The sequence below is a fragment of the Promicromonospora sp. Populi genome (genome assembly GCF_041081105.1).
In the GTDB taxonomy this organism is placed as follows: Bacteria; Actinomycetota; Actinomycetes; order Actinomycetales; family Cellulomonadaceae; genus Promicromonospora.
Map to the genome: position 1 here is coordinate 55,865 of NZ_CP163528.1, position 115,343 is coordinate 171,207.

At 69.7% G+C, this 115,343-nt stretch carries 98 protein-coding genes and 4 pseudogenes (1 of these 102 cut by a window edge); 61 read left to right on the top strand and 41 right to left on the bottom strand.

Annotated elements, in window-relative coordinates; translation table 11 throughout:
- A protein-coding gene (clpX, locus tag AB1046_RS00285; protein ID WP_369371786.1) for an ATP-dependent Clp protease ATP-binding subunit ClpX crosses the window boundary here: on the top strand, positions 1-755 show its 3' portion. The gene continues 535 nt to the left of window position 1, outside the view; 755 of the gene's 1,290 nt are visible here — the last part of the coding sequence; the start codon falls outside the window, past its left edge; its stop codon occupies positions 753-755.
- 108 nt (positions 756-863) lie between these two features.
- On the opposite strand, the gene AB1046_RS00290 is transcribed toward clpX, so the two are convergent.
- Positions 864-2,693 (bottom strand): long-chain fatty acid--CoA ligase, encoded by a 1,830-nt coding sequence (locus tag AB1046_RS00290; RefSeq protein ID WP_369371787.1) that lies wholly within the window; start codon positions 2,691-2,693, stop codon positions 864-866.
- A 160-nt stretch (positions 2,694-2,853) separates the two neighbouring features.
- Between AB1046_RS00290 and AB1046_RS00295 the strand changes: the two genes are divergently transcribed.
- The 3 genes from AB1046_RS00295 to AB1046_RS00305 all read left to right on the top strand — a co-directional run bounded on the left by AB1046_RS00295 (position 2,854) and on the right by AB1046_RS00305 (position 5,277).
- Entirely contained in the window at positions 2,854-3,201 is a 348-nt protein-coding gene (locus AB1046_RS00295) for a chorismate mutase (protein ID WP_369371788.1), read from the top strand.
- 205 nt (positions 3,202-3,406) lie between these two features.
- On the top strand, positions 3,407-4,585 hold the full coding sequence (locus AB1046_RS00300) for a Vms1/Ankzf1 family peptidyl-tRNA hydrolase (protein ID WP_369371789.1): 1,179 nt from the start codon (positions 3,407-3,409) through the stop codon (positions 4,583-4,585).
- Between the two features lie 185 nt (positions 4,586-4,770).
- Complete coding sequence (locus AB1046_RS00305; protein ID WP_369371790.1) at positions 4,771-5,277, top strand: DUF1877 family protein; 507 nt, start codon at positions 4,771-4,773, stop codon at positions 5,275-5,277.
- Between the two features lie 160 nt (positions 5,278-5,437).
- On the opposite strand, the gene valS is transcribed toward AB1046_RS00305, so the two are convergent.
- On the bottom strand, positions 5,438-8,191 hold the full coding sequence (gene valS, locus AB1046_RS00310; protein WP_369371791.1) for a valine--tRNA ligase: 2,754 nt from the start codon (positions 8,189-8,191) through the stop codon (positions 5,438-5,440).
- A 112-nt stretch (positions 8,192-8,303) separates the two neighbouring features.
- Here valS and AB1046_RS00315 point away from each other — a divergent pair, with 112 nt between their 5' ends.
- The 4 genes from AB1046_RS00315 (at position 8,304) to cofE (ending at position 11,844) form a co-directional block, all read left to right on the top strand.
- Complete coding sequence (locus AB1046_RS00315) at positions 8,304-9,029, top strand: DUF6597 domain-containing transcriptional factor (RefSeq protein ID WP_369371792.1); 726 nt, start codon at positions 8,304-8,306, stop codon at positions 9,027-9,029.
- A gap of 10 nt (positions 9,030-9,039) precedes the next feature.
- A complete protein-coding gene (locus AB1046_RS00320; RefSeq protein WP_369371793.1) occupies positions 9,040-9,930 on the top strand; it encodes a hypothetical protein in 891 nt (296 codons plus the stop codon).
- 92 nt (positions 9,931-10,022) lie between these two features.
- Positions 10,023-11,015, top strand: a complete 993-nt coding sequence (locus tag AB1046_RS00325) for a TIGR03557 family F420-dependent LLM class oxidoreductase (protein ID WP_369371794.1) — start codon at positions 10,023-10,025, stop codon at positions 11,013-11,015.
- A gap of 46 nt (positions 11,016-11,061) precedes the next feature.
- Positions 11,062-11,844: a coenzyme F420-0:L-glutamate ligase gene (cofE, locus tag AB1046_RS00330; protein WP_369371795.1), complete on the top strand. Its 783-nt coding sequence runs from the start codon at positions 11,062-11,064 to the stop codon at positions 11,842-11,844.
- A gap of 60 nt (positions 11,845-11,904) precedes the next feature.
- On the opposite strand, the gene AB1046_RS00335 is transcribed toward cofE, so the two are convergent.
- The 4 genes from AB1046_RS00335 to AB1046_RS00350 all read right to left on the bottom strand — a co-directional run bounded on the left by AB1046_RS00335 (position 11,905) and on the right by AB1046_RS00350 (position 18,015).
- Positions 11,905-13,980 (bottom strand): SbcC/MukB-like Walker B domain-containing protein, encoded by a 2,076-nt coding sequence (locus AB1046_RS00335; protein WP_369375523.1) that lies wholly within the window; start codon positions 13,978-13,980, stop codon positions 11,905-11,907.
- 407 nt (positions 13,981-14,387) lie between these two features.
- Positions 14,388-15,797 carry an ATP-binding protein gene (locus tag AB1046_RS00340; RefSeq protein ID WP_369371796.1) on the bottom strand — a complete coding sequence of 470 codons (1,410 nt, stop codon included), beginning with the start codon at positions 15,795-15,797 and terminating at the stop codon, positions 14,388-14,390.
- Positions 15,794-16,501 (bottom strand): DUF4194 domain-containing protein, encoded by a 708-nt coding sequence (locus AB1046_RS00345; RefSeq protein ID WP_369371797.1) that lies wholly within the window; start codon positions 16,499-16,501, stop codon positions 15,794-15,796. Before AB1046_RS00345 ends, AB1046_RS00340 begins: the two co-directional genes overlap by 4 nt.
- A complete protein-coding gene (locus tag AB1046_RS00350; protein ID WP_369371798.1) occupies positions 16,498-18,015 on the bottom strand; it encodes a DUF3375 domain-containing protein in 1,518 nt (505 codons plus the stop codon). Before AB1046_RS00350 ends, AB1046_RS00345 begins: the two co-directional genes overlap by 4 nt.
- Positions 18,016-18,196: 181 nt before the next feature.
- On the opposite strand from AB1046_RS00350, the gene AB1046_RS00355 reads away from it, so the two are divergent.
- From AB1046_RS00355 to AB1046_RS00380, 6 genes are all read left to right on the top strand, one after another.
- The gene (locus tag AB1046_RS00355; protein ID WP_369371799.1) at positions 18,197-18,508 is read left to right on the top strand and encodes a helix-turn-helix domain-containing protein; all 312 of its coding nucleotides are present in this window, start codon (positions 18,197-18,199) and stop codon (positions 18,506-18,508) included.
- Positions 18,509-18,699: 191 nt separating this feature from the next.
- Entirely contained in the window at positions 18,700-19,383 is a 684-nt protein-coding gene (locus AB1046_RS00360; RefSeq protein WP_369371800.1) for a YdcF family protein, read from the top strand.
- Positions 19,384-19,488: 105 nt separating this feature from the next.
- Complete coding sequence (locus AB1046_RS00365) at positions 19,489-23,235, top strand: S8 family serine peptidase (RefSeq protein ID WP_369371801.1); 3,747 nt, start codon at positions 19,489-19,491, stop codon at positions 23,233-23,235.
- A 70-nt stretch (positions 23,236-23,305) separates the two neighbouring features.
- Complete coding sequence (locus AB1046_RS00370; RefSeq protein WP_369371802.1) at positions 23,306-23,698, top strand: DUF1232 domain-containing protein; 393 nt, start codon at positions 23,306-23,308, stop codon at positions 23,696-23,698.
- Between the two features lie 51 nt (positions 23,699-23,749).
- Positions 23,750-25,021, top strand: a complete 1,272-nt coding sequence (locus AB1046_RS00375; protein ID WP_369371803.1) for an NAD(P)/FAD-dependent oxidoreductase — start codon at positions 23,750-23,752, stop codon at positions 25,019-25,021.
- A 57-nt stretch (positions 25,022-25,078) separates the two neighbouring features.
- Positions 25,079-25,699 carry a 1-acyl-sn-glycerol-3-phosphate acyltransferase gene (locus tag AB1046_RS00380; protein WP_369371804.1) on the top strand — a complete coding sequence of 207 codons (621 nt, stop codon included), beginning with the start codon at positions 25,079-25,081 and terminating at the stop codon, positions 25,697-25,699.
- Positions 25,700-25,783: 84 nt separating this feature from the next.
- Here the strand turns inward: AB1046_RS00380 and AB1046_RS00385 are convergent, their stop codons facing one another.
- The 4 genes from AB1046_RS00385 to AB1046_RS00400 form a co-directional block, all read right to left on the bottom strand.
- Positions 25,784-26,260, bottom strand: a complete 477-nt coding sequence (locus AB1046_RS00385) for a TIGR03668 family PPOX class F420-dependent oxidoreductase (RefSeq protein ID WP_369371805.1) — start codon at positions 26,258-26,260, stop codon at positions 25,784-25,786.
- Between the two features lie 184 nt (positions 26,261-26,444).
- Positions 26,445-27,125, bottom strand: coding sequence for an SIMPL domain-containing protein (locus tag AB1046_RS00390; RefSeq protein WP_369371806.1), 681 nt, complete (start codon positions 27,123-27,125; stop codon positions 26,445-26,447).
- 56 nt (positions 27,126-27,181) lie between these two features.
- Positions 27,182-28,285, bottom strand: a complete 1,104-nt coding sequence (locus AB1046_RS00395) for a winged helix DNA-binding domain-containing protein (RefSeq protein WP_369371807.1) — start codon at positions 28,283-28,285, stop codon at positions 27,182-27,184.
- On the bottom strand, positions 28,269-28,895 hold the full coding sequence (locus AB1046_RS00400) for a DUF4126 domain-containing protein (protein WP_369371808.1): 627 nt from the start codon (positions 28,893-28,895) through the stop codon (positions 28,269-28,271). Before AB1046_RS00400 ends, AB1046_RS00395 begins: the two co-directional genes overlap by 17 nt.
- Positions 28,896-28,993: 98 nt before the next feature.
- On the opposite strand from AB1046_RS00400, the gene AB1046_RS00405 reads away from it, so the two are divergent.
- The 4 genes from AB1046_RS00405 to AB1046_RS00420 all read left to right on the top strand — a co-directional run bounded on the left by AB1046_RS00405 (position 28,994) and on the right by AB1046_RS00420 (position 32,082).
- A complete protein-coding gene (locus AB1046_RS00405) occupies positions 28,994-29,446 on the top strand; it encodes a nitroreductase/quinone reductase family protein (protein ID WP_369371809.1) in 453 nt (150 codons plus the stop codon).
- 125 nt (positions 29,447-29,571) lie between these two features.
- Entirely contained in the window at positions 29,572-30,027 is a 456-nt protein-coding gene (locus AB1046_RS00410; protein WP_369371810.1) for a DUF1772 domain-containing protein, read from the top strand.
- A 41-nt stretch (positions 30,028-30,068) separates the two neighbouring features.
- A complete protein-coding gene (locus tag AB1046_RS00415; protein WP_369371811.1) occupies positions 30,069-31,136 on the top strand; it encodes a diaminopropionate ammonia-lyase in 1,068 nt (355 codons plus the stop codon).
- A gap of 37 nt (positions 31,137-31,173) precedes the next feature.
- Positions 31,174-32,082 (top strand): putative RNA methyltransferase, encoded by a 909-nt coding sequence (locus tag AB1046_RS00420; RefSeq protein WP_369371812.1) that lies wholly within the window; start codon positions 31,174-31,176, stop codon positions 32,080-32,082.
- A 12-nt stretch (positions 32,083-32,094) separates the two neighbouring features.
- On the opposite strand, the gene AB1046_RS00425 is transcribed toward AB1046_RS00420, so the two are convergent.
- The 3 genes from AB1046_RS00425 to AB1046_RS00435 all read right to left on the bottom strand — a co-directional run bounded on the left by AB1046_RS00425 (position 32,095) and on the right by AB1046_RS00435 (position 33,370).
- Positions 32,095-32,700, bottom strand: a complete 606-nt coding sequence (locus tag AB1046_RS00425) for a PIN domain-containing protein (protein WP_369371813.1) — start codon at positions 32,698-32,700, stop codon at positions 32,095-32,097.
- Positions 32,697-33,077 carry a helix-turn-helix domain-containing protein gene (locus tag AB1046_RS00430; protein ID WP_369371814.1) on the bottom strand — a complete coding sequence of 127 codons (381 nt, stop codon included), beginning with the start codon at positions 33,075-33,077 and terminating at the stop codon, positions 32,697-32,699. The genes AB1046_RS00425 and AB1046_RS00430 overlap by 4 nt, the downstream gene beginning before the upstream one ends.
- A gap of 77 nt (positions 33,078-33,154) precedes the next feature.
- The gene (locus AB1046_RS00435) at positions 33,155-33,370 is read right to left on the bottom strand and encodes a hypothetical protein (protein ID WP_369371815.1); all 216 of its coding nucleotides are present in this window, start codon (positions 33,368-33,370) and stop codon (positions 33,155-33,157) included.
- Positions 33,371-33,385: 15 nt separating this feature from the next.
- On the opposite strand from AB1046_RS00435, the gene AB1046_RS00440 reads away from it, so the two are divergent.
- Positions 33,386-33,691 (top strand): hypothetical protein, encoded by a 306-nt coding sequence (locus AB1046_RS00440; RefSeq protein ID WP_369371816.1) that lies wholly within the window; start codon positions 33,386-33,388, stop codon positions 33,689-33,691.
- On the opposite strand, the gene AB1046_RS00445 is transcribed toward AB1046_RS00440, so the two are convergent.
- Positions 33,665-34,204: a hypothetical protein gene (locus AB1046_RS00445; RefSeq protein ID WP_369371817.1), complete on the bottom strand. Its 540-nt coding sequence runs from the start codon at positions 34,202-34,204 to the stop codon at positions 33,665-33,667. The genes AB1046_RS00440 and AB1046_RS00445 overlap by 27 nt on opposite strands.
- Positions 34,204-34,866 carry an RNA polymerase sigma factor gene (locus tag AB1046_RS00450; protein ID WP_369371818.1) on the bottom strand — a complete coding sequence of 221 codons (663 nt, stop codon included), beginning with the start codon at positions 34,864-34,866 and terminating at the stop codon, positions 34,204-34,206. The genes AB1046_RS00445 and AB1046_RS00450 overlap by 1 nt, the downstream gene beginning before the upstream one ends.
- A 52-nt stretch (positions 34,867-34,918) precedes the next feature.
- On the opposite strand from AB1046_RS00450, the gene AB1046_RS00455 reads away from it, so the two are divergent.
- Together AB1046_RS00455 and AB1046_RS00460 are read left to right on the top strand one after the other, a co-directional pair.
- Positions 34,919-35,374 (top strand): hypothetical protein, encoded by a 456-nt coding sequence (locus AB1046_RS00455; RefSeq protein WP_369371819.1) that lies wholly within the window; start codon positions 34,919-34,921, stop codon positions 35,372-35,374.
- 213 nt (positions 35,375-35,587) lie between these two features.
- Entirely contained in the window at positions 35,588-36,934 is a 1,347-nt protein-coding gene (locus AB1046_RS00460) for a sugar ABC transporter substrate-binding protein (RefSeq protein WP_369371820.1), read from the top strand.
- A 26-nt stretch (positions 36,935-36,960) separates the two neighbouring features.
- On the opposite strand, the gene AB1046_RS00465 is transcribed toward AB1046_RS00460, so the two are convergent.
- Positions 36,961-37,554 carry an HhH-GPD-type base excision DNA repair protein gene (locus AB1046_RS00465; protein WP_369371821.1) on the bottom strand — a complete coding sequence of 198 codons (594 nt, stop codon included), beginning with the start codon at positions 37,552-37,554 and terminating at the stop codon, positions 36,961-36,963.
- A 391-nt stretch (positions 37,555-37,945) separates the two neighbouring features.
- Between AB1046_RS00465 and AB1046_RS00470 the strand changes: the two genes are divergently transcribed.
- From AB1046_RS00470 to AB1046_RS00495, 6 genes are all read left to right on the top strand, one after another.
- Entirely contained in the window at positions 37,946-40,771 is a 2,826-nt protein-coding gene (locus AB1046_RS00470) for a LamG-like jellyroll fold domain-containing protein (RefSeq protein WP_369371822.1), read from the top strand.
- A 62-nt stretch (positions 40,772-40,833) separates the two neighbouring features.
- Entirely contained in the window at positions 40,834-43,839 is a 3,006-nt protein-coding gene (locus AB1046_RS00475) for a hypothetical protein (RefSeq protein ID WP_369371823.1), read from the top strand.
- A gap of 5 nt (positions 43,840-43,844) precedes the next feature.
- A complete protein-coding gene (locus AB1046_RS00480) occupies positions 43,845-47,453 on the top strand; it encodes an RHS repeat-associated core domain-containing protein (RefSeq protein WP_369371824.1) in 3,609 nt (1,202 codons plus the stop codon).
- Positions 47,454-47,461: 8 nt separating this feature from the next.
- Entirely contained in the window at positions 47,462-47,731 is a 270-nt protein-coding gene (locus AB1046_RS00485; RefSeq protein WP_369371825.1) for a hypothetical protein, read from the top strand.
- Positions 47,732-48,399: 668 nt separating this feature from the next.
- Positions 48,400-48,699, top strand: coding sequence for a hypothetical protein (locus tag AB1046_RS00490; protein ID WP_369371826.1), 300 nt, complete (start codon positions 48,400-48,402; stop codon positions 48,697-48,699).
- A 162-nt stretch (positions 48,700-48,861) separates the two neighbouring features.
- Positions 48,862-49,251 (top strand): hypothetical protein, encoded by a 390-nt coding sequence (locus tag AB1046_RS00495; RefSeq protein WP_369371827.1) that lies wholly within the window; start codon positions 48,862-48,864, stop codon positions 49,249-49,251.
- Positions 49,252-49,850: 599 nt separating this feature from the next.
- Here the strand turns inward: AB1046_RS00495 and AB1046_RS00500 are convergent.
- Together AB1046_RS00500 and AB1046_RS00505 are read right to left on the bottom strand one after the other, a co-directional pair.
- Positions 49,851-49,934: pseudogene (locus tag AB1046_RS00500) on the bottom strand (Fe-S cluster assembly protein HesB); the annotation flags it as partial.
- A gap of 42 nt (positions 49,935-49,976) precedes the next feature.
- The gene (locus AB1046_RS00505) at positions 49,977-50,627 is read right to left on the bottom strand and encodes a TetR/AcrR family transcriptional regulator (RefSeq protein WP_369371828.1); all 651 of its coding nucleotides are present in this window, start codon (positions 50,625-50,627) and stop codon (positions 49,977-49,979) included.
- A 75-nt stretch (positions 50,628-50,702) separates the two neighbouring features.
- On the opposite strand from AB1046_RS00505, the gene AB1046_RS00510 reads away from it, so the two are divergent.
- Together AB1046_RS00510 and AB1046_RS00515 are read left to right on the top strand one after the other, a co-directional pair.
- Entirely contained in the window at positions 50,703-51,089 is a 387-nt protein-coding gene (locus AB1046_RS00510) for a DUF1761 family protein (RefSeq protein WP_369371829.1), read from the top strand.
- Between the two features lie 19 nt (positions 51,090-51,108).
- Positions 51,109-51,402, top strand: a complete 294-nt coding sequence (locus tag AB1046_RS00515) for a DUF1905 domain-containing protein (RefSeq protein ID WP_369371830.1) — start codon at positions 51,109-51,111, stop codon at positions 51,400-51,402.
- A gap of 20 nt (positions 51,403-51,422) precedes the next feature.
- On the opposite strand, the gene AB1046_RS00520 is transcribed toward AB1046_RS00515, so the two are convergent.
- Positions 51,423-51,980: a MarR family winged helix-turn-helix transcriptional regulator gene (locus tag AB1046_RS00520; RefSeq protein WP_369371831.1), complete on the bottom strand. Its 558-nt coding sequence runs from the start codon at positions 51,978-51,980 to the stop codon at positions 51,423-51,425.
- Between the two features lie 78 nt (positions 51,981-52,058).
- Between AB1046_RS00520 and AB1046_RS00525 the strand changes: the two genes are divergently transcribed.
- From AB1046_RS00525 to AB1046_RS00570, 10 genes are all read left to right on the top strand, one after another.
- The gene (locus AB1046_RS00525) at positions 52,059-52,940 is read left to right on the top strand and encodes a phytoene/squalene synthase family protein (protein ID WP_369371832.1); all 882 of its coding nucleotides are present in this window, start codon (positions 52,059-52,061) and stop codon (positions 52,938-52,940) included.
- Positions 52,937-54,520 (top strand): phytoene desaturase family protein, encoded by a 1,584-nt coding sequence (gene crtI / locus AB1046_RS00530; RefSeq protein ID WP_369371833.1) that lies wholly within the window; start codon positions 52,937-52,939, stop codon positions 54,518-54,520. Before AB1046_RS00525 ends, crtI begins: the two co-directional genes overlap by 4 nt.
- Positions 54,517-54,873, top strand: coding sequence for a lycopene cyclase domain-containing protein (locus AB1046_RS00535; RefSeq protein ID WP_369371834.1), 357 nt, complete (start codon positions 54,517-54,519; stop codon positions 54,871-54,873). Before crtI ends, AB1046_RS00535 begins: the two co-directional genes overlap by 4 nt.
- Positions 54,870-55,208: a lycopene cyclase domain-containing protein gene (locus AB1046_RS00540; RefSeq protein ID WP_369371835.1), complete on the top strand. Its 339-nt coding sequence runs from the start codon at positions 54,870-54,872 to the stop codon at positions 55,206-55,208. The genes AB1046_RS00535 and AB1046_RS00540 overlap by 4 nt, the downstream gene beginning before the upstream one ends.
- Positions 55,192-56,058, top strand: coding sequence for a prenyltransferase (locus AB1046_RS00545; protein WP_369371836.1), 867 nt, complete (start codon positions 55,192-55,194; stop codon positions 56,056-56,058). The genes AB1046_RS00540 and AB1046_RS00545 overlap by 17 nt, the downstream gene beginning before the upstream one ends.
- A 9-nt stretch (positions 56,059-56,067) precedes the next feature.
- Entirely contained in the window at positions 56,068-57,411 is a 1,344-nt protein-coding gene (locus AB1046_RS00550; RefSeq protein WP_369371837.1) for a TIGR01777 family oxidoreductase, read from the top strand.
- 10 nt (positions 57,412-57,421) lie between these two features.
- The gene (locus AB1046_RS00555; RefSeq protein WP_369371838.1) at positions 57,422-58,231 is read left to right on the top strand and encodes a tryptophan-rich sensory protein; all 810 of its coding nucleotides are present in this window, start codon (positions 57,422-57,424) and stop codon (positions 58,229-58,231) included.
- 37 nt (positions 58,232-58,268) lie between these two features.
- Positions 58,269-59,669, top strand: coding sequence for a deoxyribodipyrimidine photo-lyase (locus AB1046_RS00560; protein WP_369371839.1), 1,401 nt, complete (start codon positions 58,269-58,271; stop codon positions 59,667-59,669).
- A gap of 178 nt (positions 59,670-59,847) precedes the next feature.
- Positions 59,848-60,852 carry a LacI family DNA-binding transcriptional regulator gene (locus tag AB1046_RS00565; protein WP_369371840.1) on the top strand — a complete coding sequence of 335 codons (1,005 nt, stop codon included), beginning with the start codon at positions 59,848-59,850 and terminating at the stop codon, positions 60,850-60,852.
- 97 nt (positions 60,853-60,949) lie between these two features.
- Entirely contained in the window at positions 60,950-62,737 is a 1,788-nt protein-coding gene (locus AB1046_RS00570) for a hypothetical protein (RefSeq protein WP_369371841.1), read from the top strand.
- 99 nt (positions 62,738-62,836) lie between these two features.
- On the opposite strand, the gene AB1046_RS00575 is transcribed toward AB1046_RS00570, so the two are convergent.
- The 9 genes from AB1046_RS00575 to AB1046_RS00615 form a co-directional block, all read right to left on the bottom strand.
- Complete coding sequence (locus AB1046_RS00575) at positions 62,837-63,622, bottom strand: aspartate/glutamate racemase family protein (protein WP_369371842.1); 786 nt, start codon at positions 63,620-63,622, stop codon at positions 62,837-62,839.
- Positions 63,615-64,874, bottom strand: a complete 1,260-nt coding sequence (locus AB1046_RS00580) for a carboxylate--amine ligase (RefSeq protein ID WP_369371843.1) — start codon at positions 64,872-64,874, stop codon at positions 63,615-63,617. Before AB1046_RS00580 ends, AB1046_RS00575 begins: the two co-directional genes overlap by 8 nt.
- A gap of 80 nt (positions 64,875-64,954) precedes the next feature.
- Positions 64,955-65,476 (bottom strand): RBBP9/YdeN family alpha/beta hydrolase, encoded by a 522-nt coding sequence (locus AB1046_RS00585; protein ID WP_369371844.1) that lies wholly within the window; start codon positions 65,474-65,476, stop codon positions 64,955-64,957.
- 48 nt (positions 65,477-65,524) lie between these two features.
- Entirely contained in the window at positions 65,525-66,013 is a 489-nt protein-coding gene (locus AB1046_RS00590; RefSeq protein ID WP_369371845.1) for an N-acetyltransferase family protein, read from the bottom strand.
- Between the two features lie 19 nt (positions 66,014-66,032).
- Positions 66,033-66,515 (bottom strand): N-acetyltransferase family protein, encoded by a 483-nt coding sequence (locus AB1046_RS00595; RefSeq protein ID WP_369371846.1) that lies wholly within the window; start codon positions 66,513-66,515, stop codon positions 66,033-66,035.
- A 69-nt stretch (positions 66,516-66,584) separates the two neighbouring features.
- Positions 66,585-66,980 (bottom strand): hypothetical protein, encoded by a 396-nt coding sequence (locus AB1046_RS00600; RefSeq protein ID WP_369371847.1) that lies wholly within the window; start codon positions 66,978-66,980, stop codon positions 66,585-66,587.
- Positions 66,981-67,076: 96 nt separating this feature from the next.
- On the bottom strand, positions 67,077-67,949 hold the full coding sequence (locus AB1046_RS00605) for an ATP-binding cassette domain-containing protein (protein WP_369371848.1): 873 nt from the start codon (positions 67,947-67,949) through the stop codon (positions 67,077-67,079).
- Positions 67,946-68,959 carry a putative F420-0 ABC transporter permease subunit gene (locus tag AB1046_RS00610; protein WP_369371849.1) on the bottom strand — a complete coding sequence of 338 codons (1,014 nt, stop codon included), beginning with the start codon at positions 68,957-68,959 and terminating at the stop codon, positions 67,946-67,948. The genes AB1046_RS00605 and AB1046_RS00610 overlap by 4 nt, the downstream gene beginning before the upstream one ends.
- The gene (locus AB1046_RS00615; protein WP_369371850.1) at positions 68,956-69,975 is read right to left on the bottom strand and encodes a putative F420-0 ABC transporter substrate-binding protein; all 1,020 of its coding nucleotides are present in this window, start codon (positions 69,973-69,975) and stop codon (positions 68,956-68,958) included. The genes AB1046_RS00610 and AB1046_RS00615 overlap by 4 nt, the downstream gene beginning before the upstream one ends.
- 335 nt (positions 69,976-70,310) lie before the next feature.
- Here AB1046_RS00615 and AB1046_RS00620 point away from each other — a divergent pair, with 335 nt between their 5' ends.
- From AB1046_RS00620 to AB1046_RS00670, 11 genes are all read left to right on the top strand, one after another.
- Entirely contained in the window at positions 70,311-71,159 is an 849-nt protein-coding gene (locus AB1046_RS00620) for a nitrilase-related carbon-nitrogen hydrolase (protein WP_369371851.1), read from the top strand.
- Between the two features lie 53 nt (positions 71,160-71,212).
- A complete protein-coding gene (hydA, locus tag AB1046_RS00625) occupies positions 71,213-72,643 on the top strand; it encodes a dihydropyrimidinase (protein ID WP_369371852.1) in 1,431 nt (476 codons plus the stop codon).
- A gap of 28 nt (positions 72,644-72,671) precedes the next feature.
- A complete protein-coding gene (locus AB1046_RS00630) occupies positions 72,672-73,706 on the top strand; it encodes a TIGR03842 family LLM class F420-dependent oxidoreductase (RefSeq protein WP_369371853.1) in 1,035 nt (344 codons plus the stop codon).
- Complete coding sequence (locus AB1046_RS00635; protein WP_369371854.1) at positions 73,703-74,605, top strand: ABC transporter permease; 903 nt, start codon at positions 73,703-73,705, stop codon at positions 74,603-74,605. The genes AB1046_RS00630 and AB1046_RS00635 overlap by 4 nt, the downstream gene beginning before the upstream one ends.
- Positions 74,602-75,420 (top strand): ABC transporter ATP-binding protein, encoded by an 819-nt coding sequence (locus AB1046_RS00640; RefSeq protein ID WP_369371855.1) that lies wholly within the window; start codon positions 74,602-74,604, stop codon positions 75,418-75,420. Before AB1046_RS00635 ends, AB1046_RS00640 begins: the two co-directional genes overlap by 4 nt.
- Entirely contained in the window at positions 75,417-76,169 is a 753-nt protein-coding gene (locus tag AB1046_RS00645; RefSeq protein ID WP_369371856.1) for an ABC transporter permease, read from the top strand. Before AB1046_RS00640 ends, AB1046_RS00645 begins: the two co-directional genes overlap by 4 nt.
- On the top strand, positions 76,159-77,289 hold the full coding sequence (locus AB1046_RS00650; protein WP_369371857.1) for an ABC transporter substrate-binding protein: 1,131 nt from the start codon (positions 76,159-76,161) through the stop codon (positions 77,287-77,289). Before AB1046_RS00645 ends, AB1046_RS00650 begins: the two co-directional genes overlap by 11 nt.
- 66 nt (positions 77,290-77,355) lie before the next feature.
- Complete coding sequence (locus AB1046_RS00655) at positions 77,356-78,195, top strand: SDR family oxidoreductase (protein ID WP_369371858.1); 840 nt, start codon at positions 77,356-77,358, stop codon at positions 78,193-78,195.
- A gap of 124 nt (positions 78,196-78,319) precedes the next feature.
- On the top strand, positions 78,320-79,324 hold the full coding sequence (locus tag AB1046_RS00660) for a hypothetical protein (protein WP_369371859.1): 1,005 nt from the start codon (positions 78,320-78,322) through the stop codon (positions 79,322-79,324).
- Between the two features lie 89 nt (positions 79,325-79,413).
- A complete protein-coding gene (locus AB1046_RS00665) occupies positions 79,414-79,776 on the top strand; it encodes a hypothetical protein (protein WP_369371860.1) in 363 nt (120 codons plus the stop codon).
- A 179-nt stretch (positions 79,777-79,955) separates the two neighbouring features.
- Positions 79,956-81,524, top strand: a complete 1,569-nt coding sequence (locus tag AB1046_RS00670; protein ID WP_369371861.1) for a molybdopterin-dependent oxidoreductase — start codon at positions 79,956-79,958, stop codon at positions 81,522-81,524.
- A gap of 16 nt (positions 81,525-81,540) precedes the next feature.
- On the opposite strand, the gene AB1046_RS00675 is transcribed toward AB1046_RS00670, so the two are convergent.
- Together AB1046_RS00675 and AB1046_RS00680 are read right to left on the bottom strand one after the other, a co-directional pair.
- Entirely contained in the window at positions 81,541-81,996 is a 456-nt protein-coding gene (locus tag AB1046_RS00675; protein WP_369371862.1) for a MarR family winged helix-turn-helix transcriptional regulator, read from the bottom strand.
- A gap of 89 nt (positions 81,997-82,085) precedes the next feature.
- Positions 82,086-82,733 (bottom strand): FMN-dependent NADH-azoreductase, encoded by a 648-nt coding sequence (locus AB1046_RS00680; RefSeq protein WP_369371863.1) that lies wholly within the window; start codon positions 82,731-82,733, stop codon positions 82,086-82,088.
- Positions 82,734-82,969: 236 nt separating this feature from the next.
- Here AB1046_RS00680 and AB1046_RS00685 point away from each other — a divergent pair, with 236 nt between their 5' ends.
- Positions 82,970-84,475, top strand: a complete 1,506-nt coding sequence (locus AB1046_RS00685) for an MFS transporter (RefSeq protein ID WP_369371864.1) — start codon at positions 82,970-82,972, stop codon at positions 84,473-84,475.
- 257 nt (positions 84,476-84,732) lie between these two features.
- Positions 84,733-88,047, top strand: coding sequence for an isoleucine--tRNA ligase (gene ileS, locus AB1046_RS00690; protein WP_369371865.1), 3,315 nt, complete (start codon positions 84,733-84,735; stop codon positions 88,045-88,047).
- Positions 88,048-88,170: 123 nt separating this feature from the next.
- Here the strand turns inward: ileS and AB1046_RS00695 are convergent, their stop codons facing one another.
- From AB1046_RS00695 to AB1046_RS00705, 3 genes are all read right to left on the bottom strand, one after another.
- On the bottom strand, positions 88,171-89,604 hold the full coding sequence (locus tag AB1046_RS00695; protein WP_369371866.1) for a hypothetical protein: 1,434 nt from the start codon (positions 89,602-89,604) through the stop codon (positions 88,171-88,173).
- 119 nt (positions 89,605-89,723) lie between these two features.
- On the bottom strand, positions 89,724-92,570 hold the full coding sequence (locus AB1046_RS00700) for an AAA domain-containing protein (protein ID WP_369371867.1): 2,847 nt from the start codon (positions 92,568-92,570) through the stop codon (positions 89,724-89,726).
- A gap of 102 nt (positions 92,571-92,672) precedes the next feature.
- Entirely contained in the window at positions 92,673-93,497 is an 825-nt protein-coding gene (locus AB1046_RS00705) for a DUF3883 domain-containing protein (RefSeq protein WP_369371868.1), read from the bottom strand.
- Positions 93,498-93,612: 115 nt separating this feature from the next.
- Here AB1046_RS00705 and AB1046_RS00710 point away from each other — a divergent pair, with 115 nt between their 5' ends.
- Positions 93,613-94,521, top strand: coding sequence for a hypothetical protein (locus AB1046_RS00710; RefSeq protein ID WP_369371869.1), 909 nt, complete (start codon positions 93,613-93,615; stop codon positions 94,519-94,521).
- Here the strand turns inward: AB1046_RS00710 and AB1046_RS00715 are convergent.
- The 8 genes and pseudogenes from AB1046_RS00715 to AB1046_RS00750 all read right to left on the bottom strand — a co-directional run.
- Positions 94,405-95,886 (bottom strand): annotated as a pseudogene (locus tag AB1046_RS00715) (SNF2-related protein); the annotation flags it as partial. The gene AB1046_RS00710 and the pseudogene AB1046_RS00715 sit on opposite strands and share 117 nt — an antisense overlap.
- 311 nt (positions 95,887-96,197) lie before the next feature.
- Entirely contained in the window at positions 96,198-99,188 is a 2,991-nt protein-coding gene (locus tag AB1046_RS00720) for an ATP-binding protein (protein WP_369375525.1), read from the bottom strand.
- Between the two features lie 162 nt (positions 99,189-99,350).
- Positions 99,351-99,662: pseudogene (locus AB1046_RS00725) on the bottom strand (Swt1 family HEPN domain-containing protein); the annotation flags it as partial.
- 2,617 nt (positions 99,663-102,279) lie between these two features.
- Positions 102,280-102,516 (bottom strand): annotated as a pseudogene (locus AB1046_RS00730) (DUF1156 domain-containing protein); the annotation flags it as partial.
- 286 nt (positions 102,517-102,802) lie between these two features.
- A complete protein-coding gene (locus AB1046_RS00735) occupies positions 102,803-103,006 on the bottom strand; it encodes a hypothetical protein (RefSeq protein WP_369371870.1) in 204 nt (67 codons plus the stop codon).
- 27 nt (positions 103,007-103,033) lie between these two features.
- Positions 103,034-104,236, bottom strand: coding sequence for an ATP-binding protein (locus AB1046_RS00740; RefSeq protein WP_369371871.1), 1,203 nt, complete (start codon positions 104,234-104,236; stop codon positions 103,034-103,036).
- Between the two features lie 390 nt (positions 104,237-104,626).
- Positions 104,627-105,739: a hypothetical protein gene (locus AB1046_RS00745; protein WP_369371872.1), complete on the bottom strand. Its 1,113-nt coding sequence runs from the start codon at positions 105,737-105,739 to the stop codon at positions 104,627-104,629.
- A 143-nt stretch (positions 105,740-105,882) separates the two neighbouring features.
- Complete coding sequence (locus tag AB1046_RS00750; protein WP_369371873.1) at positions 105,883-107,799, bottom strand: N-formylglutamate amidohydrolase; 1,917 nt, start codon at positions 107,797-107,799, stop codon at positions 105,883-105,885.
- A 57-nt stretch (positions 107,800-107,856) separates the two neighbouring features.
- On the opposite strand from AB1046_RS00750, the gene AB1046_RS00755 reads away from it, so the two are divergent.
- The 8 genes from AB1046_RS00755 (at position 107,857) to ndk (ending at position 115,226) form a co-directional block, all read left to right on the top strand.
- Complete coding sequence (locus tag AB1046_RS00755) at positions 107,857-109,200, top strand: folylpolyglutamate synthase/dihydrofolate synthase family protein (RefSeq protein ID WP_369371874.1); 1,344 nt, start codon at positions 107,857-107,859, stop codon at positions 109,198-109,200.
- A 116-nt stretch (positions 109,201-109,316) separates the two neighbouring features.
- The gene (gene dhaK / locus AB1046_RS00760) at positions 109,317-110,312 is read left to right on the top strand and encodes a dihydroxyacetone kinase subunit DhaK (RefSeq protein ID WP_369371875.1); all 996 of its coding nucleotides are present in this window, start codon (positions 109,317-109,319) and stop codon (positions 110,310-110,312) included.
- 21 nt (positions 110,313-110,333) lie between these two features.
- A complete protein-coding gene (gene dhaL, locus AB1046_RS00765) occupies positions 110,334-111,017 on the top strand; it encodes a dihydroxyacetone kinase subunit DhaL (protein WP_369371876.1) in 684 nt (227 codons plus the stop codon).
- A complete protein-coding gene (locus AB1046_RS00770; protein WP_369371877.1) occupies positions 111,014-111,781 on the top strand; it encodes an HPr family phosphocarrier protein in 768 nt (255 codons plus the stop codon). Before dhaL ends, AB1046_RS00770 begins: the two co-directional genes overlap by 4 nt.
- 58 nt (positions 111,782-111,839) lie before the next feature.
- Positions 111,840-112,538 (top strand): TetR/AcrR family transcriptional regulator, encoded by a 699-nt coding sequence (locus AB1046_RS00775; protein ID WP_369371878.1) that lies wholly within the window; start codon positions 111,840-111,842, stop codon positions 112,536-112,538.
- Between the two features lie 50 nt (positions 112,539-112,588).
- A complete protein-coding gene (locus AB1046_RS00780) occupies positions 112,589-114,271 on the top strand; it encodes an MDR family MFS transporter (protein WP_369371879.1) in 1,683 nt (560 codons plus the stop codon).
- Positions 114,268-114,708 carry a DUF4233 domain-containing protein gene (locus AB1046_RS00785; protein WP_369371880.1) on the top strand — a complete coding sequence of 147 codons (441 nt, stop codon included), beginning with the start codon at positions 114,268-114,270 and terminating at the stop codon, positions 114,706-114,708. The genes AB1046_RS00780 and AB1046_RS00785 overlap by 4 nt, the downstream gene beginning before the upstream one ends.
- A gap of 44 nt (positions 114,709-114,752) precedes the next feature.
- Entirely contained in the window at positions 114,753-115,226 is a 474-nt protein-coding gene (gene ndk / locus AB1046_RS00790) for a nucleoside-diphosphate kinase (protein WP_369371881.1), read from the top strand.
- Positions 115,227-115,343: the final 117 nt, after the last annotated feature.

Consider the following 115,343-nt stretch of genomic DNA (forward strand, 5'->3'; position numbering starts at 1 on the left):
AGAAGGCCGAGACGGGCATCATCTACATCGACGAGGTCGACAAGGTGGCCCGCAAGGCGGAGAACCCGTCGATCACGCGCGACGTGTCCGGCGAGGGGGTGCAGCAGGCGCTCCTGAAGATCATCGAGGGCACCACCGCCTCGGTCCCGCCGCAGGGCGGGCGCAAGCACCCGCACCAGGAGTTCATCCAGATCGACACGACGAACGTGCTGTTCATCGTGGCCGGCGCGTTCGCCGGGCTGGACGACATAGTGGCCGCCCGGTCCCGCAAGCGCGGCATCGGCTTCAGCGCCCCCATGGAGTCGATAGCGCTCGACGAGGACCTGTTCGCCGAGGTCCGGCCCGAGGACCTGCAGAAGTACGGGCTGATCCCCGAGTTCATCGGCCGGCTGCCCGTCATCGCCTCCGTCTCGCCGCTCGACCGCGACGCGCTGGTGCGGATCCTCACCGAGCCGAAGAACGCGCTCGTGAAGCAGTACCAGCGCATGTTCCAGATCGACGGTGTGGAGCTCGAGTTCGACGAGCCCGCCGTCGGCGCCATCGCGGAGCAGGCCCTCCTGCGGGGCACCGGGGCGCGTGGCCTGCGGGCCATCATGGAAGAGGTGCTCCAGCAGGTCATGTTCGACGTGCCGAGCCGTGACGATGTCGAGCGTGTGCTCATTACACGCGACGTGGTGCTCGACAACGTGAACCCGACGGTGGTGCCGCGCAAGAGCCCGGTCCGAGGACGTCAGCCGCGCGAGAAGAGCGCCTAGTCCCGGCACGCCGAATTAGAGCGCCTGTCCGGTTCTCCCGTGATCACCACGGGAGAACCGGACAGGCGCTCTAATTCGGCGTACCTATCGGGGCGGCGTTGGCCCGGGTCAGTGGGTTGCGGCCGGGTGGGTGTGCGGCGCCGGGGCGTACAGCGCGTCGATCGTTTCCGCGAAGTCCGCGATCACCTTGGCGCGCTTCACCTTGCTCGACGGCGTGAGGTAGCCGTTCTCCTCGGTGAAGTCGATGTCCAGGACCAGGATCTTGCGGATCGACTCGGCCTTGGAGACCGCCTCGTTCGCCTGGGCGACCACCTTGTCGAGCTCGGCCAGCACCCGCGCGTTCACGCGCGCCTCGTCCACCGACAGCTTCGGCAGGCCGTTCGCGGCGCACCAGCCGGGCAGCATCTCGGCGTCGAGCGTGACGAGCGCGCCGATGAAGGGGCGCTGGTCGCCGACGACCACTACCTGGCTCACTATCGAGTGGGCGCGCATACGGTCCTCGAGCACGGCCGGGGCGACGTTCTTGCCGCCGGCGGTCACGATGATCTCCTTCTTGCGCCCCGTGATGTGCAGGTGGCCGTGCTCGTCGACGTGCCCGAGGTCGCCGGTCCGGAACCAGCCGTCGACGAAGGCCGCCGCGGTCAGCTTCGGCTCGTTGCGGTACCCCCGGAAGATGTGCGGCCCGCGGAGCAGCACCTCGCCGTCGTCCGCTATGTCGACGTCGGTGCCGAAGAACGGCGGGCCGACGGACCCGACCACCGTCTGGTTCGGCAGGTTGACCGACGTCGGCGCCGTGGTCTCCGTGAGGCCGTAGCCCTCCAGGATGGTGACGCACGAGCCGCGGAAGAAGTGGCCGAGCCGGTCGCCGAGCGGCGCCCCGCCGGACACGGCCCACTTGAGCTGGCCGCCCATGGTGGCCTTGAGCTTGCTGAAGACGAGCCTGTCGGCGACGGCGTGCTTGGCCTTGAGCGCACCGCCCGGGCCTGACGGCGTGTCCAGGGCCCGCGAGTACTCCTCCGCGACCCGCGCGGACCAGGCGAAGATCTTGGCCTTGAGACCCGAGGACGCCTTCGCCTCGGCGCTGTTGTAGACCTTCTCGAACACGCGCGGCACGGCCAGGAGGTAGGTCGGGTGGAACGAGCCCAGGTCGGCGACGAGGTTCTTGACGTCCGGCGCGTGGCCCAGCACCGCCTGTCCGGCGATGGTCGCGACCTCGACGAAGCGGGCGAACACGTGCGCCAGCGGCAGGAACAGGAGCGTGCGGGCGTTCTCGGCGTGCAGCAGCTCGGGGATACCGGCGGAGGCGTTGATCGTCAGGTGCGTGAAGTTGCCGTGCGTGAGCTCGACACCCTTGGGGCGGCCCGTGGAGCCGGAGGTGTAGATGATCGTCGCCAGGTCGGGGCCGCGGACGGCGTCGCGACGCTGCGCCACGATGCCGGCGGAGAGGTTGGTGCCCGCCGTGCGCAGGTCGAGCACGGCGCCGTCGTCGATCACGAGGATGTCCTCGAGGCCGGGCAGGTTCGGGCGCACCCGGCCGATCGTGTCGGCGTGCGCACGGGACTCGACGACGACGAGCCGGGCATCGGCGTCGGACAGGATCCACTGGACCTGCTCGGCCGACGACGTCTCGTAGACCGGCACCGCCACCGCGCCGGCGGCCCAGATCGCGAAGTCGATCAGCGTCCACTCGTACCGGGTGCGGGACATGATCGCCACGCGGTCGCCGACCTGGATGCCACGGGCCGCGAGGCCGCGGGCGACAGCAAGGACCTCGTCCTCGAACTGGCTCGCCGACACCTTGATCCACGGGCCGTCGGGGGTGTCACGCCGCTCGATCAGAGCCTCGTTCCCGGACCGGGCCACCCGGTCCGCGAGGATCGTGTTGATGCTGGTGCCCTCTGGCACCTTCACCAAGGCCGGCGACGTGACGAGTGTCATCTGCTGCTCTCCATTGAAGTCTCGTGAAGTCTTGAAGGGGCTAAGCGATAGTTCCGGGCCTTCACCAAGTTGCGTGCCTGCTCGGCAGACTGTAGCCGATCCGTGTCGCCGGTCGGAACAGCCTTCGTCGGTAGTGTCCCCGGACGGTTAGCCTTTTCCTGTGTCCGACAACGAACCGACCAGCGCCCCCGTGCCGTCCGAGATCATCCAGATCCGCGGGAGCATCGACAACATCGACGCCGCGCTGGTCCATCTGCTCGCCGAACGGTTCAAGATGACGCGGCGGGTCGGGGAGCTCAAGGCCGTGGGGGGACTGCCCCCGGCGGACCCGGCGCGCGAGCAGCAGCAGATCCTGCGCCTCACGAGCATCGCGGAGGAGTCGGGGCTCGACCCCGCGTTCGCCGAGCAGTTCCGGCAGTTCATCGTGAGCGAAGTGATCCGGCACCACGAGCTCATCGCCGCGCTGCACAACGGCGACGACCTGCCTGAGGTCGACACCTACGCTTGAAGAGAATGACTCCTTCTTGACGCGCCTTTGCTCTTCTAGGGGGATTGCCCGACGTCGACTGGGGATATTTGGTGCGCAGGTCACAACTAATTCCGGCATGGGGGTGGCGCGCGCCCGCGATCCGTCGTTTCCTGGGAGGGAACGCCGGGGCGTGGTAATGCGGTAGGGCATCATCTCGACCTCGGCGGGAGATGCGGAGGTTCGTATGAAGATCGACTGGCTCAAGCCCCTCCTCGGCCACACCGGCCCCTTTGTGACACTGCACCTGGACGCGACGCCGTCCGAGCAGGCAGCCGAACGTGATGTTGAGGGTCGCTGGAACTCGGCACGCAAGGCCCTGGGGCAGCAGGGCGCCCCGGCCGCCGTCCTGGATGCGATCGAAGAGGTGGTCCTGCGGCCCACGAGGGTCCCGGGCCCGCACGGCCGGGTGGTCATCGCCGACCAGTCGGGTGTGCTGGTGGACCGCGTGGTGAGCAGCCCGCCGAGCGCCACGACGAGCTCGTGGGCGGCCGTACCCGCGCTGCTGCAGGCCGCGCTCGCCGCGGACGAGTCCGTGGAGCTGCTCAAGGTGGCCGTCGACCGGCAGGGGGCGGACTTCGTCCGTGCTGGCGCGGCCGGCAAGGTGCACAGCACGTTCCAGGGGCCGCACGACGAGATCGAGAAGTCCGGGTCCAACGGCGTCAAGCGCGCGCGTATCGAGTCTCGCGCCGAGGACTCGTGGGACCGCAACGCGGACGCCGTCGCGGCCGAGATCGAGCGCCTCGTGGGGGAGACCAGGGCAGAGCTGGTGCTGCTCACGGGGGACAAGCGGGCGTTGGCGCTGGTGCGCGGCGCGCTGGACTCGGCCACCGCGGAGAAGACGATCGAGGTGTCGGGCGGCGGTCGCGGCTCCGGCGTGCACGAGGGTGCGTTCGCCGAGCGGGTCGGTGAGGCGCTCGACTCCTACCGGGAGCGGCGGCGAGAGCGGGTCCTGGCGGAGCTGCGGCGTGAGCTGGGCCGGGAGGGGAACGCCGTGACGTCGGTCGACGACGTCGTAGCGGTGCTCGCCCGCGGCCAGGTCAAGGAGCTTGTGCTGGCCGAGGAGTACGGCACCGGCAACGCGCCCATGAACGGTCGCAAGCTCTGGATCGGCCCGGACCCGATCCACATCGCGGCGTACCGGTCCGACCTCGAGGCCCTGGGCGTCACGGAGCGGCTGGAGGAGCTGCCGGCCAGCGTCGCGTTGGTACGTGCGGCGGTGGGGCAGGACGCCGGCTTGACGTTCGCGCCCGAGGGTTCGGCCGACCTGATGGACGGCGTCGCCGCGACGCTGCGCTGGCGTGACGACGGCACACCCACCGAAGCGCTGGCGAGCATGTCGGGTGACGACCGGCGGCTGCACTGACCACCGTCCCGTTCCAGACATAAAGGGCGGGTGAACTTCGGGCTGTGGGAGCCCCATAAAGGCCCCCAGAACGGGCGCCAATCGGGCTGGAATTTCCGATTTTCCGCGTTTGAGAAAATGTTGCACGAGAATGTGTCCGTTTTGCCCATACACAGGGAAACGCATTATCGGTACGGTCCTGGGCCATGGGGATGATTCATTGTGAGTACGCGCGGCTCGCCGCGGACGACTTCGACAAGGCACGAACAGATCTGACCTGGGCGCTGGAGCACATCGACGAGCTCGCCGGGGAGTGGGTCCAGATGGACCTTCCGGCGCAGGAGGCGAGGTACTTCAGCATCGGCACCGTGTGGGGCCCGCTCCACACGGCGCTGCTGGTCCACGGCAAGATGCCCGTGGACCCGGTGCAGGGTGGTGCCGCACTGGGCTCCACCGACGGCATCAAGCCGGTGCGCTACCTGGGTCCCGAGGATGTGGAGAAGGCTGCCGCTTTCCTGGGCGGCACGTCGTTCGACGCGTTGGCGCCGCTGGCCGACGCCGCACTCGTCTGCGACGAGGATGTCTGCCCGAACCCGGACGAGCACGTCGCGGAGGTCGACGCCGCACGCCTTGCGGAGGCGTACGGCGAGCTCGCAGCGTTCTACGGCGCTGCCGCCAAGGCGGGCGACGCCGTGGTCCTGATGCTCAACTGATTCAAGCAGTGTCTCGCCGACCTCGGTCGGTTGCTCGGCAGGCTGCACGACTTCGGTCGGTTGCGATGAGATCGGTCAATCAAACGACCGATCTCGTAGCAACCGACCGAAGTCGCGGAAGGGCGCCGAGCAACCGACCGAAGTCGTCTGGCCTGTAGGGTCAGCCCTTGTTGCGCGGCGGGGCCTCGCCCAGCTCGCTCGACGTCACGACGATGCCGCCCTGGACCGCCTGGTCACCCTGGCCCTCCGCGGCGGGCGCGAGGTCGAGCGTCCCGGTCACGCGGCCCGCGGCCTTGATGTCCTCCACAGCCGTCTCGACGGCGGTGAGCGAACTGGCCGGGACGGCCAGCGAGGCCGCCAGGATCGGCGTACGCATCGACGCCTTCGCCTCGGACTTCACCTTGCGCAGCACAGCCAGGGCGTGACCCGCAGCTGCGAGGTCGGCCGGGTCGGCGTCGCCGGCGGCCGCACGCAGCGGGTCCGCGACGGGCCAGGGCGCGCGGTGCACCGAGCCCTCGCGCCACCAGGACCAGACCTCTTCCGTGGCGAACGGGAGGTAGGGCGCCAGGAGCCGCAGCATGGTGTCGAGCGCGATCGCCAGCGTGGTGCGGGCCGACGTCGTCTCCGGGGAGAGATTCGCCGAGTCTGCACCCGCGCCGTAGGCGCGGTCCTTGACGAGCTCGAGGTAGTCGTCGCAGAACGTCCAGAAGAACGTCTCGGTCAGCTCGAGCGCGCGGGTGTGGTCGTAGGTGTCGAGCGCGGCCGTGGCCTGCTCGACGACACCCGCCAGCCCCGCGAGCATCGAGCGGTCCAGGGCGACCGTGACGGCCGCCGGGTCGAGCGCGATCTCGCTGCCCGCCTCACCGCCGAACGCCAGCGCGAACTTCGAGGCGTTGAGGACCTTGATCGCCAGGCGGCGACCGATCTTCATCTGGCCCACCTCGAACGCCGCGTCCGTGCCCAGGCGAGCGGACGCAGCCCAGTAGCGCACCGCGTCGGAGCCGTGCTCGACCAGCAGGTCCATCGGCGTGACGACGTTGCCCTTGGACTTCGACATCTTCTTGCGGTCCGGGTCGAGGATCCAGCCGCTGATCGTCGCGTTCTTCCAGGGCAGCACCCGGTTCTCCAGGTGCGAGCGCACCACGCTGGAGAACAGCCACGTCCGGATGATGTCCTGTCCCTGGGGGCGCAGGTCCATCGGGTAGACGCGGTCGAAGAGGTCCTGGTCCCGCTCCCAGCCGCCCACGATCTGCGGGGTCAGGGACGAGGTGGCCCAGGTGTCCATGACGTCGGCATCGCCCACGAACCCGCCGGCCTGGCCGCGCTGGTCCTCCGTGTACCCGACGGGCGCCTGCGAGGTCGGGTCGATCGGCAGCGAGTCCTCGGCCGGCACGATCGGGTGGTCGTAGTCGACCTCGCCGTTCGCGTCGATCGAGTACCACAGCGGGATCGCGACACCGAAGAACCGCTGGCGGCTGACCAGCCAGTCGCCGTTGAGGCCGTTGACCCAGTTCTCGTACCGCACCCGCATGAAGTCGGGGTGGAAGTCGAGCTCCTTGCCCCGGCCCAGCAGCTCCTCGCGCAGCGTCGCGTCCCGCCCGCCGTTGCGGATGTACCACTGGCGCGAGGTCACGATCTCGAGCGGCTTGTCGCCCTTCTCGAAGAAGTTGGCCTTGCGCTGCGTGGCCACCGGCTCGGTCGGCATGTCGCCCGTCGCGGTGAGCGCGTCGACGATCGCCTTCCGGGCGCTGAAGGTGGTCTTGCCCGCGACCTCGGCCTCGAACAGCTCGGCCCCCGGACCGCCCGCGAGCCACTCCGGCACCTCTCGCGTGATGCGGCCGTCGCGGTTGATGATCGAGCGGGTCGGCAGCTGCAGCTCGCGCCACCACTGCACGTCGGTGAGGTCGCCGAAGGTGCAGCACATCGCGATGCCCGCGCCCTTGTCCGGCTCGGCCAGGTGGTGCGCGAGCACGGGGACCTCGACGCCGAACAGCGGGGAGGTCACGGTGGTGCCGAACAGGTGCTGGTAACGCTCGTCGTCGGGGTGCGCGATGAGCGAGACCACAGCGGGGATCAGCTCCGGCCGGGTGGTCTCGATGTAGATGGGCGCACCGTCGGCCTGGTGGAAGGCGACCCGGTGGAAGTGGCCCGGGTAGTCCCGCGCCTCGAGCTCGGCCTGGGCGACGGCGGTCTGGAACGTGACGTCCCACAGACCCGGTGCCTCGGCCTGGTAGGCCTCGCCGCGCTGCAGGTTGCGCACGAACGCGCGCTGCGCGGTGGCGCGCGAGACGTCCCCGATGGTCTGGTACGTCTGGGCCCAGTCCACCGAGATACCGAGGCGACGCCACAGCTCCTCGAACTGCTTCTCGTCCTCGGCCGTCAGGCGCTCGCACAGCTCGACGAAGTTGCGGCGGCTGATCGGGACCTGGTCGGCTGCCTTGACGTTCTTGTCCGTGCCCTCGAACGGCGGGGTGAACCCCGGGTCGTAGGGCAGCGACAGGTCGACGCGCACGCCGTAGTAGTTCTGGACGCGGCGCTCGGTCGGCAGGCCGTTGTCGTCCCAGCCCATGGGGTAGAAGACCTCGAGGCCGCGCATGCGCTTGAAGCGCGCCACGATGTCGGTGTGCGTGTAGCTGAACACGTGCCCCACGTGCAGGGACCCCGAAGCCGTGGGCGGCGGGGTGTCGATCGAGTAGATCTCGGCACGGGTCTTGGTGCGGTCGAAGGCGAAGGTCTGCTCGGCGGTCCAGCGCTCGTCGAACTTGGCTTCCAGCCCGTCCGTGCTGACCTTGTCCGGTACCTCCTTGACCACCGCGCGTACGACGTCGGCGCCGGCTACCGAGGCAGCGGGCGAGTCGAGGGCGGGTGTGGTCGTGGCCGGGTCCGTCGGCCCGGTGGAGGCAGGAATGCTCATGCGCACCAGTGTCCCAGATTCGAGCAAGCCGAATGCACCTTGTCCACAGGTACCGGGCACCCTGCTGGGCTCGCCCGGCAGGGTGTCAGAGGCCCCGCGTAGCGTTGTTCTCGTGACCCCTTACCGCGAGCTCGCACCGCCGACCGGCCTGCTGCCGGTCGTGGCGTGCCTGTGGGAGCACGAGGCGCCGCCCGGCCACGAGCAGCGGATCATCCCCGACGGCTGCGTGGACCTGGTCTGGCTCGACGGCGAGCTGGTGGTCGTCGGCGCCGACACAGGCCCGGTCGTCGCGCAGGCTGACGCCGCGCGGCCGGTGACCCGCACCAGCGGAATCCGGCTGCGGCCCGGTGCGGCGGGCGCCGTCCTGGGCATCCCGGCGTCGGAGGTACGCGACCTGCGGGTGCCGCTGGCGGAGGTGTGGCCCGACGTCGGCCCTGCGCTCGCCGAAACGCTCGGTGCGGCGGATCCGGCCCGGCGGCTGGACGTGCTTGCCCGCACCGTGCTGCAGCGCAAGGCGGAGCGCGACGGGCTGGTCGCGGCGGCCGCCCGGCGGCTCGGCGTGCCCGGGTCGCGGATCTCCGGCGTCGCGCAGGAGCTGGGCGTGAGCGAGCGGCACCTGCACCGCCGCACCGTGGACGCCGTCGGCTACGGGCCCAAGATGCTCGGCCGCGTGGCCCGGCTGCGGCGGCTGATCGCCCTGTCCTCGCCCACGTCCCTGGCGGAGCGAGCGACCGCGGCGGGCTACGCGAGCCAGGCGCACATGTCCGACGAGGTGCGTCGCCTGACCGGCCTCACACCCGTCCGATTCCTGGAAGACGCCGCCCTCACGGCGGCCTAGCGTCAATGCCATGAGCACAACTACCCGCATCAACATCGAGGCCGCCAAGCGGTTCATCTACGACGACGCCCGCCTCCTGGAGCGGCACCGCCTGGCGGCGCTGTTCGACGACGCACCGGCCGGACGGGTCCTGGACGCTCTACGTCCTTACCGGAACGACGACGGCGGATGGGGCCACGCCCTGGAGCCCGACCTGCGCGGGCCCGACAGCCAGGTGTCCGGCGCGCTGTCCGCGCTCGAGGTGCTGGCCGAGCTGGGCGCCGCCGCCGACCCGGCGGTGACATCCCTGGCCACCGAGACCGCCGACTGGCTGGCCTCCGTCGCGTTGCCCGACGGGCGGGTGCCGCACGTGCTGCCGACCGCCGTCGACTACCCGGCCGCGCCGTGGATGGTGCCGAGCGAGGACGGGATGCTGACGTTCGCGGTAGCCGCCCACCTGTGGAAGCTCGGCGTGGAGCACCCCTTCCTCGATGCGGCGACCCAGTGGTGCTGGGGACAGCTGGAGGAGAACACGCTGGCCGGCGGGACCGCGATGGGCGGCTACACGGTGCACTTCGCTCTCCACTTCCTCGACGCGGTACCCGAGCCGGGCCGCGCGGCCGCCGCCGTCGAACTGCTGCGGCCGGCCCTGCGCGAGGACGGGACGATCCCCCTCGGCGGCGGGATCGAGGACGAGAAGCTCACCCCGCTCCTGCTGTCCCCGACACCCGGCACACCTAGCCGGGCGCTGTTCACGGACGCCCAGATCTCGGCGGAGCTGGACCGGCTGGAGCAGGAGCAGCTGGAGGACGGCGGCTGGGACTTCGACTTCGCGCACTGGTCGCCCGGGCAGACCGTGGAGTGGCGCGGCATCGTCACCCTCGGCGCGCTGGAGACGCTTCGGCAGCACGGCCGGCTCTGAACGGTTGTCAGTGGACCTGCCTGCTGCGGTCAGGACTTGAGGAAGTCCCGGATGGCCGTGACCACGGTGGGCCGGGTCTTAGGCTGGTCCGCGTGGTGACCATCGGTTATGCCGCGATGCTCGAACAGTTCGCGCCCCGCGAGGCGGTGGAGCTGGCGGCGCTCGCGGAGACGCACGGCTTCTCCGGCGTCATGGCCGCAGACCACTTCCAGCCCTGGACCCCGCAGCAGGGTCAGGCCGGCTTCGTGTGGAACGTGCTGGCGGCCGCCGCGGAGCACACGTCGGGCGACCTGGGTCCGGTGACGGCGCCGACGTTCCGCTGGCACCCCGCGGTGGTGGCTCAGGCGTCCGCGACCCTCGCGGCGATGAACCCGGGCCGGCACTGGCTCGGCGTCGGGTCGGGGGAGGCGCTCAACGAGCACGTGGTGGGCGGCTACTGGCCCGAGGCGGCCGAGCGGATCAACCGCATGTTCGAGGCGGTGGAGATCATCAAGAAGCTCTTCGCCGGGTCCCTGGCCGGGCGGGACGTCAAGCACACCGGCACGTACTTCAGGCTGGAGTCGACGCGGCTGTGGACCATGCCGGAGGCCGCGCCCGAGATCCTGGTCGCGACGGCGGGTCCCGTCACCGCCCGCCGCGCCGGGCGGACGGCGGACGGGCTGATCACCCAGGCCGCGCCCCTGGATCGGATGTCGTCCCTGCTCACCAGGTTCGCCGACGGCGCCCGCGAGTCCGGCCGCGACCCGGGCCGGATGCCGAAGGCGCTCCAGCTGCACCTCTCCTGGGCGCCCACCCACGACGAGGCCGTGGCGAACGCCCTCACGGAGTGGCCGGTCGGCGGCATGCGGTTCCCGCGGTCCGACATCCGCTCGCCGCACGACTTCGCGCAGCTGGCCCGGATGGTGCGCCCCGAGGACTTCGAGGGGCGTGTGCTGATCTCCGCCGACCCGGACGAGCATCGCGCGTCGATCCAGAGGTACGTCGACCTCGGGTTCGACCGCATCTACCTGCACAACGTTGGCCGCAACCAGCGCGAGTGGATCGAGACGTTTGGCCGCGAGGTGCTCCCGAAGCTGGTGCGGTGAGCGGACTCATAGCCTTGGCACCCCGCCGTGGTGTGAGGATGGTCCCGTGGAACGACTCAGCGTCTGGGCCCCTGACGGGCTGCCCGAGATCACTCCCGGCGACGACCTCGGCGAGCTGATCGCCGACCTCCTGGCGGGACTTGAGGAGCAGGATCAACCGCGCGACGGCGACGTCGTCGTCGTGACCTCGAAGATCGTCTCCAAGGCGGAAGGCCGGGTGGTCGCCGCCGACGACCGGGAGCAGGCCATCACCGACGAGACCGTCCGGATCGTCGCTCAGCGTGAGCGCCCCGGCCTGCCACCGCTGCGGATCGTCGAGAACAAGCTCGGGCTCGTCATGGCGGCGGCCGGTGTGGACGCGAGCAACACACCCGAGGGCACCGTCCTGCTGCTGCCCGTCGACCCGGACGTCTCGGCCCGCACCATCCGCACCGCGCTCACCCAGCGCCTGGGCCTGCGACGGATCGGCGTCGTCGTCACCGACACGGCGGGCCGGCCGTGGCGCGACGCCCTGGTCGATATAGCGATCGGCGCCGCCGGGATCACGCCAACGGACGACCTGCGCGGCAGCACCGACGCCCACGGGCGGCCGCTGAGCGTGACCGTCACCGCCGTCGTCGACGAGATCGCCGCCGCGTCCGAGCTGGTGCGGGGCAAGTCGAGCGGGCGCGCCGTCGCCGTCGTGCGGGGCATGGGCCGTTTTGTCACGGACGACGACGGCCCGGGCGCCCGCGTCCTCGTGCGCGGCAGCGCCGACGACCTGTTCCGCGAGGGTTCGGCCGAGGCGTACGCCCGCGGCCTGGCCGACGGCGCGGCTGACAGGCGCTGACGGACTACGCCCCTGACTCGACGTACTCGGTATGGCGAGTCAGGGGCGTGGTCCGGGCGGTCAGAGGGACGGGCGGCGGGTCGTGATCTTGACGATCGGCGAGGCGCCGTTCGTCTCCTCCGGGGTCACGGTCACGGACCAGTCCGGCTCGGGTTCGTTGTCCGCGCCGTTGCCCACGCTGGTGTCCGACGCCGCCGCCTCCACCTGGGCGGGCGCCGGAGGCGGAGGCGGCGGGGGAGGCGGCACCGCGGGCAGCCCGCGGGTCGGAGTAGCGGTGCTGGTATCCGCGGCTGGGGTCGCCGGAGTCACCGAAACAACCGGCGTTGCCGGAGGAGCGGACGTCACCGGTGCGGCCTGGGGAGCCGGTGCAGTCGGCACCACTGGGGTGTCCGACGTCGGCGGGCTGGCCGGCGCAACTGGAGCGGCCGGAGCCGGAACCGACGGCGCGGGTGGAGCCGTCCGCACCACCGGAGCCGGAGCCGGAGCCGGGGTCGCGGCCGGCTTCCCCGCCCCGCCCCGGGTAGCCGAAGGGACCGGCTCGACCGCGGTCAGCGGGGACTCCAGCAGCACCACGTCGACGCGCGACTCGCGCATCTCCTTGCAGGTCGCCAGGCCGATGCCGCCCACGTAGTCCTCAAGGGTCTGCAGGAGCTTGAGCGGCGTCGCCAGGATCATGTGGAACCCGAACGCCGCGAACGTGTCCATGGCGGTGCGGGTGAACGCGGTATCGGCCTTGTCGAAGGCCTCGTCCAGGAGGATCGAGCCGTAGGCCGGCGCGGCGGAGTCGGAAGCGCCGGCCAGCTGGTACCGCAGGGCCGCGGCCAGGCAGAACACGACGAGCTTCTGGCGCTGGCCGCCGGAGAGCCCGGCGGAGGAGTCGTGCACGGCCAGCGCGATGCCACCGGCGGTGACCTCGACGCCCGTGAAGTGCACGTGTCGCCGGGTGTCCAGGCACAGCGCGCGCCAGGCGCGGTCCGCGGGGTCGCTCGACCCGAGGCGGCGCACCAGCCGTTCCAGCACCTCGTACTCCGGCTCGGTGTCGCCCGTGAGGGTGTCGAGCGTGCGGAGGAACTCCTCCACGGCCGCGGGGCGGCGCTCCTTGACCCGGATCTCCAGGTATCGGTCCGTGTCGAACGGGGAGCGGCGCAGGGACGTGTTGACCCCGACGATCCGCTCGCGGATGGTCGCCGGCGCCTGCCGGATCTCGGCGGCAAGCTTGCGCAGGGCGCGGCGCGCCTGGTCGGTCATGAGGTCCGAGAACCGGGCCTCCTGCTCGGGCAGGCGGGACGTGCGGATGCGCTCCAGCACCTCGAGGTACCGCGACCGGTCGCCGACCTGCGCCGTGAGGTCGCGCGTGATGGCGGGCCAGCGCCGTCGGAACTCCGCGAGCACACCGACGATCTCGCGCTCGGCGGCCCCCGATGTGCGCAGCCCGGCCTCGCGCTCCGCGTCCAGCGTGCGGGACACGGTGAGCGAGACGTCGTCGATCACCTCGTGCGTGACCGTCTTGCGGACGGCGGAGTACCGCTTCTCCAGCTCCTCGCGGTGCGCGAGCGGGATCGCGTTGGTCGGGGCGTCACCGAGGTCGGCGACGATCCGCTCCAGGGAGCGGCGGTGGGCGCGGGCCTCGGCGAGGTCGTCGGCGGCTATCGCGGCAGCTGCCCGGGCCTGATCGAGCCGGGTCTCGGCCGCCGCGACGTCCTGCGAAGCCTGCAGCAGGTCCATCGTGCCGTCCAGCAGCCGGTCGAACGACGCCTGCGCGTCGGTCAGGTCCGCCTCGGCCGTCTCGATGTCGACCTCGCGCCACTCGCGCCGGGCCACGTGCCGCAGCGTGAGCTGCCGGCGCACGGCTTCGCGCTGCTCGGCGACGGCGTCGGCCACTGCGGCGTCGGCCTCCGCGAGGCGGGCCTGCGTCTCGCGCGCGAGCTCCAGGAGCTGGTCGAGCCGGTCGTCGGCGTCCCAGCCGAGCGTCCAGTCCTCGACACCGGGCAGCAGCGGCTGCTCGATCTCCTCCGCCCCGTGCTTGATCAGGCCCTCGCGCGTCACGGCGCGTTCGTGCTGGTCGAGCCCGGCGGGGTCGTCCACGCACAGGTAGTCGTACTGCTCGGACAGGCGTCGGTTCAGCCAGCCCGACATCGGGCTGTCCTTCACCTCGACCTTGTGCACGAGCGACGCCTCCTCCGTGGAGCGAGGCGCGTCGTTGCGCACACCCACCACGCGGTAGCGCAGGCCCGGCCCCGCCGACACGGCAGCGGCGACGGCCGCGCGGTGCGCCGGGGCGACCAGCACGAGCGTGGCCAGCGGCCGCAGGACGTCCTCGATCACGGGGCGCCAGTCGGCGTCCTCCTCCCGGACCCGCAGCAGCTCGGCCGCGAACGGCAGCACGGAGACGTCGAGGCCCGCGGCCTCAGCGACGGCCCTGCGGGCCGCCGCCAGCTCGGCCGGGACGTTGGTCTGGGTCTGCCGCACGGCGTGGATCCGCCCGGCAACGGCCTCGTGCCGCTGCCCGACGGCGGAGCGCGCGGCCAGCACGTCCTGGATGTTCACGTCGAGTGCCTCGGGGGCACGAGAACGTCCGACAGCGGTGATGGCTCCCGTGGCGACCGAGGACAGCGCCCCGGTGGCGACCGACGGGACCGGACCGGTCGACACGGTGGCCAGCTGCCCCGTCGAGACGACGGGCAGGGCGCCGGTGAGCGTCGGCACCGCGCCGGTGGCCAGCGGCGTACACCGCCGAGCTCCCAGCGGGCCTTCTCCTTGAGCGCCGCGAACTCAGCGAACGTCTCGGGCATGGTCATGTCCACGGACCGCAGGTCGGTGGTGAGCTCGCCCCGCCGGGTGCGGACCAGCGCGGCGATCTCACCGGCGCGCTGCAGCCGGTCGGCCTGCGTGGCGAGCGCCTGCCCACCGCGGGCGCCGAGCACGTTCACGGCCTGCTGGTGCGTGTTCGCGGCGACGTCGACCTCGGTGTCGGCGGCCTGGCGGTGGTGCTGCGCGCGCTCCTCCGCCGCGCGTGCCTCCGCGAGTGCGCCACGCGCGAGGTCGAGCTTCCACGCGTCCTTGAACGTCTCCAGCGAGCCGCGCAGGGTCGCGGCGCGCACGCCGGCGGCCGAGCCGTCGTCGTACGCCTTGGTCAGGTTTGCGAGCCGGCTCAGGTGCTCGATCTGCCGGCGTGAGGTCTCGATGTCGGCGTAGGCCCGGGCGACGTCCGCGAACTGGCCCACGGCCTGCGCCGCCAGCTCGAACGTGCCCGGCTCGTCGAGCATGTGCCCGCGGAACAGGTCGTCCAGGCTGCCCAGGTTCTTCGCCGACTGGGTGCGGTGCAGCAGCACCAGCGCCTGCTCCGAGCTGATGCCGAGGGCCTGGGTGAACGCCGCGGCGAACGGCCCGTGCCGCTCGCTCACCGTCGCGTCGGGCCAGGCCCCGGTCACACCCGCGACGTCGGGTCCGGAGCGCACGTACCGCTCGAAGTCCAGCAGCCCGACCTCGCCCCGCACCACTACGTTCAGCGTCGACGGCGTCGACGAGCCCCGTGTGAGGTGGAACAGGCGCACGAGGGTCACGGTGCCGTCGAGGGCATCCGTGCCGTTCGAGTACCGCAGCAGGATGCCCGACCAGGTTGCACCCGAGCGCAGGTGGTCGGCCACGACCTCGCCAGTGCTCTCGTCGGTGCGGTGCCGCCATGCGCCGCGCGCGTACGAGACCACGTCGCGGTCACCGGCCTCGCGTTCGGCGGCCCCCGTGCCCGCCGCGGCCACGTTGAACCGCAGGTGCTCCGGCGGGGTCAGGACCGCTGCGACGGCGTCGACCAGCGACGACTTGCCCGAGCCCGAATGGCCCGTGAGCAGGAACCCGTCCCGCGGCACCGGTACCGCGTGGTGCCCGGAGAACGTGCCCCAGTTGACCAGCTCGATGCGCGCGAGGCGCCACTGTCCGGGGTGCGGGGTCTTCATGCGCTCTCCTTTGCCAGCCGTGCGTACTCGGCGCTCAGCGCCGCTACCTGGTCCGCGCCGAACACGGTCCGCAGCACGGGGGAGACCACGCACCGGTCCCCGCTGAGCGGCTCCAGCATGCCTGACTCGATCAGCCGCGCCCACGTCGCGTCCAGCTGGCGGGTGAAGTCCATGGGCGAGCCGCCGCCGCGACGCCGGTACGCGCCGAGGTGATCGGCCGCCTCGTCCCGGCTGATCGCCACGCGCCCGTCCGCCGAGTCGAGCAGCAGGGCGCGCAGGTGCAGCAGCAGCGCGGTGTCGAGGAACGTCAGCGTCACCTCGCGCACCACCTGGGGTGTGTCAGCGGCCGGGACGTCGCGCACGAACGCGACCTGCGCGTCGGCGTCGACCACGAGGTCGAGGTACTGGTCGGCGAGGCGCTCGCGGACCACGTCCTCGTTGGTCAGCAGCGCGCGCCAGATGTCCGGGTCGGACTCCTCCGCCAGGTAGGGACCGCGCACCAGCCGGGCAAGCGCGTGGCGCGCGGGTGCCGGCAGGGTGCCGTGGTCGCCGGGCCAGAGGCGGACTCCACCACCGCCGTCGCCGCTCTCCTGAACGGCCTGGCCACCGGTGCTCGACGGCGCGGACTGCGCGCGGCCGCCGGCCGGTCGGCCTGGGCGGGAGCTGCGGAGGTCTGCGGGTCCGGTCACGTCGGGTTCTGTCACGGGACTTGCTCCTCGAACTGGTGCTGGGGAAGTACGGCCCGCCGTGCGACGCCGCGATCGGACCGCCAGTGCACGTCGTCGCGGTTGCCGGTAGGCGAACCGTTCTGCTCGGCGAGCATCAGCAGCCCGACCACGCTCGCGGCACCCTGGGTCGCGGGGTGCGCTGCGAGCACGGAGGCGACGGTGGCGCGGCCCACCTGCCGGACTCGCTCGTTCACGTGCCCGCGCAGCTCGTCGACGTCGATCTCGGAGTCGCGGGCCAGCGACCGCAGCGCCTTCAGCGAGACGGCCCGCGCCGGCGAGGCGGGTGCCGCGGCCGGGGCCTCGACGTCCTCCCCGCCGGGGTTGTGGGGCACGATGCCGCCCACCGACCAGGGGGCCACCGTGCCGGTGTGCAGCGTGAGGCGCATCTCGACGCCGGGCGCGGTGTCGGGGGCGGCGATCAGGGCCGCGTCCTGCGCCTCGCCGATCAGGCGGCGCAGCGCACGCTCGGCCGGGAGCTCGCCGGACCGCACCATGCGCTGCAGCGCGCGGCGCAGCACGGCCATCGTGTCGGTGAGCTCATCGGCGGCGTCCTGCAACGTGGGCAGCAGGCGGCGCAGCGCGGACGCCTCGCCGGGCGCCAGGTGCACGCTGTCGAGCACGCGTCCGACGTCGTCCTGCGCCGTGTGCTCCGCCTGCCGCAGCAGGTCGCGGAACCCGACCAGGCCACGACCGGCCTCGGACTCGGCGAGGTGGTCCACGCCGCGGTAGATGTCGTCGAGGAACGTGTCGCGCGAACCGTCGGACTCCAGGAGCCGGCGGCGCAGCTCGCGGTCGGTGCGCTCCAGCTCGTTGCGTACCCGGGCCAGGTCTGCGGGGATGTCGCCGGCGAGGGCGAGGATCTCGCGGGCTCGCTCGACGGCGGCGTCCGGCGGCAGCGCCCGGTCGTCGCCGCGGCGGGCGCGCTCGATCCGGGCGTCGAGGGCGGCGCGCTGCTCCAGCAGGGACGCGAGGCGCGACTCGGGATCGGGGTCGGCCTCGTCGGCCAGCGTGTGCAGGCTCGTCAGCACGGCGCCGAGCCGCGACGGGGTCACCGCCGGGTGCGGCCTGCTGAGCCGGGAGACGAACCGGACGGCGAGCAGCGCGCCGTCGGACAGCTCGACGGTCTCCACACCCGGCTCGCCGGCGACCGGCGTGGTACGACGGCGCACCAGCACGCCCTCGTCGATCCACTCGGAGACGTAGAAGTAGCCGGAGTAGGGCAGCTCGAACCCGGCGCGGCGCAGCTCGGGGATGTCGTCGTCGATTCGGTCAGCGAGCTGCTCTACCGGGAGCCGACGGCGGGACGCGCCGAGGTTGCGGTCCAGCAGCACGACGGCGGCCGCGGCGTTCCTCGACCGCAGCAGCACCCACGCCGGATGCTCCTGGAGAAGGGCGCGTACGCCGCGCGCCGCCTGGCCGCGACGACCCGCCCCGTGCCCGGCGGCCTGCCGGGGCACGTCGGCGTCGCCCGGTGAGCTCGCAGTACCCATGAGGGCTGAGAGTAGTGGGCGTATGTGTCGATTCGGCACCCCCGAAGGAAATATGCGACACATGCCCCGTCGATGAGCCGCGACGGCCATAGACGTATAGAGTCAGGTCTTACAGGGCTTGCCGGGAAAACAGATCTTTACCTTTCCCGGCTGGCCCTGTCGTGCGTCATGGCACGTTTCGATGGCCGAGCATCGACGGGAGGGCACCTTGCTCACGACCGCAGCCCAGATCGTTGTCAGGATCCGAGCCGAGCGAGAGCTCAGCATGAGTTCACTGGCCGTGCTGGCCGGCGTGCCCACGTCGACGATCAGCCGTATCGAGTCCGGGCAGATCGAGCCCACGCTCGGGATGATCCGGCGGATCGCGCTCGGGGCCGGCTACCACCTCCACCTGCAGTATTACGACCTGTTCTCGGGAAAGCTCGAGGACGACGCGCTCCAGATCGCCGCCGTCGAGGGGACGGCGGACGGCGACGACGGCCCCGTCCGCTAGGGCGGTTTCGCCGCGGTCCGCTACCTTGTCTACGTATGGGACGGCTGCGCGGGGGGCGCGAAGACGCTAGCGAGAAGGCGCTGAACGCGCCTTCCTGCGAGATGGGACATTCCACGCAATTACCGCGGAATTCGGGAGCGACCGCACACTCAGGTTGCGCCTCGGATTCCCCTGAGCAATATGGTCGTCATATGCCGAACGTCATGATCCCCGTCGCAGTGCGGGAGGACGTAGAGACGCTGTGGTCGTACCACGACCTGCAGCACGAGCCGCGACCGGTCGACGTCTGCATCGGCCTGGGCGGTCACGACCTTGGCGTGGCCGACTACACGGCCGACCTCTACCTCGAAGGACTGTTCCGGCAGATCGTCTTCACCGGGGCAAACGCACCGACCACCGTCGACGCGTTTCCCCAGGGCGAGGCCCTCGGCTACCGCGATCACGCCATCGCCCGGGGTGTCCAGGCCGGCGCCATGCTCGTCGAGCCGACCGCTACCAACACGAGCGAGAACCTGGAGTACAGCCGCAAGCTGCTCGCCGACCACAATGTCGAGCCGTCCTCCGTGCTGCTCGTCTCGCACCCCTACCAGCAGCGACGCGCGTTCGCGACGTGCCGGGTCGTGTGGCCCGAGGTCGACGTGCTCTGCGTGTCCCGCCCCCTGCCGCTCGACGCCTACGTCCGGACGATCGGCGACGCCGACCGGGTGGTCGACATGCTCGTCGGCGAGACGCAGCGCCTCACGCTGTACGCCGACCTCGGGTTCATCTCCCGCGAGGAGGAGCTGCCGGACGACGTGGTGGGCGCGTTCGACCGGCTCGTGACGGCCGGGTACACGTCGCGGCTGGTGGAGGACCGCCGTCCGATCGACGTGTGATCGAGGGCTCGCGGAGCGGGTGACTTTCGTGGTGCGGCTGGATTTGTCCGGATAACTTCGGCGCAGGTCGCGTCCGTCGTGGGCGCCCACGACGGAGAGGCCCCCATGCGCCGCGTCGCTGTTGCCGCACTGTCCGCAATTCTCCTCGGGGGGTTGCCTGCCGCAGCCCTCACCCCACCTGCCGCAGGTCCACCGGGCTCGGCGCCCGGCGCAACTGCGGCACAGGCCGCCGCGGCTGGCCCCGCAACGCACACCGTCACTCTGATCACGGGCGACCGGATCTCGGTCCGTGGCTCGGGGGACGGCCTCACGCTCGTCCCCGTTGCCGCACCGCGGCCCGACGGCCGCACGGTGTCCTTCCACTCCTTCCGGCAGGGCGCCCGGCACTACGTGATCCCGTCCGACGTCGCGCCACTGGTCGGGGACACTCTCGACCTCGCACTGTTCGACGTCGCAGGCCTGATCGAGGCCGGGTACGACGACGCGGCGCTGGCCGCCGCGGGCCGCGGCTCGCTTCCCGTCATCGTGCAGTCCACCCCGGCGATGGCCAGGACCGCCGACGCCGCGGACTGGGACGGGCTCGGCGTCACCACCGAGCGGACCCTGCAGTCCATCGGTGCCGTCGCGGGCTCGGTCGACCTCGCGACCGGCGCGGGCACCCGGCCCGCCAACGTGTGGGGCCTGCTCGGCGAGCTGGGCGCTCCATCAGCCACCGCGGGTGGGACCGGGGCCAGGGCTGCTGCCGCGGGCGTCACCAAGGTGTGGCTCGACGGCAAGGTCGAGGCCCTCGATGCGGACTCGACGCCGCAGGTGGGGGCGCCGGAGGCGTGGGCCGCCGGCTACACCGGCGAGGGCGTGACGGTCGGCGTCGTCGACACCGGCGTCGACGCCACGCACCCCGACCTTGACGAGAGCGTCGTCGCGGCGCGCGACTTCACGGGCGGCGGGAACCCGGCCGACGGGTTCGGCCACGGCACCCACGTCGCATCGATCGTGGCGGGCAGCGGCGACGCCGACCCGGACATGACTGGTGTGGCCCCGGGCGCGGACATCATCAACGCAAAGGTGCTGGACGACTCCGGCTCCGGCGAGTGGTCGTGGATCATCGACGGCATGGAGTGGGCCGCCCAGGAGGGCGCCCAGGTGCTCAACCTGAGCCTGGGGGAGTCGGGCAACTACACCGACGGCACCGACCCCGCGTCCCAGGCGGTGAACGCGCTCACCGAGCAGTACGGCGTGCTCGTGGTGGCAGCGGCCGGCAACGACGGACCGGGCCTGGGGACGGTCTCGCCGCCCGCGGTCGCGGACTCGGCCCTCGCCGTTGCCGCCGTGGACGACGACGACGTGCGAGCGGAGTTCTCCAGCGCCGGTCCCCGGGCCGGGGACGGTGCGCTGAAGCCGGACATCGCGGGGCCGGGTATGGGCATCATTGCCGCGCGGGCTGCCGGAACGGAGATGGGCGAACCGGTGGGCGACTCGTACGTCATCGCCAGCGGCACATCGATGGCGACCCCGCACGTGGCGGGCGCGGCGGCGGTGCTGCTCTCGGCCCACCCGGACCTCACCTGGCAGCAGGTCAAGTCGACGCTCATGTCCTCGGCTCAGTCCGGCGGTAACTCCCTGTGGGAGGAGGGCACCGGCCGGGTATGGATCCCGGGAGCCATCGGGCAGCAGGTCACGGCGAGCCCGGCCTCCGTCTCGCTGGGCGGTTTCGAGTTCCCGCAGGACGGCGTGGACCCGGTCACCAGGACCGTCACCTACACGAACTCGGGGGACGCGGACGCAGTGCTCGACCTGGCGGTCGACGTCACCGACGACGGCGAGCCCGCCCCGGGCGCCGTGACCCTGAGCGCGGACAGCGTGACCGTCCCGGCCGGCGGCACCGCGAGCGTCGACGTCACGGCATACCCGGCCGAGGTCGGCATCGGCAACATCGGCGGCGCGATCACTGCGACCGGCGACGCCGGGACGGTTCGTACGACTGTCGGCTTCGTCAACGAGCCGGAGCTGTTCGACCTGACGATCAGGGCCACGGACCTCGACGGCAGCCCCGCTGATGCCGGGGACGACTTCTTTGTGGTCCAAGGGATCGATGACTGGAACTACTTCAGGTTCTCGGAGTTCGACGACAGCGGCACCTACACCGCACGGGTACCCGCCGGTCGGTACAGCGTGTCTGGTTTCACTGTTGTGTCCGACGAGGCCTTCGCCCCGCTGAGCTCCACGTCGGCGGCCTTCCCGCTCGTTGACGTCACCGAGGACACGGAACTGGTGGTGGACGGGGAGGCGGCGCAGCCCGTCACCATCGATACGGCCCGGGAGACCGACTCCGGCACTACCGCCGTGAACCTTGTCTACGACATCGACGGGTCCAGGATGGGCAACACGTTCTTCGGTGAGCTCGGCGACCTGTACACCATGCCGGTGGCGGAGCCCGCAGCCGGGCACTACCAGCAGTCGTGGACGGCGCTCCTCGACGAGAAGCTTCTCGACGTGCAGGCGGGTGACCTCGGTCTCGACCTGGTCGCGCTGGGCGTGCCCGAGCCGATGACCGGGACCTTCGAGTTGCCCTTGGTTGACGCCGGCCTCGGCGAGGACTTCTACGGCGCCGGCGGTGCGTGGGCGCTCGTGGAGCATGCAGGCCCTGAGACGCTGCAGGGTGTGGCCGACGACGCTGCGGCGGCCGGGGTCGAGGCGCTCCTTGTCGCGGGCAGCGAGAAGGGTTACGTACTGGACTGGCTGGACTCCGCGCCGCTCCCGGTCTTCGGGGTGCCCGCCGCGCAGGCGGACTCGCTGCAGGCGGCGCTGGACGCCGGCCCGGTGATGCTCTCGGTCGCGGGCAAGGCCGTGCCGTCATACTCGTACGCGCTCGGCATCAACCGGGACGGCTCGGTGGCCGACGAGCCGATCTCGTACGTCGCGAACGGGCGCAACACCGGGCAGCTGCGGGTCTCGGTGACGGCCCCTGCGCCGGGTGCCGACCCGTACGTGGGCGGCATGGTGTGGACGCCTGGGGGCGGGGTGGGCGTGCTGAGCAGGACTCCGGCTCCCCACACGCGCACTGTGTTCGTGTCGGCCGACGAGGACGTGTCCTACTCGCCCAGTGCGTCAGTCGGTGAGGATGACCCGTTCTTCGGGTTGTTCGAGGGCGCTGCGCGGAGCTTCGAGCCGGGTGAGAAGGCGTCCGACCGTCTGCTGGCGCCGGTGTTCCACGGTGGTGGAGGCGCCGCGCTGCGCGCCGGGAACGCCATGGCCATGGTGTTCCCGACCTATGTGGACGATGCGGGCCACGCCATGCCCGTGTTGCCGGGCGAGGACGCACAGACGCGGCTGCGACTGTGGGCCGGCCAGGAGCTCGTGGCTGACGCCGACGGCTCGACCTGGTTGTTTGCCGAGGACCTGCCGGCGGCGCGCACTCCGTACCGGATGCGGCTCGACACGGCCTACTCCGGTGCCTGGTGGCGCACGTCGACCAAGGTCTCGACCGAGTGGCGCTTCAGTTCCGCCACCGGGGGCACCGAGGAGGAGCCGCTGACCCTTCCGCTGCTCCAAGTCGACTACGGCGTTCCGTCGGGGCCGGACGGCTCGGTGGGCCGGACGGCGAAGCTCGTCCTGTCGGCCGACTATCAGGGATCCGCAGACGCAAGCATCAGGGGCATGCGCCTGTGGGCTTCGTCCGACGACGGGAAGAGCTGGCGCGAGGTAGACCTGAAGCGCGGCAAGGGCGACACGTTCCGCGCCACGGTCAAGGCCGCACGGGGTGCGGACTACGTGTCGCTCAAGGCCCAGGCCACCGACGTCGACGGCGGACGCGTCACGGAGACGGTGATCCGGGCGTACGCGGTCGACTGAGGTAGATATCACGAACCGGGCGACTCGTACATCCCTGGCGAGTCGCCCGGTTCTCCGTTACGTTCCGGGCATGCGCGAGGAAAACAAGCGGGGCAAGAACCCCAGGAAGTTCACCTGGCAGGAGATCCTCACGTTCGTCGCGGGCGCCGGATACGTGGCCAGCCCGATCGACCTCCTCTCGGAAGGCGTGCTGGGGCCGCTCGGTCTCGGCGACGACGCGATAGCGATCATCATCGCCGGGGTCACCCTGTTCAAGGCGGTGCAGCGGTTCCGCAAGCACCGTCCGGTAGCGGGCACGGCCGGGGACACGACGTCGGGTGGTAAGTCGACGGGCGGCCCGACGGCGGGCGGTACCGGGGCGGGCGCCTCGTCGTCGGGCACCGCTGCGCCGGGGATGTCGCCGTCGGACAAGACGATCCCGGGCACCGCGGAGGACGTGACGGATCGCAAGCGCCGGCGCTGACGTCCCGGCCCGCTTTGGTCCGCCGGTAGCGGCCGGTCTACTGTCAATGGTGTGACCAGCGACAACGCACCTCAGGTTCTTGTTGTCGGAGGCGGCCCCACTGGCGCCGCGACGGCCATCGCCCTGCGCCGGGAGCTGCCCGACGCGCACGTGACGGTGGTCGACAAGGCGACGTTCCCGCGGGACAAGACCTGCGGCGACGGGCTCGGCCCGGGCGCCCGTCGGGTGCTCGACGGGCTCGGCCTGTCGGCGCAGCTGGGGCAGTTCCACATGCCGATGTCGGTGGCGATCAGCGGCCCGGGCGGCGTTGAGGCGCTCGCACGCGGCCCGCTCATGGAGGGCCATGACCTCGCCGGATACGTGACGCCGCGGCTCGAGCTGGACGACCTGCTGCTCGGCGCGGCCCGGGACGCGGGCGCCGAGGTGCGCGAGGGCGTCTCGTTCGAGAGCCTGGCCCCGGACGGCGGCGGTGAACGGGTCACGCTGTCCGACGGCACGGCCCGCTTCGACCTCGTAGTCGGCGCCGACGGCGCCTACTCCAACGTGCGGCGCGCCCTGGGTGTCGAGCGCCCGGCGATGCGGCACACCCTCATCGCCATGCGCGCGTACGGGAAGGTCACGCACCCGGACAAGCCGGTGAGCGACACCCTCCGGTTCGACTTCATGGAGTCGCTCCTGCCGGTCTACGGCTGGGTCTTCCCGCTGCCCGACGACGGCGCCAACCTCGGCGTCGGCATCCCGGTGAACCACCTCAAGCGACAGACGGCGCGCCACGGCCGTACGCTGCGGGACCTCTTCGACCTGTACGTCGAGGATCTGCAGCGGCGCGGCTTCGAGGTGTCCGGGGTGGAGCGGGTCGCCGCCCACCAGCTGCCGCACGCCGCCGCCCGCACGCCGATGACGGCCCAGGGGCACGCCGCGGTGCTGCTCGGAGATGCGGCCGCGACGATCAACCCGCTGAGCGGCGAGGGCATCTTCTACGGCATGGCGGCGGGCGTGCAGCTCGCGGAGCACCTAGGGGCGCTGCAGCGCTCGGGCGAGTCCTGGCGGGGTGCGGCGCTCCCAGACGCGCTGGCCGGGTTCGAGCGGGCGCACCGCCGCCGGTTCGCCAGGCACTTCCGGGAGTGCCACCTGGCGCAGCAGCTCATGCGCTCCAAGTTCTGGGCCGGTATCGCGACCCGTGCGGTCGCCACGTCGGACGAGGCGATGGCGCACGTGGCTCTCATGCTGTTCGACGAGCAGTCGGCCGGATCGCGCGGGCTGCTGCGCCTCGCCGCGAGCAGCCTGCGTCCGCTGCTGCCCCTGGGGCGGCGGAGTCGTTGAGGTGTGCGGCGATCTGTCAGAATCAGGTTCCGCGAAAACCCTGACTCTAGGACGACGATGTCACGCACCATCCGCCGGGCCGTTGCACGACTGATCTGGGCCGGCACCGGCTACCGGATGCGTTCGGGACCCGCCCCGACGAGGCCGACCATCTTCATCGGGGCGCCGCACACGTCCAACAAGGACTTCTTCCTCATGTTGGCCATCGCGTTCGAGATGGACCTCAAGATCCGCTTCCTCATCAAGGAGTCCTGGTTCAAGGGGCCCATGGCGGGGCTCATGCGATCGCTGGGCGGCATTCCCGTCGACCGCAACGACCCGGCCAGCATCGTCGACGAGATCCTGGCCGCCGTCGCCCGGGGTGAGGAGTTCCATCTCGTCGTGACGCCGGAGGGTACCCGCGGCGCCGGGTCGGGCTACTGGAAGTCGGGCTTCTACCGCATCGCACAGAAGAGCGGCCTTCCCGTGACGCTCGGGTACGTCGACGGCGTCGCCCGGGTCGCCGGCCTTGGGCCGAGCATTGAGATCACCGGCGACGTCGGAGCCGACATGGACGTGATCCGCGCCTTCTACAAGGACAAGACGGGCGTCAAGCCGGCCAACCGCGTGGAACCGCGCCTCCGCTCGGAGGACGAGCCCCGCTCGACGACGCCAGGGGCGTCAGGCGAGGGCGTCTAGCACTCGGGCTCCCCTTTGAGCCCTAGGTTGCTCCGCTTTGAGCCGCCTCAAAGCGGAGTAACTTGGGTCTCGAAGGGGAGTGGCTCAGCCGTGCGACCAGCCGGACCAGCGGGTTACGCGCACCCTGATCAGCGGGCCGTCCGGTCGGCGCTCTTGGTACTGCGGGTAGCGGGCGGCGAGTGCGTCCAGCGCCGCCGCGCGGGGCGCGCCGTCCGGCTTGTCATCGTGCTCGACGACGGCGTCACCATCGGCGCGTACCCACCAGAGGTGCGCCCAGTCGTCGTCGTACCGGTCCACGAGGAACGAGACGTGCGGGTTCTCGGCGATATTGCGCAGGCGCTTCAGGTCGCGCGTGGTCTTGGGCTTGTGGTCGACGGCGACGACGACCTCGTCGGCCGCCGGCGCGCCCGCTCCTGTGCTGAGCGCGGCGCCGCCCACGGCGCTGATCAGTGCGAACGTCACCGGCACGACGTGTGGCACGCCGTCGGCGTCGGCCGTCGCGAGGTAGGCGTGCCGCGCCGCGGCAAAACGCGAGCGGCAGTCGTCGGTATCGAGGCGCACTCCGCCATCCTGCCCTGCGGCGACGGTTGGCTGTCGGCCGCCCCGTCGTCGCCTGTCGTCGCCTATCCGCAACAAGTTGCGGCAAGCAATGCGGAATCCCACCGAGGCTAGGAGGCTTTCCTCGGCAAGCCGGACGGGCCGCGCACCTGGATGAGCGTGAGAGGGAGGCAGCAGATGGACGGCGTCAGCCCTCGGCGGGGGTGCCTGCCTCGTAGTCAGCGGACAGCGTGATCTCGACGTCGATGTCGCGCGGCTGCAGCTCGACCTGCGCGCCGCCGCTGTCGGCGGCGCTGGCGCGCATGGCGTACATCGGGGCGTTGCCGCCGCCACCCCCACCTCCGCGCAGGCCCGCCTCGTAGATCGCGACGGGCGCCACCGGGCCGAGGCCAAGTGCGTCCGCGTACGACTGCGCGCGCACCACTGTCTCCCCGGCGGCCTCGACGCGGGCCTCGGCCTGGAGGGACTTGCGCGTCTCGTCGGTCAGGTCCCAGGAGACCCAGTTGATCTCGACGCCCTCCACATCCATGATGTCGGCGAGCCACGTCGACAACGCCTCGAAGTCGCGGAACGTGACCGACAGCCGCGCCGAGGCGCGGAAGCGCCGGACCCGCTGCTTGCCGCCCGACTCCGAGTTCCTGACCCGGTCGTCGTAGACGTACGAGTGCACGGACGCCGAGTCCCACCGCTCGGCGGCGCCCGTCGCGACGTGCGCCTTGGCCTGCTCCACGAGGATCGTGTGGGTCCGGGCAACCTGCTCGACGACGTCGTTGCGGAGCGTGCCCGAGAACGTGACGTGCAGGTTGACGGTGCCGCGTTCCGCGGGATGCGTGCGCGTGGCCTGGCCTTCGACAGCGATGCGAGTCATGTACGGAGTCTGCCTACTGCGCCCGGACCTGCGCCACCCTTAGGGCCGGGCCGACCTCAGCCGATGGTGCCCTTGCCCACCGTTCCGCGGGTCAGGACGGGCTCCAGCCCGCAGAACTCCCCGTAACGCGCGGCCTCTGCCTCGATCGCCGCCCAGACCTTGGGGGCCGGCTCTTCGGTGAGCTCGACGGTGATCTCCACGGTGGTGGCCCGCAGGGCGCGCGACCATCCGCCGGCGACCAGCCCGTCCAGCAGCACGAGGCCCATGTACAGCCAGCGGCTGGGAACTCCGTCGCTGGTCGGGTCGGGCCAGCTCTTGAAGTCGTGGCAGAAGAACTCGTCGTACACCGACAGCAGGCGAACAGTGCCTGCCGGGGCGGGCTCGGGCAGATCGCCGTCGGTCCAGAGAGTCAGGCCGGCAAGCTCGTGCCGAGTGAGTCCGGCGTCGGCCACCGCGGCCCGCGCCGTGGTCTTGGTGAGGCTGCCCCACCAGGCCACGTCTTCCGCACGGCACGGGCCGTGCCCGCGGACGTACACCCGGGCCAGGTGCCTGCACGCCCCGTCCTCGTCCCAGGTCTGCTGCTCCGGCAGCAGCCGGTAGGTCGCCTGCTTGCCGCGCATCGGCCCGCTCGCCACGAGCAGGTCGAGCTCCGCATGGATCATGACCTGGCCCAGGTGCCAGTTGTCCAGCGGCGTGCCCTCGGCCTCGGCCAAGGCCGCGCCGATCTCCTTGCGGGTCAGCGGGCCCGCGGCCAGGGCGTCGGCGACCACGGCATGCCGGCCCTGAAGCATCGAGTAGTCGAAGCCGTTCGCCTTCTCCACCGACGCCATCAGCCGACGCACCCGGGGCGCGGTGGCGGTCATGAGCGGCGCCAGGTCATCGGGCACCACGTAGTGCCAGGTGGGGCGCAGGATGTGCGTGCGCAGCACCGATCCGTCGGCGAGCGCGGCCTGGACCTCGGCGAGCGTGGCCGGGGTGGCCAGGCGCTGCGCGACGCCCCATGCGGAGGAGTGCAGCTCCTGCGACTGGACGGCGCCCAGCCGGGCGACGACGCCGGCCACGCCGCCGTCGTCCTCCGTGCCGGGCGAGCGCAGCTTGCCCAGCCCGACCGAGGTGAGCCGGGAACGCTGGACCGCGCGCACGTCAGACGTAGTAGGCATCGCCGTCGCCGCCGTGCCCTGCTGCTCGGGCGCGGCGATGCTTCACCAGGCTTCGGATCAGCAGGATCACACCGATCACGAACAGGATCAGCACCGGGATGATCGCGAGCGGGGCAAGTATGGACAGGAACCCGAGGCCGATGCTCGTCGCATCCTCCGCGACACTCACCACGGGCGCGGCAGTACCGCCCGAGACCGTGTTGGCGACGACGCGCCCGCCTGCTTTCGCGGCGTGCGTGCCGAGGGCGAGGATGATGCCCGACACGATCGGGATCCACTGACCTGACTGCACAAACGTGCTCGGGTCGGTGACCGTCGCCGTCTCGGACATGGACCCGGCGCCGAAGGCGATACCGCCCGCGGTGGGGCGGATGACGGTCTGCACCACGTCGTTGACGGAGTCCAGCACCGGGATCTTGTCCGCGACGAACTCGAGCACAAGGAGCACGGTCAGGATCGCCAGGACCCAGCCGTTCTCCAGCCATGCCCAGGAGCTCGGCAGCGACACGAGGTCCGTGAAGCGTGAGAGCACGCCGAGGAAGATGAGCGGGATCCATGCGTTGAGGCCCGCCGACAAGGCGAGTCCCGTTCCGGTGGCTAGTTCGAGCATGCCTCGAAGTCTTCCACGGGACACCGACACTCCGGGGGCTGAAAGCGTCCGGTGTGCCCGATCTGTTACCGGAGTGTCACGGGCGCTACGGTCTGCCCATGACCTCCTCCTACCAGCGCCCGGACTGGTTCACTCGGAACGTCTTCAACCCGTTCGTCGGCGGGCTCGGCAAGATCGGCATCAGCATGATGGGCAGCCGCGTGCTGGAGGTGCGCGGCCGGATGACCGGCGAGGTGCGCCGCACGCCGGTGAACCTGCTCCGTCTGGACGGGCAGGACTACCTGGTCGCGCCGCGTGGCATCACCAACTGGGTCCGCAACGCACGGGCCGACGGCGGCCGCGTCACCACTGTGCTCGGCAAGAAGCGCGAGGAGTGGATCATCGAGGAGCTCCCGGCCGACGAGGCGGTGCCCGTGCTGCGCGAGTACCTGCGGCGCTGGAAGTGGGAGGTGGGCACGTTCTTCCCGCCGGGTACCTCCGCGGACATGCCCGACGCCGACCTGGCGGCCCTCGCACCGAAGCACCCCTCGTTCAGGCTGCTGGCGCGCTGAACGCCACGATCGACCGACCCCGGTGGCCGACCGATCGTCGTCCGGCATAGATCTGGAACATCCAGACCCGTTCGTGGAAGAGTGGTCCGTGTTCACCGCAACGGTGCGCTGACCTGGAGGCTTTGATGGTCTGGACGATCTTCGCCGTGATCTCGGTGGTGCTGCTCGGGCTCTCGGCGGGTGTGTTCTACGCGTTCTCGTCGTTCATCATGCCCGGCCTCGCCCGCGCGTCCGACGACGCCGCAGGGGCCGGGATGACCGGGATCAACGAGACGGCCCTGCTGCCCGCGTTCATGAGTGTCTTCTTCGGGGCGCTCCTCGTTCCGGCCGCTACGGGCATCTGGGGCCTCGTCTCCGGATACGACGGCGGCGGCTGGATCCTCGCGGCCGCGGCGGTCTACCTGATCGGCACGTTCGGCGTGACGATGGCCCTGAACGTGCCCCTCAACAACCAGCTCCTGGCCGCGCACGACAAGGCCGCCGGATGGCGCGCCTACTGGCGGCCGTGGACCAGGTGGAACCACCTGCGCACGTTCGCGGGAGCGGTGGCGACGGCGCTCGCGGCGGTCGGGCTGCTCTGATCGGTCGGCCTCCGGTGGGGGTGTCGGGGACAATCGACCACATGCCCGCCATCAACTTTCATCGCACCCTGCCCGGATACGTGCCCACGCCGCTACGCGACGTGCCGCGGCTCGCGGCGGAGCTCGGCGTGGGGCGGGTGCTGGTGAAGGAGGAGTCGAGCCGGCTCGGGCTGCCGGCGTTCAAGGTGCTCGGCGCCTCCTATGCGATCGCGCGCACGTTGGGGGAGCGGTTCGGCCTGGACGGCCTCAAGCTGGACACCCTGCGCGCGGCCGTGCGCGGCTCCGCCGTCCGGCTGTACGCGGCGACGGACGGGAACCACGGCCGCGCCGTGGCCCACGTGGCCGCCCTGATCGGCGCGGCAGCGACGATCTACTATCCGCCCGGCATCACGGAGGCCGCCAAGAAGGCGATCGCGGCCGAGGGAGCCCGGACCGTAGAGGTCGAGGGCGACTACGACGACGTCGTGGCGCGCGCCGCCACCGAAGCCGGAGCGGACCCGGCGTCGGTCCTGGTGCAGGACACCTCCTGGGCCGGGTACACCGACATCCCGCAGTGGATCGTCGACGGCTACGCGACGCTGTGCTTGGAGGCCGACGACCAGCTGGCCGCCCTGGGCCTGACGGCGCCCGACCTGGTGGTGGTCCCGGTCGGCGTCGGCTCGTTCGCCCAGGCCGTGGTGAGCCACTACCGCGGTGCGGCAGGCGGCACGGGGTCCGACGGCGGCACGCTGCTCGCCGTCGAGCCCGACCGGGCTGCCGGGCTGGTCGCGGCCCTGCGCGCTGGCAAGCCGGTCAAGGTGCCGACGGGCGAGACGATCATGACCGGCCTCAACTGCGGCACCGTCTCGGCGCTCGCCTGGCCCGTGCTGCGCGACGGGCTCGACGGCGCCGTCACCGTCTCCGACGATCAGGCGGCGACCGCCGTCGACGACCTGGCGCGGCTCGGCGTCGACTCCGGGCCGTGCGGCGCGGCGACGCTTGCGGCGGCCCGGCTCGTGCTGGGGCAGCCGGGCTGGCGGGAGGCGATCGGCCTGGGGCCCGACGCCGTCGTGCTGCTCCTGTCGACCGAGGGCCGGGCGGCCAACCCGGTCCCGGACGACCGCGTCTGATCCGTTCCGCCCCCTCGTCGCCGCCAGGAGTGTGCCTGTGCCCGTGTCCCTTCCCGCCGCCCTCGGCCCGATCCTGCCGCTGCTGCGCTGCCCGTCCTGCGGTGCGGAGCTGTCACCCGCGGACGGTGCGCTGCGCTGCCCGCGCCGCCACAGCTTCGACGTCGCCCGGCACGGGTACGTCGGCCTGCTGACCGGCGCAAAGGCGACAAGTGGGGACGACGGGCCGATGGCGCGGGCGCGGCGGGACTTCCTGGCTGCGGGGCGTTACGAGCCTGTCCGCGCGGCGGTCGCGGACCTCGTGAGCGGTGCGGACCTTGCGACCGGCGAGGTCGTCGCGGACCATGCGTCCGGCGGGTTGGCGTCCGGCGCCGGACGGCGGCCGGCCACGGTGGTCGACGTCGGCTGCGGCACCGGCTACTACCTCGCCGGAGTGCTCGACGCCCTGCCGGACGCCGTCGGCCTGGGCCTGGACACCTCGGCGCACGCACTGCGCGTGGCGGCCAAGGTGCATCCACGCGCCGCCGCGGCGACCTGGGACGTGTTCCGGCCGTTCCCGATCGCCTCGGAACAGGTGGACGTGGTGCTGGACGTGTTCGCGCCGCGCAACCCGGCCGAGTTCCACCGGGTGCTGCGCCCGGGCGGCGTGCTGGTCGTGGTGCGGCCCTTCGGCGGGCACCTGGCCGAGCTGCGCCGTCAGGTCACGCAGATGGTGACCGTGGACCCGGACAAGGAGCGGCGCCTGCACGACGCGCTGGACCCGTACTTCGAGGCCGCGAGCACGCAGGAGGTCGAGTACACGACGCCGCTCACACGGCAGGAGGCCGTCGACCTGGTGCTGATGACACCGAGTGCCCGCCACGTGACGGAGGCAGAACTGTCCGACGACGGCGACCTCCCCGACCAGGTCACGGTCTCGATCCTGGCCACGGCCTACCAGCGGCGGTGACGGCGGACGACTTCAGCCGCCGTCGGCCGAATTGAGAATTCGGGCCATGAGTTCGGCGGCAGCGGGGGCTCCTGCTCGTCGTAGCGCGGCGATGGTCGACGCGTCAGTAGCGCCGGGCAGGCGAGCGACGGCGGTGTCGTGGACGGCGCGCATCTCGTCCGGCCTTTCGCGCACTAGCCAGGACAGGAGTAGGTCGGGGTGCATGACGTTAGCGCCGAGGTGGGCGACCACGTGGGCTGGGAAATCCTTGAGGTTGCTCGTGCACAGCACTTGGGCGGCGGCCGCGACCGTGGCCGCCAGGACGTGTCGGTCACCCTCGTCGGGCAAGTCGAACTCGGCTACCTGGGACAGCGCCTCGGCGGTGATGGTGACCTGGGCGTACGGAAAGGCGTTGTTCATAGCCTTGACCAGTCGTTGGCTGGACTCGGCGGTGAACGACGCCACGTTGGCTTGCAGGTGCTCGGTCATCTCGTCCAAGATTTCCGCGCTCCATGCGATGGAGATCAGCCCTTCGTCTGCCGCGTACAGCAGGTAGTCACGAAGGACCCGCGAGTACAGCACGTTCGCGTCTGCCAGGACGACCCGGACAGGTCGGGCTACTGCGTTGGGGCGGCTCACTCGGTCAGACCCAGCTCGTTCTGCAGGTCGGCTAGCTCGGCCAGAGCCGGGCCGCGGCGCGAACGCTCCGCGGCCCGGAATGCCTCGACCGACGCGACCAGGATGCGGTGGTGGGTGCCTACCTTCCGGAAGTCGAGCGTGCCCTGGTCCATCAGGCGGCGGACCTGTGGTCGGGACATTCCCAGCATCGCTGCGGCCTGAGCCGGGGTGACCTCATCCTCGTTCTGAGCGACCACCACGCGCCCCTGCGCGCGTGCGTCCATGAGCTGAGCCAAGAGCTCGGCGGTTGACCGGGAGACAGACACACTCACCTCGTCGCCGCCCTGCTCCAAGGCGTGGTGCAGCGCTGCCGTATCACGCGCCAGAAGGTCGCTCATTACTGACTCCTATCTGCTCCAACTGCAACATATGCTCCAACTGTATGCGGCTGTTGGTGTTGAGGCAAGGGGCATGCTCAGCGCACCACCCGGTCCCGGGCCGTGCGCAGGTACTCCGTGAACAGCTCCGCCGTGCGGCCGATACCGTCCTCCTGCCGGAGCCTCGCGCCGAGGTCCGCCGCTCGTTCGCGCATCGCCTCGTCGGTCGTGGCCTGGGCGATCGCGGTGGTGAGCCGGTCGGCGTCCACCTCCTTGATCGGCACGGATTCCGGCCCGACGCCGAGGGCGGCCACTCGGCGGCCCTAGCGGTGGTCACCGGAGCCGCCCCCGATCTGGCGCCCAAGCTGTACTACGGCCAGCCGGGCTACGCCCGCAAGGGCAAGGTGGTGTGCTTCTTTCGCAGCGGGCAGATGGACAAGGAGCGCTACTCCACGTTCGGGTTCAGCGCGGAGGCGAACCTCGACGATGCGAGTGGCCTGTGGCCGACGTCGTACGCGCTGACCGGGCTGGACGACAAAGACGGCGAAGGCGCTGGCAGCGCTGGTCGACCAGGCCGTTCGCTAGCGAGGGCTCAGGGGCTCAGGGGCTCAGCGGCCCGCGCCACGGGTGCTTGAGATCGGTGGGGTGGACGGCGACGGCCCGGGCTGGGCGACACAGCTATCCGGTGCCAGGGCCCCGTCGCTCGGCTGCTCCGAGGGTTCCGGCGTGGCCCTCGGCGTCGAGGGCGGTGGTGGTGACAGGCAGTCGCTCGGATCGAGGGTCGACCCGGTCCCCGGCGTGCTGGTCGGCAGTCCAGGCTCTGGGGTGGGGAATTGTGACCCCGGCACGGTTGTGCCCGGTTCCGGCCACAGCAGGGCGGTGCCCACCCCGGCGCCACCGAGCAGCACAATCGTGGCGGTCAGCGCCCACACCGCTGCCCGACGGCGGGGGAGCGCCGGCCGCTGACCGTGTCGGAGGATCTCCACACCGGACGCCGACGCTTCGTCCATGTCCGGCGGCGCGTCCGAGCGCGTCGTCCGACCGGCCCGGACCTCTGCTTCCGCACGCGCACGACCGAGGTCCAGCTCGGCGTCGACCTGGCTCAGGGCCCGCCGGGCGCGAGCCAGGGCGTCTTCCTTCTTCCTCATCAGGTCTCCTGACCTTCGGTCACTGTGCGATAGGCGGCCCGCAGCCGGCGTCGTGCCCGGTACACGCGGGTGGCGGCCGACGCCGTCGTGCAACCCAGCACGCGCGCGACCTCCGTGGTGCTCAGCTCGGCCGCGGCCAGCAGCTCGACTACCTCGCGGTCGGCGGGACGCAGGAGCGCGAGCGCCCGGTGGAGCACGTCGAGCTCGTCCACGAGCCGTGCGTCGTCGGCGCCCGGCGCCTTGGGGTGGTGCATGGTCCGTTCCGCGAGCGCCGTCCGCCGCTGTTCTGCGCGGATCTGGTTGGCCAGCACCCGCCGGGCGATGGCCAGCAGCCAGGCCCGTGGGTCTTCGGGCAACTCGCCCTTGCGCCAGGCGGTCGCGAACACCTCCGCCACGACGTCTTCGGCCGCGGACGAGTCCAGCCTGGTTCGCGCGTAGCGGTGCACGGCGCGCGCATGGTCGGCGAACAACGACTCGGTCTGGGCCGGCGTGAGCGGGCCCGGGGCCAGGTCTCGTGGCTCGGTGTCGGCGGACAGTGTGGTCTCCAGGTGCCGGGTGCGGTGGGCTGGGCGCGGGTCTGCGAACGGGGCTTGGGCGAGGGTCTGCGAAATGGTCGGTGTCCGGCAGCGGCCCCGCCATGACACCCGGGCGATGTGGACCACGTCACACCCTGGAGCCGTGATGGACGGCGGGCCGCTGCACACTGACCGCCATGTGACTCTCAACCCATGGAACACTCCCGTCCACTCGACCACCAACTCGCCCCGGCGTCGGACCCGGAGCGCAGCAGCACGCGGCATCGCCGCTGCCGGTAGCGCCCTGGCAGTCGTACTGCTGGCCACGGCGTGCACCCAGGCCAGTGCCGCCGTCCCCGAGGACCCGTCGCCCGTGGCGACGGCTCCTGCGGAGGCGTCGCCCGTCCCGGCGGTTCCAGGGGATGCCGCTCCTGCGGAGGCTGCTCCTGGGGACGCCGGGCGCGGTGACGCACCGAGTGACGCCGCGCCGTCGCCCGAGCCTTCGCGAGCTTCCTCGCCCGCGCCGTCAGCGCCAGGGGAGCCCTCGCCCGTGCCGACGGTTCCCGGGGAGCGCTCGCCGATGCCGACTGATCCTGGCGAGCCCGCACCCGCACCCGCGCCCACCGCTCCCGGAGGTCTCGTCGTCACCGGCTGAGCCTGTACGCAGCCAGCTTTCTGGCCGTCCGGTGGTCGGCCCGGCGTCGGAACGTCCGGCGCCGGGCCGGCTCGCGACCGCCCCGGGTGAGTTGCCACCAGTCGAATCGTCCAGGCCGGTCCGCTGAACTCCCCATTCCGAAGGGCGACGGCGAGCTTTACGGTCTGGACCACGATCACCGTCGATCGGCGCCTGATGACGAACGGGAACCGCATGAGAACACGAGCACGCAGCTTTCTCGCGATCGGTGGCACGGCGACGTTGCTTGCCCTCTCCGCGTGCGGCGCAGGAGGGGCAGAGGGCGGCGACAGCGCCTCCGGAACCATCCAGTGGTGGACCTGGGACGAGAAGCAGGCGGTGTCCTGGGGCAAGTGCGTCGAGCCGTTCGAAGAGGCGAACCCGGACATCGACGTCGAGGTCAAGCAGTACGCCTGGGAGGACTACTGGACCAAGCTCACCGCGGGCTTCGTCGCCGGCAGCGCCCCGGACACGTTCATGAACCACACCTCCAACTACCCCGAGTTCGTCGACCAGGGGCAGCTGCTCGCGCTCGACGACATGATCGACGGGTCGGGCTACGACATCAGCCAGATCGGGGTCGGCGTCGACACCTGGAAGTACAGCGACGGCGGCACCTACGGGCTCCCGAAGGACTGGGCGACCGTCGGCTTCTTCTACGACAAGGCGAAGCTCACCGACGCAGGCCTCACCGAGGACGACGTCCAGAACATGACCTGGAACCCGGAGGACGGCGGATCCTTCGAACACATCGTGGCGCGCCTGACGGTCGACGAGAACGGGGTGCGGGGCGACGAGCCGGGCTTCGACAAGGACAACGTGGCGACGTACGGGATCAACAGCCTCGGGTCCAACGGGATCAACGGCCAGGACACCTGGGCCAACTTCGCGTCGACCACCGGCTGGAAGCTGGGCGACAAGGACAGCTTCCCCACCACGTTCAACTACGCGGACGAACGGTACGTGCAGACAGCCGAGTACCTGCGCGGTCTTGCCGAGCGCGGACTGTCGCCGGAGGAGGGTGAGTTCACTCTCGGCGCGGCCGAGCAGCTCGGTTCAGGAAGCGTCGCGATGGTCTCGGGCGGGTCGTGGTACGCGACGACCTTCTTTGCTCTCGACGCGATCGACGTGGGGATCGCCCCCTCGGTCGCGAACGAGAACGGTGAGCGGGCTGGGCTCTCCAACTCGAACGCCGACTCCATCTGGGCGGGCACTCAACACCCGGATGCCGCGTTCAAGTGGATCTCCTACATGGGCTCGCCCGAGTGTCAGGACGTCGCTGGTGTCGACGGCACCTTCTTCCCGTCCATCGACCAGTCGATGGAGAAGACGAAGGCCGCGCTGCTCGACCAGGGGATCGACATCACCCCGTACACGCAGCAGTTCGTCGACGGGACCCTCTTCGAGACGCCGGTGTTCGTCGGCGGCCAGGAGATGGGCTCCGCCATCAGCCCCCTGATGGAGGCGTACTTCACCGGCGAACGTGAGGAAGACGTCTTCGCCGAGATGGACGAGCTGAGCAGAGAGATCCTCGCGGAGTAGACCGGGCGCGCGCCGGCTGGGTTACCTCAGCCGGCGGCCTTGGCCGCGGCTTTCTGGGCCTTCTTGAAGGCCCGGACCTCCAGCAGGGCTTCGGCGCTGGTCACGTCGGCGATCGAGCGGTGCGAGCCCTCCTCGCCGAACTCGCCGGCCGCCTCGCGCCAGCCCTCCGGCTGGACGTCACGCTGCTTGCCCAGCAGGGCGAGGAAGATCTTGGCCTTACGCTCCCCGTACCCGGGCAGGGCATTGAGGCGCTTGAGTACCTCGTGACCGGTCGGCGCGCCGCCGTCGGCGCCGGGCTCGGTCCAGATCTTGGCGGCGTCGCCGTCGTACTCGTCGACGATCGTGTGGGCGAGCTCCAGCACGCGGCCCGCCATGGACCGTCCGTAGCGGTGGATCGCCGGGGGAGTCGTCGCCATCGTAATGAACTCGTCGGGGTCGGCGTCGGCGATGGCGCGCACGTCGAACGAGCCCATGCGGTCGCGGATCTTGCCGGGGCCGGCGAAGGCGTGTTCCATCGGGAACTGCTGATCGAGGAGCATCCCGACGAGGAGTGCGAACGGGTCGTCGCTCAGCAGTCGGTCCGTGTCGGGGTCGCCGGTGATCCAGAGCTCGGTAGCCATGTCTCCATGGTGCCCGATGGCGTGCTGGGCGTTCATACGGAACGAGTTCACCCGGGTGAATTACGGACAAATTCGGCGATGAATCGATTCGACGTGGGGTTCGACTAGGTAAATTCTCGCCATCTTGGCTCCGCGATCCTGTCGGCGCCCTTGTGACGATGGGGATACCTGTGGCAAAGGTCGCGACGTCGAGCCGCGTGAGGAAGCGCCTGCGTGGGGCAGCAACGATGGCGCGGCCTTGTCAGCTGGAGCGTTAGTAGGTCTGCCAGCAGTTGCGGTCGAGCGCTCTGAAGCCTTGCGGTCGTCGGTCGAGGCAGACTGCGCGGCCCCAGAAGCAGAATCGGTCCAGGACGCTGAGGTACTCGCCGATGAGTGCGACACGGACGTCACCGTGACCGACTCGCTGACTCCCTGGCAGACAGCGGTGGTCGAGGCCGCCACGGGCCACGTCGCGGTGGAGACCACCGTGTCTGCGGTACGGCAGGACTCCGACGGCGACGGCGCATGGGCACCGGTCGACGTCCAAATCGCCACAACCCCGGACGCGGCTACGGGCATGCTCGCCGTCACCGGTGGCGTCGAGCCGATCTGGCTGAACCCTGGTGGCACCGCAGGCGCCGGTCTGCCATTGGCGATCATCGGTCCGGAGGGCGACCAGGTGCAGATGTTCTCCGGGTCACTGCCGATCACGGGAGTCGTCGCTGTGGAAGACGGCCGGGTGACGTACGACCTGGGCGAGGGGATCTCATTGGTCGCCTCGTTGAACGGTCAGGGCACGTCGGTGACGCCGGTCGTGCGGCTGGAGGACGTCGCAGCGCTCGAGACCTTGGCCGCCCGGACAGGTGACCCGGTGAGCGAGGTAGCTATTGATTTCCCGCTGGAGACCTCCGAGGGCCTGACGCTCCAGGAGAGCGAGGGCGGGTTCGAAATCGTGAAGTCGGACGGGACCCCGAGGTTCACTTCGGGGCCCGCGCTGATGTGGGACAGCGCAGGCGGAGAGCAGGCCGGGGCTGGCTTGGCTCGCGCGGCAGTTGACGACGATGCGCCAGATCGGGTTGAGCAGCCGGTCCTGGGCGACAACGTGGCCGCTATGGACGTGCAGCTCTCCGAGGACGCCTTCACGGTCGTCGCGGACGGTGCAGCGCTGACCGCGCCGGGCAGCGTCGCGCCCTACTACCTCGATCCGGAGATGGGTGCGCACACCCCGGCCCGGTACGCGATGGTGCAGAGCCACTGGCCCAACACCGCGACATTCAACTACGAGGGGTCCGAGGGCTTGGGGTTCTGCAACCCGAGCTGGGACGCCCGGTGCGGGGGCGTGGAGAACACCGAGCGGTTGCTGTTCGAGTTCTTCACCCTCGAGAACAACGGCACTTCTCTCGCGGAGCTGGGTGGCGCCGACATCGTCAGTGCCGAGTTCGGCGTGAGTGGGACGACCAGCTGGGACTGCTCTTCGCGGCAGGTCAACGCATACGCGCCGGGTCGCATCAGCAACGCGACGACGTGGAACAACCAGCCGGCCTGGAACGCAGTGCAGGACACGTGGTCGGGCACGCACCGTGCGGGATGCTCGAGCGGTCGGGCGGAGTTCGACCTGACGACGCGAGCCAAGGTCCAGGCGAACGCGGACCAGTCGTGGCTGGGGGTCGGGCTGCGGTCCGCGAACGAGTCGAGCATGACGTGGTGGAAGCAGTACCGGGGTGACTCCGGGGCGCTGCGGATCGTGTATGACCGGCCGCCGCTTGCGCCGACGGAGGCCGCGATGGACATCAGGAACGACGCGGGTGGCGCGACACCGGTCTACCACTGCTACCAGGACGAGAACCGGCCGGTGCTCCGCACGAACAGGCCGACGCTGGAGGCGCGGACCAACGATCCGGACGGGACCCATGTGTACCTCCAGTTCCGGGTGGTGGCTCTGACGGGTGAGCAGGTGTGGCTCTCGAGTTGGCGGGGCCCGGTGGCACCTGGTGTGGATGCCACTGCGACGGTGACCGGTGGTGTGGTTAAGGACAAGGAATACCGCTGGCAGGCGCGGGCGAAGTCCACCGACTCGATCGCTGAGACCACCAGGACCCTCTCGTGGGACGACGTGCCTTCCTGTCGGTTCCGCGTGGACATGGAGAAGCCGAACGACCCCAAGATCACCAGCTCGAACTATCCGACCGGCGTTGTATCGGGCGGTATCGGCACGGACATCAAATTCACGTTGTCGCCCAACGGGTCCAACGACGTGGAGGGGTTCTACTACGGTCTGAACACCCCTGAGCCGTCGAAGTGGGCGAACGTCGATCCGGGCGAGTCGACGGGGACATTGACGGCGGACGTCACACGCGCGGGGCGCAACTACCTCGCCGTGTACTCGGTCGACGTAGCGAGGCGCACGTCAGCGGTGGCGCAATACGAGTTCTATGTGGGTTTTCCGCACGCGACGGGTATCTGGCGGTTCAACGACGCCAACTGGCAGACCGCGCCGCCGCTGGTAGCGGTCAACAGCCTGGCGGGTTCAGGTACGGGCGGCCTGACCAGGACTTCGTCGGTGGGCTGGGGTTGGGGCTACGACGGAGCGGAAGGCACGTTCCCACCAGGTTCGACCCTTGAGACCGGCGGAGTGCCCGACGGCGCTCTCGTGTTCGACGAGGCAGGTGACGTAGCCAGGTCGTCCAAGCCCGTGGTCGGCGTTGACCAATCGTTCTCGGTCTCGGCATTCCTGCGCCCGGGCGAGGTGACTGGCTCGGCCGCCGCGGTCACGCAGGAAGGGGAGAACGTTGGGAGCTTCCATCTTGGTCTGTCGACTTCAGCGGACTGCCCGACGACACCCGAACCGTGCTGGGCGTTCTGGATGCATGACAACGACGAGGCCGGATCGGACAACACGATCGCCCGTGTGAACCTGCCGGTCGTGGCCGACGAGTGGACTTTCGTAGTCGGAGTCCACGATGCGGCGGCGGACAAGATCTACGCCTACGCCTGCCCGGCCGGCCCAGAGAGCCATCACGAGGTCGAGCGATCCGAGCTGGTGAGTTTCAAGCCGTCCTGGAACGCGTCCGGGCCGCTGCGACTGGGCTCCGGATTCAGGGAAGACGGCACGATGTGGCGGTACATGGGCGCGATCGACGAGGTCCGGGTGTACGAGGACCAGGTGCTGGGGATGGGGACCGATGCGGCGGCCGTCGCCGAGATCGCACGACTCTGCTCGGTGCAGGTGGGGCCGTGAACGGTGCGGGTGCAGGTGCTGTCCGGACGTCAGGTTCAGTCGGGTACGAGCGGGAGACTCCCTTGAGCAGGTACGGCACGGCGAAGTGGACGAGCAGGGCAAGCCTGAGTGTTGTGGCCGCAACGGTGGCGATCACGCTGGCTGGATCGGGCACGGTGCCAGCCGCTGCTCTGGCGGATGGTGACGACCGGGCGGGCTGGACCTTGGAGGAACGCCGCGAATACGGCGAGGGCCTCAAGGACCCCTCGCTCTCGTCAGAGGAGGCAGCGGTCCCGGCGACCGATGTCGATCCGGACGCTGCGGCGCCAGACCTGACGGGCTATGAGGACACGGCAGAGGCCCGGGTCGACGTTGACCCGGTGGAGTGGCCCTCCGCGGGCGACGTCACCCTGACGCTGCCGGAACAGGCGGCTGATGTTGCAGAGGGCCAGGCGGGCGGGCTGCCCGTCCAGATCGAGCAGGTGGCGGCTGAGCCGGCCAGCGGCAAGACGGCGGCCTCCCGCAGTGCTGCGGCGGCGGGCGGCGACGTTCGAGTGGAGCACGAGCCGCGGTCTGTCGCGTCGCAGGTCGGAGCAATCGGCGGTGTTGTCACGCTGGATAACGCCGATTCGGCCGCCTCGGGTGCGCGAACGGCAACTGGCGCTACGGCGGCTGCGGCAACCGACGAGAGCACTCGTGTGCGGGTCGGGATGGACGTCTCGTTCCTCGCGGACGCTGGCGCGGACCTGGTCTCCCGGCTGACGCTGGTGCAGCTGCCACAATGCGCCCTGAGCACGCCTGAGCTCGAGGAATGCCAGACGCGAGTCCCGGTCGAGGGCGTCGCGCTGGACGACCGGCGCAGCGACGATACGACGTCGGGCGGGATCATCCTGTCCGGCGAGGTCGAAGTCCCCGCCGAAGCGGATACCGCATCGCTGTCAGCCACCGACACCGCGGCTGCGGCAGGCCCGACGGTGCTGGCCGTGATGGCTGAGGAGGAAGGGCCGAACGGGGACTGGGCTGCGTCGTCGCTGTCGTCGTCGGCCTCGTGGGACGTGTCCGAGCAGACCGGTGGTTTCACCTGGTCCTACCCGATGCGCACACCTCCGGTACCGGGTGGGCTCTCACCGCAGCTGTCGCTGGCCTACTCCTCGGCGTCTCTCGACGGCAAGGTCGCCTCCAGCAACACCCAGGCCTCCCAGGTCGGCGACGGCTGGGAAGCGAACGTCTCGGGGTACGTGGAGCGCAAGTACGTGCCGTGCACGGAGGACCAGCAGGACAAGAACAACGTGCCGCCGAACAACGCGACACACGACTCCGGCGACCTGTGCTGGAAGACGGACAACGCGACGCTCGTGTTCAACGGGAGCGCGACCGAGCTGGTGCGCGACGGTGAGACGAACACATGGCGCCCGAAGAACGACGACAACACCAGGGTCACCCGTGCCACTGGCGGCTGGGGTGACGGACGGGACGGAGAGCACTGGGTCGTCACTACCGACGACGGCACCAAGTACTACTTCGGACGGGGCAAGACGTCCGCCACGGGCGCCGTCCTAGCCTCGGTGTTCTACGCGCGTGTGTACGGCAACCACGACGGCGAGCCGTGCCATGCGACCACGTTCTCGGGATCCGGCTGCATCATGGGCTGGCGTTGGATGCTCGACCACGTCGAGGACAAGCGCGGCAACACGATGACCTACTCCTACAACCGTGAGTTCAACCGGTACGGCCACAACAACAACAGCAGCACGACGCAGTACGTCACCGGTGGCCGTCTGGCCGCGATCGAGTACGGCACGAAGGTCGGCTCGACCACCGCGGCCCCTGCCCGCGTCGAGTTCTCCTACGGGGAACGCTGTATCCCGACCAGCACCTTCACCTGTGCGGCTGAGGACCGGACCGTGGAACACGGCTCGCACTGGCCGGACCTGCCCCTGGACCTGGTGTGTACGTCCACCACAACGTGCCCGGAGGTGCAGAGCCAGGTCTTCTTCGAGCGGTACCGAATGACGGGTATCACCACCCAGATCCGGTCGAACGGCACCCTGGTGGGTGTCGACAAGTGGGGTCTGACCCAGACGATGCCAACGGTGGGCGACTCGATGCCGACCGTTTGGCTGGACAAGCTCACTCACACGGGTCTGGGCGGCAACAACGACGTCGCAGACGACATCTCGCTGCCAGTGGTCGATTTCACGAGCGAGCAGCTGCAGAACCGGGTCAACGGCATCGGCACCGACGGCGCCACTGCTATGACCCGGCTGCGCGTGTACAAGATCCTGTCGGAGTCCGGCGGCGTCACCACGCTGGACTACTCGGAGACAGAGTGTTCCCCCACGAACCTTCCGGCCAATCCGTGGAGCAACACCATGCGGTGCATGCCGGTTTTCTATACCCCGCCAGGTGTCGAGACCGCCAAGGAACACTACTTCCATCACTACCGGGTGGAGCGGATGACCGAGTCCGCGGGCTCGGCGATCGGCGGTACGCCCGTGACCACGGACTTCGTGTACACGGGCGGACCGGCGTGGCACTACGACGACAACGAGCTCGTCAAGGCGAAGGAACGCACCTGGGGCGAGCTGCGCGGCTACGCACGTGTCGACGTCTACACCGGCGACACAGGCGATGCCGCTGCGCCGCAGTTGCGGACTGCCTACCGATACTTCCGTGGAATGGATGGTGACCGGAACGACCGTGCCGGCAACACCGTCAAGTCGAGGGCGGTCGATGGCATAACCGACCTGGACCAGTACGCCGGGATGGTGCGTGAGGAGATCACCTACCAGGACGCCGCAGGCGCAACTCAGGTCTCATCGAAGGTAAGCACTCCATGGCGGTCGCCCTCCACCGCGACGGACCCGACCGACAGCACCAACAAGGCGTTCCACACCGGCGTCAGCTCTGTGGTGACCACCACGCGTGCGCCGGAGCGGGCCAGCGGTCAGATGGTTACTCAGGTCGACACGGAGCTTGATTCTGCGTACGGCATGCCGCTCAATGTGTCTGACCGGGGTGACACCAGCACGACCGGGGACGAGACTTGCACGACCCCGACCTACACACGCAACACGGTTACCAACTGAAGCTGGTGCAGCGACAGGTAGTCGTCAGCGTGCGGTGCGACCAGGCTCAGAACCCCGCACCGCCGGACCAGGTGGTCTCCGACGTGAAGTACACCTACGACGGCGGGACCTTGTCTCGCGGCCTGGTGACACGGGTCGAGGAACTGGACCGTTACGAGGGGACCACCCCGACGTACGTGGCTACCACCACAGCGTACGAGCCAGTCGGGACTGGTTACGCACGGGCAATCCGGGTCACCGACCCCAAGTCCCGGGTCACCGAGACGAGCTACGTGGATAACGCGGCGGGTCTCAACGCGCGCACTACCGTGAAGAGCCCAGACCCGGACGGCAGTGGCGCGCTGACGCCGCACGAGACCACCACCGAGGTGGACCCGGCCTGGGGTTCCCCGGTCAAGGTAACCGACCCCAACAACAAGGTCACCTCCGGCACCTACGACGCGCTGGGCCGGCTCAAGCAGGTCTGGCAGCCGGGTCGCCCGCAGGCAACGGCGACCCCGAACACGAAGTACGCCTACTGGGTGCGCACCACGGGCATGAACGCCGTGATCACCGAGACCCTCAACTACGACGCGTCGGCCTATGTGAAGTCGACGCAGATCTTTGACGGGTTGCTGCGCACCATCCAGACGCAGGCGCCGTCGGCGTCGGACACCCAGCCGGGGCGGGTGCTGACCGACACGATCTACGACTCGCGCAATCTGCCGATCAAGACGAACGACGGCTGGTACAACGCCAGCGCACCAATCACGACCCTCGCGATCCCGACGATGGCTGTGCCCGCCCGAACTGTCACCCAGTTCGACGGCGCCGGACGCGCGGTGGACGAGACGTTCTACGTCGGCGAGGACGGCGCACCGCACGACGACGGGTCCTACGACCCGACCTGGACCACGACCACCACGTACGCGGGCGACCGCGTGCACGTGAACCCCCCGGTCGGTGGCATCCCGACCACGACGATCAACGACGCCCGGGGTAACACGGTCGAGCTGCGCCAGTACGAGGGCGCTACCCACACCGGCACTTCCCACAACACGAAGTACGCGTACGACGACGCGAACCGTCTGGAGACGGTGACCGACGGGGCGGGCAACGAGTGGACCTACGAGTACGACCTACGTGGGCGGCAGACCAGCACGACTGATCCGGACAAGGGCACCACGGAGACTACCTATGACGAGGTGGGCAATGTCCTGACCACGACCGACGCGCGCGACCAGATCCTGGGGTACACCTACGACGCCCTGGACCGGAAGCTAACGCAGCGGGCCGGCGGCACCGGCGGCACGGTGCGTGCCAAGTGGGCCTACGACACGGTGCAGAAGGGGCAGCTCACCTCCAGCACCCGCGTGGAGGGCAGCGCCGAGTACATCAGCACGATCACCGGTTACTCGAACGACTACCAGCCCACCGCCCAGAGGGTAACCCTGCCGCCGAACGTGGCGTCGTTGGGCAGTCTGGCGGGCACCTCGTTCACGACCGGGTACACCTACACGCAGGACGGTCGCCTGTACGAGACCGACTACCCCGCGGCCGGACAGTTGAGCGCCGAGAACGTCCGGATCCACTACGGCGAGGCAAATCTCCCGGACGCGCTGTCGGGGGCAGGAAACTACGGGTACTACGTGGCCGCGGCCACGCACTCACCGTTCGGTGACCTGGACTACCTCGACCTCGGTTCCGAGTACAGCTACCAGCACTACCTGGACATCGAGCGCGGCACCCGGCGCCTGGTCGGCGCGGTGCAGACTACCGAGCAGCCCGACGGCAGCATCGACTCGCTGGTCAAGGCCACCTATGCCTGGGACGACGCAGGGAATCTGACCTCGGTCAAGGACGTGCCCGTTGCGGCCGACGGTGGTCAGCCGGCCGACCGGCAGTGCTACCGGTACGACTGGGCGCGTCGCCTGACCCAGGCATGGACGCCGTCCAACGGGGACTGTGCGGCGTCGCCGACGTCCTCGACTGCGCTGGGCGGGGGCGCGCCGTATTGGAACACCTACAGCTACGACGCGATCGGCAACCGGACTGGGGCTGTGACCCGGACGCCAGCCGTCGCTGGCGGCGCGGCGTCGTCGACGACGGCTACCTACGCCTACCCCACCTCGGGTGCGGGTGTGGACCGGCCGCACGCGGTTACGGGTGTGACAGCGACGGGTACCGGTGCCGGGATCTCGTCCTTCACGTACGACGATTCCGGGAACATGACCGGACGCACTGTGGCGGGGCAGGCCGCGCAGGCACTGACGTGGGACGCGGAGGGCGAGCTCGCCGGTGTCGCGTCCGACGAGAACGGTGACGGGACCGTCTCCGAGGCGGAGACCGCGGACGGGGACAAGTACGTCTACACCGCCGAAGGTGAGCGCCTGATCCGGCACCAGGCCGGCGAGCAGGGGGCCACCACCACGGTCTACCTGCCCGGCGGGCAAGAGCTCGTGCTCGACAAGACCACGAGCCAGGTGACTGCGTCGCGGTACTACGCGTTCGAAGGCAAGACCGTGGCAGTGCGTACCGGGATGGCCCGCGACGACGTTTCCACGATCGTTCCCGACCACCACAACACCGCTCAGATCCAGATCACCAATGTCTATGGCGTAGTCACCCGCAAGTACACCGATCCGTTCGGCGTCGAACGCGGCACGACTGGTGCTGTGGATGAGTGGACCGGAGACCACGGGTTCCTGGACAAGCCAGTGGACGCTACGGGGCTGACTGCCGTCGGGGCGCGGATGTACGACACGATGTTGGGCAGGTTCCTCACGGTGGATCCGATCATGGACCTCACCGACCCACAGCAGTGGAACGCCTACTCCTACGCCAACAACAATCCCACCACGCAGTCCGATCCAGACGGCCTGGAGCCTCGCCCGTACCACCAGAAGGGCGACGACGGTAAGAGCTGCGCCGGCTTTGACTACAACAACTGCGCTGGCGGCGGAGGGTCGGGCCCAGGTGGCTGCGGATCAATGTGTCCCCCTGACATCCCGACGGACGATTCGATCTACGGCGATGTCGCCTCGACCTATGACTATCACCAGGCGTCCAGTGTCCCGCGACCCGTGCACACCGCTGGTTACACCGTCATGGCGGGCATATTCTCGCCGCAGACTGAGCAGGCTCTCGGCGCAGCTGCCTGGGTCAGCCCTTTCGCCGACGCAACCCAGTTGGGCCTCTACCTTGCCTGCATCCAGAAGGGCTGCACAGTTTATGAAGATGCCACCGGCGGAGCCGCGTGGGCGGCAGCGGGCATCGTCGTCCCGGGTGGCAACTTTGCTAAGAAGGGTGACGAGGTCGCAGAAGCTACTAGCTTCTTCCGTGGTGCGAAGCCGGGCGAGTCGCCATCATTTGCTCCGCGGCCAAATGAGTTTAAGGTCGACTCTGAGACAGGATTCGTGCGCAGCACGCACGGAGTTTCGGTGTTCGATAACCCGCAGAGCGTTTCCAGCAAGAACTTTGTCCCTCACCGCATCGACTTGTCGACTGTTCCCAGCGAACTGAACATAATTCAGCGCGGAAAAGATCCGCGGCACTATGAGATTGTTCCGCGACCGGGCATAAACTTGACGCCCCAGCAATTCTCCGCGTGCCTGTCACGGATTCAGTGTGGATAGGAGTTGATATGGCCTACCAGGTCAGATTTCCGGATGACTTCGACGACTATGCGTGGGAGGTTGAATCGAAGGGCGTATTCTGGGAAGCTGTAGTGTACAATGAGGGCCGTTCATTTGCGGTAACTTTTTACGATAAGGAACGACTCGCGCAGGATCTGGCGGAAGATGTCGGACCGGGGCGATCCGCCGTACTTTCCCGCGTCATCGTGGTTGAACATGTAACACGTGAATGCATGTCGCAAGCGGTTGGCAAGTTGTCGCCCGGTGTCCTTGATTGACAAGTGCAATTCGCTCGCGCTGTAATGGGTGCTCAGGTTTATTTTGCTTCGACAGTTCTGTCGGCAATGTCGAGGCATTGTTCATCGAGCTGCGATTGATTCCATGGAAATGTTTCGGCTTGGGCTGAAGGGTGTTGCAGTGTCATGGCCTTACCTCGGATCGACACCGATCTGACCAGGAAGTGTTAGTGGTGAATCTTGATTTGACTATCGCAGAGCGTGAGGCCTTGATATCTGCGATTGTGCGTTTAAAGTTCGATGATGACAGTGTCCCTGAGCCTTATTTCGGAAGCCCGGTGATCGCAGAGGCGCTACGAAAGATGCTTGCGTCAATAATTGACGAGAGCCGCGATTCGGGAGACCTAGGGAGAACTTCGAGATGGCAAACGTGGCAGGACTGGGGATCTCGTGCCTATGAAAGATCGATTATAGTTAAACATGTCGCCTCCCTGTCTGTCTGGCTCGAATGGACGGAAGGTCAGAAAGGCGACTATCTGCAACACTGTGCGGCCCCATTCCGTTTGACTGGTTCGGAGGTCCGCGAGCTAATTTCCGAGATCGGGGAAGTCAATCGTTGAGGTCTGGGCGATAGTATCGGCTTATCACGAGGGCTAGTAACTCTGCGCCTCGCTCCTATTGGCATCTAACCAGATTTGGAGTCGATCGGCGTGGCTGATGGCGAGTTAACTGCGGCAATAGTTCTTTGGACCGGTCGAGAGTGCTCGGATAGCCCAACACGTGATTCCGAATCGGTCATCCGTGATTACGGAGATAGCGTAGGGCGGACACTTCTGGCAAGAATCCTTGAAATCGAGGAGGCGTTTTACAAAACTAGCGCCCATGCGAAGGTTTCTGATCTTGCAGCGATGGGTGAGCAAGCGGCAGCAGATTTCCGCCCGAAGCACCCGGAAGTTGGAGAGGAAGCGGTCCAAGCGCTTGCATGGTGCTACACGTTCGACTATCGATGACCTTGGGTCACTGGACGAGCCGCTGGCCGCTAAGGGGCTGACCGCTGTTGAGGGCGTCGTCTGTAGGCCCGCATGGCAGCGAAATTGTTCGGCCAGCAGGGTGGGCGGCTGCAGGTGCAGCTCCGAAGCAGTGGTCAAGATGACTGGTGAGGAGGAAGAAAGTTGGCTGTTTTCTGGGCTGCCACGTCTCCTACAACTGGAAGTTTCGTTCCGGCCGAACAGGACGATTACGACGGTCTCATCGCACGGTTCGGCGAGCTGCGTGATCAAGGGCAGGGATACCTCGAGGTTCGCGGCGATGCACAGTTCCCCCTCCTCACGCTGGGTTTCAGGGGGGAACGGGGTGTCGTCCAACTCGTGTCCGACGAGGCGACGACCGCACTTCTTGTCGCGGATCCGTCTGCGACCAAGGATGCAGAGGTCCTGGTGATAGACGACTTTGTAGAGTTCGCGTCCGAATTCGTGCTGTCTTTAGATCGCGCCTGGCAAGTGATCGACAAATTCGCTCGTGGAGGCGATCCTGCGCAAGTAGGCGAGTGGTGGGATTCGTGAGGACTGAGCAGGCCGCCGTCGGGGGTGTAGTTCCGCACTGCAGTGAAGGCTTTCGGTCGGCCGATCGAGTAGCCGAATCGGCGCGGCTCATTGAACGGGTCCCCATCTCGAGTCTCGGAAAGGGAGTGCCACCTTAATGACGACCTATTTCTCCATTGATGATGGCGATCTGCGCATTTCGCGAGACTTGCCATCATTCGAATGTAGGGGTCGTCCCGATGGGTTGGCGGTGACGGAGTTTCATATGGTGCCCGATTGCACTGCAGCCATTGTTCTTCTTGACCCGCCGCTGCGTTCGAGGCGCGTCCGAAATCTGGTGAAAGTTGGATCCGGATCGGACATTCTTTGGCATGCCCAACTGCCCGATGCAGCGACGGTGACGTGATGGCTTCAACGTGGAGTGGATACCGTATTCGCCTCTCTGGCGGATCGGGAAGGCTCTTGGACAGCACTTTCACGAAGTAAACGGCTTCAACTGGCAGCTCAAACCGGCGATTGACCGGACCGCGGGAGCTTGTAGAGCAGCACTTCGGGTTCCGACCGGTCTTTGAACTGGGACGACGCATTCGCCGAGCCTCTCAAGCCGTCAGTGGCTAGCGGATGTTCTGGTCCAACAACATGCCGACGAGGAGCGCGAACGGGTCGTCGCTCAGCAGTCGGTCCGTGTCGGGGTCGCCGGTGATCCAGAGCTCGGTAGCCGTGTCTCCATCTTGCCTCGTGTTGGATCAGCCGACAGTCCCGTACCTGTCCAGGAACGTCGTCACAGCTTCATGAGCGACCACATCCAGCTCCTCGGCGGTGTAACGCGCCGCTCCGGCGGTGAGGGTGAGACGGTTCAGGGGTGCGGCCAGGGTGAGCCAGGTGAGCTGTTCGGCGGCGACCTGCGGGTTGTCGATCCGTAACAGACCACGGGTGGCGAGGTGTTGGAAGGCGTCGGCCAGGAGTGCCTGGTTGTGCTCCCAGCTGCGCCGCACATAGTCGGCGGCCACCTCGGGGAACCGCTCGGCCTCGGCGGCGATCAGCGTCCGCATCTGGAGGACCGGTGGGCTCAGGACGCCGGCGTGCAGCGTCCGCGAAAGCCCCAGCAGTCCCTGCTGGATGTCGTCCGTCTGCATGAGCTGCTGCAGGTGTGGGCTCATCGAGTCGCGTCCGCGATCGACCCAGTCCCGGACGACGGCCGCGTAGAGGACCTCCTTGGACGGGTACTGCCGGTAGAGGGTCTGCTTCGAGATCCGCGCTCTTGCGGCGACGGCGTCCATCGTGGCACCGGAGTACTGGTGCGCCAGGAAAACGTCGCGAGCGATCGCGAGCAGGTCGGTGCCGCGGCTGCCACCGGGCCTTCCGCGAGGTCGCGGTGGTGAGGCTGAAGTGGTCACATCCTAAATAGTACTGGACAGTACTGCGCGCCCCGCCTACAGTACTGATTAGTACTAAAAATGAGGAGGAGCATCATGATCGCTTTGGGTGTCGCAGTCGCTGCCGTGGCGGCGTTCGTGCTCAGTTCCGTCTACTACGTCGTCACCACACCGCTCGAACAGCGAGCGCTCGGCGACCGTGCCCTTGACCGCGGGCGCCCTGCTCCGTGGAAGGCGGTGACCGAGCTGGCGCGGACGGTCGTGGTCGGGGCGGGGTTCGCATGGATCGCCGCACAGGCCGGAATGCTGACCCTGCCCTCGGCCCTGCTGCTGGCGCTAGTGCTCTGGGCGGCTTTCCCCCTGGTGCTGCTCACGGGCTCGATCATCTGGGAACGCGTGCCCTGGCAGACCGCGGCCATTCACTCAGGCGACTGGCTGCTGAAGCTCCTGCTCATCGCACTCGCCGTCGGCCTCATCCACTGATCCGGAAGGGAATCTGATCATGTCCACAGCAACAAGCGCGGGCCCGCTCGACCGAACCTTCACCGCCGTACTGCTCCAGAGCGAAGCGAAGGGCGGCTGGACCTACCTCAAGCTCGACGACTCGGCCGAGTACTTCGGCACCCGTGGCCTTGTCAAGGTCACCGGCACCGTCGACGGCGTTCCGTTCACCAGCTCGTTCATGGCGCTGGGCGACGGCACGCACAAGCTCCCGATTGCGGCCAAGCTGCGCCGTGAGATCGGAAAGCAGGCCGGCGACGCCGTCACGGTCCACCTGCAGCAGCGCTTGAACTGATCGCGCCGCGGTGCGATCGCCTAGCTCGGGGCGCTTTCCGGAGCTGAGCTCGCGAGGTCGTCCAGGAAGCGAGTGACGACGTCGCGCTCGTCCGGCGTCAGGCGCGCGGCGGCGTCGAACCGGCGGGCGTGACTGCGACCGACGGTTTCGCGAGCCACACGCCGCGTCTCCTCCGATACCTCGATCGCGAGGCTGCGCCGGTCGGACGGGTGCGGGAACCGGCGGACGTGGCCGCCCGTGGCGAGCCTGTCGAGAAGCTTGGTGGTCGAGGCCGTGGTGATGCCCAGGTGCTCGGCGATCGCGCCCGGCGTCACCACGCGCCCGTGGTTCTGCATGGCCATGATGTAGCGGATCGCCCGCATGTCGCTCTCGCCGAGCTTCATGTACCGGCGGGACGCCTCGCTCATCCGGCGCTCGGTCTCGCGCCATCCGCGCAGCGCCTCGAGCACGCGCACCACCTGGTCGACGTCCTGGTCGTCCAGGCCGGCCCGCTGGACGATCTCCTGGTCGGGGTCCATCACGCGCGGATCCAGCATCGACGGCTCGACGGGTTCGCCCGGCTCCTGTTCATGGACCACATCCAGATCCTATCCGGCGGGTAATGCTTGCTGTGCTTAAATATAGCCTGGCTAGCAAAACCTCATGGAGCGTGAGTCATGAACCCCTCGTCATCCCTTGCGCTGTACTCCGAGACCGCGCACGTCGCAGCTGCCCGGATCATCGGCGCCTACTCGACCTCATTCAGCCTGGCCACCCGTCTGCTGCCGCCCACGGTCCGCGCGATGATCGAGGACATCTACGCGCTCGTGCGCGTGGCCGACGAGGTGGTCGACGGACCTGCGCACGAAGCCGGCCTCGCGCCGGCCGAATGCCGTAACACCCTCGACGCCCTGGAGAGCGAGACGCTCACAGCCATACACAGCGGCTTCAGCGCGAACGTGGTGGTGCACGCCTTCGCCGCAACGGCCAGAACCATCGGCATCGACGAGGTGCTCGTACGCCCCTTCTTCGCTTCCATGCGCCGCGACCTGGACCCCGTGGACTCGCTCACCGACGCCGAGTACCGCACCTACGTGCATGGCTCCGCGGAGGTAGTGGGGCTGATGTGCCTGCGGGCTTACCTGCACGACCACCAGGTCACCCCTGCAGCACGTGAGCGGCTCGAAGGGGGCGCCAGCCGGCTGGGCGCCGCGTTTCAGAAGATCAACTTCCTGCGCGACCTCGGTGACGACGAGGACCGCCTGGGCCGGTCCTACTTTCCCGGCATGGTCCCCAGCGGGTTCGACGACGAGCACAAGGCGGTCGTCGTCAAGGACATCGACGCCGACCTGGCCGCGGCCCGCGCCGTCATCCCCCTGCTGCCTCCCGGCCCACGCCGGGCCACCGCGGTGGCGGCGGGGCTGTTCGCCGAGCTCAACGACAGGCTACGAAAGACATCCACCGCACAGCTGCGCCGCCAGCGTGTCTCCCTGTCGAGAGCCGTCAAGCTCCGCGTCGTCGCCACGGCCCTGGCCGAGGCACGGGAAGGTAGGCGATGAGGCGCGCCAACTACATCGGCGACGACGAGATGCGCGGGCGACGGGTGATCGTGGTCGGTGGCGGCATCTCGGGCCTGGCGACGGCCGCGCTGCTCGCCCGCGAAGGCGCCGAGGTCACGCTGCTGGAGGCCCGAGAGGAGCTCGGTGGACGCGCCGGACGCTGGCAGAAGGACGGCTTCCGGTTCGACACCGGCCCGTCCTGGTACCTGATGCCTGAGGTGTTCGACCACTTCTTCCGCCTGCTCGGCACCAGCGCGGACGCCGAGCTGGACCTCGTCCGGCTCGACCCCTCCTACCGGGTCTTCTTCGAGGGCGACCCTGAGCCCTTCGACCTGCCCGCCGACGGCGCCCGCGAGGCGCTGCTCGCACTGGACCCGCCGTCCGCGCCGGACCTGGGTGTCTACCTCGACTCGGCCGCGGAGACGTACCGCCTAGCCACCGAGCGGTTCCTCTATGCGACGTTCGCCTCGCTCACGCCGTTGCTCGACCCGGATCTCGTGCGGCGCGTGCCGCGTCTGGTGCGCCTGCTCGGGGAGCCTCTGGACAGCTTCATCAACCGGCACACGACGGACGACCGGGTGCGCCGGATCCTCGGCTATCCGGCGGTGTTCCTGGGCACCTCGCCAAGCGGGGCGCCCAGCATGTACCACCTCATGAGCCACCTCGACGTGGCCCAGGGGGTGCTGTACCCGCGCGGCGGGTTCGGTGCCGTGATCGAGGCGGTCGCGCGTGTCGCCGAGCGCGCGGGCGCGAAGCTCTTCACCGGGCAGCGGGTGGACCGGATCACGGTGGCCGACGGCGCCGTGACCGGCGTCGAGGTCACCGACGGCACGGGCGGCTCCCACCAGCTGGAGGCGGACGTCGTCGTGTCGACGGCGGACCTGCACGTCACGGAGCGCAGCCTGCTCGATCCCGCGCACCGCAGCCACAGCGATCGCTGGTGGGAGCGGCGCGATCCCGGACCGGGCGCGGTGCTGGCGCTGCTGGGCGTGCGGGGTGAGCTCCCGCGGCTCGCGCACCACACGCTGCTCTTCGCCCGGGACTGGCAGGAAGGGTTCGACGCGATCTCCGGGGCGCATCGTTCGGTGCCGAATCCTGCGTCCCTCTACGTCTGCCGGCCGAGCGCCACCGACGACGTTGCCCCGCCTGGCCACGAGAACCTGTTCCTGCTCATCCCCGTGCCCGCCGACACCACCATCGGTGCCGGCGGCCTGGACGGCGCCGGGGACGCGCGCGTGGAGCGCATCGTGGACGACGCGATAGCGCAGATCGCCGACTGGACCGGGACCGCCGACCTCGCTGAACGAGTGGTGGTCCGGCGCACCATCGGCCCCGCCGACTTCGAGCGGGACTTCGGCGCCTGGCGCGGCGGCGCCCTCGGTCCCGCGCACACGCTGCGGCAGAGCGCCATGCTCCGCGGATCGAACGCCTCCGCACGGGTGTCCGGCCTGCTGTACGCGGGCGCCACGACCATCCCCGGGATCGGCCTGCCCATGTGTCTCATCAGTGCGGAGCTTGTGCTGAAAAGGCTGCGGGGCGACACGAGCGCCGGGCCCTTGCCCGAACCGGAGGCCCCATGAGCTTCGGCTACCTCGCCGCGCTGCTCGTGTCCGCGACCGGCGTGCTCGTCGTGGACCGGAAGTTCCGGCTCTTCTGCTGGGCCGCCCCGGCGCGAGCGGCTGCCGTCCTCGCGATCGGCACCGCGTTCTTCCTGGCCTGGGACCTGGCCGGGATCGGGCTCGGCATCTTCTTCCGTGGTGCCGGGCCGTACATGACAGGGCTCCTGCTCGCGCCGGAGCTGCCCGTCGAGGAGCTGGTGTTCCTCATGTTCCTCTGCGAGCTCACCATGGTGGTTGTCCTGGGCGCACAGCGGCTCATGGACCGGGCTGAACCGAGCCGCCGACCAAGCCCGCGAGACGACGAGGCGCGATGACCTACCTGCTGCTCGCGCTCGCCTTTGCCGCGACGGCCAGCCTGGTCGCCGTCGTCGCGCACCTCGCCGTCGTACGAGGTGGTGTTTCTAGAGCTCGACCCACGTCCTGGCAGGCCCTCACGGCAGCCGCCGTCGCCCTGCTCGTGCTTACCGCCGTGTTCGACAACGTCATGATCGCCACCGGGCTGATCGCGTACTCCGACGCCCACATCTCGGGGGTCCGGATCGGGCTGGCGCCGGTCGAGGATTTCGCGTACCCCCTGGCCGCCGTCGTCCTGCTGCCCGCGCTCTGGTCGTTCTTCGCCTCCCGCTCCGGGGATGGTCGTGCTCGCTGACCTCGTGCGCGCCTCGCGCCCCCTGAGCTGGATCAACACGGCCTACCCGTTCGCCGCGGCATACCTGCTGGCGACGGGGGAGGTGGATGTGGCTCTGGTCGTCGGGACGCTCTTCTTCCTGGTGCCGTACAACCTCGCGCTCTACGGGATCAACGACGTGTTCGACTATGCGTCGGACCTTGCCAACCCGCGCAAGGGCGGGGTCGAGGGTGCGCTCCTGCCGCCCCGGCGCCATCGCCTCGTCCTTACGGTGTCCGTGCTGACCTGCGTGCCCTTCGTGGTCGCGCTGATCTTGCTCGGCCCGCCGTTGTCCTGGGCTGTGCTCGCCGTCAGCATCTTCGCGCTCGTCGCGTACTCCGCGCCGCCGTTCCGGTTCAAGGAGGTGCCGGTGCTCGACTCCCTGACCTCCAGCGTGCACTTCGTGAGTCCGGCGGTCTACGGGCTGGCGCTGGCCCATGCCGACCTGACGCCTGAGACATTCGCAGTGCTCGGCGCTTTTCTCCTCTGGGGGATGGCGAGCCACGCCTTCGGTGCGGTCCAGGACGTCGTCCCCGACCGGGTGGGAGGCATCTCCTCGATCGCGACGGCGTTCGGCGCGGCCCGCACCGTCCGCCTCGCGATGGGCGCGTGGATCGCCGCCGGCCTGCTGGTCGCCGCCACGGGCTGGCCCACCGGCCTTGCCGGGCTGCTCGCGCTGCCGTATCTCGCGCTTGCACTTCCGTACGCGCGGCTGGACGACGAGGACTCCGCGCGGGCCAACGGCGGGTGGCGTCACTTCCTGTGGGTCAACTACGCGGCGGGCGCCGCAGTGACGATCCTGCTCATCGCGACCGAGCTGTACCGCACCTAGGGAGGCCTCATGTCACTGACTCACTCGAGCGTGGTGGGATACCCGCGGGACGAGGTGTTCGCCTGGCACGAACGGCCCGGCGCGATCATGCGGCTCACACCCCCGTGGTCGCCCCTGCGGGTGCTCCAGGAGGCTACGTCGCTGGACGGTGGCGAGGCCGTGCTGCGGCTGCCGCTCGGCCTGCGCTGGGTGGCCAGGCATACCGGTTACGAGCCGCCGCAGCGGTTCGTCGACGAGCTGGTCTCCGCGCCCCTGTGCTGGGTCGTGAGCTGGCGGCACACCCATGAGTTCCACGACGAGGGCGTGCGCACCCGCATCACCGACACGGTGGACACCCCGGTGCCCGCCGCTGCGCTGCGGTCCATGTTCGCCTATCGGCACCGCCAGCTCGGCATGGACCTGGCGGCGCAGGCGAGCGCCCGAAATCACGGCGACCGGTCGATGGTCGTTGCGATGACCGGCAGCCGGGGACTGGTCGGCAGTGCTCTTGCGCCGTTCCTCACCACGGCTGGCCACCGCGTGATCCGACTGGTGCGCGGCGCGACGCGAGGCCCCGACGAACGGCACTGGGACCCGGACGCACCGGCCGAGGACCTGCTGCACGGCGTCGACGCGGTGGTCCACCTTGCCGGCGCCTCGATTGCCGGGCGGTTCACCTCGTCCCACCGCGCGGCCGTGCGCGACTCGCGGATCGGTCCCACCCGCGCCCTGGCAGAGCTGGCCGGGCGCACACCGGAAGGACCTGGTGTGTTCGTGTGCGCCTCCGCGATCGGGTACTACGGCCCGGACCGAGGCGACGAGGAACTCATCGAGACCAGCCCGCCCGGCGACGGCTTTCTTGCTGAGGTGGTGGCGGACTGGGAGCAGTCCGCGGCGCACGCGGCCGAGGCCGGCCTGCGGGTGGTCACGGTGCGGACCGGGCTGGTCCAGTCCCCGGCCGGGGGCACGCTGCGGCTGTTTCGCCCGCTGTTCGCCGCGGGTCTCGGCGGCCGGCTCGGCGACGGCCGGATGTGGCAGTCCTGGATCGGCATCGACGACCTGGTGGACGTATATCACCGCGCTCTGTACGACACCAGGTTGTCGGGCCCGGTCAACGCGGTGGCGCCGCACGCAGTGCGCAACAGCACCTATGCCGCGACGCTCGCCCGGGTGCTACGGCGCCCGGCCCTGGTCCCGGTCCCGGGACCAGGGCCGCAACTCCTGCTGGGCAGGGAGGGCGCCGCCGAGCTCGCCGAGGCAAGCCAGCGGGTGTATCCCGCTGCGCTCCTGGCGGCAGGGCACCGGTTCCGGCACCCCACACTGGAGCCGGCGCTTCGTCATCTGCTCGGCCGGGACTGGCCGGCCGCGGACTAAGGAGAACCAGATGAACGACCACAGTTCCAACGACCGGGTTCAGCAGGTCGTCGTCACCCTCAGCTTCCTGGTCTGCATCATCGGATCCATGATCGGGGTCGGGGTGTTCGGCGGTACGCCGATCGCGTCGGCGGCCGGCGGCGCGCTTGCCGCCGACGCGACCCTGCTCGCACCGGCGTCCCCGGCTTTCTCGGTGTGGACCGTGGTCTATCTCGGCCTCGCGGGGTACACCGCGCTCCAGTGGTTCCCCAGCCCTGCAGCGGCGCAGCGACAGCGCCGGCTGCGGCTGCCGGTGGCCGCGAGCATGTTCCTCAACGCCGCATGGATCCTCGTGGTCCAGGCGGGCTGGCTCTGGGTGAGCGTCGTGGTCATCGCTGTGCTGCTCGGGGTGCTCGCCCGGATCTTCGTGATCCTGCTGAGCTCCCGGGCAGCCGGAGCCGTGGAGCGCCTCCTGGTGGACGGGACGCTCGGCCTCTACCTCGGTTGGGTCTGTGTGGCGACCGTCGCCAACGTCGCGGCGGCTCTGACCGCCTCGGGGTTCGACGGCGGGAGCATCGATCCGGCTTGGTGGGCGGTCGCGACCCTCGTGATGGTCGGCGTGGTCGGGGTTGCTCTGGCCGTGCGGGGCAGCGGCCGCATAGCCGTGGCCGCTGCGATCGCCTGGGGCCTGGCCTGGATCGCCGTGGCTCGCTGGGACGGCACGCCGCAATCCGTCCCGACGGCGGTGGCGGCGGCCGCCACAGCCGTCATCGTCCTGGGCGTCACGGTGGGCCTACGTGTGCTTGCCACGACGCGCAGCACCGGCAAGGCCGCCGCGTGAACATGCTCAGCCGCCGCCGCGCAGGGGGAGGGCAGAGATGACCGACGCCCCAGCACTGATCTGGTTCCGCCGCGACCTGCGCGTGGCCGACCAGCCCACGTTCCTGGCCGCGGGGGAGAACCGGCGCGCGCTCGCCCTGTTCGTGCTCGACCCGCGCCTGCTCGCGCCGGCCGGGGAAGCGCGGCTGTGGTTCCTGTACGGCTGCCTGCAGGCCCTGGACCAGAGCCTGGGCGGGCGGCTCCTGGTGGTCGAGGGCGACCCGGTCGACGTCGTCCCGCGGGTCGCTCGCGAGATCGACGCCGGCGCCGTCCACGTCGCCGCCGACTTCGGACCGTACGGCCAGGTCCGTGACCACGACGTCGAGCGCGCGCTGGTCAAGGAGGATCGGGAACTTGTACGCAGCGGCTCGCCCTACGCGGTGTCTCCCGGCCGTGTCCGGGCCGCGGACGGAGGCCGCTACCGCGTGTTCACGCCGTTTCGTCGGGCCTGGGCCGACCACGGATGGCGGCAGCCGGCCCGGACGGATGCCAGCTACCTCGACTGGATCGATCCCGAGACGGTGGCCGTCGAGGCCACACCGGTGCCCGACCTGCCCGCCGTCGACGCAGACCTGCCCGAGCCGGGAGAGGCGGCGGCGCACCGGCGCTGGGAGCGGTTCCGGCACGACCACCTCGACGCGTACGCCGACGGCCGGGACCGGCCCGACCGCCCGGGCACCTCACGCATGTCGGTCTACCTGAAGTACGGCTGTGTACACCCGCGCACCCTGCTCGCCGACATCGGGGCCAGCATGTCGGACGGCGCGCAGTCGTTCCGCAGCGAGCTCGCGTGGCGCGACTTCTACGCCGAGATCCTCGACCAGCGTCCCGACTCCGCTCGCCGCAACTACAACCGTGCTTTCGACGCGCTCGTGACCGACAGCGGGCAGCACGCCGACCGGCTGTTCGCCGCCTGGCAGGAGGGACGCACCGGGTTTCCGATCGTCGACGCCGGGATGCGGCAGCTGCGGGCCGAGGGCTGGATGCACAACCGGGTGCGCATGATCACGGCGTCGTTCCTCGTCAAGGACCTGCACCTGCCCTGGTGGTGGGGTGCCAGGCACTTCATGCAGCTGCTCGTCGACGGCGACCTCGCCTCCAACCAGCACGGCTGGCAGTGGGTGGCCGGCAGCGGCACCGACGCCGCCCCGTACTTCCGCGTGTTCAACCCGGTGCTGCAGGGGGAACGGTTCGACCCGGACGGTGACTACGTGCGGAAGTACGTCCCCGAGCTCACGGACGTTACCGGCAAGGCCGTGCACCAGCCCTGGAAGCTGTCCGACGGTCCGCCCGCCGGATATCCCGCACCCGTCGTCGACCACAAGTACGAGCGCGCAGTGGCGCTGGACCGGTATGAAGCGGTCAAGGAGGCTCAGCACCGCGAACGCGAAATGCGCTGAAGCCGCTGCGCTCGCTCGCACCCAGGCATGGTCCGACGCACCGACCAGGACTGCTCAATGGACGATTCAAGGCCGCGGGCGAGAGTGCCTAAGGGATCGCTACGCGGGCGTGCACCTGCTAGTCTCCGTCAAATCGGTTGGACGAACCGGTTTGACGATCGATGGCAGCGAGGCCACAGTGTCCACAATCGGCGACGTCGCCCGTGTTGCGGGCGTCTCCCGCAGCACCGTTTCGCACGCCCTGTCCGGCAAGCGGCCCATCTCCCTGGCGACGCGGGAGCGCATCGACGAGGCGATCCGCGAGCTGAAGTACACGGCGAACGCCGGCGCACGTGCCCTTGCGACGTCGAAGTCGTCGATCCTCGGCCTGATCGTGCCGTTCACGCCGGAGGAGTTCGCGCCGGCGACGATGCAGTACGTGCTCGCGATCACGGAGACCGCCCGCTCGCTGGGCTACGACGTGCTGCTGGTCACCGAGGACGAGGGTTCCGCCGGGATCACCCGGATCAGCGAGAGCAACCTCGTCGACGGCGTCATCCTGCTGGACGTCAAGCGGCACGACGACCGGCTCGCCGCGCTCGCGGAAGCCAGGTGCCCCGCTGTGCTCATCGGTGTGCCCGAGGGTGATGTCGAGCTCGATGTCGTGGACCTCGACTTCACTGCGGCAGGCGGCCTGCTGGTGCAGCACCTGCACGACGAGGGGCACCGAGAGGCCGTCTTCGTCACGCTCCCCGACGCGATCTTCCGGCTCGAGCTGGCATACGCCTGGCTGTTCCGCGACGCGGTGGTGGCCAAGGCCGCCGAGCTCGGAGTCGAGCTGCACGCCGTCGAGGGCGACGCCGACCCGGAACGCCGCGCAGCCGCGATCTCCTCGGCGCTGGACGCCCACCCGGAGGCCACGGCGCTGCTGGTGCACAACGACGGCGCCCTCGCCGACCTGCAGCAGATCCTGCACGAGCGGACGCTGCGCGTGCCTGAGGACCTGGCCGTCGTGAGCCTGTACCCGGAGCAGTTCGGCCGGATGTTCTCCCTGCCCTACACGGCGATCGAGACCTCGGCGGCACGTGTCGCTGCCGACGCCGTGCACCTGCTGGCCAGCCGGATCGACGATCCCGAGATCCCGTTCACCCGCCGCCTGCTGACCCCGGTCATGATCGACCGAGGTACCAGCCGAAGGCACTGACCCACCAGCTCCTGCGGCTCGGTCGCTGCAGGATCAAACCGGTTTGACGATACACGTGATGTTCCGCTACCCATCCCACCTCGCAAAGGAGCGAAAGATGAAGAAGAGAACATGGGCAGCATCGCTGCTGGCCGCGCTCGCGGCCGCCGCAGTGGCTGCCGGAGCACTCGTGGTGGCCACGCCGGCCACGGCCGCGACTGCCACGGTGACGGTGAACGTCGGCCAGTCCACGGGGGTCGGCAACCTTGGCATCGGCCGCGGGTTCCTCTACGGCCTGTCGACCGACGGCTCGGCCCCCTCCGACGCACTGCTGCGTCCGCTCAAGCCGACGTCGTTCCGCTCGGGCGGAGAGATCGACGAGCCGGGCTCGTTCGGCTGGGCGCTGGGCGAGGCGCAGTTCAACCCCCGCTACGCCGCAGCAAGCGCCCAGGCCAAGCGGGTCACGCGCGCGCCGTACGACGCGACGTTCGACCTGATCCTCTCCGACCTGTGGGGCTCGGACGGGTCCGGCATCCGCCCCGACCCCATCGAGGAGCCCTGCGACGACGGCCCCGCCTGCGCCAACTGGGTGGCCTTCCTGACCGAGCTCATCGAACGGCTCGGTGACGACGGTCTGCTCAACGACGACGTGCGGTTCGACATCTGGAACGAGCCGGCGGCCAACTCGTACTTCTGGCCGCGCAGCCAGGAGCAGTACTACCAGATGTGGAACAAGGGGGTGCAGACGATCCGCGCGCTGTACCCGGACGCCATCATCGTGGGCCCGTCCATCCCGAACTATCACTGGCCGACCCTGCAGAACTATCTCAACCAGGCCCGGACGGCGGGCACGATGCCGGACATCTGGAACTGGCACTTCAGCGGCGAGCCGCTCGCCGACGCGAACGAGGCGCGCAGCCAGCTCGCCGCCGCGGGCTTTCCGAACATGCCCATCGCGATGAACGAGTACCTCTACAGCGACCAGCAGTTCGCCGGGTTCGCCGCGTGGTACCTCGCGCAGCTGCAACGGGCCCGGTACGAGTCCGCCGTGCACGCGATCTGGAACAACTGCTGCGGCAGCGGACTGCTCGACGGGCTGCTCGTCAACACGGGGTCCGGCGTGCAGACGACGGGCGCGTACTGGGTCTACAAGGCCTCCGCCGACGCGACGGGCACCGTGGTGCAGTCCGCCGGTGCGGGCGGCGTCGACCTGCTGGCCACCCGGGACGACTCGGCCAGGTCCGTCTCGGTGCTGCTCGGGTCCCGTGGCACGTTCAGCGGGACGCTCACGGCTCAGCTCAGCGGCATTCCGTCGAGCTTCCTGCAGAACGGACGGGTGCGGGTGGTCGTCCAACGGCTCGTGGAGGGTGCGCTGCCGGAGCCGCTCACGATCAGTGACACCAACGCGACGGTCAACGGCGGCAACCTGAGCGTCACCGTGCCGTGGACGTCGACCACCGACGCCTACTCGGTGCGGATCCTGCCGGGCACCTCCAGCGGCGGCAGTGTCACGACCGTGGACGGCAACGTCAAGGGCACCGGCCAGAACCAGTTCGCCTACACGTCGGGCTGGGGCACGACCACGGGGATCGCGGACATGTTCGCGGGCACGGCCAACTGGGCGTCCGGTTCGAGCGACGTCGCGACGTTCGCCTTCACCGGCACGAAGGTCGAGCTGCGCTCCGTGCGCGACACCGACCAGGGGCGCTACTCCGTCAGCATCGACGGGGGAGCGGCAACGGTCGTGGACGGCTACGCCGCCACTCGTAACGCCAGCGGAGTCACCTGGACGAGCCCGACGCTCGCATCCGGCAGCCACACCCTCACGCTCAGGCCGACCGGTCAGAAGAACCCCGCCAGCAGCGGGTTCACCCTGGCGATCGACCGCGTCGACGTCACCGGGTAGGAACGGGGGTCCGGGGCGGATCGTCGCTCGCCCCGGACCCGCGGCACTGTCGCAAGACGACGCCGGCCAGCAAGACGACGCCGACCACCACGGCGACCGTCATCCCTCCGCGCGCAGCCGCCGCCCCGCGCGCAGCACGGTTGCCCGGGCCAGCTCGTCGAGAGCGTCCACGAGCACGACGTCGGGCAGGAGGGCCGGCGGGGTCGCCTCCGCCGCGACCGACAGCTCGGTGCACCCCAGCACGATCGCGCCGGCCCCGCGCGAGCGCAGGTTGGTGATGACACCCTCCAGCGCGGTCAGGTCACCGCCACGGCCCGCCTTCACGCCGTCGTAGATCAGGGACGTGACCATCGCCTGGCCGGCGACGTCCGGCACCAGGGCCTTGACGCCGAGCGCGCCGAAGGCGTCCAGGTAGACGCCCGACGCGATCGTTCCCTCCGTCGCGAGGAGGCCGACGGCCTCCGGCCGTGGCCCGCTGAGGCGACCGGCCCAGGTATCGGACGACAGCACCGCGGACACCGTCACGTCCACCATGGACAGCAGGGGGACCGACGTCGCCGCGCCGATCGCACCGGCGAATGCGTGTGCCGTGTTGCACGGCAGCACGAGGAAGTCGGCCCCCAGAGCGGCGAGTCGCCGCGCGTCGGCGGCGAGCACGGGCCCTGGATCGTCGGTGGAGCGCCCCAGCACGAACGCCGTCCGGTCCGGGATGGTCGCGTGCTGCAGCACCGCCATGTCGACGTGGTCCTGATCGTGTGCCGCGTCGGTCAGCCGGACGACGCGTTCCAGGAACAGGACGGTCGCGAGCGGCCCGACCCCGCCCAGCACCCCGACGAGCGCGCCTCCCGCCCCGGGCCCGACGCTCGGCGCGCCGACGTCAGGCAACCTCGCACTCCGCCGACGGAAGGGGCCCGGTGTCAGGCTGCCCGGGCACCGGGCCCGCTTCCTGCAGCGGGTGGAACCGCGAGAACTTGCGGACCTGGTTCAGCTCCGCGAGACGCACCCAGGCGTCGCGGCGCGGCGACAGGTCCCGCTTGTACTTCAGCGGGTGCACGACATGGGCGCGGCGCAGGGCGGCGCGCATCGACTTGTCCTGCACGTACTTCTCCAGGAGGAAGCCCGGGATGATGCGGTACAGCACCTCCAGCGGCTCGATGGCCTTGGGCCAGTCGGCGGAGAGGTGGTCCGCCATCCAGTAGGTGGCAGGGTTCAGGCCGCTTGCGGTCAGGTAGAAGTTGGACCGCCCCGTACGCGGGTTCAGCTCCAGGAAGTGCCCGACGCCGGTACGCGGGTCCACCTTCACGTCGAAGTTCGCGAACCCGGTCCAGCCCAGGTGCTCCACGAGCCGGCGGGTGTCCGCCTCGAGCTGCGGGAGCCGCCCGGTGAGGATCGCCGCCGGGTTCCCCAGCGTCCCGGGCGTGTGCTCCTCGAGCAGCACTCGACCGCCCCACGCCATGCGCATTGCGCCCGTGCGGTCGGAGTAGGTGGTCATGATCCGCATCTGCGAGTCGTCGCCGGGTATGTACTCCTGGATGATCATCGGCCGCCGGTAGCCCGCGTCTCCGGCCGCCCGCAGGAGCATCGACAGCTCGGCGCGATCCTGCACCAGGTGCACCTTCGCCTTGCCATGGAACTTCGTGTGGTGCCACGCCGTGTTGTCACCGGGCTTGGCGATCAGCGGATACCGCAGGTCGAGGTCGCCGACCGGATCCCCGCCGGCGCGCACCTCCGTGCGGGGGTGGGGGACCCCGATCTCGTGGCAGAGCTTGGAGAACCGCTGCTTGTCCATCACGTGATCGAGCAGATCGACCGGCGCGTAGGGGACGACCGCCACGTCCTCCAGCCGATCGCGGTGCTCAGAGAGTGCCCGCACGTACCAGTCCACGCAGGTGAGCGCGATGACCGGGCCTGGTGCAGTCGCGGCGATCCGGCGGATCAGCTCCACCATCACGGCGGGGTCGTCGAGGCGCGGCTCGACGACGTTCTCGATGATGTTGGAGTGCGCGACGTTGGGCGTCGGGACGATGGACACGACGGTGGACCGGACGCCGTAGCCCTCGTGGAAGGCGCGAGCCAGACTGTAAGCGCCGGCGTCTCCACCGAGGATGACCGGGTGGACGGCTGCGAGGTTCGTCATGCCCACTAACACGCACAGTGCATAAGGAACGTTGTGTATCAGAGTGGGTGAACTGGAAAATTCGGGCGCGGGGCGTCCGGTCAGGGAATGAGCCGGTCCACGATCTCCAGCGTGTCCGCGGTGAAGTGCCCGTCGTCGCGCACCACGAGCGTGCCGCCGAGCTGGTCGAACATGGCCCGGCCCTGGTCCGCGTCGCAGCCGAACTCGTCGGTCACGGAGTTGAGGAACACCAGCTCGCGGGCGTGCGAGCGGATGGCCGCCCAGTCGTAGGAGCCCTGCAGCACCGGCTCGTCGCCGTCGTTCGGCTGCGTCGAGTAGCCGGCGACGAGGAGCGCCTGCGCCACGGTGACGTCGAGGTGCTCCAGCAGCGCCAGCAGCAGCGCGGCCCCGCCCGAGTGCCCCACCAGCACGGTGTCCTCGTCGAACGTGTGCGCCGCGAGCACGGTGGGCAGGAACGTCGCGATCGGCTCGACGTTGGTCCCGGGGTGGTGCGGCGTCTCGACGTCGTACCCGCGTGCCCGCAGCTGCTCGGCGAGCCAGGGGTACCAGATCACTGTCGGGTTGGCGGTGGTCCCGTGGAAGATGATTGCCCTGCGTGCCATCGGCTCTCCTTCGTCGTAGTCCCTGCCAGGGCGGAGGCCCGACCCGCGTCAGCGCAGCAGGCGCACCTCGAGGACGTTCGTGTCGGGGTCGGTAGCGGTGACGCCGTCGGGCAGGAACCCGGCGCGCTGGAAGAACTTGCGTGCCCGGGGGCTGGACGCGAACGTCCAGAGCTGCGCGGGTGTGCCGGGCGGCAGGGCGTTCTCCAGCAGGGCGTGGCCAACGTTGGTGCCGTGGAAGTTCGGGTCGACGTAGAGCTCGTGCAGCTCGATGGCCCGGGCCGGCGGGTGACCCAGGTGCGGGCCGGACGGGTTCTTCATCGCGAAGCCGACGATCTTCTCGCCCACCTCGGCGACGAGCGCCTTGTTCCCGGCCGCGAGGATCCGCATCCAGCCCTCGGTGCGGGTGCCGAGCGTCTCGAACTCCCAGTGCTTGGGCGCCAGGAGGTCGCCATAGATCGCGCGCCGCGTGGTCCAGTGCACCGCGGCGATGCCCACGGCATCGTCCGGGGTCGAGGCGCGGATGTGGAAGTCTGACATGAGTGGAACGGTAACCCGACTATCTGACCATGCGTAGCTCGGCGAGGTCCGCGGTGCTCGCGTCGACCACCCGCGCGCCCTCCAAAGTGAACCCGTTGCGCTCGTAGAAGCGGCGAGCCCTCGGGTTGTCCTCCGCCACCCAGAGCTGCGCGCCGGTGCCGGGCGGCACCACGGCATCCAGCAGCGACTGCCCGACGCCGGTCCCGTGGTGCGCCGCCAGGACGTACAGCAGGTACAGCTGCCGGCCACGTACCGGCACCACGTCCTCCTGCTCGACGGCGTCACCGGCCATCGCGATGCCGATCACCTCACCTTCGACCTCCGCGACGACCGGGGCTGCGCCGTTCGCCAGCCAGCGCTGCCACGTCGAGGTGCGACGCTCCAGCGTGGCGGTGGCCCAGAACTCGGGCGGGAGGATCGCCCCGTAGGTCGTGACCCAGGTCGTGTGGTGCACCCGGGCGACCGCGGCGGCGTCGGACAGAGTGGCTGTACGCAGGTTCACGACGCGAAACATACTCCCGCGCCGGAGCGTCCGATGACACGGGACCGACCTGCCGGGCAGGCAGCAGGGTCAGGCCGGGTGCAGGCTCCCGACCAGGCACTCCTCGATGCCGGCCGCCGAGAGCAGCATCGACGGCACCGATGCGAGCCAGCCGACGGCCTCGTACGCGGGCACGACGTGCACGTCCTTGACCAGGAACTCCGAACCGCCGCGGGTCAGCCGCACCGTCCCGGCGCTGACCGTGTTGCGGGCCCAGTCGGTGCCCGACCCCCACGGCAACGGCAGCACGGCCAGGATCTCCTGCTCGGGCCGGGCCGCGAACACGACCAGGGGAGTGTCGTACTGCTTGTTCGACCTGCGCCCCACATGGTGCAGGACCACGAACGGCGGGACACGTCCGGCGACGCGGAGCACCCACGGGTTGAGAACCTTGCCTGCTTGGACTACGAGCTCAGGAGCGGCCATGGCCCCCATCATGGTTCAGGTGAGCGGATCCGTCAGCATGGGCGACGAGAAAACCTGCCGCCACACCGGATCCGGCTGCGACCTAGGTCAGCAGGGTCAGCCGCGGTCGAAGGAGAGCACCGGGCGGCCCGTCCGCGGGTGCTGCAGCACATCCACCAGCACCCCGTAGACCGGCTCCAGGACGGCAGGGACGAGCACGTCGCCGACCGGTCCGGCCGCTACGACCCGGCCGTGGTCCAGCAGGACCAGATGGTCACAGGTCGAGGCGGCCAGGTTCAGGTCGTGCAGGGCAGCGACGACGGTCACGCCGTCCGCGGCCAGGTCGCGCAGCACGCGCATGGCATGCAGCTGGGCCGCGATGTCCAGGTGGTTGGTCGGCTCGTCGAGCAGGAGCAGGCGCGGCTGCTGCGCCAGGGCGCGCGCCATGTGCACCCGCTGGCGCTCGCCGCCCGACAGCGTGCCGACCTCGCGGTCCGCGAGGTCCTTTGCTCCCGCGACGTCGAGGGCCGCGTGGGCGGCGGCCCGGTCGGCGTCCGAGTCGCCCGCGAGCAGGGCACGGTGCGGGATGCGGCCCAGCAGCACGGCGTCGAGCACGGTCAGCGGCAGGTCGGTGGTGGCGTCCTGCTCCACGAGGGCGAGCACGCGGGCCCGCTCTCGGCGGGGCATCGCGCCCAGGTCGGCGTCGCCGAACGTCATGACCGGCGGTGTGGCGGAGGACGCTGTGCCGGACGCCGAAACCGTCCGGCCCGCGTGCTGCACACCCGCCAGGACCCGCAGCAGCGTGGACTTCCCTGACCCGTTGGGCCCGAGCACGCCGGTGACGGCGCCGGCCGGGGCGACCACCCGAACGCCGTCCAAGACCAGGGACCCCCCGATCCCCCAAGAGACGGACTCGACCCCCAGCCCCCGCTGAGCATTGGGTACCGGTGCGGTCGGGACGCTCTTGCCCGACGAATGTCCAGCAATCATCGGTGGTTTCCCTTCCAGAGGAGGAGGGCGAAGATCGGGGCGCCGATGGCGGCCGTGACTATGCCCACCGGCAGCTCGCGCGGCTCGAAGACGGTGCGGGCCAGGGTGTCGGCCCAGACCAGGAACGACGCCCCGGCCAGCGCGGACAGCGGCAGCAGCAGCCGGTGCCGCGCGCCGGTGAGCAGCCGCACCGCGTGCGGCAGGATCAGCCCGACGAACCCGATGGACCCGCTCTGCGACACGAGCGCCCCGGTCAGCAGCGCGACGCCGATCAGCAGGACCCAGCGCGTCCGGTTCACCCGGATCCCGAGGGCGGCCGCCGCGGTGTCGCCGAACGTGAACGCGTCGAGCACGGAGCCGGACAGCGCCAGCAGCGTGCCGAGCACCAGCACGGCGCCACCGGTGATCGCCACCGACGTCCACGTCGCCGAGGCGACCGACCCCATGAGCCACGACAGCACCTCGCGGAAGGCGTCGCCGGTGGCCGACCAGAAGATTACGAACGACACGGCGGCCGCGCAGAGCTGGCTGATCGCGAGCCCCGCCAGCACGGTGCGGGTGGGCGTGATCGCGCCGAGCGCCCCCGCCAGCGTGAGCGCGAGGGCGAGCGCCCCCACCGCCCCGGCGAACGCCGCGACCGGCAGCAGCAGCGGGACACCCGCCAGCAGCACGAGCACCGCGCCCAGCGACGCCCCCGACGACAGCCCGAGCAGGTACGGGTCGGCGAGCGGGTTGCGCGTGAGCGACTGCATCACGGCGCCGCACACCGCGAGGCCCGCGCCGACCGCAGCCGCGGTGAGGATGCGGGGCATCCGCAGCTGCCACACCATGCCGTCGCGCAGCGCGGACAGCGGTTCCAGGCCGAGCGCCCGGCCCAGCCCGAGGTGGGTCGCGAGCGACCGGCCGACCTCGGACAGCGCCAGGTCCGCCTGCCCGATCGTCACCGCGACGCCGACGCTCAGGACCAGCACAACCGCCGCGACGGGCAGGGCGAGCGCGGGACGGGTCACAGGTCCAGGTCCGCCAGCTGCTCCACCACCGAGGCGACGGCGTCGACGTTCCGCACGCCGGCCTCGGTCGCCGGGAACGGCACCACCACGTAGCGCCCCTCCCTGACCGCCGTCATCTCACGGGTCGCGGCGTTGGACTCCAGGGACTCGATCTTGGCGTCCGCGGGGTTCCACGCGGCATCGACCAGCACAATGACGTCCGGGTCGGCCTCGACGACGTTCTCCCAGCCGAGCGAGGTCCAGGTGTCGTGCACGTCGGCCGAGACGTTGGTCAGGCCCGCCGCGTCCATGATCATCTGCGGTGCGCCGATGCCCGCGCCCACGTACGGGGTGTCCTCGCCCGAGGACCACCACAGCGCCGTCAGCCCGCGGTCGTCGGGCTCGATCGCCGCCAGCGCCGCACGCTGCTCCTCGACGAGCGCGGCCGCGGCGTCGTCGGCGTCGAACAGGGAGCCCACCTCCTCGATCTCCGCGAACACGGTGTCGAAGGTGAGCGGGTCCGGCATGTACCCGTCCTCCTTGCAGGCGGCTGGCGACACGTACGTGGCGACGCCGAGCCCGGCGAGGGTCTCGCGGTCGCCCGCCGTCTCTGCCGTCAGGTTGGACTCCCAGCCGGCGTAGACCAGGTCGGGTTCCAGCTCGAGCGTCGCCTCGGAGCCGGGCGCCTCATCGGCGAACGGCTGCTCGACGGCGGGCACGGACGCCAGCGAGTCCGGCACCGGCCCGTCGAGGAACGCCGAGCCGACGATCTTCTCGCCCAGGCCGAGCGCCAGCAGCATCTCCGTGGTGGACGACTTGATGGTCACCACCCGCTCCGGCGGCGCCTCCACCGTCGTCTCGAACCCGCAGTTGTCGAGCGTGACAGGAAAGCTGCCCGACGCCGGCGTCGCGCCCCCGGCGTCGGACACACCGGCGTCGGACGCACCGGGAGCGGCGGCCGAGCAGGCGGCAAGAACAAGAGCCGCGGCAGCGGCGATCGCGGGCAGGACGACGGGACGGACGTGGCGGGGGTTCACGCGATGGCTCCAGGGGTCGACGAACAGCCCACAGCCTGAAAAACCGTGGGGTGAGCAGCGACGCGCCATCTCGCGTCCAGGTGGGAAGCGGCTCACAATGAGAGCCGCATCAGCGGGCCAAAGAGGGTCCCGCGACCCGCCGCCACGATACACCGGGCGGATTCGACGGCCCGCGTAGATTCGCTGTGAGCGTCGTCGTCCCAACTTGGCCGGACCGAACTCCTGTACCGGTAGGACGGCAGTCTGGAACAGTTGTCACATCCCGGAAACGGCCGGTGCTCGCAGCCGAAACAGCTGCGGGCTTGGCTGGTCGCCTGCTGAAGCGAGGAGTCCGAATGACCACCGTCCGAGTTGCGTTCACCCAGGCCCGCTGGACCGGGGACAAAGAGTCCATGATCGCCCTCCACGAGGGCTGGGCCCGGGAGGCGGCGAGCCAGGGCGCACAGGTGATCGCCTTCCAGGAGCTGTTCTACGGCCCGTACTTCGGCATCACGCAGGACCCCGCCTACTACCGGTACGCGGAGCCGGTCGACGGCCCGACGGTCGAGCGGTTCGCGGCGCTCGCGGCGGAGCTGGGCATCGTCATGGTCCTGCCGATCTACGAGGAGGCCCAGCCCGGCGTCCTCTACAACACGGCGGTGGTGGTCGACGCCGACGGCACCGTGCTCGGCAGCTACCGCAAGCACCACATCCCGAACCTCGACAAGTTCTGGGAGAAGTTCTACTTCCGGCCCGGCAACCTGGGCTTCCCGGTCTTCGACACCGCAGTCGGCAAGATCGGCGTCTACATCTGCTACGACCGGCACTTCCCCGAGGGCTGGCGTGAGCTGGCGCTGAACGGCGCGCAGATCGTCTTCAACCCCAACGCGACCAAGCCCGGGCTCTCCAACCGGCTCTGGGAGATCGAGCAGCCGGCCGCCGCGATCGCCAACGGCTACTTCGTCGTGGCGAACAACCGGGTGGGCCTGGAGGACAACGAGTACGGCGCCGACGCGGTGAACTTCTACGGCTCCTCGTACGCCGTCGGGCCGGACGGGAACTACGTGGGCGAGATCGCGTCGTCCACCAACGACGAGCTGGTGGTGCGCGACCTCGACCTGGACCAGGTGCGCGAGGTCCGCGAGCGGTGGCAGTTCTTCCGCGACCGCCGTCCGGACGCCTACACCGCCATCACCGCGCCGTAGCCCGAGCCCCGCGGGCTCCCCGGACCAACCCTGCAGACCCAGATGGAGGCACCATGACCACACTCATCACCGGCGGGACGGTCGTGAACGCGACGGGCACGGTCGAGGCCGACGTGCTCGTCGACGGCGAGAAGGTGGTCGCCGTCCTGTCCCCGGGCAGCACCGCCCTGGGGGCGGACCTGGCCGCGACCGCGGACCGCGTGATCGACGCGTCCGGCAAGTACGTGGTGCCCGGCGGCATCGACGCCCACACCCACATGGAGCTGCCGTTCGGCGGCACGGCCGCGAGCGACACGTTCGAGACGGGCACCACCGCGGCGGCGTGGGGCGGCACCACCTCGATCATCGACTTCGCCGTGCAGCGGCAGGGGGAGCGTGTGCAGGACGGCCTGGAGGCGTGGCACAAGCGCGCGGCCGGCAACTGCGCCATCGACTACGCGTTCCACCAGATCGTCGGCGGGGTGGACGACGAGGCGCTCGCCGCGATGCGCACCCTGGTGGACGAGGGCGTCACGAGCTACAAGATGTTCATGGCCTACCCCGGGGTCTTCTACGCCGACGACGCCCAGATCCTGCGAGCCATGCAGGTGGCCCGCGACGAGGGCCTGCTGACGATGATGCACGCCGAGAACGGCCCGGCGATCGACGTCCTGGCCGCCCAGCTCGTGGCGGCGGGCAAGACGGATCCCTTCTACCACGGGCTCGCGCGACCCTGGCAGATGGAGGAGGAGGCGACGCACCGGGCGATCATGCTGGCTGACGTCACGGGAGCGCCGCTGTACGTGGTGCACGTCAGCGCGAAGCAGGCGGTCGCCCAGCTCGCGGCTGCCCGGGACGCGGGCAAGAACGTGTTCGGCGAGACCTGCCCGCAGTACCTGTACCTGTCGCTGGAGGAGCAGCTCGGGGCCTCCAGCGAGCAGTGGGGCGCCTTCGAGGGCGCCAAGTGGGTGTGCTCCACCCCGCTGCGGGCCCGCGAAGAGGGGCACCAGGCCGCTATGTGGCAGGCGCTGCGCACCAACGACCTGCAGGTGGTCTCCACGGACCACTGCCCATTCTGCATGACGGACCAGAAGGAGCTGGGCCGTAATGACTTCCGGGCGATCCCGAACGGCATCGGCTCCGTCGAGCACCGGATGGACCTGCTCTACCAGGGTGTGGTGACGGGCGAGATCTCGCTGGAGCGCTGGGTCGAGCTGTGCTCGGTGACCCCGGCGCGGATGTTCGGCATGTACGGCACCAAGGGCGTGATCCAGCCGGGCGCCGACGCCGACATCGTCGTGTACGACCCCGCCGGGATCACCAACCTGGGCGTCAGGACGCACCACATGAACATGGACTACTCGGCCTGGGAGGGCTTCGAGATCGACGGGCACGTCGACGTCGTCCTCTCGCGCGGCGCGGTGGTCGTCGACGACGGCGGGTTCCACGGCCGGACCGGCCACGGCCGCTTCATCAAGCGCGGCCTGAGCCAGTACCTGGTCTGAGGCCTGGCCACGGGTAAGGGAGAGACAGATGGACTTCGGGATAGTGCTGCAGAACAACCCGCCCGCGTCGCGCGTGGTCGACCTGGCGCGCCAGGCGGAGGACCAGGGTTTCGACTACGTGTGGACGTTCGACTCGCACCTGCTGTGGCAGGAGCCGTTCGTGGTCTACAGCGCGATCCTCGCGGCCACCGAGCGGGTGATCGTCGGCCCCATGGTCACCAACCCGGCGACGCGCGACTGGACAGTCATCGCGTCCATGTTCGCCACGCTCAACGAGATGTTCGGCAACCGGACGATCTGCGGCATCGGCCGCGGCGACTCGGCGGTGCGGACCCTGGACGGGAAGCCGTCGAACCTGGCCACGCTGCGCGAGTCGATCGGCGTGATCCGGAATCTCGCGCGCTCGGGCGAGGCAGAGGTCAACGGCCACACGGTGCGGTTCCCCTGGTCCGAGGGCTCCGAGCTGGACGTGTGGGTGGCGGCGTACGGGCCGAAGGCGCTCAAGCTGGCGGGCGAGGTGGGCGACGGCTACATCCTCCAGCTCGCCGACCCGGACATCGCGGCGTGGATGATCGGCGCCGTCCGCGAGGCTGCGGAGGCGGCGGGCCGGGACCCCGACGCACTGAAGTTCTGCGTGGCCGCGCCCGCGTACGTGGGCGGGCCGGAGGAGCGCGAGCACATGCGCGACCAGGTGCGCTGGTTCGGCGGGATGGTCGGCAACCACGTGGCCGACATCGTGTCCCGGTACGGGACGTCGACGGCCGGCGGCTCCGCCATCCCGGCGGCGCTCACGGACTACATCGAGGGCCGCAAGGGGTATGACTACGCCGAGCACGGCCGCGCGGGCAACTCGCACACGCAGTTCGTGCCCGACGAGGTGGTGGACCGGTTCTGCCTGGTCGGCACCCCGGACGAGCACATCGCCCGGCTCAAGGAGCTAGAGGCCCTCGGCTGCGACCAGTTCGCGGTCTACCTGCAGCACGACGCCCAGGAGGAGACCCTGCGGGCCTACGGCGAGACGATCATTCCCGCCCTGCGGGGCCGTGCCGGGGGAGCCGGGTGACCGGCCCCTCCCGCTGGTCGGGCTCCCGCCTTTCCGGAGTCCTCGCCGGAGCGGCCGGCGTGCTCGCCCTGGCCGCCGCCTGGGAGCTGTACAAGGCGGTTGTGCCCGACGACGGCTGGGTGCTCGGCGAAGTTCGGGTGCTGCCCCGCACCACCGACGTCGCGATGCCGCACCTGTGGGACATGGCTGCCCGTGCCTTCGAGCCGCTGACCTCCGCACCCGACGCCCTGCCGCTGTGGCTCGTGACGCTGCAGGGCGCGGGGTTCACGCTCGGCGTCTCGGCCGTGGGCTGGGTGGCCGGGGTGGTGTTCGGCCTGCTCGTGGCGGTGCTCATGGCGCGGTTCGTCCCCGCGCGTGCGGGCCTGCTGCCCTGGGTGGTGCTGAGCCAGACGGTGCCGCTGATCGCCATCGCGCCCCTGGTCCGGCGGTGGGGCGCCCAGCTCGAGCTCGGCACGTTCGACTGGCAGGACTGGATGTCGGTGGCCGTGATCGCGTCCTACCTGGCGTTCTTCCCGGTCTCCGTCGGGGCGCTGCGCGGGTTCACGTCCCCGGACGAGGCCGCCGACGGCGTCCGGCTCGACCTGTTCCGCGCCTACGGCGTCGGCTGGTGGACGACGTTCTGGCGGCTGCGGGCGCCGTCGTCGGTCCCGTACCTGCTGCCCGCACTGCGGCTCGCCGCAGCGAACGCGGTGGTCGGGACGGTGGTGGCGGAGGTGTCCACGGGCCTGCGCGGCGGGCTCGGCCGGATGATCGTCGAGTTCGGCGCCTCGGCCAGCGCGGACCCGGCCAAGCAGTGGTCGCCCATCGCGGGCGCCGTGCTCGTGGGGCTCGCGGCGACGGGTCTCGTGGCGCTGGTCGCCCGGGGCCTGCGCCGGTACCAGGCGGAGGAGGCGGCATGACGGCGGTGGTCGTATCCGGCGCGGGCCGGGTGTTCGACGGCGGGACGGTGGCCCTGACCGACGTCGACCTCACGGTCGGCGAGGGCGAGCTCGTGTCCCTGATCGGCCCGTCGGGCTGCGGCAAGTCCACACTCCTGCGGCTGATCGCGGACCTGGACACCCCGACGTCGGGCACTGTGACCGTGTTTGACAAGCCCGCGGAGCGGGCGCGCAAGGACCAGGACTACGGGATTGCTTTCCAGCAGGCCGGCCTGCTGCCGTGGCGCTCCGTGCGGGCCAACGTGGAGCTGCCGATGCAGCTTCGCGGCGGGTCCCGACTCGACAAGGCGGAGCGGGCGGCCCGGTCGGCGGAGCTGCTCGCGCTGGTCGGGCTCGCGGACTTCGCCGACCACCGGCCGCACCAGCTCTCGGGCGGGATGCAGCAGCGCGTGGCGATCGCCCGGGCCCTGGCGCGCAGCCCGCGGCTGCTGCTGATGGACGAGCCGTTCGGCGCGCTCGACGAGATGACCCGCGAGCGGCTGCAGGACGAGCTGCTGCGGATCCGGACCACCACCGGCGCGGCCGTCGTCTTCGTGACCCACTCGATAGCGGAGGCCGTGTACCTGTCGGACCGCGTGGTGGTCATGTCGGCCCGGCCCGGCCGTGTGGTGGCGACCCTGGACGTCCCGCTCGGCACGCCCGCCGAACGGGCCGCGCGCGGCATCGCCCTGCGCGAGGACCCGGCCTACTTCGAGCGGGTCTCGGCCGTGCGCGAGGCGCTGCACTCGGGCGACGCGGCTTCCGAAGGCGCCCTGCCCGGCCCGGTGCCCTCGTGATCCGCGGCCGCTGGCTCGCGCTCGGCGCGCCGGTCGCCGTCGGCGTGGTGGCGGTCGCGCTGTGGCAGGCGGCGGTCACCGGGCTGGGCATCGAGGCGTTCGTGATCCCCGCGCCGTCGGACATCGGTGCCGAGCTCGGCACCAACCTCGGCGTCATCACGGACGCGGCCCTGGCCACGGCGACCAACGCCCTGGCCGGCCTCGTGCTCGGAACACTGCTCGCCCTGATCGGCGCCGGGATCGCCGCGTCCTGGCGCCTCTTTGCCGATGCAGCGAACCCGCTGGTCACCGCCACGGCCGTGGTGCCGATCGTGTGCCTGGCGCCGGTCTTCTACACGATGTACGGCACCGACGCGCAGACCACCCGGGTGGTCGTCGCGGCGATCGCCGTGTTCGTCCCCGTGTACCTCAACACGCTGCGCGGGCTGCGCACCGTCGAGCCCGTGCACCGGGACCTGATGCGCTCCTACGCCGCGACACCCTGGGAGGCCACGCGGCACGTCACCCTGCCCGGCGCACTGCCCTTCTTCTACACGGGGCTGCGGGTCGCGTCGTCGCTCGCCGTCATCTCCGCGCTCGTCGCCGAGTACTTCGGCGGTCCCGTCGACGGCCTCGGCAAGGCCATCACCTCGGCCGTCTCCTCCAGCCGCTACGCCCTGGCCTGGGCGTACGTGCTGGGTGCGGTCGCCACTGGGCTCGTCTTTTATGCCGTCACCGCTTTGATCGAGAGGAACAACCATGCACGGTAAGAATGTGCTGCGCGCGTCGTTGGGCCTGGCCACGGCCGTCGCCCTCGCCGGCTGCGCCGCGTCGTCCGGCGAGTCCGAGGCCGACGGGCTCACCCCGGTCACCCTGCAGCTGCAGTGGGTGGCGCAGGCCCAGTTCGCCGGGTACTACGCCGCCGTCGACCAGGGCTACTACGCGGACGAGGGCCTGGACGTCACCATCCAGGAGGCCGGCACCGACACCGTGCCGATCGACGTGCTGGCCGCCGGCGACGCCGACTACGCGATCTCCTGGGTGCCGAAGGTGCTCGGGTCCATCGAGCAGGGCACCGAGGTGACGAACGTGGCGCAGGTGTTCGAGCGGTCGGGCACGCTGCAGGTCGCCTTCGCGGACGCCGGGATCACCGAGCCGGCCGACCTCGCGGGCAAGACGGTGGGCTCCTGGGGCTACGGCAACGAGTGGGAGCTGTTCGCCGGCATGCAGGACGCCGGGATCCAGACCCCGGACGACATCGAGCTGGTGCAGCAGGCGTTCGACATGAACGGGTTCCTCGCCGGTGACATCGACGCCGCCCAGGCCATGACGTACAACGAGTACGCCCAGATCCTGGAGACCGTGAACCCCGACACCGGCGAGCTGTACCAGCCGGAGGACCTCGAGGTCATCAACTGGAACGACTACGGCACGGCCATGCTCCAGGACGCGATCTGGGCCGACACCGCCCGCCTGGCCGACGACGAGGCGTACGCCGGCACCACCGTCGGCTTCGTCAAGGCGTCCCTGAGGGGGTGGGCCTACGTCCGCGACAACCCCGAGGAGGCGGCCGGGATCGTCACCGCCGCAGGCTCGACCCTCGGCGCCTCGCACCAGCTCTGGCAGGCCAACGAGGTGAACAAGCTGATCTGGCCCTCCACCAGCGGCATCGGCACGATCAACGCCGACCAGTGGGACCAGACCGTGCAGATCGCGATGGGCACACAGAACGAGACCGGCGCGACCGTCATCTCCGCCGAGCCGCCCGAGACCGCCTACACCAACGAGTACGTCGAGCAGGCGCTCGCCGAGCTCACCGAGGAGGGCGTGGACGTCCGGGGTGAGGAGTTCGAGCCTCTGGACGTACAGCTCACCGAGGGCGGTAGCTGATCAACGCCCCCGCCGCCCGCTGGATCGAGCCGACGGCGGGCGGCGGCTGAGAGCTACAGTGCCGCCATGAGCGACAGCGCCACCCCTGAGACAGTCACCCCGACGCGTGCCGAGACTGGTTCTGAGACCGGTTCCGAGACCAGGCCGGCCCGGCGCGCCCTGGTGACCGGGGCGTCGTCGGGCATCGGCGCCGCCACCGTGCGCCGGCTGCGCGCCGACGGCTGGGACGTCGTGGCCGCCGCCCGCCGCGCCGACCGCCTGAAGGAGCTCGCCGCGGAGACCGGCTGCGAGGTCTACCCGCTGGATGTCACCGACGACGACGCCGTGGCCGCCCTCGCGGCTCACCTCGCCGCCACCGGCGGGCTCGACGCCGTGGTGAACAACGCGGGCGGCGCGTTCGGCCTGGACCGCGTGGAGGATGCCGACGTCGACGACTGGCGCCGCATGTTCGAGGTCAACGTGCTCGGCACGCTACGTGTCACCAAGGCCGTGCTGCCGCTGCTGCGCAAGGCCGGCGCTACCCGGGGCGTGGCCGACGTCGTGAACCTCACCTCCACCGCCGCCCAGGGCGCCTACGAGGGCGGCGCCGGGTACACGGGCGCCAAGCACGCGGAGCACATGCTGTCCCAGACGCTGCGCTGGGAGATCGCCGGCGAGCCCGTGCGCGTCATCGAGGTGGCCCCGGGTGCCGTGGCCACCGAGGAGTTCGCCCTCGTCCGGTTCGACGGCGACGCCGCGAAGGCAGCCGCCATCTACGAGGGCTACACGCCCCTGGTCGCCGCCGACATCGCCGACACCATCGCCTGGACCCTGACCCGCCCCGACCACGTCAACATCGACCTGGTGACCATCCGGCCGCGCGCGCAGGCGCACAACTCGAAGATCGTGCGCGGCACAGGGATCTGACGGCCGGGCCGGTCGCGCTCGGGCCTTTTCGTAGCGCCGGACGATGGGGAGTGTTACCCATGGTCATGGCGCTGTTCGGCGTCGTACGTTCAACAGCGACGATCTCCGGCGAAGGGGCGCTGACATGATGTACGGGTCGGACATCGAGGCGCTCCGCAGGCTCGGCGAGCTGCTGCAGCAGAACGCGGAGACGCTGGAGAGCCACATCGCCGTGATCGGCAAGCAGGTGGTTGGCGTCCCCTGGTTCGGACCCACGGGCGGGATGTTCGAGGAGGAGTGGTCCGCTCTCCATCTCCCCGGGATGCGGGCCGCGGCCGAGGGGCTACGCACCGCCGCCCAGGCGGCCGCGCGCAACGCGGACGCGCAGGAGGGAACCAGCGCGGACCTCGGCAGCACGGGATCCAGCGGTTCGGGCAGCACCGGATCGGGCGGTTCGGGCAGCACGGGATCGGGCTCGGGGCACGGGTCGAACGGCGAGGCGGACAACGAGACCCCGCCGCCAGGACCGGTGCCGCTCGAGGACCGGAAGCCGACCGGCGAGATCCTGGACGAGTACCAGGTCTCCGACGCGAAGCTGATCGAGTGGGAGCCGGGGTGGCCGGCGAGCATGTTCACCGATCCGGTGAGCGTCACCGAACGTGAAGGGCAGATGCTCGACGACCTGTCGCTGGGCGAGAAGAGCGACTTCAGCGACATCAAGGACGACGCGTTCGGGGCGGCTGACGACCGGTTCCCGTCGGACGACCAGAACGACGACCAGAACGACGCGTTCCGGCACGCCTACTGGAACGCCCTGATGACCTCCCGTTACGGTGAACAGTGGGCGGAGGACTACGGCACCGCCCACGAACAGAGACCGGGAAACCCGGCATCACGCGAGGCCATGGACCTGTACAACAACGAGGTTGGCCGGCGGATCGCCGCCGAGAACCCGGACGCGAGCTCCGAGGAGCTCGCGGGTCTTGTGGAGCAGGCGGTGCGGAACGGGGAGATGGTCGTCGTGGGACCGGACGGGCAGTCGCTCGTGTACTCCGACCAGATCGCGCCAGGAGAGACCGGCGACGCGGGCAACGACGAGCCGGCCGAAGGCCACGATCCCGACTTCAACGATGTGGACGCAGAGTCTTGACCCCTTCTCGGCCGCCTTTCCCGACCGCCGCCGCGCTCTCGGTCTTGCTGACCGGCGCACTGACAAGCTGTTCGATCCTCGGAGGAGACATGCCCGATCTGACGTTTGACGCAGCCGTGAACGACGCGATCATGCAGGTTGCCCAAGAGGGCACGACAGTGCCGGTGAGCGACGTCGTCGACGTCGCGTGGGACGAGGCCGCGCTCTTCGCCGAGGGTGCCCAGGTGTCGGCGATCGAGGAGCTCGTCGGGGAGACCGGGCTGAAGGGCGAGCGCTACGTCTCGTCCCCGAGCCTGATCGTGCTCCGCAACGACGGCGAGGTTGTCAGCCTGATCGGCGCTACCGCTGACGTCTTCGACGGCGAGTACGGAGTGCTGCTCGGCTCCGACGCGGTCCTGGCGCCCGAGCAGCGCGACGTAGGCCTCGTCGTCCTCACAGCCGGCTCTCGCTGACTTCGGTCCGTTGCGCTGAGATCGGTCAATCAACCGACCGATCTCAGCGCAAGGGACCGAAGTCGCGCCCCAGCGGCTGCAAGGGACCGAAGTCGCGCGCCGGCCGGCCGCTCCTTACAGGGTCGTGACAGTCCCGCGCCTGCCTCGGCATGCAGCGGCCGGCGTGCCAGGCTGAGCGTATGACCCAGGCACTGGAACGCCCCGCCAGCCCGCAGGCGGACGGCTCCCCGCACGACGCCAGATGGGCCGCCCTCGCCGGAGTCGTCGCAGGCGCCGCCGGCCTGGCCGTCGCCGAGCTCGTCGCAGCCCTGGTTGCGCCCGGCGCGAGCACCCTGTTCGCCGGCGGCGCCGCCGTGATCGACATCGTGCCTGGGTGGCTCAAGGACCTGGCCGTCCAGCTGTTCGGCACCAATGACAAGGCGGTGCTGCTCGGGACGATGGGCGTGGTGCTGGCCGCCGGGGCGGCGTTCGCGGGGGTGCTGGAGCTCCGGCGTCCGCCGGTGGGCGCTCAGGTCGTAGCGGGGGTCGGCGTGATCGGGGCGATCGTCGCGGCCCTGCGCCCGGACGGGACGCCGCTGTGGGCCCTGCCCAGCCTCGTCGGGCTCGGCGGCGCCGTGGTCGTGCTGCGGATGGCCGTGGCCAGGCTGCGGCCGGTGGACCGGCGGGCGGAGTCGATCACCGCGATGGACCGGCGCGGGTTCCTGACGGTCACCGGTGTCGCCGCGGGTGTGGCCGTGCTGGCGCTCGCGGGCTCGCGCCTAGTGTCGGCGGGCTCGTCGGCGGTGAGTGCCATCCGCGAGCGGATCAGCCTGCCCGGGGCACGGACAGCGGCGCCCGCGGTGCCGGCGGGAGCCGATCTGGAGCTGACCGGACTGACCCCGTACGTCACGCCGAACCCGGACTTCTACCGCATCGACACGGCGCTCCTGGTTCCGCAGATCGACCCGGCGGAGTGGTCGCTCCAGGTGCACGGCCTGGTGGACGAGCCGTTCACGATCACCTGGGACGAGCTCCTCGCCCTGCCGCTCGAGGAGCACTACGTGACCCTCGCCTGCGTGAGCAACACCGTGGGCGGCGACCTCATCGGCAACGCCCTGTGGCTCGGCTACCCGATCCGCGCCCTGCTGGAGCGCGCCAAGCCCCGGGCGGGCGCCGACATGGTGCTCTCCAGCAGCGACGACGGCTTCAGCGCGGGGACGCCGCTGGACGTGCTGCAGGATCCGGACCGCGCCAGCCTGCTCGCCGTCGGCATGAACGGCGAGCCGCTGCCGATCGACCACGGCTTCCCAGCGCGGCTCGTCGTGCCCGGCCTGTACGGGTACGTGTCGGCCACCAAATGGGTCACCTCGCTGGAGGTCACCACCTTCGACGCCGACCAGGGTTACTGGACGCCGCGCGGCTGGTCCGCGCTGGGGCCGATCAAGCTCGAGTCGCGCATCGACGTGCCGCGCGGCTCCGCTCCTGCCGGAGCCGTGACGGTAGCCGGCGTCGCCTGGGCGCAGCACACGGGCATCAGTGCGGTGGAGGTCCGGGCCGACGACGGCGACTGGGTCCCCGCCGAGCTCGCCGAGACGGTGGGCTCGGACACGTGGCGCCAGTGGCGGGCCTCGATCGACCTGGCTGCGGGCAACCACACCCTGGCGGTCCGGGCCACGGACACCGACGGGCTGGTTCAGACCGACCAGGAGGCGCCGCCGGCCCCCGACGGCGCCACGGGCTGGCACACGGTGACGGTGTCGGTCGGCTGACCGGAGACCGCCGGGCTCAGCACAGGTCGGCGGCGTCGACGGGCGCCGTAGCGGTCTCCAGCAGCTCGTGAAGCTGGTCGCGCTGCTTCGGGTCGAGCGCCTCGAAGACCTCGTCCTCGACGGCGGAGAGTGCGGTCTCCGCCTGGCAGAGCAGGCTGTTGCCCGCGTCTGTCAGGGAGACGACGTGCCGACGGCGGTCCTCCGTCGAGCGGCGCCGCTCGACCAGGCCCTTGCCCTCGAGCTCGTTGAGCAGGCCGACGATGTTGGTGCTGTCGAGCACGAGCGCCGTGGCAAGGTCGCGCTGCGTGACGTCGCCCCGGGTGCGGAGCACGGTGAGGGCGACGAGGTGCCGGGGGCGTAGGTCGAGGGGGACCAGCGCGGACTCGGAGCGCCGGCGAAGGTGGCGTGCGAGGTAGTCGATGAGCGCGCCCGACCGTCTTATGGACTGGTCCAGGACTGGTGGCTCATCCACGGACATCTCCTTCGTCGTCACGACCCCGCACCACCACACTACGGGAGCGCGGGGCCGTGACGTGCGCAATTACGCGGTGGGCAGCCCGCTCATGCGTTGGCCGCGACGGGGGCCCAGAGCTCGTCGATGGCGGCCTCGGCCTGGCGGCGGCTCTCCTCGGCCAGCGGGACCAGCCCGGACATCGCGGGGGTCACGGGAGCGAGCGTGAGCTCGGTGGTGATGAAGCGCGGCTCGATCCCGGTCATCGCCAGGCCGTGCGGGAGCCAGGCCGTCGCATGGTCCCAGCCGTGCCGCGGGGCGCCCTCGGCGTACCCGCCGCCGCGCGACACGATGACGACGAAGTCGCGACCGCCCAGCAGCCCTTCCCGGGTCTCGGGGTCGAAGGACAGCCCCGGTGCGATCAGGTGGTCCACCCAGGACTTCACGGTGCTCGGCGCGCCGTAGTTGTAGATGGGCAGACCGAGCACGACGGCGTCGGCGGCCGCGATCTCGCCGACGAGCTCCCTGATCCGGGCCCAGGACTGAGCCTGTGCCGTGGTGTGCTGCTCGGGCGGCAGGCCGCGGCTGAGGTTGGCGGTGTTGTCGAAGTGCGGCACGGGGTCGGCGCCGAGGTCGCGGTAGGTCACCGCGCCGTCCGGGTGCGCGGCGCGCCAGACGTCGGTGGCGCGGGCGGTCAGCTGTCTGCTGACTGAGCGGTCACCCTGGATGCTCGCGTCGATCTGCAGCAGTGTTGCCATGGTCGGGTCCTCCTGGAGGTCTCTCGGGTCCGGCTGGAGCAGCCTCCTTCGTCAATCATTTGTGCAGCACAGACTATTTCCGGAGGGCGTGTGATGTGAGTCACGCGCTCTCGTCGTCCTGGACCCGAGGCAGGAGGACCGATGATTCCCGGCGTGCGCCGTCGTCAGACATGGGAACGATGAGGTACGTGCCAAGCACTTGACCTCAACCATTGTTGAGGTACTGGAGTACTCCCATGCGCAAAGACCAGCCCGCCACCGACGTCGCCCCGCGTCTGCATCTCTCCGACCCGACCGTGCGGACCTTCGCGCAGCTGCTGATGAACGTGCTGCTCGTGGGCGTCATCAACTTCACCGTGTGGTTCGCGATCACGTTCTTCGTGTTCCTGCAGACCCGGTCCGTGTTCGCGACCGGTGTGATCGCGGGACTGTTCCTCGTCGCCATGGTCGGCACGGGGGTGTGGTTCGGCAGCCTGGTGGACCACCACCGCAAGAAGACGGTCATGCAGGTCTCCGCCGCGGTGTCGCTCGCCTTCTACGTGATCTGCCTGGTCATGTACCTCAGCACCCCGGCCGAGGCCTGGACCGACCCGGGCAGCGTGCGGCTCTGGGTGCTCATCGTGCTGCTCATGTGCGGGGTGATCGCGGGGAACCTCCGCTCGATCGCGCTCCCGACGGTGGTCACCGCCCTCTTCGACGAGAACCTCCGGGACCGCGCGAACGGCCTGGTCGGGACCGTCACCGGCGTCTCGTTCCTGGTGACCTCGGTGATCAGCGGGCTGCTCGTCGCCTTCGACGGCATGCGCACGTGCCTGATCCTGGCCATCGGCATCCTCGCGGTCGCGCTGGTGCACATGCACTTCGTCAAGGTCCCCGAGGTGCTGTCGCACGCGGCGGCCGAGGGTGAGCCCCGGAGGGTCGACCTCAAGGGCACCATGAAGGTGGTCGGCCGCATCCCGGGAATGTGGGCGCTGATCGCCTTCGCCGCGCTGAACAACCTGCTGGGCGGCGCGTTCATGGCGCTCTTGGACGCCTACGGGCTCTCGATGATGTCGGTGCAGGTGTGGGGCTTCGTCTGGGGCGGGCTCAGCGCCCTGATGATCGTGTCGGGCCTGCTCATCGCCCGCACGGGCCTCGGGTCCAACCCGGTGCGCACCATCCTGCTGGTCAACATGGCGATGTGGGCCGTCACCGTCGTCTTCCCGATGCAGGCCTCCGTGGTCTGGCTGGTGGCCGGGCTGGCGGTCTACATGCTGGCCATGCCGTACATCGAGGCCTCCGAGCAGACGGTGCTGCAGAAGGTCGTGCCATACGAGCGCCAGGGCCGTGTGTTCGGGTTCGCGCAGTCGCTGGAGCAGGCGGCCTCGCCGCTGACGGCGTTCCTCATCAGCCCGCTCACCCAGTTCTTCTTCATCCCTTTCATGCGCGACGGCGGCACGGGCGCCCGCTGGATCGGTGACTGGTTCGGCACCGGCGACGCGCGGGGGATCGCCCTCGTGTTCATCCTCATCGCGGTGCTCGGTCTGGTGCTGACGGGGTACGCGCTGTCGAGCAAGTACTACCGCCTGCTGAGCCGCCGCTACCGCGAGGCCCCGGGCGAGGCTCCGGGTGAGGACGCAGGCGAGGCCCCGGGCGAGGACGCGGGCGACGGCCCGGAGGATGACTCGCAGGGTGACTCTCCGCACGGCCCGGACGCCGACCCGGAGGCCACCGAGGTGTTTCCGGTTGCCGGCGCCCGGTAAGATCGACCCACAGGCATCGACCCGGCTATCACCGGCGAGCCTCCGGAAGAACAGGTGACCCCACCGCCGTCGGGCAACGGGGAAACCCCAGTAGAACCGGACGGGTAGGCCCGTCACAGCCGTAACGAGCGGACGCTCGCCCCTGGCGAGCGTCAAGCGGGGTGGTACCGCGGCGCACCCAGGTGTGGCGTCCTCGCAGCAGAGCAACACAGACGTCCACCTGCTGCCGAACCGCTGAACCGCCAGGAGCCACCGACATGGCCTATCCGCTGCACCGCCCAAGCGACGCCGAGAACCCCGTACCCGCGTCGCCCAGCCTGCCCGACCTCGAGCGCGACATCCTCGCGTACTGGGAGCAGGACGACACCTTCCGCGCGTCGGTCGAGGCTCGCCCGGCCGGCGAGAACGGCAGCAACGAGTTCGTCTTCTACGACGGCCCGCCGTTCGCGAACGGCCTGCCGCACTACGGCCACCTGCTGACCGGGTACGCCAAGGACGTGGTGCCGCGCTACCGCACCATGAAGGGGCAGCGCGTCGAGCGCCGCTTCGGTTGGGACACGCACGGTCTGCCCGCGGAGCTGGAGGCGATGAGCCAGCTCGGCATCAAGACCAAGGACGAGATCGTCGAGCTCGGCATCGACAAGTTCAACGAGGCCTGCCGCTCCAGCGTGCTCAAGTACACCGACGAGTGGCGCACGTACGTGACGCGCCAGGCCCGCTGGGTGGACTTCGACGGCGACTACAAGACCCTCGACCCGACGTTCATGGAGAGCGTGGTCTGGGCCTTCAAGTCGTTGTTCGACAAGGGCCTCATCTACGAGGGCTTCCGTGTGCTGCCCTACTGCTGGAACGACCAGACGCCGCTCAGCAACCACGAGCTGCGCATGGACGACGACGTCTACCAGCAGCGCCAGGACCCGGCCGTCACGGTCGGCTTCCCGGTCACGCACGTGCCCGACGGCGCCGACGTGCTCCGCGCGGGCGACCACCTGCTCATCTGGACCACGACGCCGTGGACCCTGCCGTCCAACCTGCTGGTCATGGTGGGGCCGGACGTCGACTACGCGGTCGTGGAGTCGTCGTTCACCGGTATGCCGCAGCGCTACGTGCTCGCGGAGGCCCGCGTGGCCGCGTATGCACGCGAGCTGACGGACGAGGGCGCCGAGGAGCCGAACGTCGTCGGGCGACTGAAGGGCCGCGACCTGCTGGGCGCCGCCTACACGCCGCCGTTCGCCTACTTCGAGGGGCACACCGGCGCGCACCGCGTGGTCGAGGCCGACTTCGTCACCACCACCGACGGTACGGGCCTGGTGCACAATGCCGGCGCGTTCGGTGAGGAGGACAAGCAGGTCAGCGACCGCGAGGGTGTGGAGCCGGTCATCCCCGTGGGCCCGGACGGGCGGTTCACGTTCCCCGTCGAGGAGTACGCGGGGCTGCAGGTCTTCGACGCGAACGCGCCGATCATCGACCACCTCAAGGCCCGCACACGCGGTTTGGCCGACGACGAGGCGGGGCGGACGACGTCGGGCACCGTGCTGCTGCGCCGCGAGCAGTACGCGCACTCCTACCCGCACTGCTGGCGCTGCCGCCAGCCGCTGATCTACATGGGCGTGTCCTCGTGGTTCGTCGAGGTGACGAAGTTCAAGGACCGGATGGGTGAGCTGAACCAGGAGATCACCTGGGTGCCCGAGCACATCAAGGACGGCCAGTTCGGCAAGTGGCTGGAGAACGCCCGCGACTGGTCGATCACGCGCAACCGGTTCTGGGGCTCGCCCGTGCCGGTGTGGAAGAGCGACAACCCGGAGTACCCGCGCGTCGACGTGTACGGGTCGTTCGCGGAGCTGGAGCGCGACTTCGGGCGGCTGCCGCTCGACAAGGACGGGCAGCCAAACCTGCACCGCCCGTTCGTGGACGACCTGACGCGGCCCAACCCGGACGACCCTTCCGGTCAGTCCACGATGCGGCGGGTCGAGGACGTGCTGGACGTCTGGTTCGACTCCGGCTCCATGCCGTACGGCCAGGTGCACTACCCGTTCGAGAACTCGGACTGGTTCGAGCACCACTTCCCGGGCGACTTCATCGTCGAGTACATCGGCCAGACGCGCGGCTGGTTCTACATGATGCACGTGCTCTCCACCGCGCTGTTCGACCGGCCCGCGTTCAAGACGGCGGTCTCGCACGGCATCGTGCTGGGCTCCGACGGGCGCAAGATGAGCAAGTCGCTGAAGAACTACCCGGACGTCAACGAGGTCTTCGACCGCGACGGGTCCGACGCGATGCGCTGGTTCCTCATGGCGTCGCCCATCCTGCGCGGCGGCAACCTCGTGGTCACCGAGGAGGGCATCCGCGACGCGGTGCGCCAGGTGCTGCTGCCGCTGTGGAGCACGTACTACTTCTTCACCCTGTACGCGAACGCCGCCTCCGCGGGCGGCGGCTACCATGCGCGGCCGCTCGACGCCGAGCGTGTGGCCGGGTTGCCCGTCATGGACCGCTACCTGCTGGCGCGCACGCGCGGGCTGGTCTCGGACGTGACCGAGCAGCTCGACACGTACGACATCGCGGGCGCCTGCGACACGGTGCGGCAGTACCTCGATGCGCTGACCAACTGGTACGTGCGCACCCAGCGCGACCGGTTCTGGGCGGAGGACGCCGACGCGTTCGACACCCTGTCCACCGCGCTGGAGGTGCTGTGCCGGGTCATGGCGCCGCTGGCGCCGCTGCTCACGGAGGAGGTCTGGCGGGGGCTGACCGGCGGGCGCTCGGTGCACCTGGCCGAGTGGCCGTCGATCGCCGCGCCCGAGGGCGCGACCATGCGCTGCGCGGAGGCGGACGTGCTGGTCGCCGACGACGCGCTCGTCGCCGCCGTCGAGTCCGCGCGGGCAGTGGTGTCGCAGACGCTGGCGCTGCGCAAGGCGAACAAGCTGCGCGTGCGGCAGCCGCTGCGCTCGCTCGTCGTGGCGGTCGCGGATCCGGACGGCGTCGCGCCGTTCACCGGGCTGCTGGAGACGGAGCTGAACGTCAAGGAGGTGCGCCTCGTCGCGTTCTCGCCCGAGGTCGCCGCGTCCTTCGGGGTGACGGAGCGGCTCTCGGTGAATGCCCGGGCCGCGGGCCCGCGCCTGGGGCGCGGGGTGCAGGCGGTGATCAAGGCGGCGAAGTCCGGCGCCTGGTCCGTGTCCGACGCCGGCGCGGTGGTGGTCGCGACCGAGGGCGGCGACGTCGAGCTGCTCGAGACCGAGTACGAGCTGACGACGGTGGTGGGCGGCGAGTCGGAGGAGTCGGCCGACGTCGCGGCTGCCGTGCTCACGGGCGGCGGTTTTGTGGTGCTCGACCTGGCGCTCGATGACGCGCTGCGCGCCGAGGGCTACGCCCGCGACGTCGTCCGCGACGTGCAGGACGCCCGTAAGGCGGCCGGCCTGCAGGTGGCCGACCGGATCACGCTCGACCTGACGGTCCCGGCCGAGTGGGTCGCCGCCGTCGAGGAGCACCGAGAGCTGGTGTCCCGCGAGACCCTGGCGACAAGCCTCGCGGTAACGGCTGGCGCCGACCGCACGGTGTCGGTCACAAAGGCCTGACGTGGTGGGCGGGCCCCGCTGATCCGCTTCCAGAACGACCTCAGGTACCGAATCTCGTGTGGATCGGTACCTGAGGTCGTTCTGGAAGCGGACCGTGCGGTCCGGCCCTGCGGCCCGCCGTCGTCAGCTGCGGATGGTGGCGCTCCACTGGTTCAGGATGTCCACCATCGGGATGCCGTACACGTACGTGAAGCACTGGGTGGGCAGCGAAGTGCGGCCACAGGGGCGCTGGTCCGAGCCGCCGTCGACCATCCCGAGGGCGTGCGCAACGCCGTTGATGACCGTGTACATCGGGCCGCCGCTGTCGCCTCCGCCGACCACGACTCCGCCGTCGTCGCGGCTCGCCCGGAACCCGTGGCAGGTCTGCTCGCCGCAGGTCCAGGCGATGTCGGTGGCGCGGACCGTGGCGCAGTGCTCCCCGGTCACGGCCCCTGAGCTGCAGATCTCCTGCCCGACGGCGGGGCGCTGCACCGTCGCGACCGGGAACCGGTAGCGCGGGTGCGTGGGGGAGGCGTCCCACGGGCCGCCGAACACGGCGCTCGACGTCGTGGAGTCGCGGACCGGTTCGATGAGCTGCGCGTCCAGACCCAGCGCGCGGTTGCTGACCGTACCCAGGCGCTGACCTGCGCCGTCGCGCACGATCGAGCCGACGGTCTGGTTGCAGTGCGCGGCCGTGACGATCCGGTCATACCCTGCCCCGGTGACCACCGCGAAGCCCGTCGAGCAGTAGTCGGTGCCGTCCCGCCCGGCGATCGCACCGCCGGCGTGCCACGGCGTCTGGTCGTCGAAACGGGTGCCTGCGGTGGACTCGACCTGGTGGTCGATCAGCTTGATCCGCACCGGGACGCCGGCGACGCGCTGCAGGCGCTGAGTCAGGCTGACGGCGCTCTCGGCGCCGGGGGCGCCGCCGCTCGCGACGACCGAGTCGCGGCTGACCTCGACGACCAGCCCGGCGTAGTTCTCGGCCGGGAGCGCGGTGAGCACAACGGCCGGCGTGCTCGCCGCACGCTGGCCGTCCAGCAGCCGCGTGCTCGCGGCTCGCAGGTCGGCCTCGCTGAGCGCCGTCTGCCTGACGTCGAGGGTGACGCCCTCGGGAACCGTCAGGGCGCTGATCTCGGGCGGCGCCTGGCCCTTCCAGGAGACGGTCACTGTGGCGGCGTCGTAGTCGACGACGACGCCCGCGTAACCGGGAAGGTCGGTGAGCGCGGTGGCGGTGGCGGCTACCTGGTCTATCTGGGACTGGGCTATTACCGCCTGGTCTTCGACGCGCTCGTCTGCAGCCAGGTCCGCGACGCGCCGGTCTACAACCGGGTCCTTGGCGGGCTGATCTGCTGCAACCTGGTCCTTGGCGGGCTGGTTGGCAGTCCACTGGTAGCTGGCGGCCTGGTCGGAGGCCGACGGCGTCGCTGTGCGGTTCTCCGCGGCAATCTGCTCGCCCTTGTTCGTCTCAGGCTGGCTGACGACGCTGGTACTGGCCGCCGCTGGCACGGCAAGTGCTGCGGCCAGTGCAATGGCCCAGACAAGGATCGCGTGCCGGACCGTGCTGCTTCGCCTCATGCTGTCGTTTCCCCCGACCGACTTCGAGCACCACCAACCGGTGACGCGCTGTCATCGTTCTTCACCGGGTGAAACCCTGCAACACGGGTGTGTGGTGCGGAAAGCCTGGCGTCGGTGGGTCAACTGCCGAACTCCGGGACCGTGGGTGCGGTCGCAGTCCGCAACCCTTCCTCAATACGTTCCTTGATCCGATCCCGTTCACCACTCCCATCAGTGCTGAGCCGCAGCCAGGGTTGCCCGACCCGGTCGAGCATGGCGTTCTTGATCTGGTCCCGCTCGATCTGCTTCGGGTCCGTCTTATGGGTGTGACCGTCCACCTCGATGACGAGCACGGGCCGGAGCGTGATCCGGTTGAACACGACGAGGTCGACGGACGCGCGACGGCGGAAGCTGGCCTCCCGGTCGGTGAGCTCGGCCAGCAGCTCAGGATCTCGGACGAGGTGGGCCAACGGGACCTGGACGGCAACCTTCAGGCTGCTGTATCGCTCATCGCCTGCAATGACCTCCCGCAAGGCTGTCTCGGCAGCGTTCTCCGACTGAAACACGGAACTGCCCCGCACTCTGCGAGCGAACTGTTCGAGCAGAGGCGAGTACTCCCGGTAGAGCAGATCGAAGATGGAGACGATCTTGGATTGCACCACGTCGTTTGGGTTCTGATATCGGATGTACTCCAGTAGCTCCCGAAGGTGCTGGGTCCTAGGCAGCATGGCGCTGTTCGTGACCACCACGAGCCGTTCCGCGGCGCGCGAGACCGCGACATTCACGAGGTTGGGGTTGTCGACGAACTTGATGCCAAAGTGGCCCTGCCTGGACTCGTCGAGAACGGTGGTGAGAATCATGGTCGGCTTCTCTCGCCCCTGGTATTTGTGCACCGTGTCGACCTCGATGTCGAGGTCGTTGACGGTCAGTTTGACGACCTGATCGACCTGCATGCGATACGGGGTGACGACGCCGACGTCGCCGGGCCCGCCGCGATGCTGTTCCTCTGGGAGCACCTCGGCGATCACCTCCGCCTCCCGGACGTTGTAGGTCCCACCACCCCCGGGGAGCTTGCGCATGTGGTTTCCTTCGGCTGTCGGCCGCAGGGCGAGGCTCCGAGCGCTGCGCTTGTGCTCGGTCATGGGGATGAGCTGCTCGTCGTAGAACTTCCGATTACAGAAATCGATGATTGCCGGGTCACAGCGGTAGTGCTCGCGCAACATCGTGCGGGGAATCCGGTGCGAGCTGTCCGACGTCGGTGCCATGATGCCGAGCACTGACGACAGGATGTTGTGCTGGTCGTAGTCGTACACGGAGGCCGGCGCAGTGAGGCCGTGGGTCGCGGCCTGCGCAGGGATGTGCGGCAATTGCTTCTCGTCGCCGACCACCACGACGTGGCGCGCGCACGAGAGGGCAAGTACTGCGGACGGTAGGTCCACCTGGGATGCCTCGTCGATGATGAGGTAGTCGAACAGGTAGCCGGGCCGGATGCATCGTCGCAAGGACTGGCAGGTGCTCAGGACCACTGGATAGTCGCCGACGAACTTCTCGAAGACGCCCGGCTTGGTGAACGTCTTGGCGTCATAGGTGGTGGTCCAGCCCTGGTAGCGCTGAGCGAGTGCTGTGTACAGGGCGGCCTGGGACAGCTCCCGATGTCGTTCTACGAGCCAGTTGAAGTCGTTGAGGTCCAGGACACCCTGCGAGTTCTCGGCGGCCTGTTCGAGCTCCGCGATCTTCTTGTCGTAGAAGGCCAGTTGCAGGGCAAGCACGTGTTCGACGTCGGCGGGATCGATCTGGTCGGGGGTACCGAACTGGAGGTAGCGCCGGATCTGTCCAAGTATGCGGAGCAAGCGGTTCCTGGGCACGGGTAGCAGCTCGGACTCCGCTAAGAACCGCAGGATCTTGCGGGAGGACCGGCGCAGCAGCGGGAACCGTGAGAGATCGGGCAGCTCGTGCCGGGCGACGTGTTGCTGAAAGTGCCGACGTTCCGTGGTGAAGGCAGCTAGCTGAGCACGGTGTTCCGCGCACTCCCGCTCGACGTGCTGCAGCCTGTGGATCAACCGACCGAGGTCAGCGAGTTCTGCCTCGTCCGGGCTCTGCTGTACCGAACGGGCGAGAAATGCCTGGACCTGGGACGAGCGCCCGCCCAGGTTCTCGAAGAACTCCTTCTGCTTGCCCGCGTTCCCGAGGTCGGCGACGATCACGCCGAAGCCTTCGTTCGTCAGCTTGTCGCGCACGTTCTCGACGGCCGCGTTGGCGTGGGACACGATGCACACCGTCCGGCCTGGCTCACGGACGATGTTCGCCACGATGCTCAAGATCGACTGGGTCTTGCCGGTACCGGGCGGTCCGTCGATCACAGAGACCGGATGGGTCAGTGCAGTCTCGACGGCCTCACGCTGGCTGATGTTGGTACCGAAGGGAAAGATCAGCTCGGCGGCGGCTTTGTCGCCCCGGTCGGGTGAGTCCAGCAGCCGACCGGTGAGGTAGCGCGCCAGTGCACTGTCCGGATGGACGTCGCTGAGGCTCTTGAACGTCGTCTTGCGCAGCGGAGCCTCTGCCGGCATCTGAGCGACGACTGCGCGGAGGTACTTGAGAACGTCCCGGGCGCCGGGGTCGGCCAGGGGGTCGGTGAGGATCCGGACAGCACTCTCGGGGTAGGTGCGAAAGACCTCGTGGTCGCGCACGGTTCGGAACACTCGGATCCAGCGGCCTTCGTTCGGGGTGCTGAATCGGTAGAGGTCATGCACCGCTTGCTGAAGCACTCCGTCCACATCGACCAGGGCGTCCGGCGCGAGATTGATGCGCTTAGGGCGGCGCAGAAACACGATCCGACGCCGGTTGAACCCGTAGGGGGAGGGCCGGCTGAGTGTGACCTCGACCGTCTCTCCGATGATGCGGTAGTCCTGGGCGTCGTCTCCCTGGCTGGTGATCTCCGTCAGGGCGGCGTTCCAGATGAGAATCCCATGCTTGCGTGGATCGATCATTGCCAGCCACACCCCTCACCAGAACACCCACCGGCAGCCAGATCGAACAGCTGCAAGGTATCCAGGTGGGTCTGGGGACGGCATTCGCGGCGGTGATACAGGTCAGCGTGGGTCGCCACCCATCCGCCAGATCCTCTTCCAGTCCTTGACGTACTTGGTGGTCGTGAAGTCGTCGGTATCGGTGTCGTCGAAAGCGTTCGTCACGTACCGGAGACGGTCTTCGTCCGCCGGCCCCGCTGAAACCTCGACGAGCGCGAGGCGGTGGGTGTCGCCGAGGTTCTTCGCGTGGATGACCTCGTTCTTCGTGACGGTGAAGTCGTCGGCACCAACAATGCGCCCCTTGACCTCGATCTGGACGACTGTTCCGTCGGCACGCACGGACCGGATATCGAATCCCGGGTTGTTGGGCGGCATCTCCAGTGGCTCGGCATCCAGCTCTCGCTCGGCAGCGAGCACCGCATCGACGGCGCGCCGTTCCACACGAGCGGTGTCCTTGGGGTAATTCGGAGCCTCCACCCCGTCCCGGTCTCTTCGGGCCGGATCCATCCCACCGGGGATCACGAGCGCCGAGCCGCGGATGTGCGGGACCTGAGCGGTCAGCAGCTTCTCCAGGTCTAGCGAGACCATGCGATTCGCGAGGCGTTCCTCCAGCTCTCGTGCTCTTCGGTAGGCGGTCTCGGGGCGCATGCGGGCGGATCTGCCCGTTGCGAGCAGTTCTTTCAGCCGGGCTGACTCGCCGTCCCAGTGGCTGATCTCGGAGATCAATCGAGACCGGACCGCGGCGCGCGTCTTCGATACGCGTCCCGCGACGACCTTCAGGATCCCTTCGAAGTGCGCAGGCAACGTGTTCTCCGTTGCCCACTCCAGGGCGAACTCCTCGGCGCCACGATTGAGCCAGGGTTCGCTGTTGGCGGTCTTCGCGACCATCGACGCCCGCTGCGGCAAGGGCTCGTAGTCGAGGTATGGCGCCGGCCCTTCCCGGACGAGCGTGGCCGTCCGGCGTGAGCTCGATATAAGCGAACCGCCGGGAGATGGTTGCGCCGTGTCCGTTGTTGATCGACTCGGTGGTAGCGACGAGCAACCACGGCTCGGTCGCCTCGGAATCGGCGTCGAAGAGCACGGTGCCCTGCTCAAGCATGGGACCGAGGTCTTTGATGGTGAGGTCGACGACGGCGTCCAGCAACGGGTGACCTGGGGCGAGCAGCTCCGCCTGTGGGCGGCCTGGTCGGCGAATCTCGCCGCGATCGAAGCACACCCGTTCGTACCGGTTCAGGACGAGGTGGCCACCAGTGCCCGTGCCTGCATGGCGCACACGTTCGGGGACACGCGTGACCTCGTAGCGCCCGGCCTCGCGCCCGGAGATTCGGCCGCCGAGACGCTTGAAGGCGGCATGGAAGAACGCCCTCAGGTAGTGCGGCTGAAGCCGGCGAGCCTGTGCCAGCTCAAGCTGCCGGGCGATCTCCGCCGAGTCCGCGAGCGTCAGCGTCTCGACGTCGAGGGCTCGTTGGGCCAGCAGTTGCTCGATCCCGTCGCCGACGGCGGCATCAATCACCTCTTCCAGCCTGGCGCGCACGTCCGGCCGGTCGCCGTAACGGATCGCCTCCAGCAGCAGTTGGCGCAGGGGCTGGTTCTCGAACGCCTCACCCAGGACGTCGAACACCTGCCCGCCGAAGTCTCTGCGCTGCCGCTCCACCTTGGTGAGCAACCGGCTGAAGACGTCACCCTCGCGGGTCCCGGTGGCGTACAGGTTCCACAGGTGGCAGGTCTCGGTCTGTCCGATGCGATGTATGCGTCCGAACCGTTGCTCGATTCGATTCGGGTTCCACGGCAGGTCGTAGTTGACCATCAGGTGCGCCCGTTGCAGGTTCAGGCCCTCGCCCGCTGCGTCGGTCGCGATCAGGACCCGCACGTTCCGGTCCTGGGTGAACCGCTCGGTCGTGTTCCGGCGTGAGTCACGTGACACCCCGCCGTGGATCGACACCACGGCGCCGGGATCGCCGAACAGCGTGGCGACCTGTCGAACCAGATAGGTCAGCGTGTCCCTGTGCTCCGTGAACACGATCAGCTTGCGCGGTTCCCCACCGGGCGTCGTCACCACGCCCTGCTCGGTGAGGATCGAGCGAAGCTCCGTCCACTTGCGGTCGGTCCCCGACTGGCGCACCTGCTGTGCCAGGCTGACTAGGTTGCCCAGTGTGACTATCTCTGCCCGTAGTTCTGAGACAGTGCGGGCAGCCGTCGCCGCGTCGAGCACCTCGTCCTCTAGGTCCTCCAGCTCCGCGGCGTCCAGGTCGTCGAGCCGATCGTCGATCGTCTCGACGTCCCAGCCCACGGTGCGAGCGGAGGGCATGACGGCGATCCGAGCGCCGGAGGCGTCGATCTCGTCGACACGAGAGTTGAGCCGATCGCGCCGTCGCTCCAGGCTCCGCAGGATCGCTTCGGGGCTCGACGCCAGTCGCCGCTGCAGCACCGTCAGCGCGAACCCGACGGTGCTGCGGCGTTGCCCGTCCGACGTCAGCCGGTCGGCGCGGCCCATCTCTGTGCGGACGTAGTCCGTCACCTCCTCGTACAGCCGACTCTCGCCCGCGGAGAGGTCGTAGGGCACGGTGTACGCGCGACGCTCGGGAAACAGTGGACGACCGTCCATCGTGAGCAACTGCTCCTTGAGCATGCGTCGCATCAGGTCGTCGGGGCTTGGAAGCGGCTCGTCGCCGCGTGGGCGGCCCTCGAACCGGTCGGCGTCCAGCAGGGCGAGGAAGAGCTGGAACTGGTCAGCGTGCCCGGAGTGCGGTGTCGCGGTCATGAGCAACAGGTGTCGCGCCACGTCGCCGAGGAGCTTTCCCAGCTGGTACCGCTTGGTCTGCTTGAGTTCCTGCCCGGCCCAGCTCGCCGACATGCGGTGTGCCTCGTCCACGACCACCAGGTCCCACTCGGACCGCTCCAGGGCGTTGAGCAGCCCCTGGTGGCGGGAGAGCTGGTCCATACGGGCGATCAGGCGCGGATGCTTTGCAAACACGTCCCCGGGCGTCCGAGCCGCATCGACCGCTGATTTGGTGAGAACCTCGAACCGCAGGTCGAACTTCTGCGCCAGCTCGTCCTGCCACTGCTCGACCAGTGATCCGGGAGCGACGATCAGACACCGTTCCAGGTCTCCCCGTAGGTCAAGTTCCTTGATGTAGAGGCCGGCCATGATTGTCTTGCCAGCCCCGGGATCGTCCGCGAGAAGGAAGCGCAGCGGCGTACGTGGCAGCACCTCCGAGTACACGGCCCTCAGCTGGTGGGGGAGCGGATCCATGTCTGACGTGGACACTGCCAGCATCGGGTCGTACGCCGCCGCGTACCGGATACGGAGCGCCTCTGCCGCCAGGCGCCAGTCCGCAGGATCCGCGTCGAAGGCGCGCCCGGCGGGTGGTTCGATGCTCAGACGCGGTTCGTCCGATCGGCGCAGTACTGCGTCTCCCGGCACTCCGTTCGACTCGCGATAGGTCAGTTGCACCGCCGACCTTCCGATCCATCGTGTGGCAATCACCGTGACCGGGCTCCCGGTTACGCCGCGCACCCGGACCCCCGGCAAGAGAGCCTCCAGCCCTGTGGTCGGTACAGGTTCGGCAGCCGATGGCGTCGTATCTGTCACTGGCTCTCGAACCCCTTCTGGTCCAGCCCCAGTGTGTCCGCGTTCTCACGGACGGTACGGATCGTGTGCTCCGGGAACCCTCCTGGGTTGGTCGCCTGGATGTCCACGGTGATCTCGATTGCCGTGCCGTCCGCGGCGGTCAGCGCGCTGATCAGCTCCTCGCGGAGCAGATTCCAGTCCTTGACGTAGGAAACGGGATCGAGAGTCTTTGTCCCGTAGAACCGGCGCATCACTTCGCCGGGGCGCGTGCCACCTGCCCCTTGTCCGACAGCGGACTGGTCGCCCTGGCCCGCCGGCTCGCTGGGCACCATCGCCGGGCGAGCGATGGCGCCCGCATCGCTGGGTGCACCTCGCGGTGCGAGCGACGGTGCGCCCGTGGCCGTGGCGACAGCGGTTTCTCCGGCTCGTTGGGTCGTTGCTCTGTCGGGCCGGACCAGGTACCACGTGTCAGGAACGATCGTTGGTTCAGGTACATCGCCGGGAATCCAGAGACCGATGTAGCTCCCCGTGGACTCATCGAGTCCGGCCGCCAGCGCGAAGCCCTCGTCCTGCCACATGAATGATCTGGATACGGAGAGCACCGCATCTTCGAGGACTGACCGCGCGGTGAGTCGTTGTAGGTAGGGGTACTCGGTGTACCAGGACCACAGGTCGCTCATGCGCACGTGACCGGTTGCCCAGGCACTCGACAGGGGGCCGGTCAGCCGCATGTGCAACAGGGCGAGCCCGAGCTGGCGGACCAGGAGACCCTCGGACGTGATCTTCTCCGCGACCCGCTCGGCCAGCATCCCGCGCCCCTCCCCGATGCGGACAAAGGAGTTTTCTGGATGTCCAGCCGCTTCCTGCGCGGGGACCAGAGCCGCGGTGAACGTGGAGCGCAGGCGAACGTCGACCGCAGCCTTGAGCCGCGCGACCCGCGTCCGGGCCTGGTTGGCCTGCGGGATCGTCAGCGCCAACGACTCAGGGTCGTCGGCGATCGACCGCCAGGCCATGTACTCGCGGATCACGCCGTCCAGGTCCGGCATGCGTCCTGCGTCGGCGCAGACGATGATCAGCATGTTCCGATGGCGGCGCTGGGCAGTGCCGGACCGGGTGAGCAGTTCTGCCGCGAATACCGCGGCCGACGATGTCTTCTCCTGGGACCACGTGAGCCGGGGATGCAGCACTGCCAGACGTAACCCGCCGTCGTCCGGTACTTCGCCGGTGTCCTGGACCCCGGCGTGTACTCCGGAGAACGCGTCCTTGGTGCGAGCATCCAGGTGCAGCAGGTCGGTGATCTCCGCGTGGACGTCTGCTTCGGGGTACCCCGCGGCTCGCTCGGCGGCCAGCCGGGTCACGGACGCGGACCTGTCGTACCAGTACCGGTCGCCGTCCTCGTAGAAGTAGGTGGCGCGCTGTCCCAGCAGCTCGCGGGCGTCTCCGATATGGCTGAGGGCGTCGCCCGGCACCGCGGTACCGAGCCGCACATGCTGCTTGTCCAGACCACGATGTGCGGTGCCGACGGTGCCGATGGATCCCACGAACACAGTCCGGGCGATCCTGCGGGTCAGCGCGCGGTTGCCGAACGAGGGGCGTTCGGCGTCGATCGCGGCGGGGGTGGAGGTCTCGCCGTCGACGTCGGCCTCGACAACCGTCTTCCACGAGTCGTCGAGAAGCTTGGTGATCTCTCCGGTCACCTCCGGTGTGCCGATCGGCACGGTGCCCGGCGTGATCAAGGGCGACCGGTCGTCGGAGACCCACAGCGCGTGGATGACGTGGCTCATGAGCTGCAGCACGCCGCGGGTGCGTTGGAACTTGGGGAGCGTGGACCAGTCTTCGTAGAGCCGGTCGAAGAGCTCAGGGTGCACGGGGTAGGCGGCTCGGATACGAGCCTCGTACCCGCCGGTGGTGGTGTCGGACGGGAACATCCCGGTGTTGTCGCGATAGAACTTGATGTACTGCTTGGAGACGGCGGCGATGTCGGCCAAGGCTGCGGCATCGGGCTCCTCGAACAGACGGCGGCGCACGATCTCAAACGACTCCACGTTGTTCGCCGGGCGCCAGTCGTCGGCTGTGCGCCCGACGACCTGCTGGAGCCGCTCCAGGGCCGCCATACCGTTAGGTCCGCCGACTTCCAGCGCGGATCCACCGCCTCCATTGTCCAGGGTGTCCGACGCCGGGATGGAGACCACCAGCATCATCCCAGGCGTGGTCTTGGCCAGCTCGGTGAGGTGCTGGGCGAACGTGAACTGGGCCTCGAAGGTGCCAGCGGGCAGGTCGTCGCGGCCGACCAGCAGCCGGGCGTACGCCACCCACTCGTCGATGAGCACCAGGATCTTGCTGCCCGCCGCGATCGTGTCCTGCACCAGGCTGCTCAGCGCCTCGCCGGCGGGTACGCCGAGTTCGTCGGAGCTCCGGACCCGCTCGTAGGCGACGAGCCGATCGGTCGGGTCGGGACCGCCTAGCTGCCAGGCGAGCTCGCCCCACAGGGTCCGGATTCCGGGGCGACCGTCCTTGGTGTTGGGCTGGCCGGAAGAGAGCCAGGTGCCCACCAGGGCCACGCGCCGTACGTCGAGGTCGCCGAGCGGATCAACCTTGTCGGAGAACTCTGCATCGGGCAGTGCCTCATGGACCAGGTCCTGTACGCCCTGGGTCAGGGTGTGCGACGGCGTCCGTGAGAACAGGTGGTAGAGCGCGAGCATGGAGTGCGTCTTGCCGCCGCCGAACTGCGTCTGCAGGTTCACCACCGGACTGCCGGACTGCCCGGCCAGCCGTTGTACGGCCCGGCGTAGCAGCTCATTCAGCCCGCTGGTCAGGAACGTGCGCGCGAAGAACTGGGTGGGGTCGGTGTACTCGGGAGCGTCCCGGGCGGTGCCCGTGGCGACGGCGTGCAGGTCGGCTGCGAACTCCGAGGACGAGAACCTGCCGGTGAGCACGTCCCGGTGCGGTGTGATCACCTCGCGCCATGGCTTGATGGTGGTCCCGGCCACGGTGGCGGTCGCGGCCACCGCAGTGGTCCGTTGCCGCAGGACGTTGCGCGTCTGCTTCTCGAACACCTCGCGCTGGTGCATCTGCCGCAGGTCGGCGACGGCCGCGGCGTCGTCGACGGCGCCGATGGCCTGCAGCAGACGCTCGGCCGTGTCGAGGATGCGGTGCGTGTCGTCGCTGGACAGCTTCTCGCCGTGGAACGTCGCGTTGGACGATTCCCGGAGCTCCGAGGCGAGGGCCGCCTGGGCCCGCGACAGGTCGTTCCGGAACACCTGCCAGTGCTCGGTGATGACGCGTAGCAGGAACCGCACGTCGTCCCGTGAGTACGTCCTGGTGGTGCCGAACCGTGTCGAGTCGGCGGCGGCCATGAGCACTACCCAGTCCTGGCCCGCCGCGACCTGTGCGGTCATGCGCATGTCGATCCAGGGCTCGATGCCGGTCCGCAGGTGGTCCAGCCCGCGCATCGCCTTCTCGCGGTTCGTCAGGGTGGTCATCAGTGGTCCCCCTCTGTGTCGCGCGCGGTGTCGAAGTCGAAGCCGCCCTGGACGGGCGCGGGCTGGAGGGTGCGGAGCCGGCGACTATGTCGGCCCAGGCACCGCCCAGCCCGTTGAAGAGGCCGGCGGTCGTTGCGTCCTTGGACTCCAACAGCTCGTACAGGCGCAGGGCGAGGCGCTGGACGTCCTCCAGTGAGATGTTGGCTTGAGGATGTTCGGCGATCGCGGCCATGAGCTGGGCTGCCCCTGAACGCCCGTCGGTGGCGTAGGCGCGGGCGAGTTGGCAGGTCGCCTCCCAGAGGGAGATCCGGTCGTCGCGGGACGGGTCCCAGGTGGGGTCGAGCGCCTGTGGCTTGATCAAGGTGACCTTGTTACCTCCGGACGTTATGACGCCGCCGCGCGCTACGCCTTCCACGCTGATGCCGAGCGGGACGGCCAAGGACTCGGCGTCGCCGAACGGTCGGGTGGACCAGCCGTAGGACGCAAGCCAGTCCAGGCAGAAGCGAGTGTCCGCACCGAGGTCGCTGTCCTGCTCAGACTCGAAGGCATCGAACGTGCGATTGATGAGGGATAGGGCGGTCTTCACAGACAGAGGGCTGCCGTCCGACTCCAGCACTCGGTTGTACCGGGAATACACGGCCATGCCTGGGCCAAGGATGGTCTGTCGCAGGTCGGCGGGAGCGATGGCGCCCTCGCGAATCTTTGGAAGCGTCTCCTCCAACTCGGCGCGCAGTGCGGCGAGGAAACCGGAGCGGTCAGTGGCGGGGGCTGTTGCCTCGCGGGGGCGGAGAGCTAGGACGATGGAAGAAGCTAGGGCGTTGGTGCCGCTCGCGATCATGCGATTGCCCATCTCGGAGCGGACCGGCCATGCAGCGGTGATGGTCCAGCCCTGGCGAATCATCCCTTCAAGGAACGTTGACCAGCCGGTGCTGGCCACGCCCTCCTTCTCCAGTTCGGCCTGCTTGAAGGCATAGAAGACGGTGATCGGGTAGTCCGGGCTCGCCGCGGCGCGTGCGCGGCCAAATACGTGCTCGAACCCAGACTCAAAGAACTTTTCGGCTGCGTCCTTGCCGCCGTGTCGGTATGGGTTGGCGACCAGTTCTTCGTCCTTTGGGACCAGCATGGTGCTGAAGAGACCTCGGTGGATCGGGCGCAGTGCCCGACGAAGCCAGACGTAGAAGAAGTCGGAGAGATCGCTGTAGCCGATGTTGTCGTAGTAAGGCGGGTCCGTGGCAATCAGTACATCCGAGTAGTCGCGGGTCGAAGCGTCGGCCTGTTCTGCGTGGCCGCCGTGGAGCGCTGGCACCTTGTCGACGGCGCGAGCGACCCAGTTCAAATCCTCAATGAGGTCACCTGACGAGTTACCGAAGGGATTGGCCTCGGCGAAATCCCACGCCATAGGGATCGCCTGCCGTGCGAAGAGTCCTCGAACGGCTTCCATCTTCGGGCTGCTGTCCCAAGAACAGATAGCTGTCGACTTGTTGGTGGCTCGGCTGATGGCGAATGCGATGTACGTCGCAACGGCGTCTGCATACGCCTCCGCGCCCGTTCCGCCGTCGGCGAGGCGAAGTCCGGTTGGAAAGCCGACACTGATCGAGTCCTTGTAAATCTGCTCGCGAGCCTCGGCCACGAGATCGCTGAATGTGGTGAGCGTGGTGAGCTGCCGGTTGGTGAACAGGTCCGCATGCTGGGTCATGCCATACACCTGAACTCGGAAACTAGGAGCTTGCGCAGGCATCTCGGAGATCGGCGTGCTATTCGGACGCGGCAGGTCCCCTCTGCTCGCATGCGACTCAGTCGGCTCCAAGTACACGCGTTCGCGCTTGCCCTCGGCGACGACGGCCATGAGTTGCGCACCGAGTCGTCTTGCTCGGCCCTCAGCGCGCACGTGCTTGAGTTCGACCGCCGTCTCGCACGCAATGCAGGTAGCACCTCGGCGCCCGACAGTCCCGTCGTCGGCGATGGTCGGTACCTTCATGGGATCGTGGGCGATCGTGAACCTGATACTTCTGCCCGAGGGAACCATGTCGTCGTCGACCACGATCGGGACGACGTAGGCCTCTTTGCCCTTCTTCTTGCCGAGCCACCAAGAACGCACCAGCGGCATCTGAATTCCGCATGCGGGATTGGGGCAGGTGACGGTGCGAGCCCAGATCCAGGCGATCACCGTGGCCTCGGTGTTCTTGCCGGTGGGTTTGCCGGCGGCATCGAGCACGGGGACCTGGGCCTTGGGGTACAAGTGCCCGATTCGCTCGGCCGCACGGTCCCGCATCCATGCGCCGTAGCGGCGTACGTCCTCGGCAAGGCCGGTGGCGCGCGGCCACCCCGTGGTGCGTTGCTCGGCGTTAGGGGAGACCGGCGCCTGGCCGGCGAACTTCGGCGGGATCTCAATGAGCGCCTTGTTGATCAGAACCGCTACAGGGTTGAGGTCGCTCGCATGTGCCTCCAAGCCCAAGCGCTGTGCCTCCAGCGGGATGGTGCCGCCGCCGGCGAACGGGTCCAGGATCGCCGGCGGGTTTCCGCCCGTGGATCTCATGATCTCGGCGTGCGCCTCGGCGTAGAGACGTTCGTCGCCAATGTTCTCCCACTTCACCAGGCGCCGGATGATCGCGTGCAAGCGCTCGCGCTCCGCCTTCTGACTCTCCCGGTCCGGAAACGCGGGATCGTCGATCGGGTCGTCTACGAGCTGGGCGAACAGCACTGCGCGAGCTGCCGCGAGCGGGCGGCGGGCCCACCACAGGTGGAGCGTAGAGGGGTGGCCGTGTCGGATCGACTTCTCGCGCGCCGACTCCGCGTTGATCTCTTCGAGTGGGATTGAGACTTCGATGAGCTTGCGGCGACGATGCCCGGCCATCGTTTCAAGATAGGATCATTAGTCCGAGTCATGTAGAAAATGCCGGGTGAGAGGTATCGGCCGATTTCGCCCCTTGGAATCACCGGTTACGCCAACTGTTGACCGAACGCGCTCTCGGTCTCCGCGCCCACCATGTCCAGCGTGAGCCCCACGTATGACTGGGTCCCGATGATCACGAGGCACCCGCCGCCTCGACCCCGCCAGCGAGCGCGGTCCGAGCGTCCAGCACCCTTGTCATTCGGGGCGGGATGACCGCTCATCGGGAACGCGTAAGCGCCGTCGCGAACTACCGTCCGAACCTCGCGTCGACCAGCGCCATCAGTTCCTCGTGCGAGAGATGCGCGTACTTGCTTGCGGCACGTATCTCAAGTACTCCCTGGCGTGCCGTGACCTTGACCGGGTCACCGACCGACAGGCCGAGCGCCTTCATGTCCGCTAGCGAGAGCGTGATACCCGCCGACGTGCCGATTGTGATGATCTGCTGCGTCATCCGGAGAGAGTACAAAGCACTGCCGAGCTAGGGCTCGGCGCCCGCATACAGGTCTGCCGCATCAACGAGCACGAGGTCCTCGTCCGTCTCGGCGCGCTCGCGCAGGTCTGGCGTGAATCCTGCAGCGCTGATGCACAGCAGCCGTGCGGTCGCGGCACCCGGCTTTCCCTGTGCGCTGAGCAACGAGCGAACATGCACGAGCCGGTCGACGTGCCCGTGGCCCATGACGTCGCCCCACTTGACCTCACCGATCGCCAGGAGGGGTCGGGACCCGTCGCTGTCGTTGTGTCCGAAGGCTGCGACGTCGATCTCGTGGCTCGTACGACCTGCGGGGTCATTAACGACACCTGCCCCGACAAGGTTCGGGAGATCGCTCAGCAGGTCTTCGGGCGCAAGGTGCCTGACCCAATGGCGTACGACGTGCTCGAAGTGTGGTCCCAGCACGTTGCCGGTGAAGCGGCGTTGCGCTGCACGCCACAGACGTGAGGCGTCGCGCGTGTGCTCCAGGTCGGACCAGATGGGGCGCATGACGGCGTGATGAAAGGTGATGAGCGGTTCGGCGATCCGAAAGTTCGTTCGGTTGCTGCGGAACACGTCAGGCTCTCGGACGACGAGCCCGCAGTCCTCGAGGACCGTCAGAGGATGGGCGAGGTCGCCCGCTTTGCGCCCGAGGAAGGAGGCGATGTGACCCCGCGTCGTATTTCCGGATGCGATGGCGGCCAGGACAGAGTGGTAGACGGCGGTATCGCGCAGGTCTGGTTCGTCCGCGAGAAGGTAGCGCGCTTCGCGGAACAGTGGGCTTGTCGGTGAGAGAACGGTGCGCAGGACCCACGGATCGAAGTCCTCGGGCCCCTGTGGGGTGTCATCGCGAGCGAACTCTCGCCGATAAGCGGGAGTACCCCCGACGATCGCGTTCACCTTCAGAGCCGTCACAGGGTCTTTCACGTCCCAGAACTGGGCGGCGAGCTGGTGATCGAGCGTCGGGACCACCAGCTCCAGGGCGGCCCGACCGCGCAAGGGAGCGCCCCCACTGAGCAGCCGTCCCATGAATGACATCGCAGACCCGCACAGGAGCAGCCGTGTCCGGCTCTCGTCGCGTTCCCTACGCAGGGGAGCCAGCGCGTTCTGGATGATCGAGGGGAGTCGCGGGTTCGCGCGCACCAGGTACGGGAACTCGTCGATGACCACCGGGGTTGGACCGTCTTTGCCGAGTGTGAGCAGCACGTCCACGACCTCGTTCCAGTCGTGGAACGAGAGAGGAGCGGGCGCGCCGAGGTGAGTGGCCAGGGCCTCGCCGATGAGGTGCAGGGACTCGGTGTCGGTGGCCTCTTCGGCCGCGAAGTAGAAGCCGCCGGTCGCCTGGCAGAGGGCGCGCAGCAAGAAGGTCTTGCCCTGCCGCCGTCTCCCGGACACGATGCCGAGTGACGCCCCTGACGTTGCGTCCTGGGCGAACGCGCTGAGTGCACGCCACTCACGGTCACGGTCGAACATCTCGGTAGGCCGGCGCAGGTTCGGCATGGCGCTCGCTTTCATAGGTGTACTTATCATAAGTATACTTATGAAAGTCGGACGGGAGTCCGACGCCGGGTCAACGCCAGGACATCGGCGACGTCGTCAAGATCAGGCCGGTGGCGTGAACGCCCGCTCCGTCTCCGCGCCCACCACGTCCAGCGCGACGCCCACGTACGACTGGGTCCCGATCATCAAGCACCCACCGCCCTCGGCGCGGGCGGTCTCCACACCCAGCGTGAGTGCGGTTCGTGCGTCCAGGACGTTGTCGTGCAGGGCCTCGGCCTTGGTGAACGTCAGGTAGTCGTCTGCTCGTGACGGGATCACCCGCTCGAAACCCCGAAGTTCCGCGAAGCAAGCCGCAACGTCCTTGGTATCGGGGAAGCTGGCCACCACCGTGTCCAAGCGGCCATGCCGCCGCAGGTAGTCCGCCACGGTGGCGGCCACACCCTCGGGTGAGATCGCGCCGTCGATCATCACGGGCACGTCTCCGAGCGTGTGTCGGCTCAGCCGACCGGGAACGCGCACGCTCACCAGTGCGGCTGCGGCCCGGTTGTCGTCGACCTGCCAGCCGAGAACGGAGGCCAGCGCTCGGGCGGCCGCCTCTCCGGCCGCGGCGTTCAGCCGGGTGATCGGTGCGAGCCGGTCAGGTGCCGACGTCGGAGTTTGCGGGGTCACGGTCACGATGCGTGTTCCGAACTTCGCTGCGGTCTCCTCGACGATCGCCGTGACCTCTGCGTCCTGAGCGACCGTCACGATCGTCCGCGTCGCAGGCCCGACGACACCGAGCAGGTCCCGCGCCACATCATCCAGCGTGGGGCCGAGCTGCTCGCCGTGCTCGTAGAACACCTTCGTCACCGCGACCACGAGAGGCTCGAACAGGCTCACCTCGTCGGATCGTCCGCCGAGCCCTTCCTCCAGCACCAGCGCATCTGCGCCCCGAGCTGCAGCCCAGGCAGCACCCGTGATCGTGAACGACCCGGTGGGTGACAGGTACCCAAGGCCCGACGGCGGGACCGACGCCCGAGCCCGGGCCAGCGACTGGGCGACCTGCTCGTACTCCTCGTTTGGGATGGCCATGCCGTCGAACCGCATCCGTTCCCGGTTCGTCCGCAGGCCGGGCGAGGAGACCAGCCCGACGTGGGCAAGGCGGTCCGCAACCTGACCGGAGGAGAGCGTTGCGGCCGCGTGCACCGCCGTCGTCCCCTTGCCCTTGGAACCCACGACCGCAAGCACAGGCGGCGTGTTGTCCCACGTACCGAGGACCTGGCCGACTGCCCGCGCACGTTCCAGGGACCGGCGCGTGTCAGGTCGCTTGTTGCTCCACTCCTCGAAAAAAGGAGTGTCTCCGGGAAGGTGCTGAGCGGTCACCTGACTACCCTCTCACCGCCTCGACCAGGCTCAGGACCAGGGGTACCGGATGGCTCCGCCATCTGCTCCACCCAGTGCTTGTCGACTCGCGCACGGCTTCGTGGTTGCGGGATCCGCAAGCGTGCCAGAGCGAACACGGACATCAGTGCCGTGCCGAGGCCTAAGGCCCCCCAATGGGGGTCGGGCAGCGCAGCGCCCGCCAGGACCAGGCTGGCCAGCGGGACAACCAGGGAGTTGAGGTTTCCCACCAGCACCGGCCGCAGCCGACGACGCACGGTGACGACCGTCGCCACCGGCGCGCCCAGCTGATCACGTAGACGCGTCGACATGCGGACCGTTACGTGTGGCGATATCCCCTCGGGCAGGTCGGGCCACAGGCGGTTGACGCGCTGCATGTCCTTCATCGATTGGGTCGGCGACCCCGATGTCGGCGGGTCGTGGTCTGCGACCGCGAGCGCAACAACCTCGCGACCACCCCACCGGACGAGCACCTGCTGACCCGACTCGATACCGATGCGATCGAAGACCGCGGCGTGGAGGGTGACGATCGAAGTTCCGTCGTCGCCGGCGTGCGCCTGAATTACCCGGGCGGAGAACTCCGGGGCGCGGAAGAGTGCGCGCCACAAACGTTCCATGGTGCGGTCGACGGCGTCGTTCACCCTCTGGAGCCGGTCAGCCTGAACGCCGTGCCTGACCACGTCGGGCGCAGCGGCAACAAGGGCTACGAGCTGGTTGTCGGTTGCGCGGTCGGAGGCCGTGAGGAGCCGGAGCTGGTATGCGAGCCGGACGGTACCCGGCCGGACGTGGTCACGCGGCACCGCTTGCACCCAGGCCGTGACGCCGCCCTGCACCAGGAGATATGTGCCCGGCTTGATGTCCGCCGGGTTGACCTGCACCTCGTCCGCGCTCGGCATGTCGTCGACCAAGGCGGAATACGTGGACAGCTGTTTGATCGGCGGCACCTGCACCGAGACCGACATCGCACCGCTCACAGCGGCGCGCAGCCGGCGGCTCACCCCGACCTGGCCGGGGGAGATGCTGCGGGCCGCTTCGGGGATCCCGTCGGCCGCTGCGCTCCATGCCCAGGCGACGGTGGCGTGGTCGTCTGCGGTAACCGTGATGGGCACTGGCCCGTTCGTCCCGGGCAGCAGGTCGGGGTGCACGACGGCGGTCGGCAGCCCCGAGGCGATCTTGAGTGGCACGGTCGCCAGGCCGGGCGACGTCGGAGAGGTCAGCTGCTCGAGGGCGGCGACCAAGGCAGAGACGAGATCGGCTAGCGCTGGGGGCTTCCCCGACGGTGGTCGCAGGTGTGCTCCGATCTCGATCTGCACCGCCGGGATACCGCGCTCCTGGGCGAACGACGTGACGGTGGTCGGACGCATGGCGTCGAACACCGCGTTCGTGGTGACACGCAGGTCGCTGCTGTCCAGGGCGGCGACGACAGGGGCGGGCGCCGGTCCCGTGCCGGTACCGAGGTCGACGTCGGACTCCGCCCGGCTGCGCATACCGTGCAGGTCGATGACTGCTGTCGGCCGCAGCGCGGCCAGGCGTTCCTTGAGCGGATGCTCCTCGTCGTAGTTCGCATCCCCCGGCGTGCTCAGCGCGACGAGTGCCGTGCAGCCGGTCACCTGCGCAAGGAGTACGGCAAGACCGCCAGTCCCTCGGTCCGCAACCTTCGTGGCGCCGTCCCGCTCATGGTTGGTCGCATGCGCGGCGGTGACCACGATGTCCGGGTACGTGGACCCGATGATCTCGAACAGGCCCGGTGTCGGCTCCGACACACTCTCGGCGATCGACGGCGGCCAGGGCGGGTTCCCGCCTTCGTACCTGTCCTGGCTGAAGATCTGCTCGAAACCCAGCCAGCGGGCCGCGAGGTCGTCGGCCGCGTTCGACGTCTGCTGCTCGTCCGACACCTACTGAGCCCCCGCACGAGATCGGCAACGTTGATTCCGGAACCCTATCCTCGTCACGTGGACGAAGCCTTTGAAGCAGTACGCCGCGAGATCGCGGCACGTGCCCCCGAATTCGACATCGACCCCACCATGGCCCGCGTCCAACGCGTCCTGGAGCTGCTCGGCGACCCGCAGCGCGCCTACCGGACCGTCCACATCACCGGGACCAACGGCAAGTCCTCCACGGCCCGCATGGTCGAGCGCCTCGTGCGCGAGCACGGCCTGCGCACCGGCCGCTTCACGTCCCCGCACCTCACGAGCGTCACCGAGCGCATCGCCGTGGACGGCGAGCCCCTCACCCAGGAGCGGTTCGTCGAGGTGTTCGAGGACGTCGCGCCCTACATCGGCGTCGCCGACCGCGAGTCCCAGGAGCAGGGCGGGCCTGCCCTGAGCTTCTTCGAGGTGCTCACCGTCATGGCGTTCGCCGCGTTCGCGGACGCGCCCGTCGACGTCGCGATCGTCGAGGTCGGCATGGGCGGCCGGTGGGACTCCACCAACGTCGTCGACGGCGAGGTCGCCGTCATCACCCCCATCGCCATGGACCACGAGCGCTGGCTCGGCTCCACCCTGGACGAGATCGCCACCGAGAAGGCCGGCATCATCAAGGACGGCGCCGTCGCTGTCATCGCCGACCAGCTCGACGCCGCCATCGAACCGATCCTCGCCCGCGCCCAGAAGGTGGGCGCCCACCTGATCCGCGAGGGAATCGACCTCGAGGTCGCGGACCGGCGCATCGCCGTCGGCGGACAGCTGGTCGACCTGCGCACACCCGCCGGCCTCTACACCGAGATCTTCCTGCCCCTGCACGGCGCCCACCAGGCACACAACGCGCTGCTGGCGCTCGCGGCCACCGAGGCCCTGATCAGCGGCGGGCGCGCGCTCGGCGCGGAGATCGTCGAGGCGGCGTTCGGCGACGTCGACGCGCCCGGTCGCCTCGAGGTGGTGCGGACCAGCCCCACGGTGGTGGTCGACGTCGCGCACAACCCCGCCGGCGCCGAGGCCCTGGTGGACGCGCTGGAGGAGTCGTTCAACCTGTCGCACATCGTGGCCGTCGTCGCCGTCATGGCCGACAAGGACGCCGAGGGGCTCCTGTCCGTGCTGGAGCCCACGGTCGCGGAGATCGTCGTCACGCGGAACTCCTCGGACCGGTCGGCGGACCCGGAGGATCTCGCGGAGGTGGCGCGGGAGGTCTTCGGCGATGAGCGCGTGCACGTGGCCGGCCGCCTGGACGAGGCGCTGCAGATCGCGACGGATCTCGCCGAGGCCACCGACCGGCACGGCAGCGGAGTCGGCACGGGAGTGCTCGTCACCGGGTCGGTCGTCACGGTCGCCGACACCCGCATCCTGGTCGGCCGCGGCTGACTGCACCAGGGCGAGGCTGTACTCCCGCCGACCACGTGGTGTTACATGAACCTGAGGGGACTTGTCCGTGGGCCCGGCGCCGTCGCCGGGCCGCACCGCCCCGCGAGGAGGCCGCCGTGAAGAAGCTGCTGAACGATCCTGCCGACGCCGTCGCCGACTCCCTGGCCGGTTTCGCGCTCGCACACTCCGACCTGGTCCGGGTCAGTACCCTGCCCGTGTTCGTCAGCCGCGCCGGGGGTGCGGTGACCGGCAAGGTGGGGCTGGTCAGCGGCGGCGGGGCGGGGCACGAGCCACTGCACGCGGGTTTTGTGGGCGACGGCATGCTCGACGCCGCCGTCCCGGGCGCCGTGTTCACCTCTCCGACGCCGGACCAGATCCTGCCCGCGATCCAGGCGGCCGACGGCGGCGCCGGGGTGCTCACGATCGTCAAGAACTACACGGGCGACGTGCTCAACTTCGAGACCGCCGTGGAGCTCGCCGAGGCAGATGACATCCAGGTCGCCTCGGTGCTCGTGAACGACGACGTCGCCGTCGAGGACTCGCTCTACACCGCCGGACGGCGCGGCGTGGCCGGCACCGTCGCCGTCGAGAAGATCGCCGGCGCGGCCGCCGACCGGGGCGTCGACCTGGCGGGCGTGACCGCCGTCGCGCAGCGAGTCATCGCGAACGTCCGGACCATGGGCGTCGCCTTGGCCGCACCCACCGTGCCGCACGTGGGCCGGCCCAGCTTCGACCTGCCCGACGACGAGATCGAGGTGGGGATCGGTATCCACGGCGAGCCGGGCCGCCACCGGGTGCCGGCCGCCAGCGCCGACGAGGTGACGGAGATGCTCGTCACCCCCGTCGCCGACGACCTCGCCCTGGCCAGGGGCGAGCGAGTGTTGCTGTTCGTCAACGGTATGGGGGGCACGCCGCTGTCCGAGCTCTACGTGGTCTATGGTCGAGCGCGGCGCCTTCTCGAGGAGCGCGGCGTGACGGTCTCTCGCTCGCTCGTGGGCAACTACGTGACGTCCCTCGAGATGCAGGGGGCATCGGTCACGGTCCTCCGGCTGGACGACGAGCTGGAGGCCCTCTGGGACGCGCCGGTGAACACTGCAGCACTCCGGTGGTGAGATAAGGAAAGGTCTTCGGAAATGGCGTTGGACGCGGACTGGGCGGAGCGATGGGTTCGCCGGACGGCGGACGCGATCGCGGACGCGAAGGACGAGCTCACGGAGCTCGACCGGCAGATCGGCGACGGCGACCACGGCGAGAACCTGCACCGCGGCTTCCAGGCCGTGGTGGCGCGGCTCGACGACGCCGCGGCCGAGCCCGGGGCCGCCGACGAGCGGACCGTCGGCGACGTGCTGAAGCTCGTCGCGACGACGCTGATGTCCACGGTGGGCGGCGCGTCCGGCCCGCTGTACGGCACGGCTTACCTGCGGGCCGCCAAGGTGTCGGGCCGCACCGAGATCGACCAGCCGGCCGTCGTCGCCGTGCTGGAGGCCGCGCTCGAGGGTGTGTCCTCGCGTGGCAAGGCGACGGTGGGGGAGAAGACGATGGTCGACGCCTGGCAGGCGGCGGTCGACGCGGCGGAGGCCGCGGCACGCGACGGCGGCTCGGAGGTCGACGTCCTGCGGGCCGCGGCCGAGGCCGCGGACAAGGCAGCGACGGGCACCATCCCGCTGATCGCCACCAAGGGCCGCGCCTCCTATCTCGGTGAGCGCAGCGCTGGGCACGAGGACCCGGGCGCACGGTCCACTGCGCTGGTCCTGGGCGCGGCGATGGCCGCGGCCCTGTCCGGGCCCGCCCCGGCCGACCCCCGCACCGCGGCATGACGGCGCGTGTGGCCCTCGTCCTCGTCTCCCACTCCGCAGACCTGGCTCGCGGAGTGGTGGAGCTGGCCGAGCAGATGGCGCCCGACGTCCTGATCCGCGGCGTAGGCGGCGGGCCCGACGGCGGGCTGGGTACCTCGCTCGACGCGGTCCAGAAGAGTCTTGCGGAGGTGCTGACACTCCTGGCCGACGGCGGGTCCGTCAACGGGGCCGACGACGGCGCACCGGTGGGCGCCTCGCCCGACGGCGGCGGGGTCGTCGTGCTCGGCGACCTCGGGTCCTCGGTGCTCACCGTCGAGTCGGCGTTGGAGCTGGACGAGTCTCTGGCCGAACGGGTGGTGCTGGCACGCGCCCCGTTCGTCGAGGGTGCGGTCGCCGCGGCCGTCACGGCGCACGGCGGCGCGGGCCTGGCCGCGGTGCTGGAGTCGGCTAACGCCTCGGTGCGGGTGTTCGCCGTGATCGAGGCGGCGCATGCGCTGGACGCGAACGCGGCGACGTCGGACGAGGACTCGCAGACCTCCCGCACCGTGACGGTGCGCAACCCGCTGGGCCTGCACGCCCGGCCGGCGGCACTCGTGTCGCGCAAGGTGGCCGAGCTGGGTGCGGTCATGACCATCGACGGCGTGGACGCCTCCAGCGTGCTGCAGCTCATGGCGCTCGGCGCCACGCAGGGTCGCGAGCTGCGCGTGGAGGCCACGGGGGAGCGGGCCGCGGAGGCGGTGGCGACCGTCGTCCAGATGATCGACGCCGGCTTCGGCGAGGTGTGACCGCCGTCTCACCTTTTTGCAGTTGATGTAATTTTGCGCGGGGTGCAAGAATTAATGCATGGCCCCTACCTCCCCGCGCGAGACCGTCGCGCCCGCCGACGCCGCCCCGCGCCCCGACCTGCGCGAGCTCGTGTCCGCGCTGGAGGGGACGCCCGCTGAGCAGGGCCTGCGGGAGCGCAAGAAGCGCGCCCGCCGCGCGGCGCTGATCGAGGCGGCGCAGAAGCTGGTCGCCGAGCAGGGCCTCGACGCCGTCACCGTCGAGATGATCAGCGCGGAGGCCGGGGTCTCGGCGCGCACCTTCTTCAACTACTTCGAGTCCAAGGACGACGCGGTGCTCGGCGTGGACGACGTCGACCTGTCGGAGGACGTCGTGCGGACGTTCGTCGAGGGCGGGCCCACCGGCCGGCTGCTGACCGATCTCCAGGCCCTGGTCGCTTCCCTCCTCGAGCGGGCCGGCGAGAATCACGACCGGGTGATGCGGGCCATGGACCTCGCCCAGCAGGAGCCGCGCCTGCTGCAGCGGCACATGGTCTGGATGGGCCGGCACAAGAACCGGCTCGAGGAGCTCTTCGCGGCTCGCCGTGCGACCACGCCGTTCAGCGCCAGCTCCGAGCTGCTCACGATGCTCGTCCTGCTCATGCTGCGCACCGCGCTCACCGCCTGGGAGAACTCCGGTTACGCCGGCAACCCGGCTGCCCACCTGCCCGACGCCGTTGCGCAGCTCATCGACGTCGTCGCGCGCGACCTCGACCTCTGATCTCCCTTCTTCGCCGGCACCTCAGCCCGATCCCCAGAAAGGCACGACCCATGAGCCAAGCCGTCACCACGGCGCCGGACAAGCCGCTGGTAGTCCTCAACCAGCGCACGATCTGGCTGATCTTCGGGGCCCTGATGGCCTCGATGTTCCTGTCCTCCCTGGACCAGACCATCGTCGGTACCGCGATGCCCACCATCGTGGGCGAGCTGAACGGCGTCGAGCACCAGGGCTGGGTCATCACCGCGTACATCCTGGCGATCGCCATCGCGATGCCGCTCTACGGCAAGTTCGGCGACCTCTACGGGCGGCGCTGGCCGTTCCTGGTGGCGGTCGGCCTGTTCGTCATCGCCTCCCTCGGGGGCGGCATGGCGCAGTCGTTCGAGTCCCTCGTGGCCTGGCGGGCCGTGCAGGGCCTCGGTGGCGGTGGCCTGATGATCCTGGCGCAGGCGATCATCGCCGACATCATCCCGGCGTCCGACCGCGGCAAGTACATGGGCCCCATGGGCGCCCTGTTCGGCATCTCCGCAGTCGCCGGCCCGCTGCTCGGCGGCTGGCTCACCGACGGCCCCGGCTGGCGCTGGACGTTCTGGATCAACGTGCCGATCGGTATCGCCGCGTGGTTCATCGCCTACTTTGCCCTGAAGCTGCCCTCGCACCGCTCGAACCGGCCCACCGACTGGGGCGGCATCCTCACGATGGCGCTCGGCACCACCGGCATCGTGCTGCTGACGAGCTGGCAGTCGCTCGGCAACGACGGCTACGACTGGTCCGACCCGATGCTGCTCGGGCTGCTGCTCGGCACCGTGGTGATGGTCGGCCTGTTCATCCTCATCGAGAACCGGGTCTCCGAGCCGCTCATCCCGCTGCGGCTGTTCAAGAACCGCACGTTCACCATCACCACGCTCATCGGCCTGGTGCTCGGCATGGGCATGTTCTCCGCGATGTCGATGCTGCCGACGTTCCTGCAGATGTCGTCCGGCGCGGGGGTCACCGAGTCCGGCCTGCTGATGCTCCCGATGATGGCCGGCCTGATGCTGACCTCGATCTTGTCCGGCATCGCAATCTCCAGGACCGGCCGCTACAAGATGTTCCCGGTGGCGGGCCTGGCGATCACGGTCGTCGGCTTGATCTGGCTGACGCAGATCGAGGGCGACATGTCCCTCTGGCTGTTCGGCGCGATGATCTTTGTGCTCGGCGCCGGTATGGGCCTCGTCATGCAGACCATCGTGCTCGCGGTGCAGAACTCCGTGGACCCGCACGAGCTGGGCACGGCGACGTCGTCGAACAACTTCTTCCGGGAGATCGGCGCCGCGGTGGGTACCGCCGCGTTCACCACGGTGTTCACCTCCCGCCTCACGGAGAACCTGCAGGGCGTCTTCGCGGACGTTCCGGCGGGTGCGGTCCCGGCGGGCGGTGGTTCCGGCCTGACCCCGCAGATCGTGGCAGCACTGCCCGAGCCGCTGCGCAGCGGGGTGGTCGACGCGTTCGCGAGCTCCCTCGCGCCGGCGTTCTGGTACCTCGTGCCGCTGGTGGTCGTCGGCCTGGTGCTCGCGCTGTTCCTCAAGGAGGTCAAGCTCTCCAACGAGGCCGGCATGGTCGCCCGCGGTGAGGCGGTCATGGAGGGCGACGTCGACAAGGCCCCGGAAGGTGCGGTCGAGGAAGACGTCCAGGACGAGGTCCGGGGCGCCGACGACACTGCCGGGGGCACGGAGACGGATATCCTGACCCGGTGAGCAAGGACCAACCCGCCCCCGGCGACCGCATCAAGCCCAAGAAGTCCGCGCTGGTGCAGTTCACGTCCACCACGCTGCTGCTCGAGGTGTTCCTCGTGATCTTCGCGACGCTGGCGGTGTGGGCGCTGCGCGACAACGAGTTCGGGCGCGGCCCGCTCCAGATCGAGTCGAGCGCGGCGATCTGGGTGCTGGGCGGGGCCCTGGCCCTGGTGCTCGTGATCCTGTCGCGGGCCCAGGGCTCGGTCGCCGGCCGGGCGGCGGGCACCCTCGCCCAGGTGCCGGTGCTCGCCATGGGCCTGCTGGTGCCGATGATGTACCTGGTCGGCGGCATCTTCGTGGTGCTGTGGTTCTACGCGCTGCGCCTCGGCGCACGCGTGGACCGGGAGCGGGCGGAGTACGACGCCGCCCACCCGGAGACGGCCCCCAACGTCGGCTGATCTGCACGTTCTGGGGATGCTCGCGGCCCGGATAGGGTTGCCTCATGACCGACGTCGCAGAGAAGACCCTGCCCACGGAGGCCACGACGCAGCCCGTGGCCGAGCGCACCCTCGTCCTCGTCAAGCCGGACGGCGTCCGCCGCGGCCTGTCGGGCGAGGTCCTGCGCCGCATCGAGACCAAGGGCTACACGCTGCGGGCCGTGGAGCTCAAGAGCGCCACCGCCGAGCTGCTCGCCGCGCACTACGCCGAGCACGAGGGCAAGCCGTTCTACGCCCCGCTCGTCGAGTTCATGATGTCGGGCCCCGTCCTGGCCGTCGTGGCCGAGGGCGAGGGTGTCATCCCCGGCTTCCGCTCGCTGGCGGGCGCGACCAACCCGACCGACGCCGCCCCCGGCACGATCCGCGGTGACCTGGGCCGCGACTGGGGCACCAAGGTGCAGCAGAACCTGGTGCACGGCTCCGACTCGCCGGAGTCGGCAGCCCGCGAGATCGCCCTCTGGTTCCCGGAACTGGGCTAACCCCCTCTTCACTCCACGTCCCCCTTTGTTGCGGGCGCGATCGTTGCGCCTAAAACGGGCGCGAGATCGCAACGGTCGCGCCCACAACAAAGGGGGACGCTTTGGCGTATCCCGCCG

What these genes read in the sequence shown, in the direction of transcription:
- AB1046_RS00290 (WP_369371787.1), bottom strand. Translation starts at nt 2,693, where the DNA reads ATGACACTCGTCACGTCGCCGGCCTTGGTGAAGGTGCCAGAGGGCACC.
- AB1046_RS00300 (WP_369371789.1), top strand. Translation starts at nt 3,407, where the DNA reads ATGAAGATCGACTGGCTCAAGCCCCTCCTCGGCCACACCGGCCCCTTT.
- AB1046_RS00305 (WP_369371790.1), top strand. Translation starts at nt 4,771, where the DNA reads ATGGGGATGATTCATTGTGAGTACGCGCGGCTCGCCGCGGACGACTTC.
- valS (WP_369371791.1), bottom strand. Translation starts at nt 8,191, where the DNA reads ATGAGCATTCCTGCCTCCACCGGGCCGACGGACCCGGCCACGACCACA.
- AB1046_RS00320 (WP_369371793.1), top strand. Translation starts at nt 9,040, where the DNA reads ATGAGCACAACTACCCGCATCAACATCGAGGCCGCCAAGCGGTTCATC.
- AB1046_RS00335 (WP_369375523.1), bottom strand. Translation starts at nt 13,980, where the DNA reads ATGTCGGGCTGGCTGAACCGACGCCTGTCCGAGCAGTACGACTACCTG.
- AB1046_RS00340 (WP_369371796.1), bottom strand. Translation starts at nt 15,797, where the DNA reads ATGAAGACCCCGCACCCCGGACAGTGGCGCCTCGCGCGCATCGAGCTG.
- AB1046_RS00350 (WP_369371798.1), bottom strand. Translation starts at nt 18,015, where the DNA reads ATGGGTACTGCGAGCTCACCGGGCGACGCCGACGTGCCCCGGCAGGCC.
- AB1046_RS00355 (WP_369371799.1), top strand. Translation starts at nt 18,197, where the DNA reads ATGGCCGAGCATCGACGGGAGGGCACCTTGCTCACGACCGCAGCCCAG.
- AB1046_RS00360 (WP_369371800.1), top strand. Translation starts at nt 18,700, where the DNA reads ATGCCGAACGTCATGATCCCCGTCGCAGTGCGGGAGGACGTAGAGACG.
- AB1046_RS00365 (WP_369371801.1), top strand. Translation starts at nt 19,489, where the DNA reads ATGCGCCGCGTCGCTGTTGCCGCACTGTCCGCAATTCTCCTCGGGGGG.
- AB1046_RS00370 (WP_369371802.1), top strand. Translation starts at nt 23,306, where the DNA reads ATGCGCGAGGAAAACAAGCGGGGCAAGAACCCCAGGAAGTTCACCTGG.
- AB1046_RS00380 (WP_369371804.1), top strand. Translation starts at nt 25,079, where the DNA reads ATGTCACGCACCATCCGCCGGGCCGTTGCACGACTGATCTGGGCCGGC.
- AB1046_RS00390 (WP_369371806.1), bottom strand. Translation starts at nt 27,125, where the DNA reads ATGACTCGCATCGCTGTCGAAGGCCAGGCCACGCGCACGCATCCCGCG.
- AB1046_RS00395 (WP_369371807.1), bottom strand. Translation starts at nt 28,285, where the DNA reads ATGCCTACTACGTCTGACGTGCGCGCGGTCCAGCGTTCCCGGCTCACC.
- AB1046_RS00400 (WP_369371808.1), bottom strand. Translation starts at nt 28,895, where the DNA reads ATGCTCGAACTAGCCACCGGAACGGGACTCGCCTTGTCGGCGGGCCTC.
- AB1046_RS00405 (WP_369371809.1), top strand. Translation starts at nt 28,994, where the DNA reads ATGACCTCCTCCTACCAGCGCCCGGACTGGTTCACTCGGAACGTCTTC.
- AB1046_RS00410 (WP_369371810.1), top strand. Translation starts at nt 29,572, where the DNA reads ATGGTCTGGACGATCTTCGCCGTGATCTCGGTGGTGCTGCTCGGGCTC.
- AB1046_RS00415 (WP_369371811.1), top strand. Translation starts at nt 30,069, where the DNA reads ATGCCCGCCATCAACTTTCATCGCACCCTGCCCGGATACGTGCCCACG.
- AB1046_RS00430 (WP_369371814.1), bottom strand. Translation starts at nt 33,077, where the DNA reads ATGAGCGACCTTCTGGCGCGTGATACGGCAGCGCTGCACCACGCCTTG.
- AB1046_RS00445 (WP_369371817.1), bottom strand. Translation starts at nt 34,204, where the DNA reads ATGAGGAAGAAGGAAGACGCCCTGGCTCGCGCCCGGCGGGCCCTGAGC.
- AB1046_RS00460 (WP_369371820.1), top strand. Translation starts at nt 35,588, where the DNA reads ATGAGAACACGAGCACGCAGCTTTCTCGCGATCGGTGGCACGGCGACG.
- AB1046_RS00465 (WP_369371821.1), bottom strand. Translation starts at nt 37,554, where the DNA reads ATGGCTACCGAGCTCTGGATCACCGGCGACCCCGACACGGACCGACTG.
- AB1046_RS00485 (WP_369371825.1), top strand. Translation starts at nt 47,462, where the DNA reads ATGGCCTACCAGGTCAGATTTCCGGATGACTTCGACGACTATGCGTGG.
- AB1046_RS00510 (WP_369371829.1), top strand. Translation starts at nt 50,703, where the DNA reads ATGATCGCTTTGGGTGTCGCAGTCGCTGCCGTGGCGGCGTTCGTGCTC.
- AB1046_RS00515 (WP_369371830.1), top strand. Translation starts at nt 51,109, where the DNA reads ATGTCCACAGCAACAAGCGCGGGCCCGCTCGACCGAACCTTCACCGCC.
- AB1046_RS00525 (WP_369371832.1), top strand. Translation starts at nt 52,059, where the DNA reads ATGAACCCCTCGTCATCCCTTGCGCTGTACTCCGAGACCGCGCACGTC.
- crtI (WP_369371833.1), top strand. Translation starts at nt 52,937, where the DNA reads ATGAGGCGCGCCAACTACATCGGCGACGACGAGATGCGCGGGCGACGG.
- AB1046_RS00535 (WP_369371834.1), top strand. Translation starts at nt 54,517, where the DNA reads ATGAGCTTCGGCTACCTCGCCGCGCTGCTCGTGTCCGCGACCGGCGTG.
- AB1046_RS00540 (WP_369371835.1), top strand. Translation starts at nt 54,870, where the DNA reads ATGACCTACCTGCTGCTCGCGCTCGCCTTTGCCGCGACGGCCAGCCTG.
- AB1046_RS00545 (WP_369371836.1), top strand. Translation starts at nt 55,192, where the DNA reads ATGGTCGTGCTCGCTGACCTCGTGCGCGCCTCGCGCCCCCTGAGCTGG.
- AB1046_RS00550 (WP_369371837.1), top strand. Translation starts at nt 56,068, where the DNA reads ATGTCACTGACTCACTCGAGCGTGGTGGGATACCCGCGGGACGAGGTG.
- AB1046_RS00555 (WP_369371838.1), top strand. Translation starts at nt 57,422, where the DNA reads ATGAACGACCACAGTTCCAACGACCGGGTTCAGCAGGTCGTCGTCACC.
- AB1046_RS00560 (WP_369371839.1), top strand. Translation starts at nt 58,269, where the DNA reads ATGACCGACGCCCCAGCACTGATCTGGTTCCGCCGCGACCTGCGCGTG.
- AB1046_RS00570 (WP_369371841.1), top strand. Translation starts at nt 60,950, where the DNA reads ATGAAGAAGAGAACATGGGCAGCATCGCTGCTGGCCGCGCTCGCGGCC.
- AB1046_RS00580 (WP_369371843.1), bottom strand. Translation starts at nt 64,874, where the DNA reads ATGACGAACCTCGCAGCCGTCCACCCGGTCATCCTCGGTGGAGACGCC.
- AB1046_RS00585 (WP_369371844.1), bottom strand. Translation starts at nt 65,476, where the DNA reads ATGGCACGCAGGGCAATCATCTTCCACGGGACCACCGCCAACCCGACA.
- AB1046_RS00590 (WP_369371845.1), bottom strand. Translation starts at nt 66,013, where the DNA reads ATGTCAGACTTCCACATCCGCGCCTCGACCCCGGACGATGCCGTGGGC.
- AB1046_RS00600 (WP_369371847.1), bottom strand. Translation starts at nt 66,980, where the DNA reads ATGGCCGCTCCTGAGCTCGTAGTCCAAGCAGGCAAGGTTCTCAACCCG.
- AB1046_RS00605 (WP_369371848.1), bottom strand. Translation starts at nt 67,949, where the DNA reads ATGATTGCTGGACATTCGTCGGGCAAGAGCGTCCCGACCGCACCGGTA.
- AB1046_RS00620 (WP_369371851.1), top strand. Translation starts at nt 70,311, where the DNA reads ATGACCACCGTCCGAGTTGCGTTCACCCAGGCCCGCTGGACCGGGGAC.
- hydA (WP_369371852.1), top strand. Translation starts at nt 71,213, where the DNA reads ATGACCACACTCATCACCGGCGGGACGGTCGTGAACGCGACGGGCACG.
- AB1046_RS00630 (WP_369371853.1), top strand. Translation starts at nt 72,672, where the DNA reads ATGGACTTCGGGATAGTGCTGCAGAACAACCCGCCCGCGTCGCGCGTG.
- AB1046_RS00640 (WP_369371855.1), top strand. Translation starts at nt 74,602, where the DNA reads ATGACGGCGGTGGTCGTATCCGGCGCGGGCCGGGTGTTCGACGGCGGG.
- AB1046_RS00650 (WP_369371857.1), top strand. Translation starts at nt 76,159, where the DNA reads ATGCACGGTAAGAATGTGCTGCGCGCGTCGTTGGGCCTGGCCACGGCC.
- AB1046_RS00655 (WP_369371858.1), top strand. Translation starts at nt 77,356, where the DNA reads ATGAGCGACAGCGCCACCCCTGAGACAGTCACCCCGACGCGTGCCGAG.
- AB1046_RS00660 (WP_369371859.1), top strand. Translation starts at nt 78,320, where the DNA reads ATGATGTACGGGTCGGACATCGAGGCGCTCCGCAGGCTCGGCGAGCTG.
- AB1046_RS00665 (WP_369371860.1), top strand. Translation starts at nt 79,414, where the DNA reads ATGCCCGATCTGACGTTTGACGCAGCCGTGAACGACGCGATCATGCAG.
- AB1046_RS00670 (WP_369371861.1), top strand. Translation starts at nt 79,956, where the DNA reads ATGACCCAGGCACTGGAACGCCCCGCCAGCCCGCAGGCGGACGGCTCC.
- AB1046_RS00680 (WP_369371863.1), bottom strand. Translation starts at nt 82,733, where the DNA reads ATGGCAACACTGCTGCAGATCGACGCGAGCATCCAGGGTGACCGCTCA.
- AB1046_RS00685 (WP_369371864.1), top strand. Translation starts at nt 82,970, where the DNA reads ATGCGCAAAGACCAGCCCGCCACCGACGTCGCCCCGCGTCTGCATCTC.
- ileS (WP_369371865.1), top strand. Translation starts at nt 84,733, where the DNA reads ATGGCCTATCCGCTGCACCGCCCAAGCGACGCCGAGAACCCCGTACCC.
- AB1046_RS00695 (WP_369371866.1), bottom strand. Translation starts at nt 89,604, where the DNA reads ATGAGGCGAAGCAGCACGGTCCGGCACGCGATCCTTGTCTGGGCCATT.
- AB1046_RS00700 (WP_369371867.1), bottom strand. Translation starts at nt 92,570, where the DNA reads ATGATCGATCCACGCAAGCATGGGATTCTCATCTGGAACGCCGCCCTG.
- AB1046_RS00705 (WP_369371868.1), bottom strand. Translation starts at nt 93,497, where the DNA reads ATGGTCGCGAAGACCGCCAACAGCGAACCCTGGCTCAATCGTGGCGCC.
- AB1046_RS00735 (WP_369371870.1), bottom strand. Translation starts at nt 103,006, where the DNA reads ATGACGCAGCAGATCATCACAATCGGCACGTCGGCGGGTATCACGCTC.
- dhaL (WP_369371876.1), top strand. Translation starts at nt 110,334, where the DNA reads ATGGCGTTGGACGCGGACTGGGCGGAGCGATGGGTTCGCCGGACGGCG.
- AB1046_RS00770 (WP_369371877.1), top strand. Translation starts at nt 111,014, where the DNA reads ATGACGGCGCGTGTGGCCCTCGTCCTCGTCTCCCACTCCGCAGACCTG.
- AB1046_RS00775 (WP_369371878.1), top strand. Translation starts at nt 111,840, where the DNA reads ATGGCCCCTACCTCCCCGCGCGAGACCGTCGCGCCCGCCGACGCCGCC.
- AB1046_RS00780 (WP_369371879.1), top strand. Translation starts at nt 112,589, where the DNA reads ATGAGCCAAGCCGTCACCACGGCGCCGGACAAGCCGCTGGTAGTCCTC.
- ndk (WP_369371881.1), top strand. Translation starts at nt 114,753, where the DNA reads ATGACCGACGTCGCAGAGAAGACCCTGCCCACGGAGGCCACGACGCAG.